Source organism: Streptomyces flavofungini, assembly GCF_014650815.1.
Classification (GTDB): Bacteria; Actinomycetota; Actinomycetes; order Streptomycetales; family Streptomycetaceae; genus Streptomyces; species Streptomyces flavofungini.
This window is the reverse complement of the sequence record NZ_BMVR01000008.1, coordinates 115,344-228,570: the sequence shown is the minus strand read 5'-3', so window position 1 is coordinate 228,570 and position 113,227 is coordinate 115,344. Positions and strand designations below refer to the sequence as shown.

The 113,227-nt window shown below is 70.6% G+C and carries 107 protein-coding genes, 1 pseudogene and 1 riboswitch (2 of these 109 only partly in view); of the genes and pseudogenes, 88 read left to right on the top strand and 20 right to left on the bottom strand.

What is annotated here, in order from left to right; translation table 11 throughout:
* From rplA to truA, 43 genes are all read left to right on the top strand, one after another.
* Positions 1 to 289, top strand: partial view of a 50S ribosomal protein L1 gene (gene rplA / locus IE274_RS22450; protein WP_055698213.1) — the end only. 434 nt of this gene lie to the left of the window's left edge; 289 of the gene's 723 nt are visible here — the last part of the coding sequence; its start codon lies beyond the left edge, outside the window; the stop codon is at positions 287 to 289.
* Positions 290 to 508: 219 nt separating this feature from the next.
* Positions 509 to 1,408, top strand: coding sequence for an SCO4651 family lipoprotein (locus IE274_RS22445; RefSeq protein WP_190117638.1), 900 nt, complete (start codon positions 509 to 511; stop codon positions 1,406 to 1,408).
* A 140-nt stretch (positions 1,409 to 1,548) separates the two neighbouring features.
* Complete coding sequence (locus IE274_RS22440) at positions 1,549 to 2,403, top strand: SCO4651 family lipoprotein (RefSeq protein ID WP_190117637.1); 855 nt, start codon at positions 1,549 to 1,551, stop codon at positions 2,401 to 2,403.
* Between the two features lie 313 nt (positions 2,404 to 2,716).
* Complete coding sequence (rplJ, locus tag IE274_RS22435; RefSeq protein WP_190117636.1) at positions 2,717 to 3,244, top strand: 50S ribosomal protein L10; 528 nt, start codon at positions 2,717 to 2,719, stop codon at positions 3,242 to 3,244.
* Positions 3,245 to 3,354: 110 nt separating this feature from the next.
* Positions 3,355 to 3,741: a 50S ribosomal protein L7/L12 gene (gene rplL, locus IE274_RS22430; protein WP_190117635.1), complete on the top strand. Its 387-nt coding sequence runs from the start codon at positions 3,355 to 3,357 to the stop codon at positions 3,739 to 3,741.
* Positions 3,742 to 4,337: 596 nt separating this feature from the next.
* Complete coding sequence (gene rpoB / locus IE274_RS22425) at positions 4,338 to 7,823, top strand: DNA-directed RNA polymerase subunit beta (protein WP_190117634.1); 3,486 nt, start codon at positions 4,338 to 4,340, stop codon at positions 7,821 to 7,823.
* Between the two features lie 94 nt (positions 7,824 to 7,917).
* Positions 7,918 to 11,829 (top strand): DNA-directed RNA polymerase subunit beta', encoded by a 3,912-nt coding sequence (locus IE274_RS22420; protein WP_190117633.1) that lies wholly within the window; start codon positions 7,918 to 7,920, stop codon positions 11,827 to 11,829.
* Positions 11,830 to 11,936: 107 nt separating this feature from the next.
* Entirely contained in the window at positions 11,937 to 12,479 is a 543-nt protein-coding gene (locus IE274_RS22415; RefSeq protein WP_190117632.1) for a DUF1707 and DUF4190 domain-containing protein, read from the top strand.
* Positions 12,480 to 12,777: 298 nt separating this feature from the next.
* Complete coding sequence (gene rpsL, locus IE274_RS22410) at positions 12,778 to 13,149, top strand: 30S ribosomal protein S12 (RefSeq protein WP_003948652.1); 372 nt, start codon at positions 12,778 to 12,780, stop codon at positions 13,147 to 13,149.
* 2 nt (positions 13,150 to 13,151) lie between these two features.
* Positions 13,152 to 13,622, top strand: a complete 471-nt coding sequence (rpsG, locus tag IE274_RS22405; RefSeq protein WP_003974303.1) for a 30S ribosomal protein S7 — start codon at positions 13,152 to 13,154, stop codon at positions 13,620 to 13,622.
* Between the two features lie 39 nt (positions 13,623 to 13,661).
* Positions 13,662 to 15,788 carry an elongation factor G gene (gene fusA, locus IE274_RS22400; protein ID WP_190117631.1) on the top strand — a complete coding sequence of 709 codons (2,127 nt, stop codon included), beginning with the start codon at positions 13,662 to 13,664 and terminating at the stop codon, positions 15,786 to 15,788.
* A 153-nt stretch (positions 15,789 to 15,941) separates the two neighbouring features.
* Positions 15,942 to 17,135 carry an elongation factor Tu gene (gene tuf, locus IE274_RS22395; RefSeq protein ID WP_190117630.1) on the top strand — a complete coding sequence of 398 codons (1,194 nt, stop codon included), beginning with the start codon at positions 15,942 to 15,944 and terminating at the stop codon, positions 17,133 to 17,135.
* A gap of 512 nt (positions 17,136 to 17,647) precedes the next feature.
* Positions 17,648 to 17,956, top strand: a complete 309-nt coding sequence (gene rpsJ, locus IE274_RS22390; protein ID WP_003948644.1) for a 30S ribosomal protein S10 — start codon at positions 17,648 to 17,650, stop codon at positions 17,954 to 17,956.
* A 14-nt stretch (positions 17,957 to 17,970) separates the two neighbouring features.
* Positions 17,971 to 18,615: a 50S ribosomal protein L3 gene (gene rplC / locus IE274_RS22385; protein WP_016645181.1), complete on the top strand. Its 645-nt coding sequence runs from the start codon at positions 17,971 to 17,973 to the stop codon at positions 18,613 to 18,615.
* A 7-nt stretch (positions 18,616 to 18,622) separates the two neighbouring features.
* Positions 18,623 to 19,279, top strand: coding sequence for a 50S ribosomal protein L4 (gene rplD / locus IE274_RS22380; RefSeq protein WP_190117629.1), 657 nt, complete (start codon positions 18,623 to 18,625; stop codon positions 19,277 to 19,279).
* Positions 19,279 to 19,695, top strand: coding sequence for a 50S ribosomal protein L23 (gene rplW / locus IE274_RS22375; protein WP_058848119.1), 417 nt, complete (start codon positions 19,279 to 19,281; stop codon positions 19,693 to 19,695). Before rplD ends, rplW begins: the two co-directional genes overlap by 1 nt.
* Positions 19,696 to 19,734: 39 nt before the next feature.
* Positions 19,735 to 20,571 carry a 50S ribosomal protein L2 gene (gene rplB, locus IE274_RS22370; protein ID WP_016645178.1) on the top strand — a complete coding sequence of 279 codons (837 nt, stop codon included), beginning with the start codon at positions 19,735 to 19,737 and terminating at the stop codon, positions 20,569 to 20,571.
* Between the two features lie 12 nt (positions 20,572 to 20,583).
* A complete protein-coding gene (gene rpsS / locus IE274_RS22365; RefSeq protein WP_003992359.1) occupies positions 20,584 to 20,865 on the top strand; it encodes a 30S ribosomal protein S19 in 282 nt (93 codons plus the stop codon).
* A 41-nt stretch (positions 20,866 to 20,906) separates the two neighbouring features.
* The gene (gene rplV / locus IE274_RS22360) at positions 20,907 to 21,254 is read left to right on the top strand and encodes a 50S ribosomal protein L22 (protein ID WP_004571827.1); all 348 of its coding nucleotides are present in this window, start codon (positions 20,907 to 20,909) and stop codon (positions 21,252 to 21,254) included.
* Positions 21,254 to 22,093, top strand: a complete 840-nt coding sequence (gene rpsC / locus IE274_RS22355) for a 30S ribosomal protein S3 (RefSeq protein WP_087885483.1) — start codon at positions 21,254 to 21,256, stop codon at positions 22,091 to 22,093. The genes rplV and rpsC overlap by 1 nt, the downstream gene beginning before the upstream one ends.
* 5 nt (positions 22,094 to 22,098) lie before the next feature.
* Positions 22,099 to 22,518 carry a 50S ribosomal protein L16 gene (gene rplP, locus IE274_RS22350; RefSeq protein ID WP_164321737.1) on the top strand — a complete coding sequence of 140 codons (420 nt, stop codon included), beginning with the start codon at positions 22,099 to 22,101 and terminating at the stop codon, positions 22,516 to 22,518.
* The gene (gene rpmC / locus IE274_RS22345; RefSeq protein ID WP_010036720.1) at positions 22,518 to 22,742 is read left to right on the top strand and encodes a 50S ribosomal protein L29; all 225 of its coding nucleotides are present in this window, start codon (positions 22,518 to 22,520) and stop codon (positions 22,740 to 22,742) included. Before rplP ends, rpmC begins: the two co-directional genes overlap by 1 nt.
* Positions 22,742 to 23,029, top strand: a complete 288-nt coding sequence (gene rpsQ, locus IE274_RS22340) for a 30S ribosomal protein S17 (RefSeq protein WP_030039759.1) — start codon at positions 22,742 to 22,744, stop codon at positions 23,027 to 23,029. The genes rpmC and rpsQ overlap by 1 nt, the downstream gene beginning before the upstream one ends.
* A 109-nt stretch (positions 23,030 to 23,138) precedes the next feature.
* Entirely contained in the window at positions 23,139 to 23,507 is a 369-nt protein-coding gene (rplN, locus tag IE274_RS22335) for a 50S ribosomal protein L14 (protein ID WP_003974257.1), read from the top strand.
* Positions 23,508 to 23,509: 2 nt separating this feature from the next.
* Entirely contained in the window at positions 23,510 to 23,833 is a 324-nt protein-coding gene (gene rplX, locus IE274_RS22330; RefSeq protein ID WP_016645174.1) for a 50S ribosomal protein L24, read from the top strand.
* Positions 23,833 to 24,390 carry a 50S ribosomal protein L5 gene (gene rplE, locus IE274_RS22325; RefSeq protein WP_058848124.1) on the top strand — a complete coding sequence of 186 codons (558 nt, stop codon included), beginning with the start codon at positions 23,833 to 23,835 and terminating at the stop codon, positions 24,388 to 24,390. The genes rplX and rplE overlap by 1 nt, the downstream gene beginning before the upstream one ends.
* A 5-nt stretch (positions 24,391 to 24,395) precedes the next feature.
* Complete coding sequence (locus tag IE274_RS22320) at positions 24,396 to 24,581, top strand: type Z 30S ribosomal protein S14 (protein ID WP_003956452.1); 186 nt, start codon at positions 24,396 to 24,398, stop codon at positions 24,579 to 24,581.
* A 223-nt stretch (positions 24,582 to 24,804) separates the two neighbouring features.
* Positions 24,805 to 25,203, top strand: a complete 399-nt coding sequence (gene rpsH / locus IE274_RS22315) for a 30S ribosomal protein S8 (protein WP_158989430.1) — start codon at positions 24,805 to 24,807, stop codon at positions 25,201 to 25,203.
* A 24-nt stretch (positions 25,204 to 25,227) separates the two neighbouring features.
* Entirely contained in the window at positions 25,228 to 25,767 is a 540-nt protein-coding gene (rplF, locus tag IE274_RS22310) for a 50S ribosomal protein L6 (protein WP_190117628.1), read from the top strand.
* 3 nt (positions 25,768 to 25,770) lie between these two features.
* The gene (gene rplR, locus IE274_RS22305) at positions 25,771 to 26,154 is read left to right on the top strand and encodes a 50S ribosomal protein L18 (protein ID WP_190117627.1); all 384 of its coding nucleotides are present in this window, start codon (positions 25,771 to 25,773) and stop codon (positions 26,152 to 26,154) included.
* Between the two features lie 61 nt (positions 26,155 to 26,215).
* A complete protein-coding gene (gene rpsE / locus IE274_RS22300) occupies positions 26,216 to 26,821 on the top strand; it encodes a 30S ribosomal protein S5 (protein WP_005313527.1) in 606 nt (201 codons plus the stop codon).
* 2 nt (positions 26,822 to 26,823) lie between these two features.
* Positions 26,824 to 27,006, top strand: a complete 183-nt coding sequence (gene rpmD, locus IE274_RS22295; protein WP_005481207.1) for a 50S ribosomal protein L30 — start codon at positions 26,824 to 26,826, stop codon at positions 27,004 to 27,006.
* A 2-nt stretch (positions 27,007 to 27,008) separates the two neighbouring features.
* Positions 27,009 to 27,464 carry a 50S ribosomal protein L15 gene (gene rplO, locus IE274_RS22290; protein ID WP_030359014.1) on the top strand — a complete coding sequence of 152 codons (456 nt, stop codon included), beginning with the start codon at positions 27,009 to 27,011 and terminating at the stop codon, positions 27,462 to 27,464.
* A 251-nt stretch (positions 27,465 to 27,715) separates the two neighbouring features.
* The gene (secY, locus tag IE274_RS22285) at positions 27,716 to 29,029 is read left to right on the top strand and encodes a preprotein translocase subunit SecY (protein ID WP_190117626.1); all 1,314 of its coding nucleotides are present in this window, start codon (positions 27,716 to 27,718) and stop codon (positions 29,027 to 29,029) included.
* A complete protein-coding gene (locus IE274_RS22280; protein ID WP_190117625.1) occupies positions 29,029 to 29,685 on the top strand; it encodes an adenylate kinase in 657 nt (218 codons plus the stop codon). The genes secY and IE274_RS22280 overlap by 1 nt, the downstream gene beginning before the upstream one ends.
* A 148-nt stretch (positions 29,686 to 29,833) precedes the next feature.
* A complete protein-coding gene (gene map, locus IE274_RS22275) occupies positions 29,834 to 30,670 on the top strand; it encodes a type I methionyl aminopeptidase (RefSeq protein WP_190117624.1) in 837 nt (278 codons plus the stop codon).
* A gap of 265 nt (positions 30,671 to 30,935) precedes the next feature.
* Positions 30,936 to 31,157, top strand: a complete 222-nt coding sequence (gene infA, locus IE274_RS22270; RefSeq protein ID WP_003948620.1) for a translation initiation factor IF-1 — start codon at positions 30,936 to 30,938, stop codon at positions 31,155 to 31,157.
* A 57-nt stretch (positions 31,158 to 31,214) separates the two neighbouring features.
* The gene (gene rpmJ / locus IE274_RS22265) at positions 31,215 to 31,328 is read left to right on the top strand and encodes a 50S ribosomal protein L36 (protein ID WP_003948619.1); all 114 of its coding nucleotides are present in this window, start codon (positions 31,215 to 31,217) and stop codon (positions 31,326 to 31,328) included.
* Positions 31,329 to 31,548: 220 nt separating this feature from the next.
* Positions 31,549 to 31,929, top strand: a complete 381-nt coding sequence (gene rpsM, locus IE274_RS22260; protein WP_190117623.1) for a 30S ribosomal protein S13 — start codon at positions 31,549 to 31,551, stop codon at positions 31,927 to 31,929.
* Positions 31,930 to 31,994: 65 nt separating this feature from the next.
* A complete protein-coding gene (gene rpsK / locus IE274_RS22255) occupies positions 31,995 to 32,399 on the top strand; it encodes a 30S ribosomal protein S11 (protein WP_003948617.1) in 405 nt (134 codons plus the stop codon).
* Between the two features lie 170 nt (positions 32,400 to 32,569).
* Positions 32,570 to 33,592, top strand: coding sequence for a DNA-directed RNA polymerase subunit alpha (locus IE274_RS22250; RefSeq protein WP_016645160.1), 1,023 nt, complete (start codon positions 32,570 to 32,572; stop codon positions 33,590 to 33,592).
* A gap of 114 nt (positions 33,593 to 33,706) precedes the next feature.
* Positions 33,707 to 34,195 carry a 50S ribosomal protein L17 gene (rplQ, locus tag IE274_RS22245; RefSeq protein ID WP_190117622.1) on the top strand — a complete coding sequence of 163 codons (489 nt, stop codon included), beginning with the start codon at positions 33,707 to 33,709 and terminating at the stop codon, positions 34,193 to 34,195.
* A 123-nt stretch (positions 34,196 to 34,318) separates the two neighbouring features.
* A complete protein-coding gene (truA, locus tag IE274_RS22240) occupies positions 34,319 to 35,188 on the top strand; it encodes a tRNA pseudouridine(38-40) synthase TruA (protein ID WP_190117621.1) in 870 nt (289 codons plus the stop codon).
* A gap of 64 nt (positions 35,189 to 35,252) precedes the next feature.
* Here the strand turns inward: truA and IE274_RS22235 are convergent, their stop codons facing one another.
* The gene (locus IE274_RS22235; RefSeq protein ID WP_190117620.1) at positions 35,253 to 36,101 is read right to left on the bottom strand and encodes a hypothetical protein; all 849 of its coding nucleotides are present in this window, start codon (positions 36,099 to 36,101) and stop codon (positions 35,253 to 35,255) included.
* A gap of 74 nt (positions 36,102 to 36,175) precedes the next feature.
* Between IE274_RS22235 and IE274_RS22230 the strand changes: the two genes are divergently transcribed.
* The 4 genes from IE274_RS22230 to glmM all read left to right on the top strand — a co-directional run bounded on the left by IE274_RS22230 (position 36,176) and on the right by glmM (position 40,356).
* The gene (locus IE274_RS22230; RefSeq protein WP_190117619.1) at positions 36,176 to 37,453 is read left to right on the top strand and encodes a glycosyltransferase family 87 protein; all 1,278 of its coding nucleotides are present in this window, start codon (positions 36,176 to 36,178) and stop codon (positions 37,451 to 37,453) included.
* A 344-nt stretch (positions 37,454 to 37,797) separates the two neighbouring features.
* A complete protein-coding gene (rplM, locus tag IE274_RS22225; protein ID WP_190117618.1) occupies positions 37,798 to 38,241 on the top strand; it encodes a 50S ribosomal protein L13 in 444 nt (147 codons plus the stop codon).
* Positions 38,242 to 38,283: 42 nt separating this feature from the next.
* On the top strand, positions 38,284 to 38,808 hold the full coding sequence (gene rpsI, locus IE274_RS22220; protein WP_190117617.1) for a 30S ribosomal protein S9: 525 nt from the start codon (positions 38,284 to 38,286) through the stop codon (positions 38,806 to 38,808).
* A 189-nt stretch (positions 38,809 to 38,997) separates the two neighbouring features.
* A complete protein-coding gene (gene glmM, locus IE274_RS22215; RefSeq protein ID WP_190117616.1) occupies positions 38,998 to 40,356 on the top strand; it encodes a phosphoglucosamine mutase in 1,359 nt (452 codons plus the stop codon).
* Here the strand turns inward: glmM and IE274_RS22210 are convergent.
* Both IE274_RS22210 and coaA read right to left on the bottom strand, forming a co-directional pair.
* Positions 40,353 to 41,303 (bottom strand): DUF389 domain-containing protein, encoded by a 951-nt coding sequence (locus IE274_RS22210; RefSeq protein WP_190117615.1) that lies wholly within the window; start codon positions 41,301 to 41,303, stop codon positions 40,353 to 40,355. The two genes, glmM and IE274_RS22210, sit on opposite strands and share 4 nt — an antisense overlap.
* A gap of 34 nt (positions 41,304 to 41,337) precedes the next feature.
* Positions 41,338 to 42,345 (bottom strand): type I pantothenate kinase, encoded by a 1,008-nt coding sequence (gene coaA / locus IE274_RS22205; protein ID WP_190117614.1) that lies wholly within the window; start codon positions 42,343 to 42,345, stop codon positions 41,338 to 41,340.
* A 114-nt stretch (positions 42,346 to 42,459) separates the two neighbouring features.
* On the opposite strand from coaA, the gene glmS reads away from it, so the two are divergent.
* The 7 genes from glmS (at position 42,460) to IE274_RS22170 (ending at position 50,494) form a co-directional block, all read left to right on the top strand.
* Positions 42,460 to 44,307: a glutamine--fructose-6-phosphate transaminase (isomerizing) gene (gene glmS, locus IE274_RS22200; protein ID WP_190117613.1), complete on the top strand. Its 1,848-nt coding sequence runs from the start codon at positions 42,460 to 42,462 to the stop codon at positions 44,305 to 44,307.
* Between the two features lie 7 nt (positions 44,308 to 44,314).
* Positions 44,315 to 44,680 carry a holo-ACP synthase gene (locus IE274_RS22195; protein WP_229909744.1) on the top strand — a complete coding sequence of 122 codons (366 nt, stop codon included), beginning with the start codon at positions 44,315 to 44,317 and terminating at the stop codon, positions 44,678 to 44,680.
* Between the two features lie 80 nt (positions 44,681 to 44,760).
* Entirely contained in the window at positions 44,761 to 46,323 is a 1,563-nt protein-coding gene (locus tag IE274_RS22190) for an NAD(P)H-hydrate dehydratase (protein WP_190117611.1), read from the top strand.
* A 763-nt stretch (positions 46,324 to 47,086) separates the two neighbouring features.
* Positions 47,087 to 48,247, top strand: a complete 1,161-nt coding sequence (alr, locus tag IE274_RS22185) for an alanine racemase (protein ID WP_190117610.1) — start codon at positions 47,087 to 47,089, stop codon at positions 48,245 to 48,247.
* 13 nt (positions 48,248 to 48,260) lie between these two features.
* Positions 48,261 to 49,496: an alpha/beta fold hydrolase gene (locus IE274_RS22180; protein WP_190117609.1), complete on the top strand. Its 1,236-nt coding sequence runs from the start codon at positions 48,261 to 48,263 to the stop codon at positions 49,494 to 49,496.
* 61 nt (positions 49,497 to 49,557) lie between these two features.
* A complete protein-coding gene (gene tsaE, locus IE274_RS22175; RefSeq protein ID WP_190117608.1) occupies positions 49,558 to 50,070 on the top strand; it encodes a tRNA (adenosine(37)-N6)-threonylcarbamoyltransferase complex ATPase subunit type 1 TsaE in 513 nt (170 codons plus the stop codon).
* Positions 50,071 to 50,293: 223 nt separating this feature from the next.
* Complete coding sequence (locus IE274_RS22170) at positions 50,294 to 50,494, top strand: hypothetical protein (RefSeq protein ID WP_190117607.1); 201 nt, start codon at positions 50,294 to 50,296, stop codon at positions 50,492 to 50,494.
* 96 nt (positions 50,495 to 50,590) lie between these two features.
* On the opposite strand, the gene IE274_RS22165 is transcribed toward IE274_RS22170, so the two are convergent.
* On the bottom strand, positions 50,591 to 51,139 hold the full coding sequence (locus IE274_RS22165) for a hypothetical protein (protein ID WP_190117606.1): 549 nt from the start codon (positions 51,137 to 51,139) through the stop codon (positions 50,591 to 50,593).
* Positions 51,140 to 51,242: 103 nt separating this feature from the next.
* On the opposite strand from IE274_RS22165, the gene tsaB reads away from it, so the two are divergent.
* From tsaB to IE274_RS22145, 4 genes are read left to right on the top strand one after another with little or no spacing between them, the layout of a single operon-like run.
* A complete protein-coding gene (tsaB, locus tag IE274_RS22160; protein ID WP_190117605.1) occupies positions 51,243 to 51,908 on the top strand; it encodes a tRNA (adenosine(37)-N6)-threonylcarbamoyltransferase complex dimerization subunit type 1 TsaB in 666 nt (221 codons plus the stop codon).
* Between the two features lie 47 nt (positions 51,909 to 51,955).
* The gene (rimI, locus tag IE274_RS22155) at positions 51,956 to 52,573 is read left to right on the top strand and encodes a ribosomal protein S18-alanine N-acetyltransferase (protein ID WP_190117807.1); all 618 of its coding nucleotides are present in this window, start codon (positions 51,956 to 51,958) and stop codon (positions 52,571 to 52,573) included.
* On the top strand, positions 52,566 to 53,681 hold the full coding sequence (gene tsaD / locus IE274_RS22150; protein ID WP_190117604.1) for a tRNA (adenosine(37)-N6)-threonylcarbamoyltransferase complex transferase subunit TsaD: 1,116 nt from the start codon (positions 52,566 to 52,568) through the stop codon (positions 53,679 to 53,681). Before rimI ends, tsaD begins: the two co-directional genes overlap by 8 nt.
* The gene (locus IE274_RS22145) at positions 53,678 to 53,935 is read left to right on the top strand and encodes a hypothetical protein (RefSeq protein ID WP_190117603.1); all 258 of its coding nucleotides are present in this window, start codon (positions 53,678 to 53,680) and stop codon (positions 53,933 to 53,935) included. The genes tsaD and IE274_RS22145 overlap by 4 nt, the downstream gene beginning before the upstream one ends.
* Here the strand turns inward: IE274_RS22145 and IE274_RS22140 are convergent.
* Positions 53,899 to 55,062, bottom strand: coding sequence for a hypothetical protein (locus IE274_RS22140; RefSeq protein ID WP_190117602.1), 1,164 nt, complete (start codon positions 55,060 to 55,062; stop codon positions 53,899 to 53,901). The genes IE274_RS22145 and IE274_RS22140 overlap by 37 nt on opposite strands.
* 111 nt (positions 55,063 to 55,173) lie before the next feature.
* Positions 55,174 to 55,941, bottom strand: a complete 768-nt coding sequence (locus IE274_RS22135) for a TetR/AcrR family transcriptional regulator (RefSeq protein WP_190117601.1) — start codon at positions 55,939 to 55,941, stop codon at positions 55,174 to 55,176.
* Between the two features lie 109 nt (positions 55,942 to 56,050).
* Here IE274_RS22135 and IE274_RS22130 point away from each other — a divergent pair, with 109 nt between their 5' ends.
* The 3 genes from IE274_RS22130 to IE274_RS22120 all read left to right on the top strand — a co-directional run bounded on the left by IE274_RS22130 (position 56,051) and on the right by IE274_RS22120 (position 59,372).
* A complete protein-coding gene (locus IE274_RS22130; protein ID WP_190117600.1) occupies positions 56,051 to 57,550 on the top strand; it encodes an MFS transporter in 1,500 nt (499 codons plus the stop codon).
* Positions 57,551 to 57,595: 45 nt separating this feature from the next.
* Positions 57,596 to 57,973: a YciI family protein gene (locus tag IE274_RS22125; protein WP_190117599.1), complete on the top strand. Its 378-nt coding sequence runs from the start codon at positions 57,596 to 57,598 to the stop codon at positions 57,971 to 57,973.
* 175 nt (positions 57,974 to 58,148) lie between these two features.
* On the top strand, positions 58,149 to 59,372 hold the full coding sequence (locus IE274_RS22120; RefSeq protein WP_229909742.1) for an RNA polymerase sigma factor: 1,224 nt from the start codon (positions 58,149 to 58,151) through the stop codon (positions 59,370 to 59,372).
* Positions 59,373 to 59,516: 144 nt separating this feature from the next.
* Here IE274_RS22120 and IE274_RS22115 read toward each other — a convergent pair whose 3' ends face one another.
* Complete coding sequence (locus IE274_RS22115; RefSeq protein ID WP_190117805.1) at positions 59,517 to 60,725, bottom strand: class I SAM-dependent methyltransferase; 1,209 nt, start codon at positions 60,723 to 60,725, stop codon at positions 59,517 to 59,519.
* Between the two features lie 82 nt (positions 60,726 to 60,807).
* Here IE274_RS22115 and IE274_RS22110 point away from each other — a divergent pair, with 82 nt between their 5' ends.
* From IE274_RS22110 to groL, 3 genes are all read left to right on the top strand, one after another.
* The gene (locus IE274_RS22110) at positions 60,808 to 61,779 is read left to right on the top strand and encodes a polysaccharide deacetylase family protein (protein ID WP_190117598.1); all 972 of its coding nucleotides are present in this window, start codon (positions 60,808 to 60,810) and stop codon (positions 61,777 to 61,779) included.
* Positions 61,780 to 62,420: 641 nt separating this feature from the next.
* Entirely contained in the window at positions 62,421 to 62,729 is a 309-nt protein-coding gene (gene groES, locus IE274_RS22105) for a co-chaperone GroES (protein ID WP_004955293.1), read from the top strand.
* A gap of 146 nt (positions 62,730 to 62,875) precedes the next feature.
* Complete coding sequence (gene groL, locus IE274_RS22100; RefSeq protein WP_190117597.1) at positions 62,876 to 64,498, top strand: chaperonin GroEL; 1,623 nt, start codon at positions 62,876 to 62,878, stop codon at positions 64,496 to 64,498.
* A 255-nt stretch (positions 64,499 to 64,753) separates the two neighbouring features.
* Here groL and IE274_RS22095 read toward each other — a convergent pair whose 3' ends face one another.
* The 3 genes from IE274_RS22095 to IE274_RS22085 all read right to left on the bottom strand — a co-directional run bounded on the left by IE274_RS22095 (position 64,754) and on the right by IE274_RS22085 (position 67,936).
* Positions 64,754 to 65,527 (bottom strand): SDR family NAD(P)-dependent oxidoreductase, encoded by a 774-nt coding sequence (locus IE274_RS22095; RefSeq protein ID WP_190117596.1) that lies wholly within the window; start codon positions 65,525 to 65,527, stop codon positions 64,754 to 64,756.
* A 19-nt stretch (positions 65,528 to 65,546) separates the two neighbouring features.
* Positions 65,547 to 67,088: a multicopper oxidase family protein gene (locus IE274_RS22090; RefSeq protein ID WP_190117595.1), complete on the bottom strand. Its 1,542-nt coding sequence runs from the start codon at positions 67,086 to 67,088 to the stop codon at positions 65,547 to 65,549.
* 170 nt (positions 67,089 to 67,258) lie between these two features.
* Positions 67,259 to 67,936 carry an MOSC domain-containing protein gene (locus IE274_RS22085; protein ID WP_190117594.1) on the bottom strand — a complete coding sequence of 226 codons (678 nt, stop codon included), beginning with the start codon at positions 67,934 to 67,936 and terminating at the stop codon, positions 67,259 to 67,261.
* Between the two features lie 80 nt (positions 67,937 to 68,016).
* Between IE274_RS22085 and IE274_RS22080 the strand changes: the two genes are divergently transcribed.
* Positions 68,017 to 68,913, top strand: coding sequence for a LysR family transcriptional regulator (locus tag IE274_RS22080; RefSeq protein WP_190117593.1), 897 nt, complete (start codon positions 68,017 to 68,019; stop codon positions 68,911 to 68,913).
* Between the two features lie 124 nt (positions 68,914 to 69,037).
* On the opposite strand, the gene IE274_RS22075 is transcribed toward IE274_RS22080, so the two are convergent.
* Complete coding sequence (locus IE274_RS22075; protein WP_190117592.1) at positions 69,038 to 69,355, bottom strand: WhiB family transcriptional regulator; 318 nt, start codon at positions 69,353 to 69,355, stop codon at positions 69,038 to 69,040.
* 399 nt (positions 69,356 to 69,754) lie between these two features.
* Between IE274_RS22075 and IE274_RS22070 the strand changes: the two genes are divergently transcribed.
* The 4 genes from IE274_RS22070 to IE274_RS22055 all read left to right on the top strand — a co-directional run bounded on the left by IE274_RS22070 (position 69,755) and on the right by IE274_RS22055 (position 74,362).
* Positions 69,755 to 70,366 (top strand): response regulator transcription factor, encoded by a 612-nt coding sequence (locus tag IE274_RS22070; RefSeq protein WP_003948568.1) that lies wholly within the window; start codon positions 69,755 to 69,757, stop codon positions 70,364 to 70,366.
* Positions 70,367 to 70,632: 266 nt separating this feature from the next.
* Positions 70,633 to 71,208 (top strand): sigma-70 family RNA polymerase sigma factor, encoded by a 576-nt coding sequence (locus tag IE274_RS22065; RefSeq protein ID WP_190117591.1) that lies wholly within the window; start codon positions 70,633 to 70,635, stop codon positions 71,206 to 71,208.
* A 361-nt stretch (positions 71,209 to 71,569) separates the two neighbouring features.
* Positions 71,570 to 73,078 (top strand): IMP dehydrogenase, encoded by a 1,509-nt coding sequence (gene guaB / locus IE274_RS22060; RefSeq protein WP_190117590.1) that lies wholly within the window; start codon positions 71,570 to 71,572, stop codon positions 73,076 to 73,078.
* A 159-nt stretch (positions 73,079 to 73,237) separates the two neighbouring features.
* Complete coding sequence (locus IE274_RS22055) at positions 73,238 to 74,362, top strand: GuaB3 family IMP dehydrogenase-related protein (RefSeq protein WP_190117589.1); 1,125 nt, start codon at positions 73,238 to 73,240, stop codon at positions 74,360 to 74,362.
* Between the two features lie 102 nt (positions 74,363 to 74,464).
* Here the strand turns inward: IE274_RS22055 and IE274_RS22050 are convergent, their stop codons facing one another.
* Both IE274_RS22050 and IE274_RS22045 read right to left on the bottom strand, forming a co-directional pair.
* Positions 74,465 to 75,058: a hypothetical protein gene (locus tag IE274_RS22050; RefSeq protein WP_190117588.1), complete on the bottom strand. Its 594-nt coding sequence runs from the start codon at positions 75,056 to 75,058 to the stop codon at positions 74,465 to 74,467.
* 102 nt (positions 75,059 to 75,160) lie between these two features.
* Positions 75,161 to 76,414, bottom strand: a complete 1,254-nt coding sequence (locus tag IE274_RS22045; RefSeq protein ID WP_190117587.1) for a nucleotide sugar dehydrogenase — start codon at positions 76,412 to 76,414, stop codon at positions 75,161 to 75,163.
* Between the two features lie 325 nt (positions 76,415 to 76,739).
* On the opposite strand from IE274_RS22045, the gene IE274_RS22040 reads away from it, so the two are divergent.
* The 9 genes from IE274_RS22040 to IE274_RS22000 all read left to right on the top strand — a co-directional run bounded on the left by IE274_RS22040 (position 76,740) and on the right by IE274_RS22000 (position 94,821).
* Positions 76,740 to 78,446 carry a glycerol-3-phosphate dehydrogenase/oxidase gene (locus tag IE274_RS22040; RefSeq protein WP_190117586.1) on the top strand — a complete coding sequence of 569 codons (1,707 nt, stop codon included), beginning with the start codon at positions 76,740 to 76,742 and terminating at the stop codon, positions 78,444 to 78,446.
* 414 nt (positions 78,447 to 78,860) lie between these two features.
* Positions 78,861 to 81,212: a serine/threonine-protein kinase gene (locus IE274_RS22035; RefSeq protein WP_190117585.1), complete on the top strand. Its 2,352-nt coding sequence runs from the start codon at positions 78,861 to 78,863 to the stop codon at positions 81,210 to 81,212.
* 166 nt (positions 81,213 to 81,378) lie between these two features.
* Complete coding sequence (locus IE274_RS22030) at positions 81,379 to 84,660, top strand: serine/threonine kinase C-terminal domain-containing protein (protein WP_190117584.1); 3,282 nt, start codon at positions 81,379 to 81,381, stop codon at positions 84,658 to 84,660.
* Between the two features lie 287 nt (positions 84,661 to 84,947).
* On the top strand, positions 84,948 to 86,765 hold the full coding sequence (locus tag IE274_RS22025) for a serine/threonine-protein kinase (RefSeq protein ID WP_190117804.1): 1,818 nt from the start codon (positions 84,948 to 84,950) through the stop codon (positions 86,763 to 86,765).
* 88 nt (positions 86,766 to 86,853) lie between these two features.
* Entirely contained in the window at positions 86,854 to 88,632 is a 1,779-nt protein-coding gene (locus IE274_RS22020; RefSeq protein ID WP_190117583.1) for a serine/threonine-protein kinase, read from the top strand.
* Positions 88,633 to 88,885: 253 nt separating this feature from the next.
* Entirely contained in the window at positions 88,886 to 90,628 is a 1,743-nt protein-coding gene (locus IE274_RS22015) for a serine/threonine-protein kinase (RefSeq protein WP_190117582.1), read from the top strand.
* A gap of 171 nt (positions 90,629 to 90,799) precedes the next feature.
* On the top strand, positions 90,800 to 91,078 hold the full coding sequence (locus IE274_RS22010; protein WP_190117839.1) for a hypothetical protein: 279 nt from the start codon (positions 90,800 to 90,802) through the stop codon (positions 91,076 to 91,078).
* Between the two features lie 182 nt (positions 91,079 to 91,260).
* On the top strand, positions 91,261 to 92,877 hold the full coding sequence (locus IE274_RS22005) for a succinic semialdehyde dehydrogenase (RefSeq protein WP_190117581.1): 1,617 nt from the start codon (positions 91,261 to 91,263) through the stop codon (positions 92,875 to 92,877).
* A gap of 117 nt (positions 92,878 to 92,994) precedes the next feature.
* Entirely contained in the window at positions 92,995 to 94,821 is a 1,827-nt protein-coding gene (locus IE274_RS22000; RefSeq protein WP_190117580.1) for a GMC family oxidoreductase N-terminal domain-containing protein, read from the top strand.
* Between the two features lie 152 nt (positions 94,822 to 94,973).
* Here IE274_RS22000 and IE274_RS21995 read toward each other — a convergent pair whose 3' ends face one another.
* A complete protein-coding gene (locus IE274_RS21995) occupies positions 94,974 to 96,113 on the bottom strand; it encodes an ICP22 family protein (protein ID WP_229909750.1) in 1,140 nt (379 codons plus the stop codon).
* 337 nt (positions 96,114 to 96,450) lie between these two features.
* Between IE274_RS21995 and IE274_RS21990 the strand changes: the two genes are divergently transcribed.
* Both IE274_RS21990 and IE274_RS21985 read left to right on the top strand, forming a co-directional pair.
* Positions 96,451 to 96,867, top strand: coding sequence for a hypothetical protein (locus IE274_RS21990; protein WP_190117579.1), 417 nt, complete (start codon positions 96,451 to 96,453; stop codon positions 96,865 to 96,867).
* 293 nt (positions 96,868 to 97,160) lie between these two features.
* Entirely contained in the window at positions 97,161 to 98,051 is an 891-nt protein-coding gene (locus IE274_RS21985) for a hypothetical protein (RefSeq protein WP_190117578.1), read from the top strand.
* Positions 98,052 to 98,909: 858 nt separating this feature from the next.
* Here IE274_RS21985 and IE274_RS21980 read toward each other — a convergent pair.
* A complete protein-coding gene (locus tag IE274_RS21980) occupies positions 98,910 to 99,224 on the bottom strand; it encodes a chorismate mutase (protein WP_190117577.1) in 315 nt (104 codons plus the stop codon).
* A 495-nt stretch (positions 99,225 to 99,719) separates the two neighbouring features.
* On the opposite strand from IE274_RS21980, the gene guaA reads away from it, so the two are divergent.
* Positions 99,720 to 101,300 (top strand): glutamine-hydrolyzing GMP synthase, encoded by a 1,581-nt coding sequence (gene guaA / locus IE274_RS21975; RefSeq protein WP_190117576.1) that lies wholly within the window; start codon positions 99,720 to 99,722, stop codon positions 101,298 to 101,300.
* A gap of 116 nt (positions 101,301 to 101,416) precedes the next feature.
* On the opposite strand, the gene IE274_RS21970 is transcribed toward guaA, so the two are convergent.
* Positions 101,417 to 101,896: a pyridoxamine 5'-phosphate oxidase family protein gene (locus IE274_RS21970; RefSeq protein ID WP_190117575.1), complete on the bottom strand. Its 480-nt coding sequence runs from the start codon at positions 101,894 to 101,896 to the stop codon at positions 101,417 to 101,419.
* 196 nt (positions 101,897 to 102,092) lie between these two features.
* Here IE274_RS21970 and IE274_RS21965 point away from each other — a divergent pair, with 196 nt between their 5' ends.
* The 3 genes from IE274_RS21965 to IE274_RS21955 all read left to right on the top strand — a co-directional run bounded on the left by IE274_RS21965 (position 102,093) and on the right by IE274_RS21955 (position 105,149).
* A complete protein-coding gene (locus tag IE274_RS21965; RefSeq protein ID WP_190117574.1) occupies positions 102,093 to 102,878 on the top strand; it encodes a class II aldolase/adducin family protein in 786 nt (261 codons plus the stop codon).
* Between the two features lie 220 nt (positions 102,879 to 103,098).
* Entirely contained in the window at positions 103,099 to 104,364 is a 1,266-nt protein-coding gene (locus IE274_RS21960; RefSeq protein ID WP_190117573.1) for a hypothetical protein, read from the top strand.
* A gap of 257 nt (positions 104,365 to 104,621) precedes the next feature.
* Entirely contained in the window at positions 104,622 to 105,149 is a 528-nt protein-coding gene (locus tag IE274_RS21955; RefSeq protein WP_190117572.1) for a DoxX family protein, read from the top strand.
* On the opposite strand, the gene IE274_RS21950 is transcribed toward IE274_RS21955, so the two are convergent.
* Positions 105,146 to 105,469 (bottom strand): hypothetical protein, encoded by a 324-nt coding sequence (locus IE274_RS21950; RefSeq protein WP_190117838.1) that lies wholly within the window; start codon positions 105,467 to 105,469, stop codon positions 105,146 to 105,148. The genes IE274_RS21955 and IE274_RS21950 overlap by 4 nt on opposite strands.
* Positions 105,456 to 106,790, bottom strand: a complete 1,335-nt coding sequence (locus tag IE274_RS21945; RefSeq protein ID WP_190117571.1) for a PspC domain-containing protein — start codon at positions 106,788 to 106,790, stop codon at positions 105,456 to 105,458. The genes IE274_RS21950 and IE274_RS21945 overlap by 14 nt, the downstream gene beginning before the upstream one ends.
* A 318-nt stretch (positions 106,791 to 107,108) precedes the next feature.
* Here IE274_RS21945 and IE274_RS21940 point away from each other — a divergent pair, with 318 nt between their 5' ends.
* Together IE274_RS21940 and IE274_RS21935 are read left to right on the top strand one after the other, a co-directional pair.
* Entirely contained in the window at positions 107,109 to 108,398 is a 1,290-nt protein-coding gene (locus IE274_RS21940) for an ATP-binding protein (RefSeq protein ID WP_190117570.1), read from the top strand.
* On the top strand, positions 108,395 to 109,135 hold the full coding sequence (locus IE274_RS21935) for a LuxR C-terminal-related transcriptional regulator (protein ID WP_190117569.1): 741 nt from the start codon (positions 108,395 to 108,397) through the stop codon (positions 109,133 to 109,135). Before IE274_RS21940 ends, IE274_RS21935 begins: the two co-directional genes overlap by 4 nt.
* A 35-nt stretch (positions 109,136 to 109,170) precedes the next feature.
* On the opposite strand, the gene IE274_RS21930 is transcribed toward IE274_RS21935, so the two are convergent.
* Positions 109,171 to 110,229 carry a C40 family peptidase gene (locus IE274_RS21930; RefSeq protein ID WP_190117568.1) on the bottom strand — a complete coding sequence of 353 codons (1,059 nt, stop codon included), beginning with the start codon at positions 110,227 to 110,229 and terminating at the stop codon, positions 109,171 to 109,173.
* Positions 110,230 to 110,735: 506 nt separating this feature from the next.
* Here IE274_RS21930 and IE274_RS21925 point away from each other — a divergent pair.
* Positions 110,736 to 111,089 carry a hypothetical protein gene (locus IE274_RS21925; protein WP_190117567.1) on the top strand — a complete coding sequence of 118 codons (354 nt, stop codon included), beginning with the start codon at positions 110,736 to 110,738 and terminating at the stop codon, positions 111,087 to 111,089.
* A 146-nt stretch (positions 111,090 to 111,235) separates the two neighbouring features.
* On the opposite strand, the pseudogene IE274_RS21920 reads toward IE274_RS21925, so the two are convergent.
* Positions 111,236 to 112,458 (bottom strand): annotated as a pseudogene (locus IE274_RS21920) (C40 family peptidase).
* Between the two features lie 8 nt (positions 112,459 to 112,466).
* Positions 112,467 to 112,623: riboswitch (cyclic di-AMP (ydaO/yuaA leader) on the bottom strand.
* 298 nt (positions 112,624 to 112,921) lie between these two features.
* Between IE274_RS21920 and IE274_RS21915 the strand changes: the two are divergent.
* On the top strand, positions 112,922 to 113,227 hold the beginning of the coding sequence (locus IE274_RS21915; RefSeq protein ID WP_190117566.1) for an ATP-dependent DNA helicase. It continues 2,289 nt past the right edge of the window; only the first 306 of its 2,595 coding nucleotides appear in the window; its start codon is at positions 112,922 to 112,924; the stop codon falls past the right edge of the window.

Genomic DNA, 113,227 nt, shown 5'->3' with positions numbered 1-113,227 from the left:
CCCCGACGTCGTGAAGGCTGTCAACGACATCAAGGGCGGCAAGATCGAGTTCCGCGTCGACAAGCACTCGAACCTGCACTTCATCATCGGCAAGGTGTCCTTCGACGACACCAAGCTGGTGGAGAACTACGCCGCGGCCCTGGAGGAGATCCTCCGTCTGAAGCCGTCGGCCGCCAAGGGTCGGTACATCAAGAAGGCCGCCATCACCACCACGATGGGCCCCGGCATTCCGCTGGACTCCAACCGCACCCGCAACCTCCTCGTCGAGGAGGACCCGGCCGCCGTCTGAAACTGACGACAGCCGCGCCTGGCGCGAATGTGACGGGCCCCGCAACCATTTCCGGTGCGGGGCCCGTCCCGTTTTTCGGGTACATGTTCGGGGGACGGGCTGTGCCGCTGCGCGAGGTGTGCCGCGTACGGGACACGTACAGCACACGGGTACGGGATACGGGGACGAGCGTGCTGCGCTAGCGTGCTGGCTCTCCATGGACGCAAGGGGTGGGACGACATGAACAGCACGACTGCGCGACGCGTGGCTCTGGCGGTCGCGGCCGCGGCGGCCCTGACCGGGGTCACCGCCTGCGGCTCCTCGGACGACTCGGGGGACTCCGACAGTGCCGAGGGATCCGGCGGCAAGGGCGGCCTGAGCGTCAGCCCCATAGCCGCGCTGCGCACCATCGAGAACACGACCGACAAGGCGGATTCGGCCAAGGTGGAGTCCGAGACCACCATGGGCTCCGTGATGTCCATGAAGGCCGAGGGCGCCCTCGGCTGGGCCGACGGCCTCACCGGCAACATGACCATCACGTACACCGGTGGCCAGATGGCGGAGACGATGCGCCAGGCCGGCACCACGTCGATGGAGGCCCGCTATCTGCCCGAGGCCTACTACGCGAAGATGGGCGAGCAGTTCGCCGCCCAGGCCGGCGGCAAGCACTGGGTGAAGTACGCCTACGACGACCTGGAGCGGATAGGCGGCGGCTCGGGCGCGTACATGAAGGACGCGATGCAGAACAGCACGCCGCACCAGTCGGTGAAGATGCTGCTCGCCTCCGGCGACGTGAAGAAGGTCGGCGAGGAGAAGGTGCGCGGCGTGGACACCACGCGCTACTCCGGCACGGTCGAGGTCGCCGAGCTCGCGGAGCAGAGTTCGGGTCTGAGCGAGTCCCAACTCGCCGACATGAAGAACCAGTTGGAGCAGGCCGGGATCACAACCGAGACCATCGACATCTGGGTCAACGACGAGAACCTGCTCGTGAAGAAGACCGAGCGCGGCCAGATGAAGACGGGCCGGCTCGCCGCCACCGCGTACTACAGCGACTACGGCACCGAGGTCTCCGCCGAGGAGCCCCCGGCCGCTGACACGGCGGACTTCAAGGATCTGATGAACAAGCAGCCGAGCATGTAGGGCCGCGCCCCGCCCCGCGCCGCCGGAGAACCCGGTCGGCGGAGATCCCCGCTGCCCGAGAACCCGAAGGAAGGCCCCGCCTACCTTCGGGTAATCTCGGCCGGGCAATAAGTGGATCAAATGTTCCTAGGGGTGGGGTCATGAGCATTTCCGTACGTACGGGACGTAAGAGAACCGCGGGCGCCGCGCTGGCGGCCGTGCTGCTCGCCGGTGGCGCGGTCAGCTGTGGGTCGGAGAAGTCCGACAAGGCGGGGGGCGACATGGCGCCCGCGGCGGCCGTCAAGAAGGCCGCCGACAAGACCGAGGACCTGACGTCGTTCTCGTTCCGGATGAAGGGCAGCGTCCCGGGCGACGGGCGGGTCCAGGCCGAGGCGGCCATGACCACGAAGCCGCTCGCGATGAGCATGAAGATGAGCGCGCCCGACCAGGGCCCGGAGAAGATGGAACTCCGGGTCGTCGACGGCGGCGTCTACATCGGCGGCGGCAAGGACGCGGCCAAGGAGATGGACGGCAAGAGCTGGATCAAGTTCCCGGCCAAGCCCATGGGCGGGGGAGCGGGCAAGCCGAGCGGCACCTCGGTGTCCGCCCAGGCGGACAACAACCCGGCCGACCAGTCCACCCTCCTGACCGGTTCCGACGACCTCAAGAAGGTCGGCGACGAGACCGTCGAGGGCGTCGAGACCACGCGCTACACCGGCACGGTCACGATGAAGCGGCTGCGCGAGCTGATGAAGGACGAGGACGCGGCCACCAAGAAGCGCCGCGAGCGGGGCCTCAAGCAGTACGAGGACATGGGCGTCGAGAAGCTCACGATGGACATGTGGATCGACGGCGAGGACCACACCAAGCAGTTCCGCGCCCGCGGCAAGGGCGACAAGGGCCCCCTGGACATGACCATCACCTTCCTCGACTACAACAAGTCGGTGACCGTGAAGGCGCCGCCGAAGAGCCAGGTCATGGACATCGCCGCGGAGATGAAGGGCGCCCGGGGCTGACCCGATTTGCCTGCCGCGGCCACGTTCGCGTACGCTTCCACAGAAGCCAAAGACCGCTGGTCGTTGCCGTGCGCTCGCAAGAGGGCGCGGTGGCCGAAGGATCCGCTGAAGCTGCGGACGACCCGCGTAGGTGACTGTGGAAGTGCTCCCGGACGGAATTCCGTAAGGTCGAGCTCACGCCCCGTGCGCCTGCGCCGGGGCGTTTCGTTTTGTGCAGAACCCCTTCCTGTGTGCCTGATTCAGGCGGTCCGGCGACACGCGGCTGATCGCAAGGTCAGTCGAGGATCATCACCCCGGAAGGAGGCCGAGGCTCATGGCGACGTCCGACAAGGTCGCAGCCGTCGAGGAGATCACGCAGAAGCTGCGCGACTCCAACGCTGCTGTTGTCACTTCTTACACCGGACTGTCCGTGGCGCAGCTCAAGGAGCTTCGCCGTTCTCTCGGCGAGAACGCTCAGTACCGTGTGGTGAAGAACACGCTGACCAAGATCGCGGCCAACGAGGCCGGGATCCAGCTGGACGAGCACCTCAAGGGCTCGACCGCTGTCGCCTTCGTGACCGGTGACCCGGTCGAGGCGGCGAAGGGTCTTCGTGACTTCGCCAAGGACAACCCCGCTCTCGTCATCAAGGGCGGTGTCCTTGATGGCAAGGCGCTGTCCGCCGACGAGATCAAGAAGCTTGCGGACCTCGAGTCCCGCGAGGTTCTGCTCGCCAAGCTGGCGGGCGCCATGAAGGGCAAGCAGACTCAGGCTGCTCAGGTCTTCCAGGCGCTCCCCTCGAAGCTCGTCCGCACCGTGGACGCGCTCCGTGCCAAGCAGGGCGAGCAGGGCGGTGCCGAGTAATTCGGCTCGCGCAGTGACCGTCGCCTGACGGCGACGGTCTAGCGGGCCATTTGTACGCCCGCCTCTCATGTACATCCGGCACCCGCCGAATTAGTGGAAGGACCGCCATCATGGCGAAGCTCAGCCAGGACGACCTGCTCGCCCAGTTCGAAGAGATGACCCTCATCGAGCTCTCCGAGTTCGTGAAGGCCTTCGAGGACAAGTTCGACGTCACCGCCGCCGCTGCCGCGCCGGTCGTCGTCGCCGGTGGTGCCGCTGGCGGCGCCGCCGAGGCCGTCGAGGAGCAGGACGAGTTCGACGTCATCCTCACCGGCGCCGGCGACAAGAAGATCCAGGTCATCAAGGTCGTGCGCGAGCTGACCTCCCTGGGTCTGAAGGAGGCCAAGGACCTCGTCGACGGCACCCCGAAGCCGGTCCTCGAGAAGGTCGCCAAGGACGCCGCGGAGAAGGCCGCCGAGGCCCTCAAGGGCGCCGGCGCCTCCGTCGAGGTCAAGTAACACCCTCCAGGCGCCTCAGGGCGTCTGGTGCGAGTCTCTGACTCGTCCGTGTGATCACAGCCCTCGGGCTGTAACGCACACACACCGAACGGCGATCACCCATGTGGGTGGTCGCCGTTCGGCGTTCCCGGGCACACGTGCGGCGGCTGCCTTGCACTGTCGGTCGCGGCGAGTATGGTGATCTTCGTTGTGCCTGGCGACGGGCCGTGACGGCGACGGAGCCAGGCGCGTCCGGGCAAGGGGGGCCTTGACGAACCGCACGCAGCGCGCAATTCTCAGGACGCGTCGTCACAACGATCCGCATCCGAGGCATGGATCGGCGACGAAGAGGGCAGTATCGATGTGCGTTGAGGACGTGGCTTGCCGCAGCTGTTGAGAACAAACAGGGTCTCCAGAAACCGGGACTGGACATCAGTGGGCCAGGTGGCTACACTGACCCTTTGCGCTGCCTGTTAGCTGCCTCCTGCCCGTCACCAGGGGCATGCCCATGCTTGAGCACCGTGGACTGAAACCACCCTGACCTGGGATTTCTGTCTCTCTGCCAGCTTGGGACCGGTACGCGCGTAGTGAGTCCGAGCCCTCGGAAGGACCCCCTCTTGGCCGCCTCGCGCACTGCCTCGACCGCGAATACGAACAACGGCGCCAGCACCGCCCCGCTGCGCATCTCCTTTGCAAAGATCAAGGAGCCCCTCGAGGTTCCGAACCTTCTTGCGCTGCAGACCGAAAGCTTTGACTGGCTGCTCGGCAACGACGCGTGGAAGGCTCGTGTCGAGGCGGCTCTGGAAAGCGGACAGGACGTCCCCACCAAGTCCGGTCTGGAGGAGATCTTCGAGGAGATCTCCCCGATCGAGGACTTCTCCGGGTCGATGTCGCTGACCTTCCGCGACCACCGCTTCGAGCCCTCGAAGAACTCCATCGACGAGTGCAAGGAGCGCGACTTCACGTTCGCCGCCCCGCTCTTCGTCACCGCCGAGTTCACCAACAACGAGACCGGTGAGATCAAGTCCCAGACGGTCTTCATGGGCGACTTCCCGCTCATGACGAACAAGGGCACCTTCGTCATCAACGGCACCGAGCGTGTCGTGGTGTCGCAGCTGGTCCGTTCGCCCGGCGTCTACTTCGACTCCTCGATCGACAAGACGTCCGACAAGGACATCTTCTCCGCCAAGATCATCCCGTCCCGGGGTGCCTGGCTGGAGATGGAGATCGACAAGCGCGACATGGTCGGTGTCCGCATCGACCGCAAGCGCAAGCAGTCGGTCACCGTGCTCCTGAAGGCTCTCGGCTGGACCACCGAGCAGATCCTCGAGGAGTTCGGCGAGTACGAGTCCATGCGCGCCACCCTGGAGAAGGACCACACCCAGGGCCAGGACGACGCGCTGCTCGACATCTACCGCAAGCTCCGTCCGGGCGAGCCGCCGACCCGCGAGGCCGCTCAGACGCTGCTTGAGAACCTCTACTTCAACCCGAAGCGCTACGACCTCGCGAAGGTCGGCCGCTACAAGGTCAACAAGAAGCTGGGTGCGGACGCGCCGCTCGACGCGGGCGTCCTGACGGTCGAGGACATCATCGCCTCGATCAAGTACCTGGTGAAGCTGCACGCCGGTGAGACCGAGACCGTCGGTGACAGCGGTGTCGGCATCGTCGTCGAGACCGACGACATCGACCACTTCGGCAACCGCCGCCTGCGCAACGTCGGCGAGCTCATCCAGAACCAGGTCCGCACGGGTCTGGCTCGTATGGAGCGCGTCGTGCGTGAGCGCATGACGACGCAGGACGTCGAGGCGATCACGCCGCAGACCCTGATCAACATCCGCCCCGTGGTGGCGTCGATCAAGGAATTCTTCGGCACCTCGCAGCTGTCGCAGTTCATGGACCAGAACAACCCGCTGTCGGGTCTGACGCACAAGCGTCGTCTCTCGGCGCTGGGTCCCGGTGGTCTGTCCCGTGAGCGGGCCGGCTTCGAGGTCCGTGACGTGCACCCGTCTCACTACGGCCGCATGTGCCCGATCGAGACGCCCGAAGGCCCGAACATCGGTCTGATCGGTTCGCTGGCCTCCTACGGCCGGGTGAACGCGTTCGGCTTCGTCGAGACGCCGTACCGCAAGGTCGTCGAGGGCGTCGTCAGCGACGACGTCGACTACCTGACCGCCGACGAGGAAGACCGCTTCGTGATCGCCCAGGCGAACGCGACGCTCTCCGAGGACATGCGGTTCACCGAGTCGCGCGTCCTGGTCCGCCGCCGTGGTGGCGAGGTCGACTACATCCCGGGCGACGACGTCGACTACATGGACGTCTCGCCGCGCCAGATGGTGTCGGTCGCGACCGCCATGATCCCGTTCCTCGAGCACGACGACGCCAACCGCGCGCTCATGGGCGCGAACATGATGCGTCAGGCCGTGCCGCTGATCACCGCCGAGGCCCCCCTCGTCGGCACCGGCATGGAGTACCGCTGCGCGGTCGACGCCGGTGACGTGATCAAGGCCGAGAAGGCGGGTGTGGTCCAGGAGGTCTCCGCGGACTACGTCACCGTCACCAACGACGACGGCACGTACACCACGTACCGCGTCGCCAAGTTCTCCCGCTCCAACCAGGGCACCTCGGTGAACCAGAAGGTCGTCGTCGAGGAGGGTGCCCGCGTCATCGAGGGCCAGGTCCTCGCCGACGGTCCGGCCACCGAAGAGGGCGAGATGGCCCTCGGCAAGAACCTGCTCGTGGCGTTCATGCCGTGGGAGGGTCACAACTACGAGGACGCGATCATCCTGTCGCAGCGCCTCGTGCAGGACGACGTCCTCTCCTCGATCCACATCGAGGAGCACGAGGTCGACGCCCGTGACACCAAGCTCGGCCCGGAGGAGATCACCCGGGACATCCCGAACGTCTCCGAGGAGGTCCTCGCCGACCTCGACGAGCGCGGCATCATCCGGATCGGTGCCGAGGTCGTCGCCGGCGACATCCTCGTCGGCAAGGTCACGCCCAAGGGCGAGACCGAGCTGACGCCGGAGGAGCGCCTGCTCCGCGCGATCTTCGGTGAGAAGGCCCGCGAGGTCCGTGACACCTCCCTGAAGGTCCCGCACGGCGAGATCGGCAAGGTCATCGGCGTCCGCGTCTTCGACCGTGAAGAGGGCGACGAGCTGCCGCCGGGCGTGAACCAGCTGGTTCGTGTCTACGTGGCGCAGAAGCGCAAGATCACGGACGGTGACAAGCTCGCCGGTCGTCACGGAAACAAGGGCGTCATCTCCAAGATCCTCCCGATCGAGGACATGCCCTTCCTTGAGGACGGCACGCCCGTCGACATCATCCTCAACCCGCTGGGTGTCCCGTCCCGAATGAACCCGGGACAGGTCCTGGAGATCCACCTCGGCTGGCTCGCCAGCCGCGGCTGGGACGTCTCCGGGCTCGGGGACGAGTGGGCGCAGCGTCTGCAGGCGATCGGCGCCGACTCGGTCGCCCCGGGCACCAACGTCGCGACCCCGGTCTTCGACGGCGCCCGCGAGGACGAGCTGGCCGGCCTGCTCCAGCACACCATCCCGAACCGGGACGGTGAGCGGATGGTGCTTCCCTCCGGCAAGGCGCGTCTGTTCGACGGCCGCTCCGGCGAGCCGTTCCCGGACCCGATCTCGGTCGGGTACATGTACATCCTCAAGCTCCACCACCTGGTCGACGACAAGCTGCACGCCCGGTCGACCGGCCCGTACTCGATGATCACCCAGCAGCCGCTGGGTGGTAAGGCTCAGTTCGGTGGCCAGCGCTTCGGAGAGATGGAGGTGTGGGCGCTGGAGGCTTACGGCGCCGCGTACGCCCTCCAGGAGCTGCTGACGATCAAGTCCGACGACGTGACCGGCCGCGTGAAGGTCTACGAGGCCATCGTCAAGGGCGAGAACATCCCCGAGCCCGGCATTCCCGAGTCCTTCAAGGTGCTCATCAAGGAAATGCAGTCCCTCTGCCTCAACGTGGAGGTGCTGTCCTCGGACGGCATGTCCATCGAGATGCGTGACACCGACGAGGACGTCTTCCGCGCGGCGGAGGAGCTCGGTATCGACCTGTCCCGGCGCGAGCCGAGCAGCGTCGAAGAGGTCTGACGGGAGTCCGGCGGGCTCAGAAATGAGCCCGCCGGCCCCAGGACCCCCGTTTCAGACCCCTAAGACTTACAACCCTGAGAGGGATTGACGCATAGTGCTCGACGTCAACTTCTTCGATGAGCTCCGGATCGGTCTGGCCACCGCTGACGACATCCGTCAGTGGAGCCACGGCGAGGTCAAGAAGCCCGAGACCATCAACTACCGCACCCTCAAGCCCGAAAAGGACGGACTCTTCTGCGAGAAGATCTTCGGTCCGACCCGGGACTGGGAGTGCTACTGCGGCAAGTACAAGCGCGTCCGCTTCAAGGGCATCATCTGCGAGCGCTGCGGCGTCGAGGTCACTCGCGCCAAGGTGCGTCGTGAGCGGATGGGCCACATCGAGCTTGCCGCTCCCGTCACGCACATCTGGTACTTCAAGGGCGTCCCGTCGCGCCTCGGCTACCTCCTCGACCTCGCGCCGAAGGACCTCGAAAAGGTCATCTACTTCGCCGCGTACATGATCACGTTCGTGGACGAGGAGCGCCGCACCCGCGACCTGCCCTCCCTGGAGGCGCACGTCTCCGTGGAGCGCCAGCAGATCGAGAACCGCCGCGACGCGGACCTCGAGGCCCGCGCCAAGAAGCTCGAGACCGACCTGGCCGAGCTGGAGGCCGAGGGCGCCAAGGCCGACGTGCGCCGCAAGGTGCGCGAAGGTGCCGAGCGCGAGATGAAGCAGCTGCGCGACCGCGCGCAGCGCGAGATCGACCGTCTCGACGAGGTCTGGAACCGCTTCAAGAACCTCAAGGTCCAGGACCTGGAGGGCGACGAGCTGCTCTACCGCGAGCTGCGTGACCGCTTCGGCACGTACTTCGACGGTTCGATGGGTGCCGCTGCTCTGCAGAAGCGCCTTGAGTCGTTCGACCTGGATGAGGAAGCCGAGCGGCTTCGCGAGATCATCCGTACCGGCAAGGGCCAGAAGAAGACCCGTGCGCTCAAGCGCCTCAAGGTCGTCTCCGCGTTCCTGCAGACCAGCAACAGCCCCAAGGGCATGGTGCTGGACTGCGTGCCGGTCATCCCGCCGGACCTGCGTCCGATGGTGCAGCTGGACGGTGGCCGCTTCGCGACCTCCGACCTGAACGACCTGTACCGCCGCGTGATCAACCGCAACAACCGCCTGAAGCGCCTTCTCGACCTCGGTGCGCCCGAGATCATCGTGAACAACGAGAAGCGCATGCTCCAGGAGGCGGTCGACGCCCTCTTCGACAACGGCCGTCGTGGTCGCCCGGTGACGGGCCCTGGCAACCGTCCGCTGAAGTCCCTCAGCGACATGCTGAAGGGTAAGCAGGGTCGATTCCGTCAGAACCTTCTCGGTAAGCGTGTGGACTACTCCGCGCGTTCCGTGATCGTCGTCGGTCCGCAGCTCAAGCTGCACCAGTGCGGTCTGCCGAAGGCCATGGCCCTTGAGCTCTTCAAGCCGTTCGTGATGAAGCGCCTGGTTGACCTCAACCACGCGCAGAACATCAAGAGCGCCAAGCGGATGGTCGAGCGCGGCCGCACGGTCGTGTACGACGTCCTCGAAGAGGTCATCGCCGAGCACCCGGTTCTGCTGAACCGTGCGCCGACGCTGCACCGCCTCGGCATCCAGGCCTTCGAGCCGCAGCTGGTCGAGGGCAAGGCCATCCAGATCCACCCGCTCGTCTGCACCGCGTTCAACGCGGACTTCGACGGTGACCAGATGGCCGTGCACCTGCCGCTCTCCGCGGAGGCGCAGGCCGAGGCCCGCATCCTGATGCTGTCCTCGAACAACATCCTCAAGCCCGCCGACGGCCGCCCCGTCACCATGCCCACCCAGGACATGGTGCTCGGCCTCTTCTTCCTCACCACGGACGAGGAGGAGCGCGAGGTCAAGGGCGAGGGCCGGTCCTTCGGCTCCACGGCCGAGGCGATCATGGCGTTCGACGCCAAGGAGCTCTCGCTCCAGGCGAAGGTCGACATCCGCTTCCCGGTGGGCACCTTCCCGCCCCGCGGCTGGACCCCGCCGGTCGACGAGGACGGCGACGACGCCCTCGGCGGCGTGTACCAGCAGGGCGACAGCTTCCGGCTGCGGACGACCCTGGGTCGCGCGCTCTTCAACGAGCTGCTGCCCGAGGACTACCCGTTCGTCGACTACTCGGTGGGCAAGAAGCAGCTCTCCGAGATCGTCAACGACCTGGCCGAGCGCTACCCCAAGGTCATCGTGGCGGCGACGCTCGACAACCTGAAGGCGGCGGGCTTCTACTGGGCGACCCGTTCCGGTGTCACCGTGGCCATCTCCGACGTCGTGGTCCCCGAGGCCAAGAAGGCGATCGTCGCGGGCTACGAGGCGCAGGACGAGAAGGTCCAGAAGCAGTACGAGCGCGGTCTGATCACCAAGGAAGAGCGCACGCAGGAGCTCATCGCGATCTGGACCAAGGCGACCAACGAGGTCGCCGAGGCGATGAACGCGAACTTCCCCAAGACCAACCCCATCTTCATGATGGTTGACTCGGGTGCCCGAGGAAACATGATGCAGATGCGTCAGATCGCCGGTATGCGTGGTCTGGTGTCGAACGCCAAGAACGAGACGATCCCGCGCCCGATTAAGGCTTCGTTCCGCGAAGGCCTGTCGGTGCTCGAGTACTTCATCTCGACTCACGGTGCTCGTAAGGGTCTTGCGGACACGGCTCTCCGTACCGCCGACTCCGGTTACCTCACCCGTCGTCTGGTCGACGTCTCGCAGGACGTCATCATTCGCGAGGAGGACTGTGGCACCGAGCGCGGTCTGAAGCTGAAGATCGCGGTCCGCGGCGAGGACGGCGTGCTCCGCAAGACGGAGAACGTCGAGACGTCCGTGTACGCCCGCATGCTGGCCGAGGACGTCGTCATCGACGGCAAGGTCATCGCGCCGGCCAACGTCGACCTCGGTGACGTGCTCATCGACGCCCTGGTCGCCAACGGCGTCGAGGAGGTCAAGACCCGCTCGGTCCTGACCTGTGAGTCCGCGGTCGGCACCTGTGCCTTCTGCTACGGCCGTTCGCTCGCCACCGGCAAGCTGGTCGACATCGGTGAGGCGGTCGGCATCATCGCCGCCCAGTCCATCGGTGAGCCCGGTACCCAGCTGACGATGCGTACCTTCCACACCGGTGGTGTGGCCGGTGACGACATCACCCAGGGTCTGCCCCGTGTCGTCGAGCTCTTCGAGGCCCGTACGCCCAAGGGTGTCGCCCCGATCTCGGAGGCGAAGGGTCGCGTCCGCATCGAGGAGACCGAGAAGACCAAGAAGCTCGTCGTCACCCCGGACGACGGCAGCGACGAGACGGCGTTCCCGATCTCGAAGCGTGCCCGTCTCCTGGTCGGCGAGGGCGACGCGGTCGAGGTGGGCCAGAAGCTCACCGTCGGTGCCACCAACCCGCACGACGTGCTGCGGATCCTCGGTCAGCGCGCGGTCCAGGTGCACCTGGTCGGCGAAGTCCAGAAGGTCTACAACTCGCAGGGCGTGTCGATCCACGACAAGCACATCGAGATCATCATCCGGCAGATGCTGCGCCGCGTGACGATCATCGAGTCCGGCGACGCCGAGCTGCTGCCCGGCGAGCTCGTGGAGCGCTCGAAGTTCGAGACCGAGAACCGTCGTGTGGTCACCGAGGGCGGTCACCCCGCCTCCGGCCGTCCGCAGCTGATGGGTATCACCAAGGCCTCGCTCGCCACCGAGTCGTGGCTGTCGGCGGCGTCCTTCCAGGAGACCACCCGAGTGCTGACGGACGCGGCGATCAACGCCAAGTCCGACAGCCTCATCGGCCTCAAGGAGAACGTCATCATCGGTAAGCTCATCCCGGCCGGTACGGGCCTGTCCCGCTACCGCAACATCCGGGTCGAGCCGACCGAGGAGGCCAAGGCCGCGATGTACTCGGCCGTCGGCTACGACGACATCGACTACTCGCCCTTCGGGACGGGTTCGGGTCAGGCCGTGCCGCTGGAGGACTACGACTACGGTCCGTACAACCAGTAAGAGCACGCAGCGCACACCGCGGGGCGGTCATCCGACTAGGGTCGGGTGGCCGCCCCGCGGCGCGTTGGCGCATCATGGAAGGCACACAACTTGCGGGGGAGGCGTGCATGACGAATCCGTCGTGGCAGCCGGGGCCGTGGCCGCCCCATCAGGGGCTGCCCGCCATGCGGCCGGCACAGCACGGCCAGCCGTCGATGCTGGCCGCCCACTCCGACCGGGAGCGCGCCGTCGACGTGCTGCGCGCGGGCTTCGCCGAAGGGCGTCTCCAGCAGGACGAGTACGAACGCCGGGTCGAGCGCGCCTACCAGGCCCGTACGGTGGGGGAGCTGGGTCTTCTCGTCGCCGACCTGCCGCAGGGCCCGGCCGCCTTCCAGCAGGCGCCCGTGCCGGTGCCGCACACGTTCCTGCCCGTGGCGCCGCCCACCAACGGCAAGGCCACCGCGGCGATGGTCTGCGGAATTGCGACATTCTTCACATTGGGCGCCTCGGCCGTGCCCGCGGTGATCCTCGGCCACATCGCCCGCGCGGAGATCCGCCGCACGCACGAGAACGGCGACGGCCAGGCGGTGGCAGGCCTGGCCCTGGGCTGGCTGGCGATCGCGGGCTGGGCACTGCTTCTGCTGCTCGTCGTCTCGGCGGCGTCTGGCTGATCTTGGCCGCCGGGGGGCGCCCTCCGTGCCCCGGACCAGGCCACGCGCGGCGTGTCACGGGTCCGGGGTATTTGTTTTGACCGCAGCCAATGAGGTAGGTACGCTCAGACCTTGTGCCTGGGGTGTGCCTGGGCTCGTGTGCGTGTCTTCAACCGCACGGCGAGCTCGATACCGGCCGCCGCAATCTGCGCTCTCTCCGCCTTCAGCGGGAGTCTGCAGCATTCGACACACCCGACCGCGTGGGTCGGCGACGTTCCAGGTTAGCTTTACTACTCGGCACACAGAAACCGGAGAAGTAGTGCCTACGATCCAGCAGCTGGTCCGGAAGGGCCGGCAGGACAAGGTCGAGAAGAACAAGACGCCCGCACTCGAGGGTTCGCCCCAGCGCCGTGGCGTCTGCACGCGTGTGTTCACGACCACCCCGAAGAAGCCGAACTCGGCCCTCCGTAAGGTCGCGCGTGTGCGTCTGACCTCCGGCATCGAGGTCACGGCCTACATTCCGGGTGAGGGACACAACCTGCAGGAGCACTCCATCGTGCTCGTGCGTGGTGGCCGTGTGAAGGACCTGCCGGGTGTTCGCTACAAGATCATCCGCGGTTCCCTCGACACCCAGGGTGTCAAGAACCGCAAGCAGGCCCGCAGCCGCTACGGCGCCAAGAAGGAGAAGTAAGAATGCCTCGTAAGGGCCCCGCCCCGAAGCGCCCGGTCATCATCGACCCGGTCTACGGTTCTCCTCTGGTGACCTCCCTCATCAACAAGGTGCTGCTGAACGGCAAGCGCTCCACCGCCGAGCGCATCGTGTACGGCGCCATGGAGGGCCTGCGCGAGAAGACCGGCAACGACCCGGTCATCACGCTGAAGCGCGCGCTTGAGAACATCAAGCCGACCCTCGAGGTCAAGTCCCGCCGTGTCGGTGGCGCGACCTACCAGGTCCCGATCGAGGTCAAGCCCGGTCGTGCCAACACGCTGGCGCTGCGCTGGCTCGTTGGTTACTCCCGCGCCCGCCGCGAGAAGACCATGACCGAGCGTCTGCTCAACGAGCTCCTCGACGCCTCCAACGGCCTCGGTGCCGCTGTGAAGAAGCGCGAGGACACCCACAAGATGGCCGAGTCCAACAAGGCCTTCGCGCACTACCGCTGGTAGTCGCTACCCACATCGAGACCGAGAGAAGACTGAGCCGATATGGCTACCACTTCACTTGACCTGGCCAAGGTGCGCAACATCGGCATCATGGCTCACATCGACGCGGGCAAGACGACGACCACCGAGCGGATCCTGTTCTACACCGGTGTCTCGTACAAGATCGGTGAGGTCCACGACGGCGCCGCCACGATGGACTGGATGGAGCAGGAGCAGGAGCGTGGCATCACGATCACCTCTGCTGCCACCACCTGTCACTGGCCGCTGAACGACGTCGACCACACCATCAACATCATCGACACCCCGGGCCACGTCGACTTCACCGTCGAGGTGGAGCGCTCGCTCCGCGTGCTCGACGGTGCCGTGACGGTGTTCGACGGCGTCGCCGGCGTTGAGCCCCAGTCCGAGACCGTGTGGCGTCAGGCGGACCGCTACGGCGTCCCGCGTATCTGCTTCGTCAACAAGCTCGACCGCACCGGTGCCGAGTTCCACCGCTGTGTCGACATGATCGTCGACCGCCTCGGTGCGACCCCGATCGTCATGCAGCTGCCCATCGGCGCGGAGGCTGACTTCAAGGGCGTCGTCGACCTCGTCACGATGAAGGCCTTCGTCTGGTCCGCCGAGACCAAGATGGGCGAGGCCTACGACATCGTCGACATCCCGGACACGCACACCGAGGCTGCCGAGGAGTACCGCGGCAAGCTGCTCGAGGCCGTGGCCGAGAACGACGAGCAGATGATGGAGCTGTACCTCGAGGGCCAGGAGCCCACCGAGGAGCAGCTGTACGCGGCGATCCGTCGCATCACCATCGCCTCGGGCAAGGGCGGCGACACCACCGTCACCCCCGTGTTCTGCGGCACCGCGTTCAAGAACAAGGGCGTCCAGCCCCTGCTCGACGCCGTCGTGCGCTACCTCCCCTCCCCCCTGGACGTCGAGGCCATCGAGGGCCACGACGTGAAGGACCCGGAGACGGTCGTCAAGCGCAAGCCGTCCGACGACGAGCCGCTGTCGGCCCTCGCGTTCAAGATCGCGAGCGACCCGCACCTCGGCAAGCTCACCTTCGTCCGGATCTACTCCGGTCGCCTGGACTCCGGCACCGCGGTGCTGAACTCCGTCAAGGGCAAGAAGGAGCGCATCGGCAAGATCTACCGCATGCACGCGAACAAGCGTGAGGAGATCGAGTCGGTGGGCGCCGGTGACATCGTCGCCGTCATGGGTCTGAAGCAGACCACCACGGGCGAGACGCTCTGTGACGACAAGAACCCGGTGATCCTGGAGTCCATGGACTTCCCGGCGCCGGTCATCCAGGTCGCCATCGAGCCGAAGTCCAAGGGTGACCAGGAGAAGCTGGGTGTCGCCATCCAGCGCCTCTCGGAGGAGGACCCCTCCTTCCAGGTCCACTCGGACGAGGAGACCGGCCAGACCATCATCGGTGGTATGGGCGAGCTTCACCTCGAGGTGCTCGTCGACCGCATGAAGCGCGAGTTCCGCGTCGAGGCGAACGTCGGCAAGCCGCAGGTCGCGTACCGCGAGACGATCCGCAAGGCCGTCGAGCGCGTGGACTACACCCACAAGAAGCAGACCGGTGGTACCGGTCAGTTCGCCAAGGTGCAGATCGCGATCGAGCCGATCGTCGACGGCGACGCGTCGTACGAGTTCGTGAACAAGGTCACCGGTGGCCGCATCCCGCGGGAGTACATCCCGTCGGTGGACGCCGGTGCGCAGGAGGCCATGCAGTTCGGCATCCTCGCCGGTTACGAGATGACGGGCGTCCGCGTCACGCTGCTCGACGGTGCCTACCACGAGGTCGACTCCTCCGAGCTCGCCTTCAAGATCGCCGGTTCGCAGGCCTTCAAGGAGGCCGCGCGCAAGGCCAGCCCCGTGCTGCTCGAGCCGATGATGGCCGTCGAGGTCACCACGCCCGAGGACTACATGGGCGACGTCATCGGCGACATCAACTCCCGCCGTGGCCAGATCCAGGCCATGGAGGAGCGCAGCGGCGCTCGCGTCGTGAAGGGCCTCGTGCCCCTCTCGGAGATGTTCGGCTACGTCGGAGACCTCCGCAGCAAGACGTCGGGTCGCGCAAGCTACTCAATGCAGTTCGACTCCTACGCCGAGGTTCCGCGGAACGTCGCCGAGGAGATCATCGCGAAGGCCAAGGGCGAGTAACTCACTCGAGTTCACGCTTTAGGCTTGACTCCGGAGTCTCTTGGGGCATTCCGCCGCAACAGCGGAGGAATGCCCCGGGGCCCGGGCTTTCCAGCAAAGATCACCTGGCGCCGATGAAGCAAGGCGTACAGAACCACTCCACAGGAGGACCCAGTGGCGAAGGCGAAGTTCGAGCGGACTAAGCCGCACGTCAACATCGGCACCATCGGTCACATCGACCACGGTAAGACGACCCTCACGGCCGCCATTACCAAGGTGCTGCACGACGCGTACCCCGACCTGAACGAGGCCTCGGCCTTCGACCAGATCGACAAGGCTCCCGAGGAGCGCCAGCGCGGTATCACCATCTCCATCGCGCACGTCGAGTACCAGACCGAGGCGCGCCACTACGCCCACGTCGACTGCCCCGGTCACGCGGACTACATCAAGAACATGATCACGGGTGCCGCGCAGATGGACGGCGCCATCCTCGTGGTCGCCGCCACCGACGGCCCGATGCCGCAGACCAAGGAGCACGTGCTCCTGGCCCGCCAGGTCGGCGTTCCGTACATCGTCGTCGCCCTGAACAAGGCCGACATGGTGGACGACGAGGAGATCCTGGAGCTCGTCGAGCTCGAGGTCCGTGAGCTGCTCTCCGAGTACGAGTTCCCGGGCGACGACCTGCCGGTCGTCAAGGTCTCGGCGCTCAAGGCGCTCGAGGGCGACAAGGAGTGGGGCAACACCGTCCTCGAGCTCATGAAGGCCGTGGACGAGTCCATCCCGCAGCCCGAGCGCGACGTCGACAAGCCGTTCCTGATGCCGATCGAGGACGTCTTCACGATCACCGGTCGTGGCACCGTCGTCACCGGCCGCATCGAGCGTGGTGTCCTCAAGGTCAACGAGACCGTTGACATCGTGGGCATCAAGAACGAGAAGACCACCACCACGGTCACCGGCATCGAGATGTTCCGCAAGCTGCTCGACGAGGGCCAGGCCGGTGAGAACGTCGGTCTGCTCCTCCGTGGCATCAAGCGCGAGGACGTCGAGCGCGGCCAGGTCATCATCAAGCCCGGTTCGGTCACGCCGCACACCGAGTTCGAGGCCCAGGCCTACATCCTGTCGAAGGACGAGGGTGGCCGTCACACCCCGTTCTTCAACAACTACCGCCCGCAGTTCTACTTCCGTACGACGGACGTGACCGGCGTCGTGACCCTCCCCGAGGGCACCGAGATGGTCATGCCGGGTGACAACACCGAGATGAAGGTGGAGCTCATCCAGCCCGTCGCCATGGAGGAGGGCCTGAAGTTCGCCATCCGTGAGGGTGGCCGGACCGTCGGCGCCGGCCAGGTCACCAAGATCACCAAGTAAGTACTCCTTGCTTGTTGGTCGGGGCGACCCGGCAGCTCTGAACTGAGCGCAGCAAGAGGCCCCACTCGCCATTACGGCGGGTGGGGCCTCTTGCCGTGCCGGGGTGTCCCGGGGTGGGCGCGCCGCTTGACAAGCGGCCCGATTGGCCTTCGTCGTCCCACGTATGGCACACTGTTCAGGTTGCTCGGTTGAGTGCCGATGCTGCGCGCCTCCCGCCGGGAGGACTGGAAGCGAGTCCCACGGTACTCGTCGCCATATCTGTCGTGAGGCAGCACTGTGGCGGACGTACGGGAATCTTCCGGGAAGTGCGGCGCGGTGGCTTGGCCAGGCACCCGGTGGGTTTCTTCCCCCGGACCCGCGGTCAACAGGGCCGTAGCCCCTAGCAGGGAAATCCTTCGGGAGATCTGTGTGAGCGGGACTGCGACACGCCCGACCGCGTGGGTCGGATGGAAGTAGAAAACAGGGCCCCCTGAGGTGCCAGAGCGTTCGAGACAAAGGACTACTAAGTAGCCATGGCGGGACAGAAGATCCGCATCCGGCTCAAGGCCTACGACCACGAGGTCATCGACTCTTCGGCGAAGAAGATCGTCGAGACGGTGACTCGCACTGGTGCGTCGGTCGCGGGCCCGGTGCCGCTCCCCACCGAGAAGAACGTGTACTGCGTCATCAAGTCGCCGCACAAGTACAAGGACTCGCGCGAGCACTTCGAGATGCGCACGCACAAGCGCCTGATCGACATCCTCGACCCGACGCCCAAGACCGTTGACTCGCTGATGCGCCTGGACCTTCCGGCCGGCGTCGACATCGAGATCAAGCTCTGAAGGGCGCTGGAGAGATGACCAAGCAGATCAAGGGCATCCTGGGCGAGAAGCTCGGCATGACCCAGGTCTGGGACGAGAACAACCGTGTCGTCCCGGTGACCGTGGTCAAGGCCGGGCCCTGCGTCGTTACCCAGGTCCGTAAGAATGACATCGACGGCTACGAGTCGGTCCAGATCGCCTTCGGCGAGATCGACCCGCGCAAGGTGAACAAGCCCCTCAAGGGCCACTTCGCCAAGGCCGACGTCACCCCCCGCCGCCACCTCGTCGAGATCCGTACCGCTGACGCCAGCGAGTACACCCTCGGCCAGGAGCTGACCGCTGAGACCTTCGAGTCCGGCGTCAAGGTCGACGTGACCGGCAAGAGCAAGGGCAAGGGCTTCGCCGGTGTCATGAAGCGCCACAACTTCGGTGGCCTCGGCTCCAGCCACGGCACCCAGCGCAAGCACCGCTCGCCCGGTTCCATCGGTGGCTGCGCCACCCCGGGCCGTGTGTTCAAGGGCCTCCGCATGGCTGGCCGCATGGGCAACGAGCGGGTCACCACCCAGAACCTGACCGTTCACGCCGTTGACGCGGAGAAGGGCCTGCTCCTCATCAAGGGAGCGGTTCCCGGTCCGAACGGCGGCCTCGTCCTGGTCCGTACCGCGGCCAAGGGGGCTTGAGGAACCGATGAGCACCATTGACATCCTTTCGCCGGCAGGCGACAAGGCCGGGACCGTCGAGCTCCCCGCGGAGATCTTCGACGTCGAGAAGATCAGCATCCCGCTGATCCACCAGGTCGTTGTCGCCCAGCTGGCCGCTGCCCGTCAGGGCACGCACAAGACCAAGACCCGTGGCGAAGTCCGCGGTGGTGGCAAGAAGCCGTACCGCCAGAAGGGCACCGGCCGCGCCCGTCAGGGCTCGACCCGCGCTCCGCAGTTCGCCGGCGGTGGCGTCGTCCACGGCCCCGTGCCGCGTGACTACTCGCAGCGGACCCCGAAGAAGATGAAGGCCGCGGCCCTGCGCCACGCCCTCACCGACCGGGCCCGCAACGCTCGCATCCACGTCGTCTCCGGCGTGATCGAGGGCGAGACGCCTTCCACCAAGGCCGCGAAGAGCCTGCTCGGCAAGATCAGCGAGCGCAAGAACGTGCTCCTGGTCATCGAGCGCTCGGACGAGGCAGCGCTGCTGTCCGCCCGCAACCTGCCCCAGGTGCACATCCTGGAGCCGGGCCAGCTCAACACGTACGACGTTCTCGTCTCGGACGACGTGGTCTTCACCGCGGCCGCGCTCGAGTCCTTCGTGTCTGGCCCCAAGGCCGCTGACACCGAAGGGAGCGAGGCCTGATGGCTATCCGTCACCCCGCTATCGCCTCGAAGGCGGCCAAGGCCGCCAAGGCCGCGCGCGTCGCCAAGGCGCGTCGCCACGCCACCGAGGGCAAGAACACCGTTGAGACGCCGCTGAGCAAGAGCTTCACGGACCCCCGTGACGTCCTCGTCAAGCCGGTCGTCTCGGAGAAGAGCTACGCGCTGCTCGACGAGGGCAAGTACACCTTCGTCGTCGCGCCCGGCGCCAACAAGACCCAGATCAAGCAGGCCGTCGAGGCGGTCTTCTCGGTCAAGGTCACCGGCGTCAACACGCTCAACCGCCAGGGCAAGCGCAAGCGCACCCGCACCGGTTTCGGCAAGCGTGCCGACTCCAAGCGCGCGATCGTGACCCTCGCTGAGGGCGACCGTATCGACATCTTCGGCCAGGCCTCCTAACGGAGCGCCCTGGTCCGAATATCGGACGAGGACTGAGAAATGGGAATCCGCAAGTACAAGCCGACGACGCCGGGCCGCCGTGGCTCCTCCGTCGCCGACTTCGTCGAGGTCACGCGGTCCACGCCGGAGAAGTCGCTGGTCCGCCCGCTGCACAGCAAGGGCGGCCGTAACAACGCCGGTCGTGTGACCGTTCGCCACCAGGGTGGCGGACACAAGCGCGCCTACCGAGTGATCGACTTCCGTCGTCACGACAAGGACGGCGTGCCGGCGAAGGTCGCGCACATCGAGTACGACCCGAACCGCACCGCGCGCATCGCGCTGCTGCACTACGCAGACGGCGAGAAGCGCTACATCATCGCTCCGCGCGGCCTGTCGCAGGGTGACCGGATTGAGAACGGCCCTGGCGCCGACATCAAGCCCGGCAACAACCTCGCGCTGCGCAACATCCCGGTCGGTACCACGATCCACGCGATCGAGCTCCGTCCGGGCGGTGGCGCCAAGTTCGCCCGTTCCGCGGGTGCCTCCGTGCAGCTGCTGGCGAAGGAGGGCTCGATGGCCCACCTTCGTATGCCGTCCGGTGAGATCCGCCTGGTCGACGTGCGCTGCCGCGCCACGGTCGGCGAGGTCGGCAACGCCGAGCAGTCGAACATCAACTGGGGCAAGGCCGGCCGCATGCGCTGGAAGGGCGTCCGCCCGACCGTGCGTGGTGTCGTCATGAACCCGGTTGACCACCCCCACGGTGGTGGCGAGGGCAAGACCTCGGGTGGTCGTCACCCGGTGTCGCCCTGGGGCAAGAAGGAAATGCGTACTCGTGATCGCAACAAGGCGAGCAACAAGTACATCGTCCGCCGCCGCAAGACGAACAAGAAGCGCTAAGGACGGGTTGAGATGCCTCGTAGTCTGAAGAAGGGGCCCTTCGTCGACGACCACCTGATCAAGAAGGTGGACGCCCAGAACGAAGCAGGCACCAAAAACGTCATCAAGACCTGGTCCCGACGCTCGATGATCGTGCCGGCCATGCTTGGCCACACGCTCGCGGTGCACAACGGCAAGACCCACATCCCGGTGTTCGTCACCGAGTCGATGGTCGGCCACAAGCTCGGCGAGTTCTCGCCGACCCGCACCTTCCGCGGCCACGTCAAGGACGACCGCAAGTCGAAGCGCCGCTAAGCGGGGTGTGAACGACTGTGACTAACACCGAAGGGACAACCATGGAAGCCAGGGCCCAGGCGCGGTACATCCGCGTCACGCCCATGAAGGCCCGCCGCGTGGTGGACCTCATCCGTGGCATGGATGCCACGGAGGCTCAGGCGGTCCTGCGTTTCGCCCCGCAGGCCGCGAGCGTGCCGGTTGGCAAGGTGCTGGACAGCGCCATCGCCAACGCTGCACACAACTACGACCACACCGACGCCTCTTCGCTGGTCATCAGCGAGGCGTATGTGGATGAGGGCCCGACCCTGAAGCGGTTCCGTCCGCGCGCCCAGGGCCGTGCCTACCGGATCCGTAAGCGGACCAGCCACATCACCGTGGTCGTCAGCAGCAAGGAAGGAACCCGGTAATGGGCCAGAAGGTAAACCCGCACGGGTTCCGGCTCGGTGTCACGACGGACTTCAAGTCCCGTTGGTACGCCGACAAGCTGTACAAGGACTACGTCAAGGAAGACGTCGCCATCCGTCGGATGATGACGTCCGGCATGGAGCGCGCCGGCATCTCGAAGGTTGAGATCGAGCGCACCCGTGACCGCGTGCGGGTGGACATCCACACCGCTCGTCCCGGCATCGTCATCGGCCGCCGTGGCGCCGAGGCCGACCGCATCCGCGGTGACCTCGAGAAGCTCACGGGCAAGCAGGTCCAGCTGAACATCCTCGAGGTCAAGAACCCCGAGACGGACGCTCAGCTCGTGGCCCAGGCCGTCGCGGAGCAGCTGTCCTCCCGCGTCTCCTTCCGTCGCGCCATGCGTAAGAGCATGCAGTCGGCGATGAAGGCGGGCGCCAAGGGCATCAAGATCCAGTGCGGTGGCCGTCTCGGCGGCGCCGAGATGTCCCGCTCGGAGTTCTACCGCGAGGGCCGTGTGCCCCTGCACACGCTCCGCGCGAACGTGGACTACGGCTTCTTCGAGGCCAAGACGACCTTCGGCCGCATCGGCGTGAAGGTCTGGATCTACAAGGGCGACGTCAAGAACATCGCCGAGGTCCGCGCCGAGAACGCCGCTGCCCGCGCCGGCAACCGCCCGGCCCGTGGTGGCAACGACCGCCCGGCCCGTGGTGGCCGTGGTGGCGAGCGTGGCGGTCGCGGTCGCAAGCCGCAGCAGCAGTCCGCGCCGGCTGCCGAGGCCCCCAAGGCCGAGGCTCCCGCCGCCGCTGCCGCTCCGGCTGAGAGCACCGGAACGGAGGCCTGACCGAAATGCTGATCCCCCGTAGGGTCAAGCACCGCAAGCAGCACCACCCCAAGCGCCGCGGTATGGCCAAGGGTGGTACGACGGTTGCGTTCGGCGAGTACGGCATCCAGGCCATGACTCCGGCGTACGTGACCAACCGCCAGATCGAGGCGGCTCGTATCGCGATGACCCGCCACATCAAGCGTGGCGGCAAGGTCTGGATCAACATCTACCCGGACCGCCCGCTGACGAAGAAGCCCGCCGAGACCCGCATGGGTTCCGGTAAGGGTTCGCCCGAGTGGTGGGTCGCCAACGTGCACCCGGGCCGGGTCATGTTCGAGCTGTCCTACCCGAACGAGAAGACTGCACGTGAGGCTCTGACTCGCGCGGCTCACAAGCTGCCGATGAAGTGCCGGATCGTCAAGCGCGAGGCAGGTGAAGCGTGATGTCGGCCGGTACCAAGGCGTCCGAGCTCCGCGAGCTGGGCAACGAGGAGCTCCTCAACAAGCTCCGCGAGGCCAAGGAAGAGCTGTTCAACCTCCGCTTCCAGGCGGCGACGGGTCAGCTCGAGAACCACGGTCGGCTCAAGGCCGTCCGTAAGGACATCGCGCGGATCTACACCCTGATGCGTGAGCGCGAGCTGGGCATCGAGACGGTGGAGAGCGCCTGATGAGCGAGAGCAACGTGACTGAAGAGACCAAGGCCGCGCGCGGCTTCCGCAAGACCCGTGAGGGTCTGGTCGTCAGCGACAAGATGGACAAGACCGTCGTCGTCGCCGTTGAGGACCGCGTCAAGCACGCGCTGTACGGCAAGGTCATCCGCCGTACGAACAAGCTCAAGGCGCACGACGAGCAGAACGCTGCCGGCGTCGGCGACCGCGTCCTCCTGATGGAGACGCGTCCGCTGTCGGCGACCAAGCGCTGGCGCGTCGTCGAGATCCTCGAGAAGGCCAAGTAATTTCCGAGGGGGTTTCCCCTCGGATCAGTTCCGCCAGGCTCGGCAGGGGCCGAGTTCCCTCTAGGGACGAAGCCCCTGCCGGGAACCGGCAGACAAACAGGAGATAGACGTGATCCAGCAGGAGTCGCGACTTCGCGTCGCCGACAACACGGGTGCGAAGGAAATTCTCACCATTCGTGTTCTCGGTGGCTCGGGTCGCCGCTACGCGGGCATCGGTGACGTCATCGTCGCCACCGTCAAGGACGCAATCCCCGGTGGCAACGTGAAGAAGGGTGACGTCGTCAAGGCGGTCATCGTTCGCACCGTCAAGGAGCGCCGTCGTCCGGACGGCTCGTACATCCGCTTCGACGAGAACGCCGCCGTCATTCTGAAGAACGACGGCGACCCTCGCGGCACCCGTATCTTCGGCCCGGTCGGCCGTGAGCTGCGCGAGAAGAAGTTCATGAAGATCATCTCGCTCGCGCCGGAGGTGCTGTAAGCATGAAGATCAAGAAGGGCGACCTGGTCCAGGTCATCACCGGTAAGGACAAGGGCAAGCAGGGCAAGGTCATTGCCGCTTACCCGCGCGACGAGCGCGTCCTGGTCGAGGGTGTCAACCGGGTCAAGAAGCACACGAAGGCCGGCCCGACCGCCAGCGGCTCGCAGGCCGGCGGCATCGTGACCACCGAGGCCCCCGTCCACGTCTCCAACGTCCAGCTGGTCGTGGAGAAGGACGGCAACAAGGTCGTCACGCGCGTCGGTTACCGCTTCGACGACGAGGGCAACAAGATCCGCGTTGCCAAGCGGACGGGTGAGGACATCTGATGACGACCACCACCACTCCGCGTCTCAAGACGAAGTACCGCGACGAGATCAAGGCGAAGCTGCAGGAAGAGTTCTCGTACGAGAACGTCATGCAGACCCCCGGCCTCGTCAAGATCGTGGTGAACATGGGTGTCGGTGACGCCGCCCGTGACTCCAAGCTCATGGACGGTGCCGTCCGTGACCTGACCACGATCACCGGTCAGAAGCCGGCCATCACCAAGGCCCGGAAGTCCATCGCGCAGTTCAAGCTGCGTGAGGGTCAGCCGATCGGTGCCCACGTCACGCTCCGTGGCGACCGCATGTGGGAGTTCCTGGACCGCACCCTGTCGCTCGCGCTGCCGCGCATCCGCGACTTCCGTGGTCTGTCCCCCAAGCAGTTCGACGGTCGTGGCAACTACACCTTCGGTCTCACCGAGCAGGTCATGTTCCACGAGATCGACCAGGACAAGATCGACCGCGTCCGGGGTATGGACATCACCGTGGTGACCACGGCGACCAACGACGCTGAGGGCCGTGCCCTTCTCCGTCACCTCGGCTTCCCCTTCAAGGAGGCGTAAGCGAGATGGCGAAGAAGGCTCTGATTGCCAAGGCTGCTCGTAAGCCCAAGTTCGGTGTGCGTGCCTACACCCGCTGCCAGCGCTGTGGCCGCCCGCACTCCGTGTACCGCAAGTTCGGCCTCTGCCGCGTGTGCCTTCGTGAGATGGCTCACCGTGGCGAGCTCCCGGGCGTGACCAAGAGCTCCTGGTAACTCCCTTCTGTCTTAGGACGTTGGGGATTCCCAGAGGCTCTCGGTAAGCAATGGGACGGTAGGGTGCCCTGCTCTTCATGGCTTAGGCTAGGAGGGTTGGGCGCCTGCCGCCCCGTACGACTTACTACGCCGTAGGTCCCCGTGCCGCACCCGTCCCGCCTCTGAGTGGGGAGAGGGATGGCGCATACAGGAAACCCCGGCGAGAGAGGCCGAAGGCCAATTCATGACCATGACTGATCCGATCGCAGACATGCTTACGCGTCTGCGGAACGCGAACTCGGCATACCACGACTCCGTGTCGATGCCGCACAGCAAGATCAAGTCGCACATCGCGGAGATCCTCCAGCAGGAGGGCTTCATCACCGGCTGGAAGGTCGAGGACGCCGAGGTCGGCAAGAACCTCGTCCTCGAGCTGAAGTTCGGGCCGAACCGTGAGCGCTCCATCGCGGGCATCAAGCGGATCTCGAAGCCTGGTCTGCGCGTTTACGCGAAGTCCACCAACCTGCCGAAGGTGCTCGGCGGCCTGGGCGTGGCGATCATCTCCACGTCGCACGGTCTGCTCACCGGCCAGCAGGCGGGCAAGAAGGGCGTGGGTGGGGAAGTCCTCGCCTACGTCTGGTAGCGGAAGGGAACGGAGGAAACAGCTATGTCGCGTATTGGCAAGCTCCCCATCACGGTTCCCGCCGGCGTGGACGTCACCATCGACGGACAGGCGGTCTCGGTGAAGGGCCCCAAGGGCACCCTGAACCACACCGTTGTCGCGCCGATCGAGATCGCTAAGGGCGAGGACGGCGTTCTGAACGTCACCCGCCCCAACGACGAGCGTCAGAACAAGGCCCTGCACGGCCTGTCCCGCACGCTGGTGGCGAACATGATCACCGGCGTGACCCAGGGTTACGTGAAGAAGCTCGAGATCAGCGGTGTCGGTTACCGCGTCCTGGCGAAGGGCTCCAACCTGGAGTTCTCGCTCGGCTACAGCCACCCGATCCTGATCGAGGCGCCCGAGGGCATCTCGTTCAAGGTCGAGTCGCCGACCAAGTTCTCGGTCGAGGGCATCGACAAGCAGAAGGTCGGCGAGGTTGCGGCCAACATCCGCAAGCTGCGCAAGCCTGACCCGTACAAGGCCAAGGGCGTCAAGTACGAGGGCGAAGTCATCCGCCGCAAGGTCGGAAAGGCGGGTAAGTAAGCCATGGCATACGGTGTCAAGATTGCTAAGGGCGACGCTTACAAGCGTGCTGCCATCAAGCGCCGTCACATTCGTATCCGGAAGCACATCTCCGGTACGGCCGAGCGTCCGCGCCTGGTCGTGACGCGCTCCAACCGCAACATCGTCGCCCAGGTGATCGACGACGTTAAGGGTCACACCCTGGCGTCGGCGTCCACCCTGGACTCGTCGATCCGCGGTGGCGAGGGCGACAAGTCCGCGCAGGCCAAGCAGGTCGGCGCCCTGGTCGCCGAGCGTGCCAAGGCCGCCGGTGTCGAGGCTGTCGTTTTCGACCGTGGTGGTAACCAGTACGCCGGGCGCATCGCCGCCCTGGCGGACGCCGCCCGCGAAGCCGGGCTCAAGTTCTGAGGCCCCGTCGCGCAGCGACTGATGTCACTGCGTAGCTAGCGGAAAAGAGAGAGGTAATCCAATGGCTGGACCCCAGCGCCGTGGAAGCGGTGCCGGTGGCGGCGAGCGGCGGGACCGGAAGGGCCGTGACGGTGGCGCTGCCGCCGCCGAGAAGACCGCATACGTTGAGCGCGTTGTCGCGATCAACCGCGTCGCCAAGGTTGTGAAGGGTGGTCGTCGCTTCAGCTTCACCGCGCTGGTCGTGGTGGGCGACGGTGACGGCACCGTGGGTGTCGGTTACGGCAAGGCCAAGGAGGTGCCGGCCGCCATCGCCAAGGGTGTTGAGGAGGCCAAGAAGCACTTCTTCAAGGTCCCCCGTATCCAGGGCACCATCCCGCACCCCATCCAGGGTGAGAAGGCCGCGGGCGTCGTCCTGCTGAAGCCTGCTTCCCCCGGTACCGGCGTTATCGCCGGTGGCCCGGTGCGTGCCGTGCTGGAGTGCGCCGGCGTTCACGACATCCTGTCGAAGTCCCTGGGCTCCGACAACGCGATCAACATCGTGCACGCGACCGTGGCGGCCCTCAAGGGCCTGCAGCGTCCCGAGGAGATCGCGGCCCGCCGCGGTCTGCCGCTCGAGGACGTCGCCCCCGCGGCTCTCCTGCGTGCGCGTGCGGGAGCGGGTGCGTAATCATGGCTCAGCTCAAGATCACGCAGACGAAGTCGTACATCGGTAGCAAGCAGAACCACCGCGACACCCTGCGCTCCCTTGGTCTCAAGGGCATCAACACGCAGGTCGTCAAGGAGGATCGTCCCGAGTTCCGCGGCATGGTGCACACCGTCCGCCACCTCGTGACGGTCGAGGAGGTCGACTGATCATGGCGGAGAACAACCCGCTCAAGATCCACAACCTCCGTCCCGCCCCCGGCGCCAAGACCGCGAAGACCCGTGTCGGTCGTGGTGAGGCGTCGAAGGGTAAGACGGCCGGTCGTGGTACCAAGGGCACCAAGGCCCGTTACCAGGTTCCGGAGCGCTTCGAGGGCGGGCAGATGCCCCTCCACATGCGCCTCCCGAAGCTCAAGGGCTTCAAGAACCCGTTCAAGACCGAGTTCCAGGTCGTCAACCTGGACAAGCTCGCCTCCCTCTACCCCGAGGGTGGCGAGGTCACGGTGGCCGACCTGGTCGCCAAGGGCGCCGTTCGCAAGAACAGCCTTGTCAAGGTCCTCGGCCAGGGTGAGATCTCCGTGGCGCTGCAGGTGACGGTTGACGCCGTCTCCGGCTCCGCCAAGGAGAAGATCACCGCCGCCGGCGGTACCGTCACCGAGCTCGTCTGAATTTCCCAGGCGTCTCGATGACTTGAGCGATCCCGACCGGGGATGCCCCACAAAAGGGGCATCCCCGGTTGGTCGTTCCAAGGGGGGCACGGTCGCCGGTAAGGTGGCGTGCACTGTTACTTTCCGCGCGGTCTGTCCTCGCGACAGAGCGTGCGGTTCTTGCCTGTTTTTCTCGTCGCAGTTACGTACTTATCCGTCGGACTCACCACCGTCACCTCTGACGCAGTAGCGCGGGGGTCGCAGGAGGCACCGTGCTCACCGCGTTCGCCCGGGCGTTCAAGACGCCCGACCTGCGCAAGAAGCTGCTCTTTACGCTCGGCATCATCGTGATCTACCGGCTCGGTACTCATGTGCCGATTCCGGGCATCGACTACAAGAACGTCCAGACCTGTATCGACGCGGCCAATGCCAACCAGGGCCTGTTCGGTCTGGTCAACATGTTCAGTGGTGGCGCGCTTCTGCAGATCACGATCTTCGCGCTCGGCATCATGCCGTACATCACGGCGAGCATCATTCTGCAGCTGTTGACCGTGGTGATCCCGCGTCTGGAAGCCCTCAAGAAGGAGGGCCAGGCCGGCACGGCCAAGATCACGCAGTACACGCGCTATCTGACCATCGCGCTCGCCATCCTGCAGGGCACCGGCCTCGTCGCCACCGCCCGCACCGGCACGCTGTTCAGTGGCTGCCCGGTGGCCAGCGAGATCGTCCCCGACCAGTCGATCTTCGTGACCATCACGATGGTGCTCACCATGACCGCGGGCACGGCCTGTGTGATGTGGCTCGGCGAGCTCATCACCGACCGCGGCATCGGCAACGGCATGTCGATCCTGATGTTCATCTCGATCGCCGCGACCTTCCCCGCCGCCCTCTGGGGCATCAAGAAGCAGGGTGATCTGGCCGGTGGCTGGATCGAGTTCGGCACCGTGATCCTGGTCGGTCTGTTCATGGTCGGCCTGGTCGTCTTCGTCGAGCAGGCGCAGCGCCGCATCCCGGTCCAGTACGCGAAGCGCATGATCGGCCGCCGGTCCTACGGCGGGACGTCGACGTACATCCCGCTGAAGGTCAACCAGGCGGGCATCATCCCTGTGATCTTCGCCTCGTCACTGCTCTACATCCCGGCTCTCGTCGCCCAGTTCGCGGGCGGCCAGTCGAGCTGGAAGACCTGGATCGAGCAGAACCTGACCAAGGGTGACCACCCGATTTACATCGTCACCTACTTCGTCCTGATCGTTTTCTTCGCCTTCTTCTACGTGGCGATCTCCTTCAACCCGGAGGAAGTCGCGGACAACATGAAGAAGTATGGTGGCTTCATCCCGGGCATCCGGGCTGGCCGACCGACCGCTGAGTACTTGAGCTACGTACTCAACCGGATCACGTGGCCGGGCTCGCTGTATCTGGGTCTGATCGCTCTTGTGCCAACGATGGCGTTGGTGGGCTTCGGCGCGAACCAGAACTTCCCCTTCGGCGGGACGAGCATCCTCATCATCGTGGGTGTGGGTCTGGAGACCGTGAAGCAGATCGAGAGCCAGCTCCAGCAGCGCAACTACGAAGGGTTCCTCCGCTGATGCGTATCGTCCTAGTCGGGCCGCCCGGTGCCGGCAAGGGAACGCAGGCCGCGTTCCTTGCCAAGAACCTGTCGATCCCGCACATCTCCACGGGCGACCTCTTCAGGGCCAACATCAGTCAGGGCACGGAGCTGGGCAAGCAGGCGAAGGCGTTCATGGACGCCGGCAACCTGGTGCCCGACGAGGTGACCATCGGCATGGCCCAGGACCGCATGGCTCAGCCGGACGCCGAGAACGGCTTCCTGCTCGACGGTTTCCCGCGCAACGTCTCGCAGGCCGAGGCGCTCGACGAGGCCCTCAAGGCCGACGGCCAGAAGCTCGACGCGGTCCTCGACCTGGAAGTCCCCGAGGACGAGGTCGTCAAGCGCATCGCGGGCCGCCGCATCTGCCGCAACGACTCCAGCCACGTCTTCCACGTGACGTACAGCCAGCCGAAGCAGGAAGGTGTCTGCGACGTCTGCGGCGGCGAGCTGTACCAGCGCGGTGACGACAAGGAAGAGACCGTGCGCAAGCGGCTCGACGTCTACCACCGCGAGACCGAGCCGATCATCGACCACTACAAGGCCCAGGGCCTGGTGGTGACGATCTCCGCGCTCGGCAAGGTGGACGAGGTCACGAAGCGCGCCATGGCCGCGCTCGCGGGCGAGAACGCCTGACAAGATCGGTCTCGACTGGGCCGCGGTACCCCGAGCGGGTGCCGCGGCCCAGCTGTGGACGGGGGGCGGCGGGTGCGGGAGCGGCCGTATCGTGGTGGGTGCCCCCCGCACGACGTACTCGTAGGTTCAGAAAGGCTCAGGCCCGGACATGGTGCAGATCAAGACTCCCGAGCAGATCGCGAAGATGCGGGCGGCGGGACTTGTCGTCGCCGCCATGCACAAGGCGACCCGCGAGGCGGCGGTCCCCGGGGCGACCACCAAGGACCTCGACGACGTGGCCCGCAAGGTCCTCGCCGAGCACGACGCCAAGCCGAACTTCCTCGGGTACGGCGGCTTCCCGGCGACCATCTGCACCTCCAAGAACGAGGTCGTCGTCCACGGCATCCCGAGCGCCGACGTGGTCCTCGAGGACGGCGACATCATCTCGATCGACGCCGGCGCGATCATCGACGGCTGGCACGGCGACGCGGCGTTCACCGCCTTCGTGGGCAGTGGGCACGCGCCCGAGCTGATCGAGCTCTCCCGGGTGACCGAGGAGTCGATGTGGGCCGGGATCGCGGCCATGAAGCAGGGCAACCGGCTCGTCGACATCTCCCGCGCCATCGAGACCTACATCCGCCGCCAGCCCCGCCCGGCCCGCGGCAAGTACGGCATCGTCGAGGACTACGGCGGCCACGGCATCGGCACCGAGATGCACATGGACCCGCACCTGCTGAACTACGTGGAGCGCCGCCGCGGCCGCGGCCCCAAGCTGGTGCCCGGCCTGTGCCTGGCCATCGAGCCGATGGTGTCGCTCGGCACCGCCAAGACCCAGGTGCTCGAGGACGACTGGACGGTCATCACGACCGACGGGACCTGGTCCTCGCACTGGGAGCACTCCGTCGCGCTGACGGAGCAGGGCCCGCTCGTCCTCACCGCCCCCGACGGCGGCAAGGCGAAGCTGGCGGAGTACGGCATCACGGCGGCGCCGGACCCGCTGGGCTGAGCCCCGCGCCCCGCCTGACCGGGGCCGTCCGACTCGCTGGCCCGGGGCTGCCCGGGGCGGCGGCCCGAGGCTGCCCCCGTCCGCCGGTTACGCCGTGCCGGGCCCCTGACCGCGTCCTTGCTTAAGGATCTTCGTTGGCGGGCAGTCATACCCGATTCGTCTTTCCGAGTGCACTGACGTAGACTGACGCGTCGGCTCTCGTGCATTCGCATGTCTGCGTAACGCTCACAGAGTCGATCAAGGTAGTCGATTCGAAGGGCGAAGCGTGGCCAAGAAGCAAGGTGCCATCGAGATCGAAGGCACTGTCGTCGAGTCTCTTCCGAACGCCATGTTCAAGGTGGAGCTCCAGAACGGCCACCAGGTCCTGGCACACATCAGCGGCAAGATGCGCATGCACTACATCCGCATCCTCCCTGACGACCGGGTCGTGGTGGAGCTGTCTCCGTACGACCTGACGCGTGGCCGGATCGTCTACCGGTACAAGTAGATCTTGCCCGCACCCCGCTCCGGCGGGGTGGTGGCACTGACCCGGAGAACCTCACCAATGAAGGTCAAGCCGAGCGTCAAGAAGATCTGCGACAAGTGCAGGGTGATCCGCCGTCACGGCCGGGTCATGATCATTTGCGACAACCCGCGCCACAAGCAGCGCCAGGGCTGACGCACGTACTGCACTCGCAGATTTTCGCGCGACGCACGTAACAGCACATGTGCAGGACCCGTCCCTCTTCAGGTCCAACAGCGGTAATGGAGGGCGACACCCCCGGTCGGAGGCCGGGGACCCAGTTCGTACCGACTCCTCGTGGTGGTCTGCCACCGGAGGGGAACGGCGGTTGGGAGCGGTTCTGCTGAAGACCTCCGAGTATTAACAGGAGCCATGAATGGCACGCGTTGAAGGCGTTGACCTCCCGCGCGACAAGCGCATCGAGGTCGCGCTCACCTACGTGTTCGGCATCGGCCGGACGCTGTCCCAGCAGACGCTGGACGCCACCGGTATCGACCGCAACACCCGCGTTCGCGACCTGTCCGAAGAGGACCTGGTCAAGATCCGCGAGTTCGTGGACCAGAACATCAAGACCGAGGGTGACCTCCGTCGCGAGATTCAGGCCGACATCCGCCGCAAGGTCGAGATCGGCTGCTACCAGGGTCTGCGTCACCGCCGTGGCCTGCCCGTCCGCGGTCAGCGCACCAGCACCAACGCTCGCACCCGCAAGGGCCCGCGTCGCGCCATCGCCGGCAAGAAGAAGCCGGGCAAGAAGTAGTCCTCGCTCAGCGGTCTATCGACAGCTGACGCTGCAGGACCGACCACCTCCCGTAGGAGTAATAGATGCCCCCCAAGGGTCGTCAGGGCGCTGCCAAGAAGGTGCGCCGCAAGGAAAAGAAGAACGTCGCTCACGGGCACGCCCACATCAAGAGCACGTTCAACAACACGATCGTGTCCATCACGGACCCGACCGGCAACGTGATCTCCTGGGCCTCCGCCGGCCACGTCGGCTTCAAGGGCTCGCGCAAGTCCACGCCGTTCGCCGCGCAGATGGCCGCCGAGTCGGCTGCCCGTCGCGCGCAGGAGCACGGCATGCGCAAGGTCGACGTCTTCGTCAAGGGTCCCGGCTCCGGCCGTGAGACCGCGATCCGCTCCCTCCAGGCCACGGGCCTCGAGGTCGGTTCGATCCAGGACGTCACCCCCACGCCGCACAACGGCTGCCGTCCGCCCAAGCGCCGCCGCGTCTGATTCGTCTCGGCGGTGCTCTCCGCGCGAGCGGAGGTGACCCGCGCCGCCGCGTCGGACGCACGGTTGTCTCAGGTTTTCGGGCGGTACGGCTCTCCGGAGCCGTACCGCCCGTACCCTTGTACTACTCAGGGCATCAAATAGTGGGTGCCCCTGACTGAAGGAATCACTTCATGCTGATCGCTCAGCGTCCCTCGTTGACCGAAGAGGTCGTCGACGAGTTCCGCTCCCGGTTCGTCATCGAGCCGCTGGAGCCGGGCTTCGGCTACACCCTCGGCAACTCCCTGCGCCGGACCCTGCTCTCCTCGATCCCGGGTGCGGCCGTCACGTCCATCCGCATCGACGGTGTGCTGCACGAGTTCACCACCGTGCCGGGCGTCAAGGAAGACGTCACCGACCTCATCCTCAACATCAAGCAGCTCGTGGTCTCCTCGGAGCACGACGAGCCGGTCGTGATGTACCTGCGCAAGCAGGGCCCGGGTCTGGTCACCGCCGCCGACATCGCGCCCCCGGCCGGTGTCGAGGTGCACAACCCCGACCTCGTCCTCGCCACGCTCAACGGCAAGGGCAAGCTGGAGATGGAGCTGACCGTCGAGCGCGGTCGCGGCTACGTCTCCGCCGTGCAGAACAAGCAGGTCGGCCAGGAGATCGGCCGCATCCCGGTCGACTCCATCTACTCGCCGGTCCTCAAGGTGACCTACAAGGTCGAGGCCACCCGAGTCGAGCAGCGCACCGACTTCGACAAGCTCATCGTCGACGTCGAGACCAAGCAGGCGATGCGTCCGCGTGACGCCATGGCCTCCGCCGGCAAGACGCTCGTCGAGCTGTTCGGTCTCGCCCGCGAGCTGAACATCGACGCCGAGGGCATCGACATGGGTCCGTCCCCGACGGACGCCGCCCTCGCCGCTGATCTGGCGCTGCCGATCGAGGAGCTGGAGCTCACCGTTCGGTCGTACAACTGCCTCAAGCGTGAGGGCATCCACTCGGTCGGCGAGCTCGTCGCCCGCTCCGAGGCGGACCTGCTCGACATTCGCAACTTCGGTGCGAAGTCGATCGACGAGGTCAAGATGAAGCTCAACGGGATGGGTCTGGCCCTCAAGGACAGCCCGCCCGGATTCGACCCGACCGCCGCCGCGGACGCCTTCGGCGCCGACGACGACGCGGACGCGGGCTTCGTCGAGACCGAGCAGTACTGATTTTGGCTGCGGACCGGCTTCGGCCGGTCGCGCAGTTCCCCGCGCCTCTGACGGGGCGCGGTCCACTGACTCCGGTACCTGACACGGCCGGGGCAGACATCAAGGAGTAACACCATGCCGAAGCCCGCCAAGGGTGCCCGTCTGGGCGGCAGCGCCGCGCACGAGAAGCTGCTGCTGGCGAACCTCGCCAAGCAGCTCTTCGAGCACGGCCGCATCACCACCACCGAGGCCAAGGCCCGTCGTCTGCGTCCCTACGCGGAGCGTCTGGTCACCAAGGCGAAGAAGGGCGACCTTCACAACCGCCGCCAGGTCCTGACGGTCATCACCGACAAGAGCATCGTGCACACGCTCTTCACGGAGATCGGCCCGCGCTACGAGAACCGCCCGGGTGGCTACACCCGTATCACCAAGATCGGTAACCGCCGTGGCGACAACGCGCCCATGGCTGTCATCGAGCTGGTGGAGGCCCTGACCGTGGCCCAGGCGGCCACCGGTGAGGCCGAGGCGGCCACCAAGCGTGCCGTCAAGGAAGACGCCCTCAAGAAGGACGCGCCCGTCGAGGACGCGCCGGTTGAGGCCGCCGAGGAGTCGAAGGACGCCTGAGTCCTTTCTCCGCGTCAGCGGAGGTGACCCGGACGCGTGAGGTTCTGCCTCGCGGCGAGCGGGTGACGAGCGGGTCCGCCCCTTGGGGCGGGCCCGCTTTCGCGTTCCTGAGAGGATCTGTGTGTGAGTGAGGAAGTGGAGCCCGGCTTCGTCCGGGTACGGCTCGACCTGAGCTACGACGGCAGGGACTTCTCCGGCTGGGCCAAGCAGCGCGACGGCCAGCGGACTGTCCAGGGCGAGATCGAGGACGCGCTGCGTACGGTGACGCGATCGCCCGAGACGTACGAGCTGACCGTCGCCGGGCGGACCGACAGCGGGGTGCACGCGCGCGGGCAGGTCGCCCACGTCGACCTGCCGGAGGGCGCCTGGGCGGAGCACCGCGAGAAGCTGCTGCGGCGGCTCGCCGGGCGGCTGCCGCACGACGTCCGGGTGTGGCGGGTCGAGGAGGCCCCCGCCGGGTTCAACGCGCGGTTCGCGGCGATCTGGCGGCGGTACGCGTACCGGGTCACCGATCACCCCGGCGGCGTCGACCCGCTGCTGCGCGGGCACGTGCTGTGGCACGACTGGACCCTCGACGTCGACGCCATGAACACCGCCGCGAAGGCGCTGCTCGGGGAGCACGACTTCGCGGCGTACTGCAAGCGGCGCGAGGGCGCCACGACCATTCGTACGCTCCAGGAGCTGCGCTGGGAGCGGCGGCCCGACGGGATCCTCGAAGCGACCGTGAAGGCCGACGCCTTCTGCCACAACATGGTGCGGTCGCTGGTCGGCGCGATGCTGTTCGTGGGGGACGGGCACCGGCCCGCGGACTGGCCCGGCAAGGTCCTCGCCGCCGGGGTGCGGGACTCCGCCGTGCACGTGGTGCGGCCGCACGGGCTGACGCTGGAGGAGGTCGGCTATCCGGCCGACGAACTCCTCGCGGCGCGGGCCGTGGAGGCGCGGAACAAGCGGACGCTGCCCGCCAGGGGCGGCGGTTCGGCGGGGTGCTGCTGAGGCACCCCGCAGGGGGCTGCTGCGGCCCGCCCCGGGCTGCTCGGGGTCGGCGGCCCGCCCCGGGCTACTCGGGGTTGTTGGCCGCCGCCGACGCCTGGGCCTCGCCGCGGCGGGTGATCTGGTGGAACGTGAAGCGGGCGAGGTCGTCGCCGACCTCGTACGCCTTGCGGTCCTTCTCGGTGACGTCCTTGCCGTTCAGGAAGCCGGTCGTCGTGAAGTACGCGTAGCGGCCGTACGCGTTGTACGTGCCGCGGCAGACCGTCGTGCGGCAGAAGCCGGACACGCCCTTACCGGGCAGGGACGTGATCAGGCCCTTGTCGGCCTGCTTCTTGGCCTTGGTGGCCTGTGCCTCGGTGTCGAAGACGGCGACGCCGACCGTGACCGCGATGCCCTTGCGGGCGTAGGTGGCGCGCAGCACCTCGGTGCACTTGTTCTTCGTCAGGACGTTGGCCAGAACCGGCTGGGCGACGGAGGCGCACTTCTTGGTGCTCGCCGTCGCGCCCTTCTTGTAGATCCGCTCGCCGGAGGTCAGCTTCGTGCCCGGGAAGAAGGACTCCGGGCCGAGCGGGGCCTTGTCCTTCTTCGCGCTGGAGATGTAGTCCTTCGGGTCCGGCGGGGGCGGGGGAGTGGTCGCCTCGAAGGACGGCTCCGGGGACTTGCTGGCGCCGGGGATGTCCGCGCTGGTGGGCAGCTCGCTGGCGGGCTTGTTGGAGGCGGTCGCGTCGTCGCTGTTCGCGGAGACGACCGCGATGGCGACGGCCGCGGCGACGCCGATCGTGGCGAGCGCGCCGCCGCCGATCAGCATCCACTTGCGGCGGCGGGCACGTGCCTCGGACGCCTCGGCGAGCGCCGCCCAGTCGGGGGTCTGCGAGCCCCCCGGGCCCCACTGGGGTCCCCCTTGCCCAAAGCTCATGGGCCGCATCTTAGACGGGGCGGTGGGGATGTTGAGCCGGGGTTGTGGGCCGATCTCGCCCTAGCCTGACCGGCATGAAATCGGGCAAAGAGGATGCTTCTGGGGTAATCGGCGTGGGCGGGTGGCTGGAGCGGCGGGCGGAGTGGTGGGCCTGGGCGGTGCTCGGGGTGGTCCTGGGGGCGGCGGCGCTGCGGATCGCGTACCGGGTGCCGGACGGGGGCATGGACAACGCGATCGTCGTACGGGCCGCCGGGGCCTGGCTCGACGGGCGCTCGCCGTATGCCGACCGGCACTTCCTCTATCTGCCGGGGGCCGTGCTCGCCGCGGTGCCGCAGGCGCTGTTTCCCGGGGTGGCGCGGGTGCTGGTGCCGGTGGGGGTGGTGGGGGCGCTGGCCTCGGGGTGGTTCTGTGCGCTGCGCATCCACGGCGTGGCGTGGGGGAGCCGGTTCGCGGTGCTCGGGCTGCTCGGGCTCGTCCTGGGGTTCGCGCCGTTCGTGCACCTGGTGGAGCTGGGCAACTGGACGGTGGCGTCCGTGGTGGCGCTGCCGGTGGCGTTGCTGTGCGTGTGCCGGGGGCGGTGGGTTCTCGCCGGGGCGGTGATCGGGGTGGCGGTCGCCGTGAAGCCGCTGCTGCTGCCGGTCCTTCTGCTGTTCGTCTTCGCGCGGAAGTGGCGGGCGCTGGGGGTGGCTGTCCTGGTGCCGGTGGTGGTGTCGGTCCTTGCCGCGCTCGTCCTGCCGGATCCGGTGGCGTTCTTCACGCGGACGCTGCCGTTTCTGCTGCGGGGCGAGGACCGGTTCGTGCGGCTGTACGAGGCGTCGCCCGGGGCCGTGCTGGCGCGGGTGGGGGTGCCTGCCGTGGTGGCGTCGGGGCTTTCGGGGGTGGGGGCCTGTGCGGGGGTGTGGTGTGCGTGGCGGCGGTGGCTGGCCCCGGGGCCTTGGGCGGGGCCGGGCCGGGGGGCGGGGGCCCGGCCGGATGCGGGGCGGGTGGTCGAGACCGCGGCGGCGCTGATGCTGGCCGCGTTTCTCGTGTCCCGGCCCTCGTACGACCACTATCTGCTGGTCGTCCTGCCGCTGCTGCTCGCCGGAGCGCTCCGGGTGTCCTCCCTGGTGCGGGGGCCCTGGTTCTGGGTGGCCTTGGTGCCGCAGGTGCCGGGGTTCGTGTGGGTGGGGGTGGAGGCGCTGCCGCAGCGGGCCTTCAAGGACGCGTTCACGCTCTGCGTGCTGGCGGGGCTGGTGTTCTGGTGGTGCGCCGTCGGGGTGCGCCGTGGGGCCGGGCTGCCGCCGTGTGTGCCGGGGCCGTCGGTCGGGGGTGCGGTGGTGGGCGGGCGGGCCCTGCCGGGGCCTCCCCGCTGAGACCTGTGGCGCGCTCGGCGCGCGGGCGCCCCTTCCCGTGACCGGGAGCCGTCGCGGAGCGGGGGAAGAGGCGGGTGTGCGGGGAGGTGGCGACACCGTTTTGACCCGTACGGGGCACGGCGGGTATTCTGCCTGTTCGTTATGTGTATTGGCTTTCTCATTCTCACGTGAGGGGCTCTTACACCGGCCCACCGGGCCGATGACCAGCGGCAGGACTCGGTTGCGTCACCGAGGTCCGCCAAGGCTGTCGTCCATCGTCCGAGGTGGCCTTGTCAGGACCCTTTCCCGGGGTTCGAGCTGGACCGCGGGAAACCCCACCTCTGAAGAAGCGAAGGCTACGAACCGTGCGTACGTACAGCCCCAAGCCCGGCGATGTGACCCGCCAGTGGCACGTCATCGACGCCCAGGACGTCGTCCTGGGACGCCTGGCGACCACTGCCGCCACCCTCCTGCGGGGCAAGCACAAGCCGATCTACGCGCCCCACGTTGACACCGGTGACTTCGTCATCATCATCAACGCCGACAAGGTGCACCTGTCCGGCAACAAGAAGACCCAGAAGATGGCCTACCGCCACTCTGGCTACCCGGGCGGCCTCCGTTCGGTCCGCTACGACGAGCTGCTCGAGAAGAACCCCGAGAAGGCCGTCGAGAAGGCCGTCAAGGGCATGCTCCCCAAGAACACCCTCGGCCGTCAGATGCTCTCGAAGCTGAAGGTCTACGCGGGCGACCAGCACCCGCACGGCGCTCAGCAGCCGGTCCCGTTCGAGATCACCCAGGTCGCGCAGTAGTTCCGGCCACCCCCTAAGACGAAAAAGAATCTGAGGAGCATCGTGGCCGAGACCACCGCTGAGCAGCCGCTCGACGAGAACGCCGAGAACATCGACATCGAGTCGTACACCACCGAGTCGGACGCGCCCGTGGAGGGCGAGTACACCTCGGAGTCCAACGCCGCCCGCTTCGGCGACCCGCAGCCGGCCGCCGGCCTGGGCCGTCGCAAGAACGCCATCGCCCGCGTCCGGATCGTCCCGGGCACCGGCAAGTGGAAGATCAACGGGCGGACGCTCGAGGACTACTTCCCGAACAAGGTCCACCAGCAGGAAGTCAACGAGCCCTTCAAGGTGCTCGAGCTGGACGACCGCTACGACGTCATCGCCCGCATCGCGGGTGGTGGCGTCTCCGGCCAGGCCGGCGCCCTGCGCCTCGGCGTGGCCCGCGCCCTCAACGAGGCCGACGTGGACAACAACCGCGGCGCCCTCAAGAAGGCCGGCTTCCTCAAGCGCGACGACCGTGCGGTCGAGCGCAAGAAGGCCGGTCTGAAGAAGGCCCGCAAGGCCCCGCAGTACAGCAAGCGCTAAACATCGCTGCCTGCTAGTACTTCTCGAACGCCCCGGCGGCACCCTGTGTGCTGTCGGGGCGTTCGTTTATCAGCACCCCATGATCTGGGGTAGAAGTTCGACAGGCTGAGCGTCCGGGACCGTGCGGTGGAGCCGCTGACGTCACCGCGTCCGCAGGGCCAGCCGACACTCAATGTTCGGAGGACAGCAGTGGGACGACTCTTCGGCACGGACGGTGTGCGCGGTGTCGCCAACGCGGATCTGACGGCCGAGCTCGCGCTCGGGCTCTCGGTCGCCGCGGCGCATGTGCTCGCCGAAGCGGGCACCTTCGAGGGACATCGCCCGACGGCGGTGGTCGGGCGTGACCCGCGCGCTTCCGGGGAGTTCCTTGAGGCCGCGGTGGTCGCGGGCCTCGCCAGCGCGGGCGTGGACGTCCTGCTCGTCGGTGTGCTGCCCACCCCCGCGGTGGCGCATCTCACCGGTGCGCTGGGCGCCGACCTCGGCGTGATGCTCTCCGCCAGCCACAACGCGATGCCCGACAACGGCATCAAGTTCTTCGCCCGCGGCGGCCACAAGCTCGCCGACGACCTCGAGGACCGCATCGAGGCCGTGTACGACGAGCACCGCACCGGCGCCCCCTGGGAGCGCCCCACGGGCGCGGGCGTCGGCCGCGTGAAGACGTACGACGAGGGCCTCGACCAGTACGTCGCCCACCTCATCGGAGTCCTGCCGAACCGCCTCGACGGTGTCAAGGTCGTCCTGGACGAGGCGCACGGCGCGGCCGCGCGGGTCTCGCCCGAGGCGTTCGCGCGGGCCGGTGCCGAGATCATCACGATCGGCGCCCAGCCGGACGGCCTCAACATCAACGACGGCTGCGGCTCCACCCACCTCGACCTGCTGAAGGCTGCCGTCGTCGAGCACGGCGCCGACCTCGGCATCGCCCACGACGGCGACGCCGACCGCTGCCTGGCCGTGGACCACACCGGCGCGGAGGTCGACGGCGACCAGATCCTCGCCGTCCTCGCCCTCGCCATGCGCGAGCGGGGCGCGCTGCGGCACGACACCGTGGTCGCGACCGTCATGTCGAACCTGGGCTTCAAGCTGGCCATGGAGCGCGCGGGCCTGTCCCTCGTGCAGACGGCCGTCGGCGACCGGTACGTCCTGGAGTCGATGAAGGAGCACGGCTACGCCCTCGGCGGCGAGCAGTCCGGACACGTCATCGTCCTGGACCACGCCACCACCGGCGACGGCACCCTCACCGGCCTGCTGCTCGCGGCCCGCGTCGCCGAGACCGGCCGGGGCCTCGCCGAGCTGGCCGCCGTCATGGAGCGGCTGCCGCAGGTCCTCATCAACGTGCCCGACGTCGACAAGTCCCGCGTCAAGACCTCGCCGGAGCTGTCCTCGGCCGTCGCCGACGCCGAGCGCGAGCTGGGCCGGACCGGCCGGGTGCTGCTGCGCCCCTCGGGCACCGAGCCGCTGGTGCGGGTGATGGTCGAGGCCGCCGACATCGAGCAGGCCCGCTCGGTCGCCGGGCGGCTGGCCGACGTGGTGAAGTCCGCGCTGGGCTAAGCCAGTTGGTGTTTGCGTGCGGAACGCTCGCGCTGCCACGCCCAGAGCAGCTTCTGGGCGAGCAGCGTGAGCGTACCGGCGACGACGATGCCGAGCAGGTTCAGCAGCAGCTGTTCGGTGGAGCCCCAGGCCTGCTTGTACTCGTTGTAGCTGAAGGCGACCGCGGCGTTCGCGGCCGCCGGGACCGTCGTCACCGAGATCGCGACGCCCACCAGGGCGCCCGACTTCGCCGAGGTGAGCGAGAGCATGCCGGCGGCGCCCGCGAGGACGGCCACGACGAAGGAGAACCAGTCGGGCCGGTAGATGAAGTTGGTGTTGGGGCGCTCCGCCTCCAGCTGGGCCAGGTGGAAGAGGTCCACGCCGTTCATGAAGCGGCTGAAGCCCGCCGTCACCACCATCGCCACCGCGAAGCCCACGAGCAGCGCGATCAGTGAGCGCAGGGCCAGGCGCGGCGCGCGCTGCACGAGCGCCGTGCAGAAGCCCGCGAGCGGTCCGAACTCCGGGCCCACCGCCATCGCGCCGACGATCAGGATCGCGTTGTCGAGGACCACACCGCACGCGGCGATCATCGTGGCCAGCGTGATGAAGGCGACGTATGTCACGGAGAGCGTGGACTCCTCGTGGGTGGCCTCCTCCAGGTGCTCCCACAGGACCGCGTCGGCGCCCTCGCCCGGCGCCTCGTCCTCCGCCTTGTCGGCGCGCAGGGACAGCGACAGGTCGATGTTCTCCAGGGCGATCGAGCCGTACTTGTCGATCTCCAGGCCGCGCAGGCTGTCGATGAGTTCGTCGCCCGCCTCCCGGGCGACGTCGCACATGACGATGTCGCCCGCGGGGTTGCGGGCCGCGCCCGCCACGACGGCCAGATGTGCGGTGCCCGGGGTCCTCTCGATCAGGCGCACCACGTCATCGGTCTTGTCGGCCGGGGTGATCAGGCGCAGATGCAGCATGTCCGCACCTTAACGCGGGCCTGACGTGCCCCCCTCAGAGCTTGCGCAGGCTCAGGCGCTGCACCTTGTGGTCGGGGCCCTTGCGGACGACGAGGGTGGCGCGGCCGCGGGTCGGGGCCACGTTCTCCAGGAGGTTGACCTTGTTGATGGTGCGCCAGGTGGTGCGGGCGTAGTCCAGGGCCTCCTCCTCGGAGACCTGGGTGTACTTGCGGAAGTACGAGGACGGGTTCTGGAAGGCCGTGGCGCGCAGCTTGCGGAAGCGGTTCAGGTACCAGCGCTCGATGTCCTCGGGGCGCGCGTCCACGTACACGCTGAAGTCGAAGTAGTCGGCGAGGCCCACGCGGGTGCGGCCGTCCTTGCCGGGCAGGGCGGGCTGCAGGACGTTCAGGCCCTCGACGATGAGGATGTCCGGGCGGCGGACGGTGAGGCGCTGGCCGGGCACGATGTCGTAGATCAGGTGCGAGTAGACGGGGGCTGTGACCTCGTCCTTTCCGGCCTTGATGTCCGCGACGAAGCGCGTGAGCGCTCTTCTGTCGTACGACTCCGGGAAGCCCTTGCGCGACATCAGGCCGCGGGCCTGCAGCTCCTTGGTGGGCAGCAGGAAGCCGTCGGTGGTGACCAGTTCCACGCGCGGGTGCTCGGGCCAGCGCGAGAGCAGGGCCTGCAGGAGGCGGGCGACCGTCGACTTGCCGACGGCCACCGAGCCCGCGACGCCTATGACGAACGGCGTACCGGACTGCGCCGCCTTCTCGACGGTGTCGCCCAGGAACGTGTTCAGGGCGCCGCGCAGGCCGTCCGTCGCGCCCACGTACAGATTCAGCAGGCGCGACAGCGGAAGATAGATGTCACGGACCTCGTCGAGGTCGATGACGTCGCCGAGGCCCCGCAGCTTCTCGACTTCGTCGGCTGTGAGGGGGAGCGGCGTCTTGTTGCGCAGCGCGCTCCACTCGGATCGGGTGAGGTCGACATAAGGGGTCGCCTCCGGCTTGTGCCGGTGGGCGCCCCGTGGCGCCTTCGAGGGCGCTGAGACCGAAGAGATCACATCCCATTGTTACGGCTGTTTGAACGGGGTGGCGGGTGGGGTGCGTCACCTTGGGCGCACGCGTCGTACACGTGGTACGCGTTCTGGGACATATCGGCACGTACGCTTCCCGACATGTGCGGAATCGTCGGATACGTCGGCTCGCAGTCGGCGCTCGAAGTGGTGCTCGCCGGGCTCAGACGCCTGGAGTACCGGGGATACGACTCGGCCGGGGTGGCCGTCCTCGCCGACGGCCAGATCGCCTCGGCCCGGAAGTCCGGCAAGCTCGTCAACCTGGAGAAGGCCCTGGTGGACGGGCCGCTCCCGGCGGGCGCCACCGGCATCGGCCACACCCGCTGGGCCACCCACGGCGGCCCCACCGACGCCAACGCCCACCCGCACCTCGACAACGCCGGGCGCGTCGCCGTCGTCCACAACGGCATCATCGAGAACTTCGCCGAGCTGCGGGCGGAGCTGGCCGGTCGCGGGCACGTCCTGACCTCCGAGACGGACACCGAGACCGTCGCCCACCTCCTCGCCGAGGAGTTCTCCGGCTGTGCCGACCTCGCCGAGGCCATGCGGCTGGTGTGCCGACGGCTGCAGGGCGCGTTCACGCTGGTCGCCGTGCACGCGGACGCGCCGGACGTGGTGGTGGGGGCGCGCCGGAACTCGCCCCTCGTCGTCGGCGTCGGCGAGGGCGAGGCCTTCCTCGCCTCCGACGTCGCCGCGTTCATCGCGCACACCCGGTCGGCCATCGAGCTGGGGCAGGACCAGGTCGTCGAGGTGCGCCGGGACGAGGTCGTCGTGACCGGCTTCGACGGGCGCCCCGCCGAGGTGCGGCACTTCCGCGTCGACTGGGACGCGGCCGCCGCCGAGAAGGGCGGGTACGCCTCCTTCATGCACAAGGAGATCGCCGAGCAGCCGCGCGCCGTCGCCGACACCCTCCTCGGCCGCATCGGCGCCGACGGCGCCCTCATCCTCGACGAGCTGCGCATCCCCGCCGCCGAGCTGCGCGAGGTCGACAAGGTGGTGGTCGTCGCCTGCGGGACCGCGTTCCACGCCGGGCTCATCGCCAAGTACGCCATCGAGCACTGGACGCGGCTGCCCTGCGAGGTGGAGCTGGCCAGCGAGTTCCGCTACCGCGATCCGATCCTGGACGCCCGCTCCCTCGTCATCGCCATCTCCCAGTCCGGCGAGACCATGGACACCCTGATGGCCCTGCGGCACGCCCGTGAGCAGGGCTCCCGCGTCCTCGCCATCTGCAACACCAACGGCTCCACCATTCCGCGCGAGTCCGACGCCGTGCTGTACACGCACGCCGGGCCCGAGGTCGCCGTCGCCTCCACGAAGGCGTTCCTGACGCAGCTCGTGGCCTGCTATCTGGTGGCGCTGTACCTCGGTCAGGCGCGCGGCACCAAGTGGGGCGACGAAGTCCTCGGCGTCGTGCGGGACCTGGCCGACATCGCCGGGGCCGTCGAGCGGGTCCTCGGTGACATGGAGCCCGTCCGGGAGCTCGCCCGGTCCCTCGCCGGGGCCGGGACCGTGCTGTTCCTCGGGCGGCACGTGGGATACCCCGTCGCCCTGGAAGGGGCCCTCAAGCTCAAGGAACTCGCCTACATGCACGCGGAGGGGTTCGCCGCCGGGGAGCTCAAGCACGGGCCCATCGCCCTGGTCGAGGAGGGGCTGCCCGTCGTCGTGGTGGTGCCCTCGCCCCGGGGGCGCTGCGTCCTGCACGACAAGATCGTCTCCAACATCCAGGAGATCCGGGCCCGGGGCGCCCGCACCATCGTGATCGCCGAGGAGGGCGACGACGCGGTGCTCCCGTACGCCGATCATGTGGTCCGGGTGCCCGTTACGCCTACGCTGCTTCAGCCCCTCGTGACCACGGTGCCGTTGCAGGTCTTCGCCTGCGAGCTGGCCGTGGCGCGCGGCAACGAGGTGGATCAGCCTCGGAATCTGGCCAAGTCGGTGACGGTGGAGTGAGCTTGTGATCATTGGGGTGGGGATTGACGTGGCCGAGATCGAGCGGTTCGCCGCCTCGCTGGAGCGGACGCCCGGCATGCGCGAACGGCTCTTCGTTCGGCAGGAGTTGTTCCTGCCCGGCGGGGAGCGGCGTGGGGTCGCCTCCCTCGCCGCCCGCTTCGCCGCGAAGGAGGCTCTTGCCAAGGCCCTTGGTGCGCCTGCCGGGCTGCGGTGGACCGATGCCGAGGTGTACGTCGAGGACAGTGGGCAGCCCCGGCTGCGCGTCTCGGGGACCGTTGCCGCGCGGGCCGAGGCGTTGGGGGTGCGGGGGTGGCATGTGTCGTTGAGCCATGACGCGGGGGTGGCTTCTGCTGTGGTGATCGCCGAGGGGTAGGGGTAGGGGTAGGGGGTTGGGGGAGGGGGCTGGGGTCTCTCTTTGAGGCGCGGGGTTCCCCCGTGCGGGAGACTTGGGGGATGCGTACTGCGTACTGCGTGGAGAGCGTCCGGGCCGCCGAGCTCGCGTTGATGGCCCGCGTGCCGGACGGCGCCCTGATGCAGCGGGCCGCCGCCGGGCTCGCCGTCGCCTGCGGGCAGTTGCTCGGCAAGGTGTACGGGGCTCGGGTCGTCCTTCTCGTCGGCAGCGGGGACAACGGCGGTGACGCCTTGTACGCCGGGGCTCGGCTCGCTCGGCGCGGGGCCGGGGTGACCGCTGTGCTGCTTGCTCCGGAGCGGGTGCACGGGGGTGGGCTGGCTGCGTTTCGGGGGGCTGGGGGGCGGGTTGTTGAGGCTGTTGCGGGGGGTGGGGACGGGGGGTCTGGGGGTTCCGGGGGCGCTGGGGGTGGTGTCTCGGGCTCTGGGGGTGGTGACGGGGGCTCTGGGGGTGGTTCCGGTGGTGCCGGGGGTGGTGTCTCGGGTGCCGCGCTCGCTGTGTTTGAGGGGGCTCGGCTTGTTGTCGACGGCATCGTCGGCATCGGTGGCAAGGGCGGGCTGCGGCCCGTTGCCGCCCCGCTCGTGCGTGCCGCCGAGGAGTCCGGCGCCCTGATCGTCGCCGTGGACCTGCCCAGCGGCGTCGACGCCGACAGCGGGCAGGTGCGCGGGGACGCCGTGCGCGCCGACGCGACCGTCACCTTCGGGACGTACAAGCCCGGTCTGCTCGTCGACCCCGGGCGGGAGCACGCCGGGGCCGTGCGGCTCGTCGACATCGGGCTCGGCGCTGAGCTCGCCCCGTACGACGCTCGGCTCGAGGCCCTGCAGTACGTCGACGTCGACCGGCTGTTGCCCGTGCCCGGCGCCGACAGTGACAAGTACCGGCGCGGGGTCGTCGGCGTCGTCGCCGGGTCCGCCCGCTACCCCGGCGCCGCCGTGCTCGCCGTCGCCGGTGCGCTGCGCGGTGGCGCCGGTGCCGTTCGCTACGTCGGGCCCGCCGCCGACGCCGTCGTCACCCGCTTCCCGGAGGCCCTGGTGTCCGACGGGCCGCCCGCCAAGGCCGGGCGGGTGCAGGCCTGGGTGGCCGGGCCCGGGCTCGGCGACGACGCCGCTCGGCTGCGCGACGTCGTGGACGCCGACGTACCCGTCCTCATCGACGCCGACGGGCTGCGGCTCGTCGACCCCGACGCCGTGCGGCGGCGTGCCGCGCCCACGCTGCTCACGCCGCACGCCGGGGAGGCGGCCGCGTTGCTCGGGGTGTCCCGGGCGGAGGTCGAGGGGGCGCGGCTCGACGCCGTGCGTGAGCTGTCCGCTCGGTACGTGGCCACGGTGCTGTTGAAGGGGTCGACCACGTTGGTGGCCTCGCCTGACGGGGGTGCCGTGCGGGTCAACCCGACGGGGACGTCCTGGCTGGCCACGGCCGGGAGCGGGGATGTGCTGTCGGGGCTTGCCGGGTCGTTGCTGGCCGCGGGGCTCGGGGCGCTGGACGCGGGGGCTGTGGGGGCGTTTCTGCACGGGCTCGCGGCGCGGCTCGCGGCTGAGGGGGCGCCGGTGGGGGCGCAGGACGTGGCGGACGCGGTGCCGTTGGCTTGGCGGGACGTGCGGGGGTAGGCCGGGGGTCCGCTGCGTCGTTGTCGTGTCGTTGCCGTTCTCGCTCCGTCCGCCCGTCCGCCCGTCCGCCCGCCCGTCCGCCCGTCCGTCCGCCCGTCCGCCCGTCCGTCCGCCCGTCCGTCCGTCCGCCCGTCCGTCCGCCCGTCCGCCCGTCCGTCCGCCCGTCCGCCCGTCCGCCCGTCCGTCCGCCCGCCCGTCCGTCCGTCCGCCCGCCCGTCCGTCCGCCCGTCCGCCCGTCCGCCCGCCCGTCCGTCCGCCCGCCCGCTCGTCCGGTGTGGTTGCGGTTCTCTCGCCTTCTTTCCGGTGGTGGGGCGGGGCCGTGCCGGTATGTCCGTGCTCGCGTGTGTGTCGTTCGGTACGTTTCGTGTACGTGCGTCGTGGTGGGCCGAGCTGCGCGCGGACATACCGGCACGTCCCCTCTGGTTCGGATGGCGGCGATCGGTTCGGTGGGGGTGCCGCGTTCGGCCTTCGGTTCGGTGGGGGTGGTGGTCCGGTGAGGGTGGTGGTCTGGCTTTGCTGTCGCGTCCCACCCTGTGGGCAATCGTTCTGCAGGGCGATGGGGGTACCTCCCTGCTCGAGCGAAGCCGAGAGCTTGGGGGAGGGTGGGCACAGCCCCGTCCCACGGTGGCTGTGGTGTTGGGGGAGGGGCGCCCCCGGCCGACGGGGGTCATGGTGTTGGGGGAGGGGGCCCCAAGCCTGCCGTGGCCTGGCGGGGGCGGGTGCCGGGCCCTGGCCAGGTCGGGCTCTGAGAGACTTGGGGGCGATGACTGAGACTGGACTGCCGCGCGTCCGCGCCGAGATCGACCTCGCCGCCCTGAGGGCCAACGTGCGTACCCTCCGCGCCCACGCCCCCACCGCCGCCTTCATGGCCGTGGTGAAGGCGGACGGCTACGGCCACGGCATGGTCCCGTGCGCCCGCGCGGCCGTGGAGGCGGGCGCCACCTGGGTGGGCACCGCCACCCCGGAGGAGGCCCTGGCCCTGCGCGCGGCAGGCGTCGGCAGCCGCCTGATGTGCTGGCTCTGGACCCCGGGCGGCCCCTGGCGCGAGGCCGTCGAGGCCGACGTGGACGTGTCCGTGAGCGGCATGTGGGCCCTGCGCGAGGTCACCGCCGCCGCCGGCGCGGCGCACCGCACCGCCCGCGTACAGCTCAAGGCCGACACCGGCCTCGGCCGCAACGGCTGCATGCCGGACGACTGGCCCGAACTGGTCGCCGCGGCGCTGCGCGCCGAGGCCGAAGGCCTGGTGAAGGTCACCGGACTGTGGTCCCACTTCGCCTGCGCCGACGAGCCGGGGCACCCGTCCATCAAGGGTCAGTTGGATGTGTTCCGGGAGATGGTCGCGTACGCGGAGGGGGCGGGCGTGCGGCCCGAGGTGCGGCACATCGCCAACTCGCCCGCCACCCTGACGCTGCCCGACTCCCACTTCGACCTCGTCCGGCCCGGCATCGCCATGTACGGCGTCTCGCCCAGCCCCGAGATCGGCACCCCCCAGGACTTCGGGCTGCGGCCCGTGATGACGGTCGCCGCCGCCCTCGCCTCGGTCAAGCACGCCCCGGCCGAGCACGGCGTGAGCTACGGCCACCACTACACCACCCCCGTCGCCACCACCCTCGGCCTGGTCCCGGCCGGGTACGGCGACGGCATCCCCCGGCACGCCTCCGGTTCCGGACCCGTCCTGGTCGGCGGCAAGTGGCGGACCGCCGCGGGCCGTATCGCCATGGACCAGTTCGTGGTCGACCTGGGCGGTGACGAGCCGGAGGTCGGGTCGGAGGCGGTGCTCTTCGGGGCCGGTGACCGGGGCGAGCCGACCGCCGAGGACTGGGCCCGGGCGGCCGGCACCATCGCGTACGAGATCGTGACCCGCATCGGTTCACGTGTTCCGCGCGTCTATGTCGACGAGCGACGAAGCGGCAGCGACGACTGAAGAGGAGCGGCACGTGGGCGAGGGCAGTACGGGGGCGGCCGCCGCGGACCTGGTGGCCGAAGTGGCCGAGGCCGCGGGGTCGGCGGGCAGCAACTGGCGGCGGGCCGGAATCGCGGGCGCCGCGATAGGAGTCATCGCGGCGGGCGCCGCGGCCGGCGTCGCCATCGAGCGCATGACGGTCGGGCGCGGCATGCGCAAGAAGGCCCGCCTCGCCCTCGACGCCTCCGGGCCCTACGGCTCGCTGCGCGGCATGCCCGGCAAGGCCTGCGCCGACGACGGCACCGAGCTCGCGTACGAGGTCGATGAGGTCGAGGACACCGGGAGTGCGGGCGGCGGCGGTCCGGGCGGCGAGGCTCCGCGGCGGCGGCGGCTCTTCGGGCGCAAGGCTCCCGATCCCGTCACCCTCGTCTTCAGCCACGGCTACTGCCTCAGTCAGGACTCCTGGCACTTCCAGCGCGCCGCGCTGCGCGGCGTCGTGCGCTGCGTCTACTGGGACCAGCGCTCCCACGGCCGCTCGGGTCGCGGCATGGCCCAGATCCACGACGACAAGCCCGTCTCCATCGACCAGCTCGGCCGGGACCTGAAGGCCGTCATCGACGCCGCCGCGCCCGCCGGGCCGCTGGTGCTCGTCGGCCACTCCATGGGCGGCATGACGACGATGGCCCTCGCCGACCAGTTCCCGGCGCTGATCCGGGACCGCGTCGTCGGCGTCGTCCTCATCGGTACGTCCTCCGGCAAGCTCGGCGAGGTCAGCTTCGGGCTTCCCGTCGCGGGCATGAACGCCGTCCGGCGCGTCCTGCCCGGCGTCCTGAAGGCCCTCGGTTCGCAGGCCGACCTCGTGGAGAAGGGGCGTCGCGCCACCGCCGACCTGTTCGCGGGCATCATCAAGCGCTACTCCTTCGCCTCCAAGGACGTCGACCCCGCCATCGCCCGGTTCGCGGAGCGGCTCATCGAGTCCACGCCGATCGACGTGGTCGCGGAGTTCTACCCGGCGTTCGCCGAGCACGACAAGGCCGAGGCCCTCGCCCACTTCGCCGGGCTGCCGGTGCTCGTGCTCGCGGGCGACAAGGACCTCGTCACCCCGAGCGAGCACAGCGAGGCCATCGCGGACCTGCTGCCGGACGCCGAACTCGTGCTCGTCCCCGACGCCGGGCACCTGGTGATGCTCGAACACCCCGAAGCCGTCACCGACCGCATCGCCGATCTGCTGGTCAGGGCCAGAGAACAGGCCCGCAGCGCCGCCATGTGAGGCGCCGGGCGCGGTGTCGGCCGGGCCGGGGCGGGTGCGTCGAGCGGCTAACGTTTCCGTCATGGAAGCACCGCACAGCCCGGCCCCCGCCACCACGCTCCGGCTCACCGTGAACTCCCCCGAGCAGATGGGCGAGTTGGGCCGCCGCCTCGCCAAGATCCTGCGCCCCGGAGACCTCGTCATGCTCACCGGCGAGCTGGGCGCGGGCAAGACGACGCTCACCCGCGGGCTCGGGGAGGGCCTCGGCGTACGCGGCGCCGTCACCTCCCCGACCTTCGTCATCGCCCGCGTCCACCCGTCCCTCGGCGACGGTCCGCCGCTGGTCCACGTGGACGCGTACCGCCTGGGCGGCGGGCTCGACGAGATGGAGGACCTGGACCTCGACGTGTCCCTGCCCGACTCCGTGATCGTCGTCGAGTGGGGCGACGGCAAGGTCGAGGAACTGTCGGAGGACCGGCTGCACGTCCTCATCCACCGCGCTGTGGGAGATACCTCGGACGAGGTACGCGAGGTGACGCTGCGCGGGATCGGGGCGCGGTGGGCCGGGGCGGATCTCACGGTTCTCTCCGCCTGAGGGTGGCGCGTCTCTCCGCCTGAGGGTGCGGCGCGGGGGTCCCATCGACGGTCGAGGGCCCGCGGGCGTTCCCGTGGTGACGGGTTCTCGTCGGTTCGACCGAACTTTCCGACAAGCCGTCGGCAAGATGTTGCGCGCCGAGCGTCGTACGTGGTCACATGGATACCAGGTACGGGTTAGGTCTACCTAACCACGTCTGCCCCCGGAGCCCCAGGAGGCGTCCATGCCGGCTTCAGAACGTGATGCGCAGCCCCAGCCGCACGGGCTTCCGGCGCGGCCGGCGCCCTCCCACGCGTACTCGATGAGCGATCTGCTGGCGTCCTGCGCCGCCGCGAGCGCGGTCTCCACGCCGCCCGCGGCCCCGCAGACGACGACGCACCCGGCAGTCGGGCACACGGACGAGCGGCACCGCGACGCGGCGTGAGCCGGGCGGTCCGAGCTGGGCCTGGCTGTGCCGCGGCAGGGCGGACCAGGGTCTGTCCGATGGGTGTCCCCCCGGCGCGCGGCACGCCCCGGTGCGCTAGCGGACTACGACGACCTTCGTCTTCCACAGCGCGAAGTCCCACATCACGTTGCCGTCCTCGCGCGAGGACCGAATGCCGCCGGTCTTCTTCGCCGGGTCCGGCTTCTGCGTCGAGCCGCTGAGCGCCGCGCTGAACCCGATCGCTATGCCGTCGACACTCGCGAACCGCACCACGTGCTCGATCTGCACGCCGTCGGACCCTATGACCTGGCCCGTCCGCGAGCCGACGGTGTACGACCCGGGCGTGGGGTCCACGGTGCTCGGCGTGACCCGGTACGTGCGCTTCACCTTGCCGGACTCCCCGACCAGCCACACCCGGTCACCCGCGAGGGAGTACACGACGCGCTTGCCGGTGCCGGACCCGGCGGGCAGCTTCAGCGGGTCGCTCTTGTCGTTGGGGGAGCGCGAGGGGGCCGTCGGGGACTTGTCCGGGCGGGCGTTGAGGTCGTCCGGGGCGTTCGCGGAGGCCTGGTAGGCGAGGAAGCCGACCACGCCGAGCGCCGCCGCGGTGAGCCCGGCCACGAATCCCGAGCTGCTCCTTGACACCTGGCCCACCTCTCCTACGTACGGCTATGGGGTGACGGTAGCAGCAGCCGCGGCCCGTGCCGGGGCGGCCGTGCGCCGGGCGTCGGAGCCGTAGGCTGTTTGCGTGCTCTTGCTCGCTCTGGATACCGCCACCCCCGCCGTCACCGTCGCCCTGCACGACGGCACGGCCTCCTTCGGAACAGTCGCCGAATCGAGCCAGGTCGACGCCCGCCGCCACGGCGAGCTGCTGCTGCCCGCCGTGGACCGCGTCCTCGCCGAGGCCGGCCTCCGGCTCGACGCGGTCACGGACATCGTCGTCGGCGTCGGCCCCGGCCCCTACACGGGGCTGCGCGTCGGCCTGATGACCGCCGACACCTTCGGCCTCGCGCTCGGCGTCCCGGTGCACGGGGTGTGCACCCTCGACGGCCTCGCGTACGCGTCCGGCATCGAGGACGGCCCGTTCGTCGTCGCGACGGACGCCCGCCGCAAGGAGGTCTACTGGGCGCGGTACGAGGACGCCCGTACGAGAGCGAGCGGTCCCGCCGTCGACCGGCCCGCGGACATCGCGGACGAGGTGGCGGGGCTCCCCGCCGTCGGCGCGGGCGCGCTGCTCTACCCGGACACCTTCCCGGACGCGCGCGGCCCCGAGCACGTGTCGGCCGCCGCGCTCGCCGCGCTGGCGGCGGAGCGGCTGGCCGCGGGCGCGGAGCTCCTCGAACCCCGCCCGCTGTACCTGCGCCGCCCGGACGCGCAGGTCCCCAAGAACTACAAGGTGGTCACGCCCCAGTGACCACCGTGCCGCCGAAGACGCCGCCCACCGCCGTCGTACCGCGCGAGATGCGCTGGTGGGACATCGACGCCGTGCTCGCCCTGGAGAAGGAACTCTTCCCGGACGACGCCTGGTCGCGCGGCATGTTCTGGTCCGAGCTGGCGCACGCGCGCGGGCCCGGCTCCAGCCGCCGCTACCTGGTCGCGTACGAAGGCGACCGCCTCGTCGGCTACGGCGGCCTCGCCGTCGCCGGTACGGACTCCGACGGCGGCGCCGCGGTGGCCGCCGACGTGCAGACCATCGCGGTCGCCCGCGACCACTGGGGCACCGGCCTCGGCGCGTGCCTGCTCACCGAACTGCTGCGGCACGCCACGGCCTTCGAGGCCACCGAGGTGATGCTCGAAGTACGGGTGGACAACACCCGGGCGCAGAAGCTATACCAGCGCTTCGGCTTCGAGCCCATCGGCTTCCGCCGCGGCTACTACCAGCCGGGCAACGTGGACGCGCTCGTGATGCGCCTGTCCGATCCGTCCGCCGTACCGGACTGCGCCGTGAGCGGCACGACCGGTGACGGGGCCGACGCCACCGACACGGCCGACGCGGCCGACAGCACGACCGACAGCACGACCGAGGGCCGGAACGCTGGTCCTCTGAACGGTGTACAAGGAACCGGGATCCATGGCTGACTCACGCGACGAGCCGCTCGTACTGGGCATCGAGACCTCCTGCGACGAGACGGGTGTCGGCGTCGTCCGCGGCACGACGCTGCTCGCGGACGCGGTCGCCTCCAGCGTCGACGAGCACGCGCGCTTCGGCGGCGTCGTGCCCGAGGTGGCATCCCGCGCGCACCTGGAGGCGATGGTCCCCACCATCCAGCGCGCCCTGAAGGACGCCGGGGTGGCGGCCTCCGACCTGGACGGCATCGCGGTCACGGCGGGGCCCGGCCTCGCGGGCGCGCTGCTCGTCGGGGTCTCGGCGGCGAAGGCGTACGCGTACGCGCTCGGCAAGCCGCTGTACGGCGTGAACCACCTGGCGTCGCACATCTGCGTGGACCAGCTGGAGCACGGGGCGCTGCCGGAGCCGACGATGGCGCTGCTGGTGTCCGGCGGCCACTCCTCGCTGCTCCTGTCGACCGACATCACCTCCGACGTCCGGCCGCTGGGGTCGACCATCGACGACGCGGCGGGCGAGGCCTTCGACAAGATCGCCCGGGTCCTGAACCTGGGCTTCCCCGGCGGTCCGGTCATCGACCGCTACGCCCGCGAGGGCGACCCGGCCGCGATCGCGTTCCCGCGCGGTCTGACGGGGCCGCGCGACGCCGCGTACGACTTCTCCTTCTCGGGCCTGAAGACCTCGGTGGCGCGCTGGATCGAGGCGAAGCGGGCCGCGGGGGAGGACGTGCCGGTACGGGACGTGGCGGCGTCGTTCCAGGAGGCCGTGGTCGACGTGCTGACCCGCAAGGCCGTGCGGGCCTGCAAGGACGAGGGGGTGGACCACCTCATGATCGGGGGCGGGGTGGCCGCCAACACGCGGCTGCGGGCGCTGGCACAGGAGCGGTGCGAGCGGGCGGGGATCCGGCTGCGGGTGCCTCGGCCGAAGCTGTGCACGGACAACGGGGCGATGGTCGCCGCGCTCGGCGCGGAGATGGTCGCCCGCAACCGGGCGCCTTCCGACCTGGGGCTTTCGGCGGACTCGTCGCTTCCGGTGACGGAGCCGCATGTGCCGGGCGCGGGCGCCCACTCCCACGATCACGACCACGTGCACGAGGTCAGCAAGGACAACCTCTACTCATGAGCGTCGCGTTGATGTGGGAGGCGCGGGCGGCCGAGGGCCGGGGCCCGGACCTGATCGCCTGGGCGCGGGCCCAGACCCTGACGCCCGCGCCCCCGCGCCGGGAGACCTTCCAGGCCCCGCAGGACCGCGTCCTCGTGATCACCTGGTGGGACGCGGCCTACGACGCCGACCTGCCGGAACTCGCCGATCCGCCCGCGGAGTTGGCGGCCCGGCCGCCTCACCGGTGGCGGTTCGAGTCCCTCGGCCAGGGCTGACCGGGCCAGGGCTGACCCCCGTACGCCCCGGTCGGCGAGCGGTCCTGCGCGGCCCTGAGCATCGCGATCACCACCACCGCCTGGAGCGGGATCGTGGCGAACGGCGTCAGGATGAGGAGCGTGCCGACCGTCGTGTCCCAGTAGAGGTCGAAGCCGTCGTCGAAGGCCGGGACCAGGGTGCGGATGTCGAAGTAGGTCGAGACGAGCGCCAGCGTGAGCGCGGCGCCGCGGGCTCCCGTGCGCCCGGCGAGCAGCAGCAGGCCGACGAGCAGTGGCGCGACCACCAGGGCCAGGGTGTAGAAGGGCTGGGGGAGCGGCAGGCCGCGTGAGGCGTCGACCGCCGCCCGGAAGAAGTCGCCCGCGTCGGCGCCCGGCATGCTGCCGATGAAGTAGACCTCGTCCTGGGTGAGCGTGTAGATCAGCCAGCTCACCTCGATCGCGCCGCTCAGGAGCAGCGCGATGCCGGCCGCCACGAAGGCCGGGCGGTGGCGGTCGGTGCCGGGGCGCGGGTTGTGGAGGTCGCCGTGCGGGGCGTACGCGGGCGGCGGCGGGGCGTCGGCGTACGGGGACTGCGGCGGGTGGGCCGGGTACGCCGGCGCGGCCGGGGCGCCGTCCGCCGAGCCGTGGGTGCGGGCGACGACCGCCCACATCGCGCACCCCAGGGCGACGCCCGTGAACCGGAAGGTGAGCAGCGCCTTGCCGTAGCCGATCTCGGTGATGAGGTCGCCGTACTCGTCCGAGGCCATGAGGCCGATCAGTTCCCGCAGGCCCAGGCAGATCAGGAGCGTGGCCAGCAGCGCGAGGCCCCCGCGCGCGACCCGGCGGCGCCCGAGCGCGAGGGCGCCGACGACGACGGCGGCCACGAGGAACCCCCAGTCGTAGTGGGTCTGCGCCACCGGCGTGAGGAACTGCCGCGGGTCGTACAGGGCCTTGAAGGTGAACCTGGAGAGCGAGTTGTCGACGGCGTCCTGGGCCTCGTACGTGATCCAGATCGTCGCCGTGAGCGCGTAGAGCAGGACGGCCGCGCCGATCCACTGGAGTGCCGGTGCGTCGCGTGGTGCGACGCGGCCCCGTAGGTACTGCCCCGGTATGCCCTGTCCTGCCCCGCCCTGACCCAGCACGGCCATGCGTGCCCCCCGTTTCCGTATTCCGTTGTTCCGTCTTCCGTCTTCCGGCGTCGGTCGGTGCGTCGCGCGTGCCGCGCAGGGCCCTGTGTAGCCGGTGGGTGACCGTGCTGTCTACGGCGAGTCGGGTTGCGGGTGCGACGGTGCCGGGGGCCGGGGGGCGGTGGCCCGGGCGAGCAGGCCGTCCACCACCGCGCCGAGTTGGTCGGCGAAGTCGTAGGCCTCGCGGAGCTCCGTCCAGCGGGAGGCCAGGGGGGCGACGTGGGGCAGTTCGGCGGTGTCGGCGTCCGTGAGGGTGTCGGGGAAGTAGCGCTTGCGGTCGGGCTCCGCGGCGCGGCGCGACATCGCGTTCCGGAAGGCGAGGTCGCCGTACACACAGTGCCAGACGGTGCGGTACGCGTGCGCGGCCTCGACGGGGGAGAGGCCGCAGGCGACGCCCGCGCCGATGATCTCGTCGACCATCCACATCGCGCCCTTGTCGCTGAGGTCGCCGAGGCTCAGCACCTCCACCACCCAGGGCAGCTCCAGCAGGATGCCGCGCATGTGCAGGGTCACGGCGAGCAGCCGGTCGCGGGGGTCCGCGGGCAGCTCGGGGCGGGGCAGCGTCGCGGCCGTACCGGCCAGGGTGAGCATCAACAGCTCGTCCTTGTCGCGCACATGGTGGTACAGCGCCATGGGCGTGGCGCCGACCTCCTTGGCGACGCGCCGCATGCTGAGCGCGGCGACGCCCTCCTCCTGGAGGATGCGCCGGGCCACGCCGACGATCGCCTCCGGCTCGATCCGCCGGGGCCGCCCGACGCGCCGCTTCGGCCCGGCCGCGCCGGGTTCGCCGGGGGCGGGTTCTGGACGTCCGGGGTCTTCGCCGTTCGCTTGCGCTGCCACGTGCCCATTGTCCCGTCCGGCCGCCCGTGGCCGACCTCCGGGGCCTCGGGCCGGTCAATTTCCGTACACGTATAGCTAATTTCTATACGCGTATAATAATCTGCGACGCATGACGCACTCGCCCACCGGCGGTCCGCCCTCGCGCGGCCCGCTGCTGCTCCCCGTCCTCCTGACCGTCCAGTTCCTCGTCTCCCTGGACATGTCGGTCGTCAACATCGCCCTGCCCGACATGGGCGCCGATCTGGGCTTCGCGCCCGAGTCGCTGACCTGGGTCGTCAACGCGTACGCGCTCGCCTTCGGCGGACTGCTGATGCTCGGCGGCAAACTCGCCGACCTGGTGGGGCGCAGGCGCACGCTGGTCGCCGGGTTCGTGGTGTTCGGGGCCGCGAGCCTCGTCGGGGGGCTCGCGCAGAGTCCGGGGCAGCTGATCGCGGCGCGGGCGGTGCAGGGGGCGGGCGCGGCAGCCCTCGCGCCGGTGGCGCTCGCGCTGATCACCGTCCACTACGCGGCGGGGCCCGCGCGGGCCCGGGCGCTCGGCCTCTGGGGCGCGTCCGGCGCGCTCGGCGGTGCCGTCGGGATCATGGCGGGCGGACTGCTCACCGACTGGGTGGGCTGGCGCTCGGTGATGCTGATCAACGTCCCGGTGGTGCTGGTGGCGCTCGCGGCGAGCCGGTCCGGCATCCCGGCGGACCGGCGCACGGCGACCGCAGCGCGCCTGGACGTGGCGGGGGCGCTCCTGGTCACGGCGGGTACGAGCGTGCTCGTCCTCGGCCTGGTCCGCACCGAGACCCACGGCTGGGGCTCGGCGGCGACCGTGGGCACGCTCGCCGCGGCGGCCGTCCTGCTCGTGGCGTTCTGCGCGGTCGAGCGGCGCGGCGAACGGCGCGACTGCGGGCCCCTGCTCCGCCTCGGCCTGCTCGCGCACCGCCCCGTCCTGTCCGCGAACGTCTTCGCGCTCCTGATGTCCTCGGGCCAGTTCGCCGCGTTCTACTTCACCTCGCTCTACCTCCAGGACGTCATGGCGTACGGCCCCACGCGCGCCGGAGCGGCCTTCCTGCCGTTCTGCGCGGGCGTCGTCGTGGGGACGGTCGTCGCCACCCGCACCGTGGGCCGGGTCGGGGCGCGGGCGCTGCTCGTGGCGGGCGGGCTGCTCGGCGCGGCCGGGTTCGCGTGGTTCGCGCTGGCCGTCGAGGCGGGCGGCACGTTCGTCGGCTCCGTCCTCGGCCCCTCGCTGGTGGCCAGCGTCGGCATCGGCATGTGCTTCGTACCGCTCGGCACGGCGGCGACGTCGGGGGTCGCGGCGGGGGAGACCGGCATGGCGTCCGGGCTGCTCAACACCTCGCGGCAGCTCGGCGGTTCGATCGGGCTCGCGGTGCTGGTGACGGTGGCGTCGAGTGCGACGGGGGCGGACGGGGGGCCGGGGGCGCTGGCGGAGGGGTACGCGGCGGCGTTCGGGGTGGCGGCGGTGCTGCTGGTGGGGGCGGCCGTGGGGGCGGGGGTGCTGCATGGAGGGCGTGCGCGACCTGCGGAAACGGCCACGTCCGAAGAAACTTCGAAGAATCTCGGCGAGCGTGTCGATCCGGCTGTCTCCCGTTCGACGCAAGGGTGAGAGGCGAGGAGAGCCCCCGCCCGCAGCCTGAACGGAGACACGGCCATGCCGCGCTACCTGACCATGATCCGCATCGACGAGACCGACGTGCCCGAGGGCGGCCCCAGCCCCGAACTGCAGGAGCGCATGGGCAAGCTCTTCGAAGAGATCACCAAGGCGGGCGCGCTGGTCGACACCGCGGGCCTCGCGCCGACCTCGGAGGGGGCCAGGGTGCGCTGGGAGAACGGCAGCCTCTCCGTCACCGACGGGCCGTTCACCGAGGCCAAGGAGGTCATCGGCGGCTACACCATCCTCCAGGCCAAGGACCGGGCCGAGGCGATCGAGTGGACGAAGCGCTTCCTGAAGGTCCACGAGGAGTACTGGACGATCACGGTGGAGGTCAGGGAGATCTCGGAGCCCGACTTCCCGGAGGCGGGGGCCTGACCTTCTTTGCGGGGACGTGGTGGGGGTGCTCTGATGTGTGGCCGTGGACCACGCGCCCGAGCACCCCCGACGCACCGACGGCCCCGACGGCACGCAGGACGCCGACGGCGCCGGTGGGGCTGGTGGGGCCGGTGGGGCCGGTGGGGCCGACCGCACCATCGAGACCGTCTTCCGCATGGAGGCCCCGCGCGTCATCGCCGGTGTCGCGCGGATCGTACGAGACGTCGGCATCGCCGAGGAGCTGGCGCAGGACGCCCTCGTGGCCGCCCTGGAGCGGTGGCCGGAGTCCGGCGTGCCCGACAACCCGGGCGCCTGGCTCATGGCCACCGCCAAGCACCGCGCCATCGACCTCGTCCGCCGCCGGGAGCGCTACGCGCGCAAGCTCGCCGAGGTCGGCCGGGACCTGGAGTCCGCGCCGCCGCACCTCGACGAGATCCCCGGCCTCGTCGAGGATCCCGACGCCATCGACGACGACCTGCTGCGCCTCGTCTTCACCGCCTGCCACCCCGTCCTCTCCGCCGAGGCCCGCGTCGCCCTCACCCTGCGCCTGCTCGGCGGCCTCACCACCGCGGAGATCGCCCGCGCGGTGCTCGCCCCCGAGGCGACCGTCGCCCAGCGCGTCGTCCGCGCCAAACGCACCCTCGCCACCAGGAACGTCCCCTTCGAAGTCCCCTACGGGCCCGACCGCGAGGCCCGCCTCGGCTCCGTCCTCGACGTCATCTACCTCATCTTCAACGAGGGGTACGCGGCCACGGCCGGGGACGACTACGTGCGGCCCGCCCTGTGCGAGGACGCCCTGCGGCTCGCCCGGCAGCTCGCCTCCCTCATGCCCAAGGAGCCCGAAGTGCACGGGCTCGTGGCGCTGTTGGAGCTCCAGGCCTCGCGTACCGCCGCGCGGACCGGGCCCGGTGGGGAGCCGGTGCTCCTCAAGGACCAGCGCCGGGGGCGGTGGAACGGGCTGCTGATCCGGCGGGGGTTCGCCGCGCTCGGGCGGGCCGAGGAGGTGGCCCCCGGGGCGCACGGGCCGTACGTCCTGCAGGCCGTGATCGCCGCTTGTCACGCCCACGCGCGCTCGTACGACGAGACGGACTGGGTTCGGATCGCCGCGCTGTACGGGCTGTTGGCCGAGCGGGCGCCGTCCCCCGTCGTCGAGCTCAACCGGGCCGTCGCCGTCTCCATGGCCGAGGGGCCGGAGCCCGCGCTCGCCCTCGTCGACGCCCTCGCCGCCGAACCGGCACTCCGCTCCTACCACTTGCTCCCCAGCGTCCGGGGTGACCTCCTCGTCCGGCTCGGGCGGGTCGCGGAGGCGCGGGCGGAGTTCGAGCGGGCGGCGGGGCTTGCGCACAACGCGCGGGAGCGGGAGCTGTTGCTGGGGCGGGTGGAGGAGTGCGGGGGTTAGCCCTGCGGGGCTTTTCCCCCCGAGACATGTCGCCGGTGCAGCAATGTTTTCAGCCCGTCCGGCGTTTGAGGACGAGGCGCGGAGCGCCGATCAGCGGGGGTCCGGGGGCGCGGCCCCCGGTTCGGGAAGGGGCGGGATTGGGGGCTACGCAGCCGCGCCCCCCGTCGGATGGCCCACCAGCATCGTGGGCGCGCCCCCGACCCGGGTGAGGAACACCGTGGCGGTTCCGGGCCCCTGGGGCTTCACCTTGCGGCGGAGTTCCTCGGGCTCGACGGCCGACCCCCGCTTCTTGACGGTGAGGATGCCGACCCCCCGCTCCCGCAGCAGCGCCTTCAACTTCTTGACGTTGAAGGGCAACTGGTCGGTGATCTCGTAGGCGGCGGCGTAGGGCGTGGCGACGGCGGCGTCGGACGTGACGTACGCGATGGTCTCGTCGATGAGCCCGCCACCGACGCGCGCGGCGACCTCGGCGACGAGATGGGCGCGGATGACGGCTCCGTCGGGTTCGTACAGGTAGCGGCCGACGGGCCGGACGGCCGGGTCGGGGAGCATCGTGGCGAGGGGGGAGGCGAGGGTGTCCCCGGCGGGCAGCAAGGTGGCCCGGTGCGAGCCGGGCACCCCGGCGCCGAACCACAGCACGGCCTCCTTCACGTCACCCCCGTCCGAGATCCACTCGGCCTCGGTCTCGCCGGGCACGGCGTCGTGCGGAATGCCGGGGGCGATCTTGAGGGCGGCGCGCGGCGCCTTGCGGGCGGCCTCGACGGCCCAGGAGAGGGGCGGCGAGTACGCCTCGGGGTCGAAGATCCGGCCGCGCCCACCGCGCCGCGCGGGGTCGACGAAGACGGCGTCGTACGGGGAGGTGTCGACGTCCGTGACGTCGGCCTCGCGGACCTCGATGAGCTCGGCGAGCCCCAGCGCCTCCGCGTTGGCGCGCGCGACCGCGCAGGTCAGCGGGTCGCGGTCGACGGCGAGGACCGAGATCCCGGCGCGCGCGAGCGCGATCGCGTCGCCGCCGATCCCGCAGCAGAGGTCGGCGACGCCGCGTACGCCGAGGTCCTGGAAGCGCCGCGCGCGGTACGTCGCCACGGTCGTGCGTGTGGACTGCTCGACGCCGTTGGGCGTGAAGTACATGCGGGCGGCGTCGGCCGCGCCGAACTTCGGCACCGCCCGCTGCCGCAGCCGCGCCTGCGCGAGCGCTGCGGAGACCAGGTCGGCGGGGTGCTCGCGGCGCAGCCGGGTGGCCACCGCCAGCTCCTGGCTCGGTTCGACATCGCGTACGGCGTCGAGGAGACTGCGGCCCTCGTCGGTGCGGAGCGCGGCGAAGGAGGCAAGCGGATCGTTCACGTCGCCCATTGTGGGCCAGTCGGTGGAAGGTGCGCGTACGGCGGCGGTGTCGGCCCCGTACAGGGCGCCTGAGCTGCGAGGATGCGGCGCCATGCGACTAGTACGACAAAACGAACAATGCGGTCATGAGGGCGGGCGGGGCGAGCGGCGCGGATGGCGCGGACGGCGCGGGCGCGGCCGGGTCGCCGCCCTGGCCGTCAGCGCCGCCGTCGTCGCCACCGCGATCGCCTCCGGCTGCGCCGCCGACGGCGACGAGCGGGGCGGCGCGGGCGCCCACGGCCAGCAGCCGCAGCTCGGCCCGCCCGCCCAGGCGCTGCGGGACTACGCCGACGCGCTGCGCGCCCAGCAGGCCGCGCGGGCCGCGGCGGCGAAGCGCTGGGGGCTCGCGAGCGCCCCGCTGGCAGCGCCCCCGGCGCCCGCCGTCAAGCCCCGCATCACCACCCGCAAGGGCTTCGAGGTCGAGGGGCAGGCGCAGTTGCCGCCGGTGTTCACGACCGTCCCGACCAAGGACAAGGTCGTCTTCCTGACGGTCGACGACGGGGCCGAGAAGGACCCGGCGTTCCTGCGGATGATGAGCGACCTGAAGCTGCCGTACACCGCCTTCCTCAGCGACTACCTGGTCAAGGAGGACTACGGCTACTTCAAGCGGATGCAGAAGCGTGGCGTCGTACTGAACAACCACACGCTCAACCACCGCTATCTGCCGGGCCTCTCCTACGAGGGCCAGCGGCGCGAGATCTGCGGCATGCAGGACGTCATCCAGAAGCGGTACGGGAAGCGGCCCGAGCTGTTCCGGCCGCCGTACGGGAACTACAACCGCGACACTCTGCGCGCCGCCAAGTCCTGCGGCGTCAAGGCCGTGCCGCTGTGGGCGTCCGAGGGCTTCGCCCGGCACATGGAGTGGCGCGAGTGGGACAAGGACCTGCACCCGGGCGACATCATCCTCACGCACTTCCGGGGGCGCGAGGACTGGAAGGGCACCATGCCCGACATGGTCCGCACGGTGTTGAAGACGGTCACGGCCAAGGGGTACGCCGTGGCGCGGCTGGAGGACTACCTGTGAACCGACCCGCGCGGGGCCGACCCGCGCGGGCCCGGGTGGCGGCGGCCGCGGTGGGGGCGCTCGCCCCCGTGCTGCTGCTGACCGGCTGCGCGCAGTCGGTCGACCCGATCGAGCGCCTCGGCCGGAAGGCGGCGCAGAAGCTGCCGCCGCGGAAGGGGGCGGCGGGGCCTACGCGGGTGCCGTCGGGGCCGGGGGTGTCTGTTGCTCCGGCTCCGGGGGTGTCGGTTCCTCCCGCTCCGGGGGTGCAGGGTCCTCCTGCTCCGGGGGGCCTGCCCGCTCGGGGGCCGAGTGTGTCCCCGGGCCGGTCGAGCCCGGCGACTCCGGCGAGCCCGTCGAGTGGGTCGAGCCCTTCGCCGAACTCTTCGCCGAGCCCTTCGCCGAGCGTGGAACTTCGCGGTCCGGGGTGACGTTCTCCCGGTGGGAGCACGGGTGCTGGGGGCGCGTCCGTGTGAGCGGCGCATAAGCCGAACTGGCACTCCGCTTGACCGAGTGCTAATCGTCGTCCTAGTCTCGGGCCTGGCACTCCCCACTGGAGAGTGCCAACAGCGACGGGCAGGTCCGGCACCCGCGACGACGGATCCACCTGGTCGCCACCTCAGATCAGTTAACCCCGCGAGATCTCCGAAGGGGGAGGTCGGATCGTGACGACCGCCAGCTCCAAGGTTGCCATCAAGCCGCTTGAGGACCGCATCGTGGTCCAGCCGCTCGACGCCGAGCAGACCACGGCCTCCGGCCTGGTCATCCCGGACACCGCGAAGGAGAAGCCCCAGGAGGGTGCTGTCCTCGCCGTGGGCCCGGGCCGCTTCGAGAACGGCGAGCGCCTGCCGCTCGACGTGAAGGTCGGCGACGTCGTGCTCTACAGCAAGTACGGCGGCACCGAGGTCAAGTACAACGGTGACGAGTACCTCGTCCTCTCGGCCCGCGACGTGCTCGCGATCATCGAGAAGTAGCCGTACGGCTTCACCTGCAGATTTGCTTTCCGCTGCGCCCCTGGTCACCCCGCTGATTGCCGGGCGGCGAGGGGCGCGGCGCGTTTGCCGCACATTTCCCGGGGGCTCCCCCCGGACCGAGTCTCCGAGAGGGCTGAACCGCTCCCATGGCGAAGATCCTGAAGTTCGACGAGGACGCCCGTCGCGCCCTCGAGCGCGGCGTCAACAAGCTTGCCGACACGGTCAAGGTGACGATCGGCCCCAAGGGCCGCAACGTCGTCATCGACAAGAAGTTCGGCGCCCCCACCATCACCAACGACGGCGTCACCATCGCCCGTGAGGTCGAGGTCGAGGACCCGTACGAGAACCTCGGCGCGCAGCTCGTGAAGGAGGTGGCGACCAAGACCAACGACATCGCGGGTGACGGCACCACCACCGCCACGGTGCTGGCCCAGGCCCTGGTCAAGGAGGGCCTGCGCAACGTAGCCGCCGGTGCCTCCCCGGCCGCCCTGAAGAAGGGCATCGACGCCGCGGTCAAGGCGATCTCCGAGGACCTCCTCGCCACCGCCCGTCCGATCGACGACAAGTCCGACATCGCCGCCGTGGCCGGGCTCTCCGCCCAGGACCAGCAGGTCGGCGAGCTCATCGCCGAGGCGATGGACAAGGTCGGCAAGGACGGTGTCATCACCGTCGAGGAGTCCAACACCTTCGGCCTGGAGCTGGACTTCACCGAGGGCATGGCCTTCGACAAGGGCTACCTGTCGCCGTACATGGTGTCCGACCAGGAGCGTATGGAGGCCGTCCTCGACGACCCGTACATCCTGATCCACCAGGGCAAGATCTCCTCCATCCAGGACCTGCTGCCGCTCCTGGAGAAGGTCATCCAGGCCGGTGCCTCCAAGCCGCTGCTGATCATCGCCGAGGACGTCGAGGGTGAGGCCCTGTCGACCCTGGTCGTGAACAAGATCCGCGGCACCTTCAACGCCGTCGCGGTGAAGGCCCCGGGCTTCGGCGACCGCCGCAAGGCCATGCTCGGTGACATCGCCACCCTCACCGGCGGCACCGTCATCGCCGAGGAGGTCGGCCTCAAGCTCGACCAGGTCGGCCTGGACGTGCTCGGCACCGCCCGCCGCGTCACCATCACCAAGGACGACACGACCATCGTCGACGGCGGCGGCAACTCCGCCGACGTCGAGGGCCGCGTCAACCAGATCAAGGCCGAGATCGAGGCCACGGACTCCGACTGGGACCGCGAGAAGCTCCAGGAGCGCCTCGCGAAGCTGGCCGGCGGCGTGTGCGTCATCAAGGTCGGCGCCGCCACCGAGGTGGAGCTGAAGGAGAAGAAGCACCGTCTGGAGGACGCCATCTCCGCGACCCGCGCCGCGGTCGAGGAGGGCATCGTCTCCGGTGGTGGCTCCGCGCTCGTCCACGCCGCGAAGGTCCTCGAGGGCAACCTCGACAAGACCGGCGACGAGGCCACCGGTGTCGCCGTCGTCCGCAGCGCCGTCGTCGAGCCGCTGCGCTGGATCGCCGAGAACGCCGGCCTCGAGGGCTACGTCATCACCACCAAGGTGGCGGAGCTGGACAAGGGCTTCGGCTTCAACGCCGCCACCGGCGAGTACGTCGACCTGGTCAAGGCCGGCGTCATCGACCCGGTCAAGGTGACGCGCTCCGCCCTGGAGAACGCCGCGTCCATCGCCTCCCTGCTGCTCACGACCGAGACCCTGGTCGTCGAGAAGCCGGCCGAGGAAGAGGCTGACGCCGGTCACGGCCACGGGCACTCCCACTGAGCTGTGACCTGAGCCGCTCCGAGCCGACCTGAGCTCGGACGAAGGTCCGGCATCCCGTCGCGGGATGCCGGACCTTCGGCGTTTCCCGGCTCCGCGGCCGCCGGGAGGCGCGGTTTCGGCTCCGCGGCTGCCGGGGGCACGGCTGCCGGGTTTCCCGGTGTTGCCGAGTGCGGGTCGTGGTCCGTCCTCGCGCAGTTCCCCGCGCCCCTTCGGGGCACTCCTCCCGCAGGCCGCCCCTCCTTCCGCGGGGCGTGTCTACTTCGGGCCGTACTTTCTGCCCGTCCTCGATGTCACGCCGCCGAGCAGTCCCCTCGGGGTCAGCTTCACCACGCCCATCAGGGTCTTGTACCTGGGGTCCGGGATGGAGAGGGACTTGCCGCGGGACAGGTCGGCCAGGGCCGCCGTGACCAGCTTGTCGGCGTCCAGCCACATCCACTTGGGGATGTTGTCCGTGCCCATGCCCGCCCGCTCGTGGAACTCCGTGCGGACGAAGCCGGGGCACAGCGCCATCAGCCGCACCCCCGTCCCCGCCAGGTCCCGCGCCGCGCCCTGCGTGAACTGCACGACCCACGCCTTGGACGCGCCGTACGTCCCGCGCGGCACGAACGCCGCCACCGACGCCACGTTGACCACACCGCCGCGGCCCCGCTCCCGCATGGCTCCCGTCGCCGCCGACGTCAGCCGGAGCACCGCCTCGCAGTGCACCTTCAGCATCGTCAGCTCGTCGGCGAGCGAGACCTCCAAGTAGCGGCCCTTGTTGCCGAAACCGGCGTTGTTGATCAGCAGGTCGACCCCGTCGCGGCGGCGGGCGAGGCGTTCCTCGACGGCCGTGATGCCGTCCTCCGTGGCGAGGTCGGCGGTCAGCACCTCCGCCTCGATGCCGTGCCGGTCGTGCAGTTCGGTCGCCTGCTCCCGCAGCCGCTTCGTGTCGCGTGCCACCAGGACCAGGTTGTGCCCGTCCCCGGCCAGCCGCCGCGCGAAGGCGGCGCCGATACCGGCGGTCGATCCTGTAATCAGAGCCGTAGTCATGGACCAAGGCTAGTGAGCATCAGTGCCCGCTGTGCCCCGCGGACGGCGTGCCCGCCCGCTGGCCCTTGTCGACGACCACGAACTGCCCCATCATTCCTCCGTCCTCGTGGCTCAGCAGATGGCAGTGGTACATGTACGGCGTCTTGGGATCGGCGGGGCCCTCGAAGCGCAACGCCAGCTTCATCGTCGTGCCGTTCGGCAGGAACACCGTGTCCTTGGGGCCGCGCAGCTCGGGCGGCGGCGGGCCGTCGTTCACCTCCAGGACCCGGAACTGCACATCGTGCACATGGAAGTTGTGCGGCATGCCGTTGTGGTTGCGGACGGTCCAGGTCTCGGTGGCGCCGCGCGTGACCACCTCGTCGATCCGGTCCATCCGCATCGCCCGGCCGTTGATCCCGGACCTCTTCAGGTCGAAGAACCGTGCCCGGCTCGCCCCTTCCCCGTCCGGCACCTCCAGCTCGCCCAGTTCCGCGGGCAGCGCGGGCGACGGCCGCAACCGCTCGGCGGCCCGCAGTTGCAGCACGTCGAACGAGTCGTCACCCCCGCTGAACCGGCGATGCCAGGCGGTCCCGTAGTTGTCCTGCGGGAAGCTGCGCAGCACGGTCCGCTCACCCGCCCGCATCCGCACCACGATCTCGGCACGCTCACCCGGCGACAGCTGTATCCGCTCCATCCGCGCCGGCCGCTCCAGCGCGCCGCCGTCCGTCCCGACCAGGGAGAAGGCCCGGTCGTCCGGGAAGCCGAAGTCGTATGTACGCGCCGTCGAGGTGTTCAGGAGCCGCAGGCGTATGAGTTCGTCGCCGACCTCGCGGTACGGCTGGAGGGTGCCGTTGACCATCGTCCGGTCGCCGAGGAAGCCGACGTCGCGCAGCATCTTGTGGCCGTGGTCGAACTTCGCGCCGTCGAACTTCACGTCCTGCACGATCACCGGCAGGTCGTCGACTCCGTACTTCTTCGGCAGTGCGAGGCGTCTGCTCCGCTTGTCGTCGAGGAGGAACATCCCCGCGAGGCCGCGCTGGACGTGCTTCTCCGTCGCGCCGTGCGGATGCGGGTGGTACCAGAGCGTCGCCGCGGGCTGGTCCACCTTCCACCGAGGGCTCCAACTGCCGCCCGGCCGGACCATCTGGTGCGGGCCGCCGTCCATCTTCGCGGGCAGGTGCATGCCGTGCCAGTGCACGGTCGAGGCCTCGTCCAGACCGTTCCGTATCCGCACGCGGACCTTCTCGCCGCGCTCCGCGCGCAGGGTCGGGCCGAGATAGTCGCCGTTGAAGCCCCATGTCGGCGTCCTGCGACCGGCCTTGAACTCCTTCTCGCCCGCCCGCATGCGCAGGTCGAAGACGCGGGTGCCGTCCTTGGTCACGTGGGACTCGGCCAGCGGCGGTATCGCCAGGGCGTTGTCGAACGGCTCCTTGCCGACAGTGCTGATCTCGGCGTCCTGCCACAGCCACAGCAGCCCGCCGCCGAGCGCCAGCGCGACGACGGTGACGAAACTGCCGAGAATGATGAGGACCCGCTTGAGCCGGGGCCTGCCGAGCCGGAACTTGCCTGTGAGTCGGGACATGATTCGAGATTCGTGGCTCGTGCCGCCCCGAGGTATTGGGGACGCCCCCCACCCGACCCCGAATCAACTCCCGCCTGCCCCTAGGGACTTCCCCGATGCCGCCGGGCCCGAGGCGCCTTCCTGTTGCCCCGGCGGTGCGTCCGCCTGCCCCGGCGGTGCGCCCGCGCCGCTCAGGCGCCCTGCGCGCCGTACTTCGCCACGTACGAGCGCGCCTTCTTCGCCGTCTCGGGGTGCAGCGCGTCACCGGCGGCGAGCAGGGACGGCAGGAGCGCGCGCTCCGTCGTCACGGCCCGGAACTGCAGGGCGACGGTGACCTCGTGGTCCGGGCGGTGCACGATCTCGACCGCGTCGCCCGCCTGGATCGCGCCCGGTTCGAGCACCCGCAGATAGGCGCCCGGCAGCAGGTTCTGCGTGAATCGCCGCACCCAGCCCTGCTCGCCCACGTGGCCCTGGAACGTACGGCACGGAATGCGCGAGGAGGTCACTTCGAGGAGCAGGTCGGGGCCGACGCGCCAGCGCTCGCCGATCCGGGCGCCGTTCACGTCCACGCCGGACGTCGTGAGGTTCTCGCCGAAGCCGCCGTTGCGCAGCGTCCGGCCGAGCAGCCGCTCCCACGCGTCGAGGTCCTCCCGGGCGAAGGCGTACACCGCCTGGTCGTTGCCGCCGTGGTGGCGCAGGTCGCAGATGGTGTCTCCCGCGAGGCCGCTGCCGCCGGTGCCCTTGGGGCCCGGCGCCGACACCCGGACGGCCCCGTCGACGGGCTGCTTGTCGATCCCGGTGCTGCCGCCGGGCGTGTCGGTGTAGTCGACGGACTTGGGCCGGCCCACATTCACGGAGAGAAGCTTCATACGGCCAGGCTAAGCGAGCGCTACTCAAAGCGGCCACGCATTATTGGGCGTCGAACCCAAGAGTCGCTTATGCTCGCATCATGATCGAGGCCCGTCATCTCCGTGTCCTGCGCGCCGTGGCCGCCACCGGCTCCTTCTCCGCGGCGGCCCGCGAGCTCGGCTGCACCCAGCCCGCCGTGAGCCAGCAGATGAAGGCACTCGAAGGGTCGGTGGGCACGCCGCTGCTGATCCGCACCGGCCGCGAGATGCGCCTCACCCAGGCCGGGGAGGCCCTGGTCCGGCATGCCGCGGGCATTCTCGCCGGGCTGACCGCGGCCGAGGAGGAGGTCGCCGCCATCGCCGGACTGCGGGCCGGCCGTGTCCGCCTCGTCTCCTTCCCGAGCGGTTCCTCCACCCTCGTGCCCGGCGCGCTCGCCGCCCTGCGCGCCGCGCACCCCGGCACCCGCGTGTCGCTGGAGGAGGCCGAGCCGCCGCGCTCGGTGGAGATGCTGCGCGAGGGCGACTGCGACGTGGCGCTCGCCTTCCGGTACGCGGGGGCCGCCGCCGCGGACGAGTGGGACGACCTCGTCGTACGGCCCCTGCTGGCCGACCGGCTCGTCGGCCTCGTACCGGAGGAGCACCGCCTGGCGAAGGCGGAGAGCGTCACCATCGGCGAGCTGGCCGACGAGTCGTGGATCGCGGGCTGCCCGCGCTGCCGCCGCCAGTTGGTGGAGGTCTGCGAGAGCGCGGGCTTCGCACCCCGCATCGACTTCGCCACGGACGACTATCCGGCGGTGATCGGCCTGGTCGGGGCAGGCCTGGGCGTCGCGGTGCTGCCCGAGCTCGCGATCGAGTCGGTACGCCCCAAGGGCGCCCGTGCGGTGACGGTGGAACCCGCCGTGCGGCGGGAGATCGTGGCGCTCACGCTGCCCGATCTGGCGCAGGTGCCGGCCGTCGCGGCCACGCTGGACCACTTGGCGCGGGCCGCCGCGCGCTGAGCTTGCGCGCGGGCGCGGCCCGCGCGCGTGGGGGTGCCGCTCGCTCAGGCCCGCCTACGTAGGTCGCGCCTCGGTGGGTCCCGTCTACGCAGGACAGCCCGGCCAGCGGTGAAGAAACGTTCCTTCAGTTGGTCGTGCCGCCACCCGCCGCCGTGACCAGGCGGTTGCGGGCCCGGCCCATCAGCTCTTCGCGCTCGTCCTCGGTCAGTCCGCCCCACACGCCGTACGGCTCGCGGACCGCGAGCGCGTGCGCGGCGCACTCCGCGCGCACCGGGCACCGCATGCAGACCTCCTTGGCCGAGTTCTCGCGTGCGCTCCGTGCCGCACCGCGCTCGCCCTCCGGGTGGAAGAAGAGCGAGCTGTCCACCCCGCGGCAGGCCGCGAGGAGCTGCCAGTCCCACAGATCTGCGTTCGGTCCGGGAAGGCGGGAGAAATCTGCCATTGCGTGTCTCCTGGTAGCCGTTCTGACGCGGATACGGTGCCCATGACCGTACATCTACTGTCTAAGGAGATGAAAATATGACTCATTGCGAATCTAGCCACAGACACCAGTAAAAGGGAAGAAAAGCCGCTAAATGGGGCATAGCTCTTGATGGCGCTCGTCGGGGCCCGTTGGGAGGGCGCATCCGCCCGCGCCGCCTGTGCCGTGTCTGCGCCCTCACGTAGAGTGCCGAAGACGGCTGACTGACCCGTAACTCTTTCGAGTGACCGTCGTTGAGAGTGCGGAGGCGGTTGAAAGAACAAGCGCTCGGGCAGGTGTCCGAGTGCGTCAACCGCACAGGTGACGACTTGTACCAGCCTGGAGGCTCAAGGTGACGCGCATCAGCTGCGGAGGACGGCCATGACATCCGTCCTCGTCTGCGACGACTCCCCGCTCGCCCGAGAGGCGCTGCGCCGCGCGGTCGCGACCGTGCCCGGCGTCGAGCGCGTGACGACAGCGGCCAACGGCGAGGAAGTCCTCCGCCGCTGGGGCGCCGACCGCTCGGATCTGATTCTGATGGACGTACGCATGCCCGGACTGGGCGGCGTGGAGACCGTGCGGCGGCTGCTCTCGGCCGACCCGGGAGCGCGCATCATCATGCTCACGGTCGCCGAGGACCTGGACGGGGTCGCGCTCGCGGTCGCCGCCGGGGCCCGCGGCTATCTGCACAAGGACGCCTCGCGCGCCGAGCTGCGCGCGACCGTCACGCAGGCACTCGCCGACCCGACCTGGCGGCTGGCCCCGCGTCGGCTCCGGTCGGCCGAGATGGGCGCGGCGCCCACGCTCACCGCGCGTGAGATCCAGGTTCTCGAAGGGATGAGCCACGGCCGGTCGAACGCCGAGATCGGCCGCGAGCTCTTCCTCTCCGAGGACACGGTGAAGACGCACGCCAGGCGGCTGTTCAAGAAGCTCGGCGCCTCGGACCGCGCGCACGCGGTGGCGCTCGGTTTCCGCTGGGGCCTGGTTCGCTGAGTGTGCTGTGGCGGGGGCATGGTGATTCCCGTCCGCCGTGCGGCGGACGGGGCCATGGAGGCCCGCCACCGCCCGCCTCAAGAGCGGCTTGTGGCGCTTCGCCGCCGATGCCGCATCCTTGAGGTGTGGAGTTCCTTGGGGACAAGTCGGCCGAGCGGGAGGGGAGGGTGCGGGAGATGAGTTCCGGCGCACCCGCTCATAACGCTTCGATGCACAACTATGGACGCGGTGCCACAGATCAGTCAGCACCAAGGCACCATGGACCGATGCGCGATGACAAGACGACGGTGATCGGTGCCCTCGTCCTACGCGCCGTCGAGGGGGACGAGCAGGCCACGCACGACCTGTTGGCCCACGTCCACCCGCTCGCGCTGCGGTACTGCCGCACCCGGCTTTCCCGACTTCCCGGTGACGCGCGGCACTTCGTCGAGGACCTCGCGCAGGAGGTCTGCGTCGTCGTCCTGCTTGCGCTGCCGCGCTACCGGGACACCGGACGGCCCTTCGAAGCCTTCGTCTTCGCCATCGCCGCGCACAAGGTCGCCGATCTGCAGCGGGCCGCGATGCGGCATCCCGGGTCCACGGCTGTGCCCTCGGACGAGATGCCCGAGCGGCCCGACGACTCCCTCGGGCCCGAGGAGCGGGCGCTGCTCAGCAGTGACGCCGAGTGGGCCAAGAAGTTGCTGGCCAACCTGCCGGACAACCAGCGTGAGCTGTTGCTCCTGCGGGTTGCCGTCGGCCTCACCGCCGAGGAGACCGGGCAGATGCTGGGGATGTCGCCGGGGGCGGTCCGGGTGGCTCAGCATCGTGCGCTCAGCCGTTTGCGGGCGTTGGCGGAGCAGTAGTTCTTCTCCCACCCGAGTTCTTCGCCCGCCCGCCCTTTCCGTCGCGCTCGCCCTCGGGCGCCGGACCGGTTGAAGCCGCGGCCCTGCCCCGGTTGGAGACATTCGCCACCCCGCCGAGGAGTGGGGGCGTCGCCGCGTCGGCGGAGCCGGGTCTCGTTTCCGCCGCCGCAGCGAGTAGCCCGGACGGCGCATTCCGGCAGTGCCGAGCCCACACGGGTCGGAGCGGCCGCCCGCACCGCACCCCACAGTGGAGCTGTAGAAACATACGAACCCCCGCCCCCGCGGGCACTGTGGAATGAGAGGGCCATGCTTCCCGTTAGCATGGACATCCGCACCGATCAAGGCCATTGGGGAAGGTGTCATGACTGCAAACGTCGACGGAGTGCCCGAGAAATTCGCGACACTCGGGCTGACCTACGACGACGTGCTGCTGCTGCCGGGCGCGTCCGACATGGCGCCTGGTGACATCGACACCGCCTCGCACATCTCGAAGAACGTCCGGGTGAACGTCCCGCTGCTCTCCGCGGCGATGGACAAGGTCACCGAGTCCCGGATGGCCATCGCCATGGCCCGTCAGGGCGGCGTCGGCGTGCTGCACCGCAACCTCTCCATCGCCGACCAGGCCAACCAGGTCGACCTGGTCAAGCGGTCCGAGTCCGGCATGGTCACCGACCCGATCACGGTGCACCCGGACGCGACTCTCGCCGAGGCCGACGCGATCTGCGCCAAGTTCCGCATCAGCGGTGTGCCCGTGACCGACGGCGGCGGCAAGCTGCTCGGCATCGTCACCAACCGCGACATGGCCTTCGAGGCCGACCGCACGCGCCAGGTGCGCGAGGTCATGACCCCGATGCCGCTCGTCACCGGCAAGGTCGGCATCTCCGGCGTGGACGCCATGGAGCTGCTGCGCCGCCACAAGATCGAGAAGCTGCCGCTGGTCGACGACTCCGGTGTGCTCAAGGGCCTCATCACGGTCAAGGACTTCGTGAAGGCCGAGAAGTACCCGAACGCCGCCAAGGACTCCGAGGGCCGCCTCCTCGTCGGTGCCGCCGTCGGCGTCGCCGGGGACGCCTTCGACCGCGCCCAGGCGCTGATCGAGGCGGGCGTCGACTTCATCGTCGTCGACACCGCGCACGGCCACTCCCGGCTCGTCGGCGACATGGTCGCCAAGATCAAGTCGAACGCGGGCGGCGTGGACGTCATCGGCGGCAACATCGCCACCCGCGACGGCGCCAAGTCGCTCATCGACGCCGGTGTCGACGGCATCAAGGTCGGCGTCGGCCCGGGCTCCATCTGCACGACCCGCGTTGTCGCCGGCATCGGCGTACCGCAGGTAACGGCCATCTACGAAGCGTCGCTCGCAGCCAAGGAAGCCGGTGTCCCGGTGATCGGCGACGGCGGCCTGCAGTACTCCGGAGACATCGCCAAGGCGCTCGTGGCCGGTGCGGACACGGTCATGCTGGGCTCGCTGCTCGCGGGCTGCGAGGAGTCCCCGGGCGAGCTGCTCTTCATCAACGGCAAGCAGTTCAAGTCCTACCGGGGCATGGGCTCGCTCGGCGCCATGCAGTCGCGTGGCGAGCAGCGGTCGTTCTCCAAGGACCGCTACTTCCAGGAGGGCGTCGCCTCCGACGAGAAGCTGGTGCCCGAGGGCATCGAGGGCCAGGTGCCCTACCGGGGCCCGCTGTCGGCGGTCGTGCACCAGCTCGTGGGCGGGCTGCGCCAGTCGATGTTCTACGTGGGCGGGCGCACGGTGCCCGAGCTCCAGGCCAACGGCCGCTTCGTACGGATCACGTCCGCGGGTCTCAAGGAGAGCCACCCGCACGACATCCAGATGACGGTCGAGGCGCCGAACTACAGCCGTAACAAGTAGTCGCAAGCAAGATGTACAGGCGCGGCACGTAGCCGCCGTAAGCGGTGACCACGCGCGCGTGGGGGCGGTCCGGATTCCCCGGGCCGCCCCCACGCGCGTGTCGGGGATACTGGAACGGCATACGGAGCGCCGCCATAGGAAAGCTGAAGGGCCACACACGTGACTGAGATCGAGATCGGCCGCGGCAAGCGCGGCCGCCGGGCGTACGCCTTCGACGACATCGCCGTCGTGCCGAGTCGGCGCACCCGGGACCCCAAGGAGGTCTCGATCGCCTGGCAGATCGACGCCTACCGCTTCGAGCTTCCCTTCCTCGCGGCCCCCATGGACTCCGTCGTCTCGCCGCAGACCGCCATCCGCATCGGCGAGCTCGGTGGCCTCGGCGTGCTGAACCTCGAAGGCCTGTGGACGCGCCACGAGGACCCCCAGCCGCTGCTCGACGAGATCGCCTCGCTGCCCGCCGAGACGGCGACGCGCCGCCTGCAGGAGATCTACTCCGCGCCCATCCGCGAGGAGCTGATCGGCCAGCGCATCAAGGAGGTGCGCGACTCCGGAGTCGTCACCGCCGCCGCCCTGTCGCCGCAGCGAACCGCGCAGTTCTCCAAGGCCGTCGTGGACGCGGGTGTGGACATCTTCGTGATCCGCGGCACGACGGTGTCCGCCGAGCACGTCTCCGGTGCCGCCGAGCCGCTGAACCTGAAGCAGTTCATCTACGAACTCGACGTCCCGGTGATCGTCGGCGGCTGCGCCACGTACACCGCGGCCCTGCACCTGATGCGCACCGGCGCGGCTGGCGTCCTCGTCGGCTTCGGCGGCGGCGCCGCGCACACCACGCGCAACGTCCTCGGCATCCAGGTGCCGATGGCCACCGCCGTGGCCGACGTCGCGGCGGCCCGCCGCGACTACATGGACGAGTCCGGCGGCCGGTACGTCCACGTCATCGCCGACGGCGGCGTCGGCTGGTCCGGCGACCTGCCCAAGGCCGTCGCCTGCGGCGCGGACGCCGTGATGATGGGCTCCCCGCTGGCGCGCGCCACGGACGCGCCCGGCAAGGGCCACCACTGGGGCATGGAGGCCGTCCACGAGGACGTGCCGCGCGGCAAGAAGGTCGACCTCGGCACCGTCGGCACCACCGAGGAGATCCTCACCGGCCCGTCGCACATCCCGGACGGCTCGATGAACTTCTTCGGAGCGCTGCGCCGGGCCATGGCCACGACGGGCTACAGCGAACTGAAGGAGTTCCAGCGCGTCGAGGTCACGGTGGCGGACTCGCAGCACCGCCGCTGACCCCGCACGGAAGCGTGAACGGCCTGGGGCCGACCACCCGAAGGTGGTCGGCCCCAGGCCGTTTCGCGTCCTGCCGACAGCGTGCTGCCTACGGGGCAGCGGCTACTGCGAGGCGCGCTTGGCGCTGCCGAAGGCCGCGATGGCGGCTATCGCGAAGAACACGTACGTCATCGCGTCGGCGTCGTGCTTCCACGCCTCCTGCACGAAGTCGAAGTGATCGAAGAACACCTCGGAGAAGTCCAGGTTCAGCTTGTCGGCGATGACGATGGAGGCGCCGACCAGCTGGCCCAGGTACACCGCGCCGAGCGAGAAGACCGCGGCGAGGGCCCCGACCGCCGGGTTGGGGCCGCCGACCTTGCCCGCGACCAGACCCACGACGAAGCCGACGCCGACCGCCGCCCAGCCGATCTCGTGCTCGGTGGCGCCGATGATGCCTCCGTAGACGCCCGCCGCGACCAGAGCGGCCACGAAGGCGACGACCACGCCGAGGCCGACGTTCCCGCGGGCGACCGGGGGCGGCGGCGGGAAGCCACCGGGCTGCGGCTGCTGCGGGAAGGGACTGTACGGCTGCTGCGGTTGCTGACCGTAGGGCTGTTGCGGCTGCTGCGGGTAGCCGTAGCCGGGCTGCTGGCCGTACGGCTGCTGCGGCTGGCCGTACGGCTGTCCGCCCTGACCTGGAGGTGGCGGCTGCGTCATCTGTTTTCCCCCTGGGATACGAGTGCACTGGTGTGCGGTAAGTGACTGGATCCGCACGGTAGCAGTCGGCACGCGAAGGGCCCCAGGGGGTTGTGTGTGGGATCAGAGGCGGTGGGCGGCGCCCGCCGGGGTCGCGCCCCTGGTGTCGAGCAGGAGCTGGGCCTTCACGGCAAGCCCTTGGAGGTCGTACGTGCGGTGGTGCTGGAGCAGGATCGTCAGGTCGGCGTCGGCGGCCGCTTCGTAGAGGGTGTCCGCGCGGGGCACGGGATGGCCGAGAACGTTCCAGTGCCCTACGTAGGGGTCGTGGTAGCTGACGGCGGCGCCGAGCTCCATGAGGCGGACCGCGATCTCCTGGGCGGGGGCGGCCTGCTGGTCGGCGACGTCCGGCTTGTAGGTGACGCCGAGGAGCAGCACGCGGGCGCCGCGCGCGGACTTGCCGTGCTCGTTGAGCAGGGTCGCGGCGCGCTGGATCACATAGCCCGGCATCCGGTCGTTGACCTGCTGGGCCAGCTCGACCAGGCGCAGCGGGCGCAGTCCGCGCGCGGGCCCGGGGACGTCCAGGGGGACGCCGTGGCCGCCGACGCCGGGGCCCGGCCGGAAGGCCTGGAAGCCGAAGGGCTTGGTCTCGGCGCAGCGGATGACGTCCCACAGGTCGATGCCGAGGTCGTGGCAGAGGACCGCCATCTCGTTCACCAGCGCCATGTTGACGTGCCGGTAGTTGGTCTCAAGCAGGTGCACGGTTTCGGCCTCCCGGGGGCCGCGCGCGCGGACGACCTTGTCGGTGAGGCGGCCGTAGAAGGCGGCGGCGGACTCGGTGCAGGCGGGGGTGAGGCCGCCGATGACCTTGGGGGTGCCCGCGTAGCCGTGGGTGCGGTTGCCGGGGTCGAGGCGGGCGGGCGAGTAGGCGAGGTGGAAGTCCCGTCCGGCGCGCAGGCCCGAGCCCTCTTCGAGGAGGGGGCGCAGGAACTCCTCGGTGGTTCCGGGATACGCGGGCGACTCCAGGATGACCGTGGTGTGCGGGCGCAGGCGGGCGGCGAGGGCGCGGGCGGCGTCGGCCACCTGGCCGAGGTCGAGCGAGCCGTCCGCGGCCGGGGGCGTGGGGGCGCAGATGACGGCGGTGCGGACCCGGCCGAGCTCGGCGGGGTCGGTGGTCGGCCGGAAGCCCCCCGAGAGCATCCGGCGGACGTCGGCGGCGGTGAGGGTCCCTTCGGTGCCGTCACCCGGAAGGCGGCCCCCGGCCAGGTCGGGTGCGCGGCCGGGGTCGTAGCCGATGGTGGCGATGCCGCCGGCGGCGGCGGCCTGGGCGAGGGGCAGGCCGAGGTGGCCGAGACCGATGACGGCGAGGTCAGCTGGCATGGCGGTGAGCCGTCCTTCCCAATAGCCGGGGCGGATATAGCCAAAGCGGGACGATCGCGCAAGCCCTGTGGACAAGATGGGCGAGCGCAATGTCAGACTAGGAGTAAATATGACCGATTTGCGGGATTGGGCTCCTCCCGGCACCGGAGTGTTGGCGGCCGTTTTCGAGGTCCCGGATGTTCCCGGTGGCCCCGCTGTTCCCGGTGGTCGCAGCAGTCACAGTGGCCTCAACGTTTTCCACAGGTCGTGGCCGAACTCGGCGGGCGCGGCCAGAATCTGGGCATGATGTGAGCGCGACCACACCCGAACAGCACGGGAGGCAGCGGTGAGGACAGCGACTCTTGGCCCGGCGGAGCGCGCCGAGGCACTGGCGGGCATGGCGGAGCGCGAGCTGGACGTTCTGGTCGTGGGCGCCGGCGTGGTCGGCGCGGGCACCGCGCTCGACGCCGTCACCCGCGGCCTGAGCACGGGCCTGGTCGAGGCCAGGGACTGGGCGTCGGGCACGTCGAGCCGGTCCAGCAAGCTGATCCACGGCGGCCTGCGCTATCTGGAGATGCTGGACTTCGCGCTGGTGCGCGAGGCGCTGAAGGAGCGCGGCCTGCTCCTCGAACGGCTCGCGCCGCACCTCGTGAAGCCCGTCCCGTTCCTGTATCCCCTCCAGCACAAGGGCTGGGAACGGCTGTACGCGGGCTCGGGCGTCGCGTTGTACGACGCGATGTCGATGGCGCGCGGCCACGGCCGCGGCCTGCCCACGCACCGCCACCTGACCCGCCGTCACGCCCACCGCGTCGCCCCGTGCCTGAAGAAGGACGCCCTGGTCGGCGCCCTGCAGTACTACGACGCGCAGATGGACGACGCCCGCTATGTGGCCACGCTCGTGCGCACCGCCGCGGCGTACGGCGCGAAGGCCGCCAACCGCGCCCGGGTCACGGGCTTCCTGCGCGAGGGCGAGCGCGTCGTCGGCGCCCGGGTCCAGGACGTCGAGGCCGGCGGGGAGTACGAGATCCGGGCCAAGCAGATCGTGAACGCCACGGGTGTGTGGACCGACGACACCCAGGCCATGGTCGGCGACCGCGGTCAGTTCCACGTCCGGGCGTCCAAGGGCATCCACCTGGTCGTGCCGAAGGACCGGATCAACTCGTCGACCGGGCTCATCCTGCGTACCGAGAAGAGCGTGCTCTTCGTGATCCCCTGGGGCCGGCACTGGATCATCGGTACGACGGACACCGACTGGGACCTGGACAAGGCCCACCCGGCCGCCTCCAGCGCGGACATCGACTACCTCCTGGAGCACGTGAACTCGGTGCTCGCGGTGCCGCTCTCCCGCGACGACGTGCAGGGGGTGTACGCGGGCCTGCGGCCGCTGCTCGCCGGGGAGTCGGACGCCACCAGCAAGCTGTCCCGCGAGCACACGGTCGCTCATCCCGCGCCCGGCCTGGTCGTCGTCGCGGGCGGCAAGTACACGACGTACCGGGTCATGGCCAAGGACGCCGTGGACGAGGCGGTGCACGGCCTGGACCAGCGGGTCGCGGAGTGCGTCACGGAGGACATCCCGCTGGTCGGGGCCGAGGGCTATCGCGCGCTGTGGAACGCCCGCGCGGGCATCGCGGCCCGCACCGGCCTCCATGTGGTGCGCGTGGAGCACCTGTTGAACCGGTACGGCTCGCTGGCGGAGGAAGTGCTCGAACTGGTCACCGCCGACCCGTCCCTGGGCGAGCCGCTGACGGCGGCCGAGGACTATCTGCGCGCCGAAGTCGTCTACGCCGCGTCGCACGAGGGCGCCCGCCACCTGGACGACGTGCTGACGCGGCGTACGCGCATCTCCATCGAGACCTTCGACCGCGGCACCCGCAGCGCCCGCGAGTGCGCGGAGCTGATGGCGCCGGTCCTCGGCTGGGACAAGGACCAGATCGAACGCGAGGTGCAGCACTACGAGAAGCGGGTGGAGGCTGAGCGCGAGTCGCAGCGGCAGCCGGACGACCTGACGGCGGACGCGGCGCGGCTGGGGGCGCCGGACATCGTGCCGCTGTAGGCGGTCGCCGGTCGTCGTGCCGCTGTAGACGGGCTGTCGCTGCAGACGGTGCTGGTGCAGGCGGTGTCGCTGTGGTGGTGCCGTGGTGAACGGTCCGCCGGGGTCAGGCCTCCGCGGATCGTTCCGCCGGGGCCGGGGCCGGGGGCCGCTCCATCGTGGTGGGGCTCTGACGGCGGAGGCTGACCTTCCGCTTGTCGGCAAGTAGTCAAGGGGTGGTCAGGGGTTCTGGGTGGTTTGACCCGAGGAGGGTGGCCAAGGGGGGTATGGACAGCGAGGTTTGGGGTGGTGCGCCGGGGTTCACTCGGTAGGAATGTCCATGATGTGGGACGGCGGACCCGCGGCGTCGGCCGGTCGCCGGGTGAGGGACAATGAAGGCTCTGTCAGGGCGGGTTGTGCGGGTAGTTGAGGGGACGCATGTCGGAGGCTGAGCGGACGGGCGAGGCTCGTCAGGATCAGAGCGCACGTCTCCTCGCGGGCCGGTACCGGCTCGGCGACGTGCTCGGCCGCGGCGGCATGGGCACCGTCTGGCGGGCCAAGGACGAGACGCTGGGGCGCACGGTCGCGGTGAAGGAGCTGCGGTTCCCGTCGAGCATCGACGAGGACGAGAAGCGGCGGCTCATCACGCGCACGCTGCGCGAGGCCAAGGCGATCGCGCGGATCCGCAACACCAGCGCCGTGACGGTCTTCGACGTGGTCGACGAGGACGACCGGCCCTGGATCGTGATGGAGCTGGTCGAGGGCAAGTCCCTCGCCGAGGCCGTCCGCGAGGACGGGCTGCTCACACCGAGGCGCGCCGCGGAGGTCGGCCTCGCCGTGCTCGACGTGCTGCGTTCGGCGCACCGCGAGGGCATCCTGCACCGCGACGTGAAGCCGTCCAACGTGCTGATCGCCGAGGACGGCCGCGTCGTCCTCACCGACTTCGGCATCGCCCAGGTCGAGGGCGACCCGTCCATCACGTCGACGGGCATGCTCGTCGGCGCCCCCTCGTACATCTCGCCGGAGCGGGCGCGCGGCCACAAGCCCGGCCCCGCGGCCGACCTGTGGTCGCTCGGCGGGCTGATCTACGCGGCCGTGGAGGGCGTGCCTCCGTACGACAAGGGCTCGGCCATCGCCACCCTCACCGCCGTGATGACCGAGGCCGTCGAACCGCCGCAGAACGCCGGTCCGTTGCTGGAGAAGGTCATCTACGGCCTGCTCGCCAAGGACCCCGAGCAGCGGCTCGACGACGCGAGCGCGCGGGCGATGCTCCTGGAGGTCGTCAACGCGCCGGACATCCCCGAGGACAAGGCCCCGGCGGAGCCGGTGGACGCGACGAAGGTCGTGCCGCTGCCCCCGGTCCCGCCGCAGGCGCCGCCGTCCGGCTCCCCCGGCGGCCGCAAGGGCGAGGAGGCCGCCGAGCGGCTGAAGGGCGCGTTCCGCTCGGTTCGCAAGAAGGCGGCCGCCGCGGCTACGTCGGCTCGCGCTGCGGGTTCCGGCGCGGCGGGCGGTGCCGCTGCGGGTGGTGCGGCCGGTGCCGCGTCGGTCGGCGGTTCGGGCGCGGGCAGTGGCGCGGGCGGCGGTGCGGGCAACGCGGGTTCCGCGCCGGGTGCTTCGGCCGGGGCCGGGGTGACCGGGCACGGTGGTGGTGCAGCGGGTACTGCTTCCGGGGCGGCGAGCGGGACGGTTGGTTCCGGCTCGGTGGGTTCCGGGACGGCTTCTTCCGGTGCGGTCGGTGCGGGGGAACGCATCGGCGGTGCGGGTGGGAGCGGTGGCGCCGAGCGCGGTGCCGGTGCTGGTGCTGCCGGGCGGGCCGGAGGCTCCGGTTCGGGTGGCGCCCCCACGGGCACGGCGTCGGGCGCGGCTTCCGGAAGCCTGGGTGCCGGAGTCGGCACAGGTGCTGGAGCCGGAGCCGGGGGCGGCTTCGGGGGGAACTCCGCCGGTGCGGGCGCTGGTTCGCACGGTGCGGCGCGGATCCCGGCGCAGCCCAGTGGGCCGCCGAAGCCGCCCGCCCGGGCGCCGCTCACGGATGTGGTGCCCCGGCGCACGCTGGTGATCATCGCGGTGGTCGTCGCGCTCGCCGTGCTCGGCACGGTGCTCGCCTTCGCGCTCAGCGGCGACGGGGACGGCAAGGACGACAAGAGCGGCGCCGACAAGTCCGCGTCCAGCGGGGCGACCGCGGGCGGCGAGGGCAAGGAGAGGGACTCCGGGAAGGACTCGGAGAAGAACGACGGCTCCGGCAAGGGCAAGGACGGCCAGGGCGACCAGGGCAAGGAGCAGGACGACAGCTCCGGCGCGGGCAAGGACGACAACGCCGGGCAGGGCTCGTCCATCGGCGGCGACAAGGGCAAGGGCGATGGCGCCGAGGAGACGTACAAGCACCCGCAGGGCTTCTCGATAGGCCTGCCGAAGGGCTGGAAGTTCAGCACGACCGACCGCGCGGGCGCGCGCTTCGCCGGGCCGAACGGGCAGAAGCTGCTCATCGGCTGGACGCCCACGCCCAAGGACAACCCGGTGGCCGACTGGAAGAACCAGGAACACGGCATGCGCCGGGCCCAGTACGACCGGATCCGTATAGAGAAGGTGGACTTCCGCGGCTGGAACACGGCGGACTGGGAATTCACCTACGTGGACGGTGGCACCAAGTACCGCTCCGTGGACCGGGGTTTCGTCGTCAACGGCAGCCTGGGCTACGGGCTGATGTACACCGCGAAAGCGGACGACTGGGGCAGTGATCAGCGCCGGGATGCCTGGCGGACGTTCACGCGGACCTTCCAGCCGAAGAAGTGACGGTGCGGCGGGGCCGGTGAGATGGCCGGGCGATGACCGGTGAGATCTGGCATCCCCTCAATACGGTTCGGTTGTGGCACGTATCGTGAGTGCTTGCGGAGGGTAAGCAGCCGCAACGAGCCGTAAGTCGAACGGAATTGACCACCGGGCGGATGGGGGAGGCATCGTGGACGACTATGCGGGACGGGTGCTCGCCGACCGCTACCGCCTGCCGCTGCCCCCGGCCGACGAGTACGAACTCGCGGAGACCCGCGCCTTCGACACCTACAGCGGCCAGGAAGTCCTGGTCCGGCAGCTGCCGCTGCCCGAGATCGTCGAGGCGGAGGTGCTCGGCGACGAGGCGTACGGCGACGGCGATCTGAGCGACGTCCTGCCCGGCGGACTGCCCGAGGGCTTCCGGAGCGCGCGCGGGAGCGCGGGCCGGGGCGGCGCCCGGCGCGCGGGCTCGCGTGCCACGCGCAGGCCCAGCGACCCGGCGGTCCTGCGGGCCATCGAGGCCGCGCAGGCCGCCGCGCGCATCCCCGACCACCCGCGGCTCGACCAGGTCTTCGACGTGTTCGCGGAGGACGGGTCGCTGTGGATAGTGAGTGAACTGGTGGCGGCCCGGCCGCTCGCGGCGTTACTCGCCGACCGGCCGCTGAACCCGTTCCGCGCGGCGGAGGTCGCGGCGGACGTGGTCACGGCGCTGCGCGTCCTGCACGCGCACGGCTGGGTGCACCGGAACATCACCGCGCGCACGGTGCTCGTCTGCGACGACGGCCGGGTGATGCTGACGGGACTCGCCGCGGGCGCCGCGGAGGAGGCCCTGTGCGGGTACGACCCGCGGCCCGAGGAGGACGACTTCGCGGGCTTCACCGAGCCCGAGGGCGCGGTGCCCGAGCCGGTGGGGGGCGCGGGGTACGCGGCGCTGGAGGCTTCAGGGGCGGACGGGGGCGCGGAGTACGACGCGTACGCCGAGGAGTCCGCGTACGCCGAGTACGACGGAGATGACGGGTACGGCGGCGGGGAGCCCGCGTACGGCGAGGGCCCGGGATCTGACGAGGGCTCTGAGTACGGCGAGGCGGTCGTGTACGGCGAGAACGACTCGTACGGCGGCAACGGCGGCTACCGCGAGCACGGCGGCAACGGCGGCAACGGATCGCGTGGGCACGCCGCGATCGAGGCCGCGCGGCACGCGGACGACGGCGGTGGCGAGCCGTACAGCACCCCTGAGCGGGACCTGAGGGCGGCGCGGGCCGGGGCCATCGCCGCGTACCGGGCGGGCGCGGCGCGGGCCGCGGCCCGGGTGAGCGAGGCCGAGCGCGGCGGCGCGGCAGGGCCGGTCGGGGCGGACGGCGGTGGCGCCGAGGGCGGTTACGGCACGTACGGCCCCGAAGGCGCGGACGGGAACAGTGGGTCCGTCGGGGCTGTCGGGTCCGTCGGGCACATCTCGGATCCGTACGGGGTCCGGGAGCGGCAGCAGAAGCCGTGGCACGGGGCTGTGCCGCGTGCGGGGGCGGTGCCCGCGCAGGGCGGTGCGGTGGCGGAGCCGGGGGCGCCTTCGGCCGGTGGGCCGGGGTCCCTTGGCGCGCCGGGCTTCCGTGGAGCACAGGGGGGCGCCCCGGCACCGCAGAGCGCCCCCAGCGCGCACGGCGGCGCACAGAGCACCCCGCCCCACCCCTTCGCCAAGCAACTCCCGTCCCCACGGACGCAGCCCGCCCCGGGCCGCCCGACGTCCGCACGCCCGGCCCCGTACCCGTCGACCGCACGCGAGTCGGCCCCGCGCGAGTCGGCCCCGCGCGAGCCCGCCCCCTACCCCTCAGCCCCCCACGAGTCCGCCCCACGCGAGTCGGCCCCGTACCAATCGACCGCCTACCACCCGAACCCGAACCGGGACCCGAACCCGAACCGGGACCCGAACCCGAACCGGGACCCGAACCGGGACTCGAACCTCCCCGCCCCCGCAGCCCACCCCACCCACGACCTGGCCAAGTCCCCTGCCCCCAGGGGCACCCCCGCTGCCCCCGAGGGCAGCACCCGCCCCCGCGAGGGCGAATGGGACGACCCGGCGGGCGAGCTGCGGGCGCGCCGCGGGCCCACCACCGCGCTCGCCGCCGAGCGGGCCCGGCATGCCCGGATGACCGTTGTCGGCGCCGTCACGGAGCGGTGGGCGCCGGAGCAGGCCGGGCCGGTGCACGACAACTGGCAGCTGGCGGCGCCGATCGGGCCCGCGACCGACCTGTGGGCACTGGGCGCGCTGCTGTTCCGCGCGGTCCAGGGCCACGCCCCGTATCCGGAGGACAGCACCGCCGAGCTGGTGCAGATGGTGTGCGCGGAGCCGCCCGCGTTCGCGGAGGAGTGCGGTCCGCTGCGGCCCGTCGTCGAGTCGCTGCTGCGTCAGGACCCGACCGAGCGCATCGATTTCGAGGAGCTGAGCGGTTGGCTGCGCTCCCTCGTGCGGTCGGCGCCGGAACCGGAGGCGGGTGCGCACGTGGTGCCCGCGCCGCCGTACGACGGCGGCAGGCTGCCCGTCGTACGCCGCCGTGGTGAGGTCGTCCGCAAGCGCCGCTCGCCCGCGCCCGTCCCGACCGGGGACGACGGCGGCCAGGGCCACGGCCGCCACAAGCGCGGCCGGGAGCGTGGCCGGGAGCGCGTCAAGGAGCGGGGCAGGGACACCAGGCCGGTGCGCGCGCCGCGCCCCGAGCGGGCGCCGAGCGCCCCGCGGGGACCGCGTTCGCTGGGCCGTGTCCTGCTCGTCGTGATCCTCGCCGGACTGGTGGCGGCCGTCGCGTACGCGATGCTGTTCATGCCCGAGTCCGGGGACGGCGAGGGCACCGGCCGCACCGGCAACGCGGGCGAGGTCAGCCCGGCGCCGGACGACGGCGACCGCCCGAGCCCCGGCGACGGCGCACCGGACGAGGACGGGAGCGGCGGGAACGACAGCGGCGACGGGAAGGCGTCGGACCCGGAGCGGACCCCCGGTTCGCAGGAGCCGCAGACCACCGACCCCGATGTCGCGTCGGGCTTCACGCTGCGCAAGGACGCCGAGGGCTTCCGCGTGGCCGTGGCCAACGGCTGGGACCGGCAGGGCAAGAACGGCCGCGGCCAGGTCCTGTACACCCACGGCGGCTTCGAGCTGCTCGTGGTCCCGGGCCGCGACAGCACCGGCGACTTCGGCACGGACCCGATGAAGTATCAGAAGGAGGACGAGCGCGAACTCCAGCCGTTCCGCGACTCGTCATGGGCCACGTCCAGCGGCCTCCGCCTGGTCGACGTGGGCGGACGGTCCCGGGCCGAGGGCCAGTTCACCTGGCAGGACGCCGACGGCACCGAGGTCTTCGTACGGAATCTCGCGATGGTCGTGGACGGGAAGTACCACGTGGTGCAGGTGCGCGGGCCCGAGGCCGAGCGGGACGAGGTGACGCGCCTGTTCGAGCAGGCGTCGTCGTCCTACCGGGCCGCCAAGTGACCGGGTGCGGGCACGCGAACTGACGCGGACTGACGCGTACGGCGTCCCGTGCGGGCACACCGACCGGTCCGTACGGCCCGGTTCGGGCAGGCCAACCGGCCCTCACCACCCGGTGCGGGCGCGCCATTTGGCCCTCTCCGGCAGGTGCCCGACCCCTCGCTCGCGTCACAGTGCGGTCTCCGATCACCCCCTCCCGTTCCCTGCGCGCGCACCCCTCCTTAACCTGGCTCTGACAAATCTCAAGAACCTGGCCCTGTCAAGACCAACTGCGGGGGAACGTGAATCAGATGCAGGGCCTGCTCCTCGCCGGCCGGTACCGGCTCGGTGAGTCCATCGGCAGCGGCGGCATGGGCCGCGTGTGGCGCGCGCGGGACGAGGTGCTGCACCGCGTCGTCGCCGTCAAGGAACTGACGGCGGCACAGTGGGTGCAGGAGGCCGACCGCGAGGTGCTGCTCACCCGCACGAAGACGGAGGCGCGCGCCCAGGCCCAGATCAACCACTCGGCGGTCGTCACGGTCCACGACGTCCTGGAGTACGACGACCGGCCCTGGATCGTGATGGAGCTGGTCGAGGGCCACTCGCTCGCCGACGCCGTCCGGGACCAGGGCCGCATCGAGCCCCGCGAGGCCGCCCGCGTCGGCCTGTGGGTGCTTCGGGCGCTGCGGGCCGCGCACGGCGCCGGGGTGCTGCACCGCGACATCAAGCCGGGCAACGTGCTGCTCTCCGAGGACGGCCGGGTGCTCCTGACCGACTTCGGGATCGCCTCGATCGAGGGCGACTCGACGATCACGCGCACCGGTGAAGTCGTCGGCTCCGTCGACTATCTGGCGCCCGAGCGGGTCAGCGGCGCCAACCCCGGCCCCGCCGCCGACCTGTGGGCGCTCGGCGCCACGCTGTACACGGCGGTCGAGGGCAACTCGCCGTTCCGGCGCACCTCCCCGCTCGGCACGATGCAGGCCGTGGTGACGGAGGAGCCCGATCCGGCCCGGTACGCGGGTCCGCTCGGGCCCGTCATCTCGGCGCTCCTGGCCAAGGATCCGGACGCGCGGCCGGACGCGGCCGAGGCGGAGCAGATGCTGGCGGAGGCGGCGGAGGGGCGGCGTCCGGGGGCGGCACAGGCGTATGTGCCGACGACGACGTACGAGGGGCCGACGGCCCACACGCCGACGCCGCACCCGTCCCACCCGTCCACGCCCCACCCGTCCGGGTCGCAGACCCCGCCCCCGCACGCCCCGGGACCGCACACGCCCCCCTCGACCCCCGTCCCGGGCCACCCCGGCCAGGCAGCGTATTCCGGCCACGTGGGCACCGGCGGCCGGACGTCGGGACAGGCCGCCGATCCGTCCGGCTACGCCACCCCGCCCCCGTACGGCACGACCCCGACGCACGTCGCGTCGGCCCCGCACGGCGCGTCCTCCTCGTACGGCGACTCCGGCCGCAACTACCCGGGCGCCCTGACCGCCGCCACGCCCGCCGGACCCGGGCGCCGCCGCTGGCTCCGGGCCCTCGTGCCGGTCGTCGTGGCCGCGGCCATCGGTGGCGGCGCGGTGTTCGGCTACCTGAACTTCAAGGGCGACGGCGACGACGGGGACAGGCGTGCGGGTGCCGGCAGCGGTCAGGGCAAGGGGGGCAAGGCCGGTGACGTCGTCGGCGGGATTCCCAAGGACTGGGTGCGGGTGCACGACGTGAAGGGCTTCAGCCTGATGCTGCCCAAGGGCTGGGAGCGGCAGGTCGACGGCAGTCAGATCGACTACACCCCGGACGGCGGCCGCCACTTCGTGCGCATCGGCGTCGACCCCAGTCCGGACTTCGACAGTCCGTACGCGCACCAGCTCGACTTGGAGAAGCAGGTGAAGCCGAAGCTGCCCGAGTACCGGCGTCTGCACCTGAACTCCAACACCTTCCGCGACCGTCCCGCCGCCCTCTGGGAGTTCAGTTGGACGGCGGGTGCCAACGACACCACCAAGGGCCCCCGGCACGCCATCGAGCAGACGTACATCAGCCGTGGCGGCACCGAGTACGTGATCTACATGTCGGGGCCCGAGGGGAGTTGGGACAAGACCCGGGAACAGTTCGACGCGGTGCTGCAGAGCTGGCGCGACTGACGGTCCGCCGACCGACGGATACGGCCTGAACTGGCCCTTGTCCGGGCAGAGAGGGTCCGTGACCACACCTCTGGGGCATGATGGCCGCATGGGGAGCCTGGGTGACAGCACCCGTGTGATCGCCGGCCGTTACCGCCTGGAGGTGCGGGTGGGCCAGGGCGGCATGGGCGTCGTGTGGCGCGCGACCGACCAGCTCCTCGGCCGTCGCGTCGCCGTCAAGGAGATCCCGCTCGACGAGACGCTCTCCGCCGAGGAGGCCGCGCGGCAGCGGGAGCGCACGCTGCGCGAGGCGCGCGCCGTCGCGCAACTGCGGCATCCGCACATCATCGTCGTGCACGACGTCGTCGTCCACGACGAACGTCCTTACCTGGTCATGGAGTTGATCGAGGGCCCCACGCTGGCCCTGCGCATCGGCAGGTCAGGGCCGCTCGGCCCGCAGGCGGCCGCCCGGATCGGCCTCGACCTGCTCGGCGCCCTCGGCGTCGCGCACGCCGCGGGCGTCCTGCACCGCGACCTGAAGCCCGCCAACGTGCTCCTGGAGGAGGCCACCGGCCGGGTCGTGCTCACGGACTTCGGTATCGCGCAGGTCAGCGGGGCGACGACGCTCACGGAGAGCGGGTCGTTCGTCGGCTCGCCGGAGTACACCGCGCCGGAGCGCATGTCCGGCGAGCGCACCGGGCCCGCGTCCGACCTGTGGTCGCTCGGTGCGCTGCTCGTGGCCGTGGTCAGTGGGGAGTCGCCGTTCCGGCGCGACTCGATCGGCGGGGTGCTGCACGCCGTGGTCTTCGACGAGATACGGCCACCGCCCCCGGCGGAGCCGATCGCGCCCGTCATCCTCGGCCTGCTCGAACGCGACCCGGAGCGACGCCTGGACGCGGCCGGGGCGGAGCGGCTGCTGCGCGCGTACGTCGACACGGGCGTGATGCCGGGGCTGCCCGGCGCGGGGGCCGGCGCCAGGCGTCCCGCGCTCGTCCCCGCCCGGGGGCGCTTATCGGGGCGTGCGCCCGGCCGTGCACCGGGGCGCGCACCCGGCCGGGCCTCAGGCCGCTTCGCAGGCCGTTCCGCGGGCCGCCGCCCCCTCCTGTCGCTGCTCCCCGGCCGCCACCCGCCCGGAGGCCCGCGCGCGCAGCCGCCGCCCGCACGCCCCCGGCGCCTGGACGAGCCCTCCGCGCCCCTGTCGGCCCCCGCGCGCCGCCGCCAGAACCGCATCATGCTGATCGCCGCCGCCCTGGTCGCGGCCGTGGCGGGCGGCGCCGTGTCGGCCGCGACGCTGCTGCTCGGGCAGGACGGCGACGGGGACGGCGGCCGGAACTCGCCGCCCAGTTCGGCATCGCCCGACGCCTCGACGGGGTCGGAGAGACCGCGTCCCACGGCGACGTCCACGGTCACCAAGACCCCGGACACCGTGCGCCCCTCCACCCCCGACGCCCCCGAGGGCTACCGCCTCGCCAGGGACCCGCGCGGCTTCGCCCTCGCCGTCCCCCAGGGCTACGTCCGCCGCACCGACGGCCCGCGCACCTCCTACACCTCCCCGGACGGCGCCTTCCGCATCGGCATCGAGTCCGCCGACCCCGCCCCGGGCGGCCCGCTCGCCGCCCAGCGCCGCGCCGCCGCCGACGGCCCCCGCGACCACCCCGGCTACCGCGACGCCGACGTCACCGGGACCACCCGCAACGGCCGCCCCGCCGCGCTCTGGCAGTTCACCCGGGACGGCTCCGGCGGCGAGGCGGGCGCCCGGCGCACCTACGACCTGTGCTGGCAGGAGGGCGGCCGGAGGTACGACGTGTGGGTGTCGGCACCGGCGGGCCAGGCGCGAGAGGGACGGCGGCACTTCGACACGGCGGTGGACACGTTCGTGCGGCGGTGACGGGCCCGGGGGAGTGTGGGGCGGGCGGGCGTACGAGTCGGGCGCGCGGCTTTGGCGTACGAGTCGGGCGCGTGGTCTTGGCATACGACCGGGCGTACGGCCCGGCGTACGACCTGGATGTCCGGCCCGGACGCGCCGTTACGTGCGCCTTTGCGCGCGTACGTCGCCGAAGTTCCCGGATCGTGCATCGCCCCGGTCACAACTGGGGGCCTTGGCTGGAATCCGAGGCACCCGGCACGGTACTCATGGGGGCATGAGTAACGACGGGGGAGCCTCGCACGGCCCGAACGAGACCACCAGCTACGGCCTGCAGCCACCGCAGCCCCCGCAGCACGGCGGCGGCGCGCCGCACCCCAATCCGTACGCCCAGCCCACCCAGGCCGTACCGAACCAGCAGCCCCGCCCGCAGTCGCCCGCGCACCCCGCGCCGGACACCCGCGCCACCCAGGCCACCCAGGCCGAACCCGGCTCCGGCCGGTTGATCGGCGGCCGTTACCGGCTGCTCTCCAAGCTCGGCCACGGCGGCATGGGCACGGTGTGGCGGGCCAAGGACGAGACGGTGGACCGCGAGGTCGCCGTCAAGGAGCCGAGGGTTCCGGACCATCTGCCGGAGCGGGAGCGCGCCAACGCCTTCGAGCGGATGCGCCGCGAGGCCCGTGCGGCGGCCCGCCTCGACCACCCGGCCGTGGTCAACGTCCACGACGTCGTCGTCGAGGACGGCCAGCCGTGGATCGTCATGGAGTTCGTGCAGGGCCGCTCGCTCGGCGCGGCGCTGCGCGACGAGGGCACGCTCGGCGCCCGCGACGCGGCCCGGGTCGGCCTCGAAGTGCTCGGCGCCCTGGAGGCCGCGCACGCGGCGGGCGTCCTGCACCGCGACGTGAAGCCGGACAACGTGATGATCGGCAGGCACGACCGTGTCGTCCTCACCGACTTCGGCATCGCCCAGATCGAGGGCGAGACGAACCTGACGGACACCGGCGGCTTCGTCGGCTCGCCGGAGTTCATCGCCCCGGAGCGGGTCCTCGGGCAGCGGCCGGGACCGGCGTCCGACCTGTGGTCGCTGGGCGTCGTGCTGTACGCGGCGACCGAGGGCGTCTCGCCGTTCCGCCGCAACAACACGCCCGCGACGCTGCAGTCCGTCCTCAACGCGACGCCCGCCGCGCCCGCCTCCGCGCAGGGCCCGCTCGCCGACGCCATCAACGGCCTGCTGCACAAGGAACCCGCCCACCGCCCGAGCGCCGCCCAGGTCAGGGCCATGCTCGAAGAGGCCGTCAAGCCGCCGCAGCCCCCGCAGTTGCCCGCGACGCAGCTCGTGACGGCGGGCTTCGCGGACGGCGCCGCTCCGGCGCCGGACCGGGGCAAGGGCGTGTTCCTGGGCCGCAAGGCGCTCGTGGCCGTCGGCGGTGTCGTCGTCCTGGCGGTGGCCGCGGCGGTGGTCCTCGCGGTGAAGCCGTTCGGGGGCGACTCGGACGCGGGGAGCTGGGAGCAGCACGAGGTGAAGGCGCTGGGCGCGACGCTGTCCGTGCCCGAGGGGTACCGCGAGTCCAGCGACAAGGGCGAGACGCCCAAGGAACACTGGGTCACGTACACGGACAAGAGCGGCAGCCTCTTCGTATCGCTGCAGCTCAGCAAGAAGTCCGAGGACGACCTCAACTACATCGCGGGCACCTCGATGGCCGAGGCGTACGAGGACATGAAGGACCTGGACAGCGGCAGTACGGTGCTCGGCTCGCTGAGCCCGGACGAGGTGGGGTCCGGCAAGAAGACCACACAGAGCGAGTACAAGGGCAAGCAGTCCGCCGAGAACCTGATCCCGTACACCAACAAGGAATCCCAGGTCGTCTACCCGCGCGAGGCCAAGGTCTTCTACTACAAGACCACGGCGGGCGACATGTACAAGCTGTGGATCGACTACCCGGCCAAGAGCGACTTCACCGAGCGGGGGCGCCAGGTCGCGAAGAAGGCGATCGAGGGCCTGGAGATCGCGAAGCCCTGAGCCGTCGCACCCGCGTCGTCACCACGGGGTTCGCGAAGCCCCGAGTCACAGGAGCATTACCGTGCTGGCCCTCGCCCGCCCGTGCGCGATAGGCATGAAACATGAGTGCTGACGGGGGACGCGTGCTCGGGGGCCGGTACCGGCTCGCCGAGCGCATCGGCTCGGGGGGGCATGGGAACGGTCTGGCGTGCCGTCGACGAACTGGTCGGCCGGGAGATCGCCGTCAAGGAGCCGCGGCTTCCCGGCGACCCGCACGACGCCGCGTACGACGACGACTCCATGACCACCCCGATCCGCTGCCTGCAGCTCATGATCATCACCGCCGACCAGGAGTTCTACGAGCTGCGGGTGGACATGCCGAAGGGCACGGCGGCGGAGAAGAAGGGCACCGAACTCTTCAAGGGTGTGCGGGCGCGGCTGAAGGTCGGCGAGGACTCGGTGAAAAGCTGAGCAAGGGGCTGGCGTCCGCGGCTGAGTTGCCATGGGTGCCCGAGGGAACGCCCTGATCAGCACCTTTGTCGCCAGCAGGCACTGGCGGTGAACGCGACGGCTCGCGGCCCTGTGTGCGTGCGCGGTGAAACCTCGTTACCCATGGGTACCCAAAGCGTCCGCTCAGGCATACGCTCACCGGCATGACGGACTCGCAGGCCCCCGCCACGCCCCTCGGTACGAACCCGGTCGCCCCGGCCCCCAGCGGCGCACGCACCGCCGCCGACGTGGTCACGCCGGAGCTGGTCGCCCAGCTCACCCGCGATGTGATCGGCTCGGGCCGGACCGCCAACCACACGCCGTTCACCGGCGAGAAGCTGGCCGACCTGCCCGAGTCCACCCCCGAGGACGTGGCCACCGCCTTCGAGCGGGCGCGCGCCGCGCAGGTCGCGTGGGCCCGCACCCCCGTACGCCGCCGCGCCGCCGTCCTGCTGCGCTTCCACGACCTCGTGCTCCAGCGCCAGGCGGAGATCCTCGACCTCATACAGTTGGAGACCGGCAAGGCCCGGCTGCACGCGCACGAGGAGGTCCAGGCCGTCACCGTCGCGGCCCGGCACTACGGCCGCCGCGCCGGCGCCTATCTGAACCCCAAGCGCCACACCGGCGTCGTACCGACCCTCACCAAGGTCACGGAGCTGCGCCAGCCGCGCGGCGTCGTCGGCCAGATCGCCCCCTGGAACTATCCCCTCGAACTGTCCATCGGCGACGCCCTGCCCGCCCTCGTCGCGGGCAACGCGCTGGTGATGAAGCCCGACACGGAGACCGCGCTGACGGCGCTCTGGGCCCGGGACCTGATCATCGAGGCGGGCCTTCCGGCCGAGGTGTTCCAGGTCGTCCTCGGCGAGGGCCCCGTCATCGGCCCCGAGATCGTCAAGCACGCCGACTACGTCTCCTTCACCGGCTCCACCCGCACCGGCCGCGAGGTCGCCGCGGGCGCCGCCGCCCGCCTCGTCGGCGTCTCCCTCGAACTCGGCGGCAAGAACGCCATGCTGGTGCTGCACGACGCCGACGTGGAGAAGGCCGCCGCGGGCGCGGTCCGCGCCTGCTTCTCGTCCGCCGGTCAACTGTGCATCTCCATCGAGCGGTTGTACGTCCACGAGGCCATCGCCGACGCCTTCGTCGAGCGGTTCGCGGCGAAGACCAAGGCGATGCGGCTCGGCCGGTCGCTCGCGTACGGCGCCGAGATGGGCTCCCTCGTCGGCGAGCGGCAACTGGAAGCCACCCGGCGGCACGTGGACGAGGCCGTCGCCAAGGGCGCCACGCTCGTCGCGGGTGGCGTGGCCCGGCCCGACATCGGCCCCTACTTCTACGAGCCCACCATCCTGGACGGCGTCGAGTCGCCCATGGCGGTGTGCGCGGAGGAGACCTTCGGCCCGGTCGTCTCGCTCTACCGCTTCACCGACGAGAACGAGGCCGTCGAACTCGCCAACTCCACCTCCTACGGTCTGAACTCCTCGGTCTGGACGAAGGACGGCAGGCGCGGCCGCGCCCTGGCCGCCCGCCTGCGCACGGGCACGGTCAACGTCAACGAGGGCTTCGCGCCCGCCTACGGCAGCGTGCAGTCCCCGATGGGCGGCATGAAGGACTCGGGCCTCGGCCGCCGCCACGGCTCCGAGGGCATCCTCAAGTACACCGAGGCGCAGACCGTGGCCCACCAGCGCCTCATCCCGCTGGCGCCGTCCTTCGGCATGAGCGACGAGCAGCACGCGGCGTTCATGAGCAGGAGCCTGAAGCTCATGAAGGCGTTGCGCCTGCGCTGAGCGGGAGTGCTGTCCCGCGTCCCGCAGGGGCGCGGGGCTGTGTCCAGCTGCGGCTCCGCCGCGTGGGCGCGCCCAGCCACAGACGGCTCGCAGACCAACTCGCACCGAGGAGACCCCATGCCACAGGAGAACTCCGTCCGGAGCGCGGACAGCGACGGTTACGACTACGACGTCATCGTCATAGGCTCCGGCTTCGGCGGTTCCGTATCCGCGCTGCGGCTCACGGAGAAGGGCTACCGCGTCGGTGTCCTGGAGGCGGGCCGCCGCTTCACGCGCGCGCAACTGCCCAAGAACTCCTGGGACATCAAGAACTACCTGTGGGCCCCGGCGCTCGGCCTCTACGGCATCCAGCGCATCCATCTGCTCGGCAACGTGATGGTCCTGGCGGGCGCGGGCGTGGGCGGCGGATCGCTGAACTACGCGAACACGCTCTACGTACCGCCTGCGGCGTTCTTCGACGATCCGCAGTGGAAGGGCATCACGGACTGGCAGGACGAGCTGCGTCCGTACTACGAGCAGGCCAAGCGGATGCTCGGCGTGCGGCTCAACCCCACGACCACCCCCTCCGACGTCCATCTCAAGGCCGCCGCGCAGGCCATGGGAGTGGGCGACAGCTTCCACATGGCGCCGGTCGGCGTCTTCTTCGGTGACGGACGGGACGCCACCGGTGAGTCAACGGCCCAGCCCGGCGGGGAAGTTCCCGACCCCTATTTCGGCGGTGCCGGACCCGCGCGGCGTGCCTGCACCGAGTGCGGCGAGTGCATGACGGGCTGCCGCCACGGCGCGAAGAACACGCTCAACGAGAACTACCTCCACCTCGCGGAGAAGGCCGGAGCCGTCATCCACCCGATGACGTCCGTCGTGGCGCTCACCGAGGACTCCCGCGGCGGCTACGCGGTGGGGACGCTGCCCACCGACAACAAACGCAAGGGCAAGGGCCGCACCTTCCGCGCCCGCCGCGTCGTCGTGGCCGCGGGCACCTACGGCACCCAGACGCTCCTGCACCGCATGAAGGACAGCCATCTGCTGCCCCGCATCTCCAGCCGCCTCGGCGACCTGACCCGCACCAACTCCGAGGCCCTGGTGGGCGCCCAGACCACGGACCGCCGCTACCGCAAGCGCCACGGCGCCCTCGCCGGCGCCGCCGGGAAGGTCGACTTCACCAAGGGCGTGGCCATCACCTCGTCCATCCACCCGAACGACACGACCCACATCGAGCCCGTCCGCTACGGCCGGAAGTCCAACGCGATGGGCGGCATGACGCTGCTCCAGGTCCCGTACACCGTCAAGGGCGGCAAGGCGCGCGTCGCCGGATGGCTCGCCAACACCGCCCGCCACCCGCTCCTGACGGTCCGCTCGCTGTCCAACCACCGCTGGTCGGAGCGCACCATCATCGGCCTGGTCATGCAGACCCTCGACAACTCGCTGACGACGTACCGCAAGGAGAAGGGCATCGGCAAGGGCCTGCTGACCGCGCGGCAGGGCCACGGCGCGCCCAATCCGGACCAGATCGCCGAGGCCACCCGTGCCGCGTCCCTCATCGCCGAGGAGATCAACGGCTTCCCCGGCTCCAACGTCGGCGAGCTGATGGGCACCCCGCTGACCGCGCACTTCCTCGGCGGCTGCCCGATCGGCGACGGCGCCGACACCGGCGTCATCGACCCCTACCACCGCCTGTACGGCCACCCCGGCATCTCCGTCGTCGACGGCGCCGCGGTCTCCGCGAACCTCGGCGTGAACCCCTCGCTCACGATCACCGCGCAGGCCGAGCGCGCCATGTCGTTCTGGCCCAACAAGGGCGACGCGGACCCGCGTCCGGCCCAGGGCGCCGCGTACGTGCGGCTCGCTCCGGTCGAGCCGAAGTCCCCGACGGTCCCGGCGGACGCCTTCGGCGCGCTGCGGCTGCCGTTCCTGGGGATGCCCGCGGTGCCGCCGAAGAAGTAGCCCGGCGCGGGGCAGTGGCGGTGGGGTGGCGGAGTGCGCCTGCGGCGACCCGTCCGCGTACCCCGAGTAGCCACGAACCCGAGTGGCCGCGTACGCGAAAGGACCTGCACCCCCCTCCGAGTGCAGGTCCTTCGCGTCTCGCGGTACGTCGCCTAGGCGGCGGCGTCCGAGTGGGAGCGGCGGCGTACGACGTACACCGCGCCGGCGCCCGCGACGACGGCGATGCCGCCGACGATGCCGATGGTCGGGAGCACGGAGCTGGAGCCGGTCTGGGCGAGGCTGCCGGTCGGCGGGATCTCCGCGACCGTCTTCCTGACCTCGTCCGAGCGGCCGCCCTGCGGCTTCTTCGCCACCGGCGGCTTGGTGACGTCCGGCCGCGGGATGGCCTCACCGGGGTGGTCGATGTCGCTGCCGGGCTTCAGGACGGAGAAGTCGAAGAAGGCGAACGCGTTGTGCTCGCAGTTCAGCTCGGAGTCCACATAGCCGCCGAGGCCGAACGCGTAGCCGTCGCCTGCCGGGGCCTTCTTGTTGATGTTCAGGCGCAGCTTGATCTCGACCTGCTCCTTGGCGCCGAGCGTCGTCGTGCCGAAGGTGACACCGCTCTCGACCTCGTCGACGATCGACTTCCAGCCCTTGGCCTCGGGGTCGTAGAACTGGATGCGGGTGTAGCTGCTCAGCCAGTCCTTCTCGTCCTCGCTCTCCGAGAAGTTGTCCGCGGCGGCCAGCCAGCGGACCTCGCCGAGGTCCTCGTCGCTCGGGTTGGCCGCGATCAGCTTGAACTCGTGCCAGCCGCTGCCCGCGACGATCTTGCCGGGCAGGCCCTTGAGCCGCAGCTCCAGCTGGTTCTCGGCGTCCTCGCCGGTCTCCTCGTCGATCGCGCACTCGGTGGGCTCGTCCGTGGGCGTGGCCTCGTCGTCGGGCTCGGTGGCGTCGTCGTCACCGGGCTCGATGTCGGCGCCGGGGTCCGTGTCGCCGTCGCCGGGCTTGGTGTCGTCACCGGGCTTGGCCGGGTCCTCCGGCTTGGTGCCGTCGCCGGGCTCGGCCGGGTCCTCGGGCTTTGTCGGGTCCTCGGGCTTGGCGCCGTCGTCGCCGGGCTTCGTGCCGTCGCCGGGGTCGGCCGGGTCCTCGGGGTCGGGGGACTCGGTCGGAGGCGTCTCGCTCGCGCTCGCGGACGGCGTGGTGCTCGCGTCGTTCGCGTCCCCAGTTGCGAATGCGGCCGGGGCCGAGAGCAGTGCGACCGGGGCGATCACGGCCGTCGCGGCCGCGGCGGCCAGAGCACGGCGAAGCTTCATGAAGACCTCAGAGAGTCCGGCGCACCGCGCCCGCGCGGTACGGAGGTGGAGGCCTCCGCGGCAGGGCGCGGAAGTGGCCGTTGTTACGCATGGATGACCTGCGTAAGCCGGGAATGGTTGTCCTGGGACTCACAAAATTCTTATGTGGCGTGGGTCACAAGTTCGGAGGTCATGAAGGGCCTTGGCTTGTGCCGCCGCGGTCCGGTGTCGTAGAACTTCCCCCGTTTGCAAGCGAGATGAAGCATGCCCGGGGGCATGATGGATCGCCCCTGTGGGGGCGGGAGTCCGGCGCGTGGGTGAGGCGGGCCGGACCGGGGCGGCCGAGGGACGGCCGGGAATGGATGGGGGCACAGTGTCCGTGCAGTCGCCGCGTGAGCCTGACGACGAGGCGTTCATACCCGACGAGGTGTGGCGCCGGTTCGAACAGGACAGTGAGCGGGAGATCCGGGCGTCCGCACCGAAGGAGCCGTCCGCGCGGGCGCGCATGGTCGCCGAGCGGCTGCGCCGCCTGGACGAGGAGGCGGCGCGCCAGCAGGCCGAGGGCGTCGTCGGCCGCAAGCGGCGCAAGCGCAAGGAGCAGTCCGCGCAGCCGTGGCGCCCCGACGAGTGGCGCGCGGCGCACACAGCGCACGGCAAGGCCCGCTCCGAGCGGTCCGAGCGGTGGCGGCAGGTGCGGAGCGTGGTGATCGTCGGGGGCTGCATGATTCTGGCGATCCTGGTGCTGAGCCCCTATCGGTTCTGGCCCTGGCAGTGAGGGGTCGGTTCCGGCGTCGGCGAGGGCGTCGGCTCGGGACTGCGGGGCGCGCGCGTGGCTGGGTGACGCTCGCGCGGGGCTGAGGCGGTGCCCTTCGGGGCGGGCGCGCCGTCGTGGCCCGCGGGGGGTGTGCCGTACGTGGTGTACACGTCACACGCGCGACCTGCCGTTCGAGGGAACCGCGCACGTCGATCTTCAGTCGTAGAAGTGGTGCGGGTGACTCCGCATGGACGTGCGAGGCGTGCGCGCGGCGTGCTGCGCGCGAGGTACGCCAGGAAATGGGGGAACGGAACGTGAAGTCAGCTGTGTCGCGTGTCGTGGTGGCCGTCTCGGTCGCGGCCGCTCTGGGCCTGACCGCCGCGTGCGGTGGCGGCGACGGTGACGGGGGCGACGGCGGCAAGTCGTCCACGTCGCAGGCGAAGCCGAAGGGGCCCGACGGCGGCAAGGGCGGGTCGGGGTCCGACGGCGAGTCCGGGTCGGGGTCCGGCGGCGGCGAGTCCGGCGCGGACGGCTCCGCGAACCGGTTCCCCGAGGACAAGAAGCTGAAGGCGAAGGTCCTCGCCAAGGGCGACCTGACGGGCCGAGGCCTGAAGGGCTACGAGGCGTCGGACCGGGAGCGGTCGAAGCTGGAGGCCGCATCGGACGGCGCCGCGGCCACCCCGGCCGCCTGCCGCCCGCTTTCCGACATGACGGCCGCCGCCACCCCGCCGAAGGCCAACGGCCACGCGGGCCGCACGGTGGCGCCGAAGAGCCTGCGCGACGACCGTTCGACGACGGACGTCGAGCTGTTCGCGTACGACAGCCCGGACAGCGCGCGGAAGGCGCTGCGGGACGTGCGGGCGGCGGCGAAGTCGAAGCAGTGCGGCGCGTTCCGCGCGGGCGGCGTGCGGTACAGCGGCGTCGCGTCGCAGACCGCGCCGGACAAGGGTGACGAGTCGGTGGCGTACAAGATCGGCAGCCGCGCGGAGCAGTACGTGAAGCGGCACGCCGTCGTCGTGGTGCGGGACGGCTCGACGCTGCTCTCCTTCGTCGCCCGGAACTACTACGACCCGGAGGCCGTGGCGGGCGACGAGGAGGCCCGGCAGGGCGGGGGCGGCGCGGACATCCCTGGCTCGGAGAAGGCGGACGAGGAGCCCGAGGTGCCGTCGGCGGTCGTGGACGCGCAGCTGGACAAGGTGAGGTAGGCGTTCGGCTGCCGGATCGGTGACAGAGCGAAGGGCCCCGCGGGACGGATCCGCGGGGCCCTTGGCTGTCAGCACCGACGTCAGGGCAGCGTCGGTGCCTCGGTGCGGCGCCGGGGGAGTGCGCCGCTGGTCGAGAGAGCCGGTGGCCGACCCGGCGCACAAGGGGCGCGCGACTGGTGTAGACCAATGGCAATGAAGTTGTGGAAAGCGGGGTCCGAAGCCCCTCTCCCTCTACGCATCGTGGAGGATGGCCGGTTCTCCGCGCAACTGTTTCGACGACATCTTGGGGCGCAAGGCCGGAATGGCGCGGGGCCGGGAAGGTGGCTGGAAACCGATCAGGGGGAGCGGAGGGTGCGGGGGGCGCGCGAGCGGCTCGGCGAGACGGAGCGGGAAACGGAAGACGAACGCGGGAAGAAGAGACCAGAAGGGACCAGAAGGGACCAGTAGGGAAGCGGGAACGGAACGGGAACGAGGCCGGAAGGGGACGGAGGCCGACCGGCTCCGGGCGTCCCCGGAGCCGACCGTTCCCTGGGTGACCGGGCTGCTGTCCCCTGCCGTCCGGTCACTTCTCTGGAGCGAGGTCCCACGGCGTACGCGTGCTGCGTACGCCTCATCGCTCCAGCGGAGCCACGCGTGGTTCTTGCGGCCCGCCCCTGGCTGGCACGGACATCGGGACCAACGAAGCCCGTCGGGAACCGGTCACGCGCCGTACGGGTGAGAAGGGATCCGAACTCAGGTCCGTGGCGCAGTGGTTCCGCATTTCGCCGGGGTGTTCGCCGGTGCGTTCGCCGTCGGCGGGGCCGGCGTCGGCCCCGGCCGGAGCCGGGACGAAACCGGGCCGGGGCCCTCGGGCAGGGCTCAGACGCGGCCCCGGCACAGCTCCAGGAGCGTCATGGCGAGCTGCGTGCCGGGCTTGCCGAGGGCGTCCCGGTAGTGGCTGAGGACCTCCATCTCGCGGGAGAGGTTCACGCGGCGTCCGCCGGAGCTGATGCGGGCCTCCTGGATGACGGCGGAGACAGCCATCCGTTCCTGGACGAGCCCGATGATCCGGTCGTCGAGGGCGTCGATGCGCTCACGGGCACCGCCGATGAGCTCGGCGGCCTCGGGGGTGCGGGCGCCGGTCTGCTCGGTGGGGGACGCGGCGGGGGTGGTGACGGGGGTGGTGGCGTTCACGGTGGTGGGGCTCCTTGATCCGGTGGGGGAGCCCCGGGGCGGCGGTGCCCGGAAACGACAGAACGCCCCGGGCCTTGTCGGCCCGGGGCGCCTGGGAAGTCGCTTGGCGTTACGTCAAGCAGCTCGACCATGGCAGCCGGCGGACCGGATGCCATAGGTAAAGACGAAGATCGAGTGCGAGAGCATGCGCCCAGTGTACGCACGCCCACCCACCACACTGTCCCCGGTCTCCCCTGGGCCCGACCTCCCGCACCCCCCACCGAGCCCGTCCGGCGATCGTGGACGGGCGCGCAGCGCGACAGGTCGGCCGGGAGGCGGGCCACGGGGTCCGGGGCGCAGCCCCAGGTATGGGAAGGGAAGGGGCAGCCCCAGAGAGGGAAGGGGCAGCCCCGGGGAAGGGGCGGAGGGGGCGAAAACCGCACCAGACGCCCACCCTCCGACCCCCCGTTAGAATCGACGGACACACACCCCTTGCTCACCGCCGGAAGGCAAACCGTGCCAGTAGCGCCGCCCGCCGCCCCCGACACCGTTCTGGTCGTCGACTTCGGAGCGCAGTACGCCCAGCTCATCGCCCGCCGCGTCCGCGAGGCCCGGGTCTACAGCGAGATCGTGCCGAGCACCATGCCGGTTGCCGAGATGCTCGCCAAGAACCCCGCGGCGATCATCCTCTCCGGCGGCCCGTCCTCGGTGTACGCCGAGCAGGCCCCCTCGGTGGACCGCGCCCTCTTCGAGGCCGGTGTCCCCGTCTTCGGCATGTGCTACGGCTTCCAGCTGATGGCGACGACCCTCGGCGGCACGGTCGACAACACCGGCGCCCGGGAGTACGGCCGCACGCCCCTGCACGTGTCGAAGTCCGGCTCCACCCTCTTCGAGGGCACCCCGGACGAGCAGTCCGTGTGGATGTCGCACGGCGACGCCTGCAGCGCCGCCCCCGAGGGCTTCGCCGTCACGGCGTCCACGGACGTCGTCCCGGTCGCGGCCTTCGAGAACGACGAGAAGAAGCTGTACGGCGTCCAGTACCACCCGGAGGTCATGCACTCCACGCACGGCCAGCAGGTCCTGGAGCACTTCCTGTACCGCGGCGCGGGCCTGACCCCGTCCTGGACCACCGGCAACGTCATCGACGAGCAGGTCGCCGCGATCCAGGCCCAGGTCGGCACCAAGCGCGCCATCTGCGGCCTGTCCGGCGGCGTCGACTCCGCGGTCGCCGCGGCCCTCGTCCAGAAGGCCATCGGCTCCCAGCTCACCTGCGTCTACGTCGACCACGGCCTGATGCGCCAGGGCGAGACCGAGCAGGTCGAGAAGGACTTCGTGGCGGCGACCGGCGTACAGCTGAAGGTCGTCGACGCGCAGGAGCGGTTCCTCGCCGCGCTCGCCGGGGTGTCCGACCCCGAGGAGAAGCGGAAGATCATCGGCCGTGAGTTCATCCGCGTCTTCGAGCAGGCCCAGGCCGAGATCGTCGCGGAGGCCCCCGGGGACCAGCCCGTCGAGTTCCTCGTCCAGGGCACGCTCTACCCGGACGTGGTCGAGTCCGGTGGCGGCTCCGGCACCGCCAACATCAAGTCCCACCACAACGTGGGCGGCCTCCCCGAGGACCTCGAGTTCCAGCTCATCGAGCCGCTGCGCAAGCTCTTCAAGGACGAGGTGCGCATGGTCGGCCAGGAGCTCGGCCTGCCGGACGAGATCGTCCAGCGCCAGCCCTTCCCGGGCCCCGGCCTCGGCATCCGCATCGTCGGCGAGGTCACCAAGGACCGCCTTGACCTGCTCCGCGAGGCCGACGCCATCGCCCGCGAGGAGCTGACCGCGGCCGGCCTCGACCGTGAGATCTGGCAGTGCCCGGTCGTGCTGCTCGCCGACGTCCGCTCCGTCGGCGTCCAGGGCGACGGCCGCACCTACGGCCACCCGATCGTGCTGCGCCCGGTCTCCTCCGAGGACGCCATGACGGCCGACTGGTCCCGCCTGCCGTACGACGTCCTGGCCCGCATCTCCACCCGCATCACCAACGAGGTCGCCGACGTGAACCGCGTCGTCCTCGACATCACGAGCAAGCCGCCGGGCACCATCGAGTGGGAGTAACCCCCACGGTCCTGTTGGCCTTCTTCTCGGCCTGAACGCCGGTCTTCTCGGCCCGCACGCCGGTGCCGCCGCCCCTGATCCGGGCGGCGGCACCGGCGTTCGCACGTCCACGTGCCTCAGGTCCGCCGCGTCCTGCGCACCGGCTGCCCCGGCTGCCACAGCTCCACCGCCAGATACGTCCCGTCCTCGATGTACGTCCGGACGACCTCCGTCAGCTCCGTGCGGAACAGGTGGAACTCCATCGGGTCCGGCGGCTTCACCTCGTCCACGTACAGCGCGACCGCCTCCGGGTCCCGCACCTCGACCGCCCGCCCCGCGATCCGGACGTCGCCGCCCGCCATCTCCGTGCCCGCCCCCGGATTCGCCTGCAGTGCGAACCGCGGGTCGCGGCGCAGATCCAGCGCCTTCAGCGAGTTCGGCATCATCCCCAGCCACAACTCGCCGTTCAGGAAACGCACTTCGAGCCCCGTCGTGCGCGGCGCCCCGTCCTTGCGCAGTGTCGCCAGGACGTGGTGTGTGAACTGGCCGAAGCGGTCCTCGACGGTCCGCGCCAGCTCCGGTTCCGCGGCCGTGAAGGCCGCCCAATTGAACGTCATACACCGAGCCTGGCTCCCAAAGGCGACACCTACTGTCCCCTTTTGCGGTCCCCATCGCGCGCCGTTCCGGAGCCACGCCCCGCGCCCCGCTCGTCGCCCGCCCGGCCCGCCTGCCGACTCCCTTCACAGGAGACCCCTGTTTTCCTGCGCTGACCGGCGGTAACTTCCGCTTCGTACGGCCAGGGACGGAGGACACATGCAGGCGCCCACACCGATACCCGTCGAGCGGTTGCAGTTCGCGATGCCGCCGGCGCACGAGACTCCCGAGGACGAGCGGCGCCACCGCAAGGAACGCCTCGCCGCCGCGCTCAGGATCTTCGGACGCCTCGGCTACGAGGACGGCGTCTCGGGGCACATCACCGCGCGCGACCCCGAGTACGACGACTGCTTCTGGGTGAATCCCTTCGGCATGCCCTTCAAGCACATCACCGTCGGCGACCTCGTCCTCGCCAACGAGGAGGGCCAGGTCGTCGAGGGCCGCCACCACGTCAACCAGGCCGCCTTCACCGTCCACGCGCAGATCCACCGCGCCCGCCCCGACGCCGTCGCCGTCGCGCACTGCCACTCCACCCACGGCCGCGCCCTGGCCGCCCTCGGCGAACTCCTCGACCCCATCACCCAGGAGTCCTGCGCCTTCTACGAGAGCCACGCCCTGTACGACGGCTACACCGGCGTCACCGTCGACGCCGGCGAAGGCCGCCACATTGCCGCGGCCCTCGGTGACCACAAGGCGCTCATCCTGCGCAACCACGGGCTGCTCACCGTCGGTGCCTCCGTCGACGCCGCCGCCTGGTGGTTCCTCTCCATGGAACGCTCCTGCCAGATCCAGCTCGCCGCCCGCGCCGCCGGGCGTCCGGTCCTCATCGGGCACAAGCAGGCCGTCGAGACCCGCGAACAGCTCGGCGGCGACCTCGTGGCCTGGATCAACTACCAATCCCTGTGGCAGGACATCACCCGCAGCGAACCCGACCTCCTGACCTGACCCCGTCCCGCCGTCCGCACACGCGTGCCCGCCCGCCCCCGGCGTCAACCAACGCACCGCCGGACCACCCGTGCTGACCTGACCCGCGGAACACGCACAGGCGTCCGTGCGGCACAATTCCCAAACACCGCAAGCAAGTTCACGGACCCGCGACCGAACGAAGATCCGGACGCGCGTCCCGCGGTGGCCTCGGTCAAGGGTGGGGAAGGCGGCGTACGCGGTGGCGGTGCAGGAAGCCAGGCAGGAGGCGCACGGGGGTGGTTGCGCGTGCGGCGACTCCCCGCACGGAGCGCGCGAGGGGCACCGGCGCGCCGTGGCCGCGTTCCTCGCCAAGCGCGACGAGTTGGCGGCCGGGCACGGCGTGCCCGCGGCCGTCGTCCACTCCGCGGGAGCCTCCCGCCAGTGGGTGTCGGACGAGCTGACCCAGTCCGCGCGGACCGTCGCCGACCGCGGCCGCGCCGAGGGCCACGCCTGGCTCGCCCGGCTGTGGCCGCGCACGCTCGCCGTCGTGTGGGTCGGCGTCCTGCTCCTGCTGCTCGTCCAGGCCCTCACCGCCATCGGCACGGGCTGGACCACGGCCCGCACGGCCGGGCTGCTCGCCGCGGCCGTCGTCGGCGTGGCCCTGAGCGGCGCCGCGTATCTGCACCGGGCCCGCGGCGGCGTCATGGCTCCCGCCATCGGTGAGGACAACCGGCTCTCCACCTCGCGCGCCGTGGCCGCCTGCTGGGTGCTGTTCGTCGTCTTCGCCGTGCTCGTCCTCGCGGGCGAGCTCGCCGCGGCCTCCGGCCACGACGCACGCGCGGACCTCGTCGACGGCCTCAAGCTGGCCCGCGCGGCGGGCCTGGTGACCGTCCTCGCCGTCGTCTGCGGCGTCGCCGTGCTCGTACGCCGCGTCGTCGGCCTGCGCGTCCTCTCCCAGCGGCTCCAGAAGGTGCGCGCCGACCGCCCGCGCGCCGCCGACCTGCTCACCGACGACGCGGGCCGCGGCCACTTCGCCGACGTCCAGTACGTCCTGGTCAGCGCCGTCGCCGTGGTCTTCGTCGCCGTCCGGCTCGCGCGCCGCCCCGAGCAACTGCCCGACCTGCCGTGGGGCCTCGCCCTGCTGGTCCTCGTCTCCGCCGCGACATACCTGGCGGGCAAGTACGCCGAAGGCGGCCGACCCGTCATCCTCTCCGTCGTCCGCTCCCGCGAGGCGGGCGACCTGGACGCCCCGATCCGCACCGGCGACGACATCGAGATCCGCGGCGCCGGCTTCGTCCCGCCCGGCGCGGGCAGTGCCGACCGCCTTGCCCGGATGGCCGTCCGCATCGGCACCGTCCACGTCCACGTGCCCCTCGTCCCCGTCCCCGGCGGCTTCACCAACCCGACGGACGCCGTCCTCACCGTCCCCGTACCCGTCGACGTCGAGCCCGGCCGCGTCGACGTCCAAGTGATCACCGCCGCGGGCGCCGAGACCAACCGCTGCACCATCGACGTCACCGACTGACCGGCCCGCACCACCCCCGCCCCACACCGCACCGCACCCCGCACAGCCGTAGCCCGCACACCCCGCCCCGCCGCCCGAACCGCTCCGAATGGACGCATGGACCTCCCCCTCCCCAGTGCCCCGGAACCCCGCACCCCCTGCGGTCTCCGGGAAGCCGTCGAGGAATCCGCCGCACGCCACTGAGCAGCGACTCCCTCTCGTACGTATGGTCAGTTGACGGGGCAACGGCCGAGGCGCGGGAGAGGCGGCGGACAACCATGGCTCACGGCATGCGCACGGACAGCCACAGCGGCTATGCCAGGCGGAACGACTGGCGCGACAACGCCACCCGATACGCCCTGCTCCCCCTACGGGTCTTCCTCGGCGTCACCTTCATCTACGCGGGCCTGGACAAGATCACCGACAGCGCCTTCATGAAGGCCGACGGCGTCGGGTCCATCGGCGAGACCATGCGCGGCGTCCGCGACCTCGCCGCCTTCCCCGAACTCGTCGACCTGGCCCTGAAGAGCCCCGTCGGCTTCGGCTACGCCATCGCCCTCGGCGAACTCGCCGTCGGCATCGGCATCCTGATCGGCCTCTTCGCCCGGCTCGCCGCGCTCGGCGGCGCCCTGATCTCCCTCAGCCTCTGGCTCACCATGAGCTGGCACGAAGAGCCCTACTACTACGGCAACGACCTTCCGTACCTGATGGCCTGGCTGCCCCTGATCCTCGCCGGGGCGTCCTACCTCTCCGTCGACGCCTGGCTCGCCGAGCGCCGCGATTCCAGGGGACTGGGTCTGGGCTAGGCCGCGCCGGAGCCGGTGGTCGGTGCCTTGTCCTCGGGGCTCGCCGGATCTTCGGTGGCCGCCGGGGCCTTCGGTCTGTCCGCGGCTGGCCCGTCCGCCGAACGGCTCGCGTCCTTGCTGCGAGGCTTTCGGGCCTTGCGTATGCCATGGGCCACGGCCGCCGTCGCCGCCGCGAGGAACAGACCTCCCACCACGATCGGGATCATCGCGAACCACGGGGTGTCCCACAGTCCGCCCGCGTCACCCGCGTACACCAGACCGGCCGCGGCCAGGAAGCAGCCCGCCACCAGCCTGCCGGGCTGGAACTCATGACGCAGCACGTGCCACCTCCACCTGTCCGACGCCGACCTCGAGCCGCAGCTCGATCGTGCCGCCGCCCTTGGCGCCCCGCGGCGGGGCGAGGGTCTCCCGCTTCTCCTTGCCCGGCTCCACGTCCACGTCCTTGCTGTTGTCGTCCGGCAACTGGATGTCGCCGACGCCCACTTCGGCCCGTAGCTTCACCTCGGCGTCGCTCGGCACGATCACCTTCAGGCGGCCCGCGCCGACTTCCGCGCGCGTGCTCACCGTCTGGTCCTTGCCGAGGTCGATCCGGCTCAGGTCCAGCGTGCCCACGCCCGTGCCCAGCTCGTACTTCGGACGGACGTCCGCCGTGGCGGCCGGACGCCAGTCCGTGCGTATCCAGTCCGTGGTGATGTTCTTCGGCAGGGCGGCGGCGCCGGCGACCAGGCCCGCCGTGATCACCGCGAGCACGATCGAGCCCGCGCCCGTGCGCCCGAGGAAGGAGCTGGCCGCGATGCCGAGACCGAGCACGGCCAGGGAGCAGGCGAAGCCAGTCTGCAGGCTGGTGCCGAGCGGATGGTCCTCCCAGGTCAGGGACGAGCCGAGACAGCCCGCGAGCACGGCGGCGAGGAACACCCAACCACCGAGCCAGCGCGGCCCGCGCGGTCCTGGCGGCTCGGGGGCCGGGGTGCGCCAGCCCGCGGGGGAGTGCGGCGCGTCCGGCTGATACTCCACCGCGACCGGGTCCGGGCCCCAGACGTACTTCGGCATCCCCTCGGGGCCGCCCTTGGTGAGGGGGTCGCGCCACCAGGACGGGCCGCCCGCCACCGGCGGGGCCATGGTCTCGGGGGGTGCGTCCGCCGCGGCCTGGACGGCCACCGGGTCGGGGTCGGGGGTGCCGCGGTGCCGCGACCAGTACCCCGCGCCCGCGAGCAGCAGGGCGAGGACGGCGGCGAAGGTCAGCGCGTCGCTGTTGTTCAGCAGGGTCAGGAACACGCCGCAGCCCACGAGGGCGAAGAGCACGGCCGTCAGCGCGTGGCCGTCGACGCGGCCGGTCAGCAGGCGGCGGGCCTCGTTCTCCTCCTCGTCGTCGTAGGGAACGAACAGCCACGCGAAGCCGTAGAAGACCAGGCCGAGACCGCTGGTGATCGCGAGCACCGCGAGGCCGATGCGGAAGATCACCGGGTCCATCTCGCAGTGCCGCCCGAGGCCCGCGCACACGCCGCCCAGCTTGCGGTACCGGCGGTCGCGGCGGAGCTTGGGCTCGCGCACGACCTCCGCACCGTCCGGCTCCGCGGCCGTGGCGGTGGCGTGGTCGTGCGGCGGGGCCGACGGGCCCGACGCGGGCTGCTGATCTGTCATGAGTCCATGGTGACGGCCAGGTGCCCGCCGCGGCAGCCGGGACAACCCTGGCCCAACCCTGAAATCGTCCCTGACCGTCCCGGAGCCCGCAGCCCCGACCCCGCCTCGGGGCCGCCCTGGAAGCCCGGGCGGGAGCCGACGGCGGACCGGCCGAGATATCAGCCGAGATATCAGCCGAGATATCGGCCGAGGGATCAGTTGAGGGATGAGCCGAGGGATCGGCTGAGAGATCAGTCGGGAGAGCAGCCGAGAGATCAGGGGAGTCTCGGGGCTCGACCCTGATGCCCCTGGCCGTGCCCGCGTGTGAACATCGGACACATGCCGGAAGCCGCAGCTGTACCCATCGAAGACGAGCGGCCGCTGCGGAAGCTCTATCGCAGCGGTGAGGGCCGCCTGCTCGGCGGGGTCGCACGCGGCCTCGCGGGGCATCTGGGGCTGCCCGTGATCTGGGTGCGGATCATCTTCATCGGCCTGTTCCTGGACAACGGCCTGGGCGCGCTGCTGTACGCGGCGTTCTGGTTCTTCGTGCCCCTGGGCGTGGGCGGCGTCGGCGGCGCCCAGCGACCGGCCGTGGTGTCGACGGAGACGGCGCCGGACGGCCGCCGCAAGCTGGTCGCCCGCAAGCCGGACAAGGGCCAGATCGTCGCGCTGGCCGCGATGGTCATCATCGTCATGGTCTTCGTCGGCAGCGTCGACCTGGAAGGTCCGACGCAGGCCTATCTGTGGCCGACCCTGCTCGTCGCCGCCGGTGTCGCGCTGGTCTGGCGCCAGGCGGACAACGCCCGCAGGGCCCGCTGGATGGAGGTCGGCCGCCGACGGCGCACGCTGACGATCGCGCGGACCGCCGCCGGAGTGGTCCTCGTCGGCGTCGGCGTGTCCGGCATCTTCGTCCTGCGGGGCTCCGCGTCCGACCTCGGGGCGGCGCTGCAGGCGGCGCTCGCCGTGCTCGTCGGTATCGCGCTGCTCGCGGGCCCCTATCTGGTGCGGATGTCGCAGGACCTCTCCGAGGAGCGCCTGATGCGCATCCGCGCCCAAGAGCGCGCGGAGGTCGCCGCGCACGTGCACGACTCGGTGCTGCACACCCTGACCCTGATCCAGCGCAACGCGGACAGCGCGAACGAGGTCCGCCGCCTCGCCCGCGCCCAGGAACGCGACCTGCGCGCCTGGCTGTACAAACCGGAGGGCACCGGCAAGGACGAGGCGGAGGAGCCCGACACCCTCGCCGAGGCGGTGCGCCGCAGCGCCGCCGAGGTCGAGGACAAGCACGGCGTCCCGATCGAGGTGGTCGTCGTCGGGGACTGCCCGCTCGACGAGGGCCTGACGGCACAGATGCAGGCCGCGCGGGAAGCGATGGTGAACGCCGCCAAGTACGGTGGCGAGGGCGGCGCGGTGCAGGTCTTCGCCGAAGTCGAGGGGGAGACGGTCTTCGTGTCCGTGCGGGACCGAGGCCCGGGATTCGATCTGGATTCCGTGCCGGACGACCGCATGGGCGTACGAGAATCGATCATCGGCCGGATGCAGCGGCACGGCGGTACGGCGCGGTTGCGCGCGGTGCCGGGCGGCGGCACGGAAGTCGAGCTGGAGATGGAGAGGACGGCGGCGACATGAGCGACGCGACCGAAGAGGGCGGACCGGCGGCGGCCGACGTCCAGCAGGGCGGCGAGGCGGGCGGGGCCGAGGCCGGGCGGCGCGTGCGGGTCGTCCTCGTCGACGACCACCGGATGTTCCGCACGGGCGTGCAGGCGGAGATCGGCCAGACGGAGCGCACGGGCGTCGAGGTGGTCGGCGAGGCCGCCGACGTCGACCAGGCGGTCACGGTCATCACGGCGACGCGCCCCGAGGTGGTGCTGCTCGACGTGCACCTGCCGGGCGGCGGCGGGGTCGAAGTCCTGCGCCGGTGCGCGCCGTTGATGGCGGACGCGGAGAACCCGGTGCGGTTCCTCGCGCTGTCGGTGTCGGACGCCGCGGAGGACGTCATCGGGGTCATCCGGGGCGGCGCCCGCGGCTATGTCACCAAGACGATCACCGGCACGGACCTGGTCGACTCGATCTTCCGGGTCCAGGAGGGCGACGCGGTGTTCTCGCCGCGGCTCGCCGGTTTCGTCCTGGACGCGTTCGCGTCGACGGACGCGGCGCCGGTCGACGAGGACCTGGACCGCCTCACGCAGCGCGAGCGCGAGGTGCTGCGGCTCATCGCGCGCGGGTACGCGTACAAGGAGATCGCCAAGCAGCTCTACATCTCCGTGAAGACGGTCGAGTCGCATGTCTCGGCGGTGCTGCGCAAGCTCCAGCTCTCCAACCGGCACGAGCTGACGCGGTGGGCGACCGCGCGGCGCCTGGTCTGACGGCGCGGGGCGCCGGGTCCGACGGCGGGCCGGACTCACCCCACCCGCACCGCCCCCGCGAACGGCATCTGGCTGATGGGCGCGAGCCGCACCGGCGCGCTCGGGTTCGGGGCGTGGATCATTTTGCCGTCGCCGACGTAGAGGCCGACGTGGCTGATGCCGGAGTAGAAGAACACCAGGTCACCCGGCTGGAGTTCGGCGCGGGAGACGCGTCGTCCGGCGTCGATCTGGGCGTAGGTGGTGCGCGGCAGGGAGACGCCCGCCGCGCGGTACGCGGCCTGGGTGAGGCCGGAGCAGTCGAAGGCGCTCGGGCCGGTGGCGCCCCACACGTAGGGGCTGCCGAGCGCCTTGTAGGCGTACGAGACGGCCGCCGACGCCCGGGAGCCGGCACCCTTCGAGGCGCCCGGCGCGGGGGCGCGGGGCGCCTCGCGCGAGGCCCGGTCGGCGTCACCGGCCGCCCCGTCCGCGGCCAGCCGGGCGCGCTCCTCGGCGGTCAGCCGCGCGAGCAGCCGCTTGGCCTCGCCGAGCTTGCCGGTCACGGTCTTCTTGTGCTTCCGCAGGTCCGCCTGGCGGGACTTGAGGTCGTCGAGCGTGCCGTCCGCCTCGGTGTGCAGCTGGTCGAGCTCGCGGATCTGGTGGCGTACGTCGGTGACGGTGGCCGCCTGGCGGTGGCCCGCGCGGTCGGCGCGGCTGGCCCGGTCGAGGAACTCGTCCGGGTCGGAGGAGAGCGCCAACTGCACCGACGGGTCGATGGCGCCCGTGCGGTACTGGGCGGTGGCCAGTGAACCCAGGCCCTGGCGGGCGGTGTTGAGCTTCTCGGTCCTGCGCGCGGCCTCGTCCCGCAGGTCGGTCAGGGACTTCTCGGCCTTGTCGGCCTTCTCCTTGGCGCCGTTGTACTTCTCGGTGGCGACCTCGGCCTCGCGGTAGAGCTCGTCGACCTTGACCTTCACCTCGCTGGGGGTGAGCTTGGGCTCCGCGTGTCCGGTGCCCTCGAAGGCGGTCGCGGTGGCGGCCGACGCGAGGGCGAGAGTGGCGGCCGTACGGGCCGTATGGCCGCTGAGCGAGCGCTGCTTGGGCTTGCGGTGCGCTGCCACGGAGGCTCCACGTCCTTCCTTGTGGCCGGGCCCGCACCGGTGCCGCCGAACCTGGCGCCGCTGCGGTGCCGGTCCGGCGGCGCCCGCACGGGGGAGCGGGACGCCGTCGGACTTTCTCGGCGGAGGTGGCCGACTGCCGTCCCAGGACGGGGCGGCGGTGGGGAGTCGGTCACCTGGCAGAGGACGCTAAACCTGACCGTCACCGGTTCGTGACCCGATGTGCGCTAACGACGGATGACTGGCGCGGAGTGAACGGATCCGAGCGGCCAGGACGAGGGGCGGTGGCGGGTTTCGCGGTGCGCGTGACCGATGTGGCGCTTGTGGCCCGCCCGGTCGGCGGCGGGTGCTAAGGCGCCGCCCCGTAGCGGCGGCGGTCCCGGCGGTCCCGGCGGTCCCGGCGGCCCCGGGCGTCCTGGCGGCCCCGGCGGTCCTGGCGGCCCGGCGACCGGGACGACCGGCCGGACCCGCCCGGCCCGCGCCGGGGGCCGGGAATTAGGCTCCGCCCCATGGACGTACTCATCCATCTCTTCGTCGGCCTGCACATCATCGGCATCGCCTCGCTCCTGGGCGGCTTCCTGACCCAGATGAAGGCCATGGGCGCGGGCACGGCCCGGTTCAGCCCCGCGATGCTGCACGGCGCGTTGACCATGTTGATCACCGGATTCGCCCTCGTCGGGCTGAACCAGGCGGACGACAACACGGTCAACAACGTCAAGATCGGCATCAAGCTCGCCCTGTTGATCGTGATCCTCGGGCTCGTGTACGTGAAGCGGGACGAGGAGAAGGTCGCCAAGGGGATGTTCGGGGCGGTCGGCGGCCTGACGACGGCGAACATCTTCATCGCGGTCCTCTGGACCTAGGGCCTGTCCGATGGGTCGGACAGGCCCTGGAACGCCCTCTTGTACGTGTGGGCCCGCCCCGACCGGGGCGGGCCCACACGCGCGTAAGCGTCCCTGAGTTTTCGTGCCTCTACGTAGACAGCGATTACGTGGGCCGCAGACAGCGATTACGCGGGCCGCACCACGCTGTGGATCGGCATGTAGTAGATCGACTCGACGCGGACGTTCGCGCCCGGCTTCGGGGCGTGGATCATCTTGCCGTCGCCGATGTAGATCCCTACGTGGCTGATGTCGTCGTAGAAGAAGACCAGGTCGCCCGGCTTGGCCTTGGAGGTCGGCACGGTCGTGCCGACCTTCACCTGGTCCCAGGTGGTGCGCGGCAGCGAGATCCCGGCGGTCTTCCAGGCCGCCTGGGTGAGCCCGGAGCAGTCGTAGGAGCCGGGCCCGGTGGCGCCCCACACATAGGGCTTGCCCATCTGTTTCTCGGCGAAGGCGATCACCTTCTGGGCCTTGGCCGCGTAACTGCCGTCCGTACTGCCGGAGCCCGAACCCGAGCCGGAACCCGTGTCCGAGCCGGAGCCCGCCCCCGAGCCGCTGTCCGAACCGGACCCCGAACCGGACCCCGAGCCCTCGTCCTGACCCCGCTCACGCTCCCGCTCGCGCCGTTCCGCGGCTTCCTTCGCCTTCCGCTCCCGCTCCTCCGCGGCCTGCTTGCGCGCGAGTTCGGCCGCCTTGCGCTTGGCGGCCTCCTTCGCGCCTTCTCCTCGGCGGTCAGCTTCGACAGGACCGAGCGGGCCTCGGTCAGCTTGGTCTGGACGGTCTGCTTGCTCGACCGGAGGTCGTCGCGCGAGTCCTGCAGCGACTTCAGGCTCTTCGCGGCCTTCGTGCGCTGCTTGGTCGCCGCGACCTGCTGGGTCTGGTAGTCGTCGACGGCCTTCTTCTGGCGGCTGGTGAGCCGGTCCGCGAGGTGGTTCTGGTCGAAGAAGCCCTTGGGGTCGTCGGCGAGCATCATCGTGGCGGTCTCGGAGACGGCACCGGTGCGGTACTGCGCGGCGGCGAAGGAGCCCAGCTCCTGCCGGGCCTCGTTCAGCCGGTCCGTGCGCTTGGCCACGTCGTCCAGGAGCCGGTCGGCCTTCTTGCGCTGCTTGTCGGTGCGCTCCTTGGCCGAGTTGTACTTCTGCGTGGCCACACCGGCCTGCTGGTAGAGGTCGTCGACCTTCTTCTGGACCTCTTCGAGGCTGGGCTTCCCGGGCTCGGCGGGGGCGGACGGCGCGGCGTTCGCGCTCTGCGACAGGAGGGCCACCGACGTCAGGGCGGCCGTCGTGATGCCAAGGGCCGGGGTCGTGCGTATGAGGGCTGAGCGGCTGCGCGGCTTGCGGTGCGACGCCAAAGCTGGCGACTCCTTCCGTGGACCGCCTACCGGGTTAGCTGTCGGGTTCGGGCGGGTGGTTCGGAAGGCTGCCCTACCGTCCCGTACGTCGTACGGGACGGATTCACCCCAAAAAACTTGGTGGGTCCCCGGCTCCGAACGCGTCGGACTCGGCGGAGGCCGCGCGTGACCGGCGGGGATCGCCGGTGGGGGGACGTGCGGCCCGCGGAGCACGCTAGCCAACTCCCGTGGCACGAGGGAAGGATGATGTTCGATATGCCCGATACATTTTCGTGACTTTACGAGGCCCTTGGCGCCGCCATGACGCGGAAGGGCGCGGTCGTTGCGCAGCGTGACGGGGCCTGTGCGCGGAGCGGAGAACCCGGTGCGGGCGGGCCCCGGTGGCCGGATCCGGGACGGGCTCGGGACCGGCTCGTGGAACCCGGGGCGGGTTGTCAGTGGGGCCGCCTAGACTCGGGAGGCGATGAGCAGCCTCTTTGACGACAGCTTCCTGGCGGACCTCAAGCCCTCGCAGGGCCACGACGAGGAACCCCCGCCGCCGCCCGAGGACAGCGCTCCGGAGCCCATTCCGGACGACTTGTTCCAAGGGAAGTTCGACGCGCCCGCACCCCGGGACGCGTACTACCGGGACGGTGCCCCCCGCCCCGCGATCGACCCGGCGGCGCTGCTCGACGGCCTGAACGAGAACCAGCGCGCGGCCGTCGTGCACGCGGGCTCCCCGCTGCTCATCGTCGCCGGCGCCGGCTCCGGCAAGACGCGCGTGCTGACC

Bases quoted from the DNA above. Each gene is read 5' to 3' on its own strand.
- rplL (WP_190117635.1), top strand. From the start codon at position 3,355: ATGGCGAAGCTCAGCCAGGACGACCTGCTCGCCCAGTTCGAAGAGATG.
- IE274_RS22085 (WP_190117594.1), bottom strand. From the start codon at position 67,936: ATGAAGCTTCTCTCCGTGAATGTGGGCCGGCCCAAGTCCGTCGACTAC.
- rplJ (WP_190117636.1), top strand. From the start codon at position 2,717: ATGGCGACGTCCGACAAGGTCGCAGCCGTCGAGGAGATCACGCAGAAG.
- IE274_RS22095 (WP_190117596.1), bottom strand. From the start codon at position 65,527: ATGACTACGGCTCTGATTACAGGATCGACCGCCGGTATCGGCGCCGCC.
- IE274_RS22440 (WP_190117637.1), top strand. From the start codon at position 1,549: ATGAGCATTTCCGTACGTACGGGACGTAAGAGAACCGCGGGCGCCGCG.
- rplR (WP_190117627.1), top strand. From the start codon at position 25,771: ATGGCATACGGTGTCAAGATTGCTAAGGGCGACGCTTACAAGCGTGCT.
- IE274_RS22415 (WP_190117632.1), top strand. From the start codon at position 11,937: ATGACGAATCCGTCGTGGCAGCCGGGGCCGTGGCCGCCCCATCAGGGG.
- rpsC (WP_087885483.1), top strand. From the start codon at position 21,254: ATGGGCCAGAAGGTAAACCCGCACGGGTTCCGGCTCGGTGTCACGACG.
- IE274_RS22120 (WP_229909742.1), top strand. From the start codon at position 58,149: ATGGAGGCCCCGCGCGTCATCGCCGGTGTCGCGCGGATCGTACGAGAC.
- IE274_RS21995 (WP_229909750.1), bottom strand. From the start codon at position 96,113: ATGAAGCTTCGCCGTGCTCTGGCCGCCGCGGCCGCGACGGCCGTGATC.
- rplO (WP_030359014.1), top strand. From the start codon at position 27,009: ATGGCGGAGAACAACCCGCTCAAGATCCACAACCTCCGTCCCGCCCCC.
- IE274_RS22090 (WP_190117595.1), bottom strand. From the start codon at position 67,088: ATGTCCCGACTCACAGGCAAGTTCCGGCTCGGCAGGCCCCGGCTCAAG.
- rplC (WP_016645181.1), top strand. From the start codon at position 17,971: ATGACCAAGCAGATCAAGGGCATCCTGGGCGAGAAGCTCGGCATGACC.
- guaB (WP_190117590.1), top strand. From the start codon at position 71,570: ATGACTGCAAACGTCGACGGAGTGCCCGAGAAATTCGCGACACTCGGG.
- IE274_RS22075 (WP_190117592.1), bottom strand. From the start codon at position 69,355: ATGGCAGATTTCTCCCGCCTTCCCGGACCGAACGCAGATCTGTGGGAC.
- IE274_RS21925 (WP_190117567.1), top strand. From the start codon at position 110,736: ATGGACGTACTCATCCATCTCTTCGTCGGCCTGCACATCATCGGCATC.
- rplB (WP_016645178.1), top strand. From the start codon at position 19,735: ATGGGAATCCGCAAGTACAAGCCGACGACGCCGGGCCGCCGTGGCTCC.
- groL (WP_190117597.1), top strand. From the start codon at position 62,876: ATGGCGAAGATCCTGAAGTTCGACGAGGACGCCCGTCGCGCCCTCGAG.
- rpsK (WP_003948617.1), top strand. From the start codon at position 31,995: ATGCCCCCCAAGGGTCGTCAGGGCGCTGCCAAGAAGGTGCGCCGCAAG.
- IE274_RS22445 (WP_190117638.1), top strand. From the start codon at position 509: ATGAACAGCACGACTGCGCGACGCGTGGCTCTGGCGGTCGCGGCCGCG.
- IE274_RS22230 (WP_190117619.1), top strand. From the start codon at position 36,176: ATGAAATCGGGCAAAGAGGATGCTTCTGGGGTAATCGGCGTGGGCGGG.
- IE274_RS22170 (WP_190117607.1), top strand. From the start codon at position 50,294: ATGCCGGCTTCAGAACGTGATGCGCAGCCCCAGCCGCACGGGCTTCCG.
- IE274_RS22320 (WP_003956452.1), top strand. From the start codon at position 24,396: ATGGCGAAGAAGGCTCTGATTGCCAAGGCTGCTCGTAAGCCCAAGTTC.
- rplV (WP_004571827.1), top strand. From the start codon at position 20,907: ATGGAAGCCAGGGCCCAGGCGCGGTACATCCGCGTCACGCCCATGAAG.
- rplE (WP_058848124.1), top strand. From the start codon at position 23,833: ATGACGACCACCACCACTCCGCGTCTCAAGACGAAGTACCGCGACGAG.
- rpsG (WP_003974303.1), top strand. From the start codon at position 13,152: ATGCCTCGTAAGGGCCCCGCCCCGAAGCGCCCGGTCATCATCGACCCG.
- rplD (WP_190117629.1), top strand. From the start codon at position 18,623: ATGAGCACCATTGACATCCTTTCGCCGGCAGGCGACAAGGCCGGGACC.
- tsaD (WP_190117604.1), top strand. From the start codon at position 52,566: ATGGCTGACTCACGCGACGAGCCGCTCGTACTGGGCATCGAGACCTCC.
- alr (WP_190117610.1), top strand. From the start codon at position 47,087: ATGACTGAGACTGGACTGCCGCGCGTCCGCGCCGAGATCGACCTCGCC.
- rplF (WP_190117628.1), top strand. From the start codon at position 25,228: ATGTCGCGTATTGGCAAGCTCCCCATCACGGTTCCCGCCGGCGTGGAC.
- IE274_RS22115 (WP_190117805.1), bottom strand. From the start codon at position 60,725: ATGGGCGACGTGAACGATCCGCTTGCCTCCTTCGCCGCGCTCCGCACC.
- rpmD (WP_005481207.1), top strand. From the start codon at position 26,824: ATGGCTCAGCTCAAGATCACGCAGACGAAGTCGTACATCGGTAGCAAG.
- rpmJ (WP_003948619.1), top strand. From the start codon at position 31,215: ATGAAGGTCAAGCCGAGCGTCAAGAAGATCTGCGACAAGTGCAGGGTG.
- IE274_RS22125 (WP_190117599.1), top strand. From the start codon at position 57,596: ATGCCGCGCTACCTGACCATGATCCGCATCGACGAGACCGACGTGCCC.
- rpsE (WP_005313527.1), top strand. From the start codon at position 26,216: ATGGCTGGACCCCAGCGCCGTGGAAGCGGTGCCGGTGGCGGCGAGCGG.
- rpsM (WP_190117623.1), top strand. From the start codon at position 31,549: ATGGCACGCGTTGAAGGCGTTGACCTCCCGCGCGACAAGCGCATCGAG.
- fusA (WP_190117631.1), top strand. From the start codon at position 13,662: ATGGCTACCACTTCACTTGACCTGGCCAAGGTGCGCAACATCGGCATC.
- IE274_RS22070 (WP_003948568.1), top strand. From the start codon at position 69,755: ATGACATCCGTCCTCGTCTGCGACGACTCCCCGCTCGCCCGAGAGGCG.
- IE274_RS22020 (WP_190117583.1), top strand. From the start codon at position 86,854: ATGGGGAGCCTGGGTGACAGCACCCGTGTGATCGCCGGCCGTTACCGC.
- IE274_RS22010 (WP_190117839.1), top strand. From the start codon at position 90,800: ATGGGAACGGTCTGGCGTGCCGTCGACGAACTGGTCGGCCGGGAGATC.
- IE274_RS22140 (WP_190117602.1), bottom strand. From the start codon at position 55,062: ATGGCCGTGCTGGGTCAGGGCGGGGCAGGACAGGGCATACCGGGGCAG.
- rpsS (WP_003992359.1), top strand. From the start codon at position 20,584: ATGCCTCGTAGTCTGAAGAAGGGGCCCTTCGTCGACGACCACCTGATC.
- rplX (WP_016645174.1), top strand. From the start codon at position 23,510: ATGAAGATCAAGAAGGGCGACCTGGTCCAGGTCATCACCGGTAAGGAC.
- rimI (WP_190117807.1), top strand. From the start codon at position 51,956: ATGCGCTGGTGGGACATCGACGCCGTGCTCGCCCTGGAGAAGGAACTC.
- rplW (WP_058848119.1), top strand. From the start codon at position 19,279: ATGGCTATCCGTCACCCCGCTATCGCCTCGAAGGCGGCCAAGGCCGCC.
- IE274_RS21945 (WP_190117571.1), bottom strand. From the start codon at position 106,790: ATGACAGATCAGCAGCCCGCGTCGGGCCCGTCGGCCCCGCCGCACGAC.
- IE274_RS22005 (WP_190117581.1), top strand. From the start codon at position 91,261: ATGACGGACTCGCAGGCCCCCGCCACGCCCCTCGGTACGAACCCGGTC.
- IE274_RS21990 (WP_190117579.1), top strand. From the start codon at position 96,451: ATGGATGGGGGCACAGTGTCCGTGCAGTCGCCGCGTGAGCCTGACGAC.
- IE274_RS22210 (WP_190117615.1), bottom strand. From the start codon at position 41,303: ATGCTGCATCTGCGCCTGATCACCCCGGCCGACAAGACCGATGACGTG.
- IE274_RS22015 (WP_190117582.1), top strand. From the start codon at position 88,886: ATGAGTAACGACGGGGGAGCCTCGCACGGCCCGAACGAGACCACCAGC.
- IE274_RS22145 (WP_190117603.1), top strand. From the start codon at position 53,678: ATGAGCGTCGCGTTGATGTGGGAGGCGCGGGCGGCCGAGGGCCGGGGC.
- rpsH (WP_158989430.1), top strand. From the start codon at position 24,805: ATGACCATGACTGATCCGATCGCAGACATGCTTACGCGTCTGCGGAAC.
- IE274_RS22080 (WP_190117593.1), top strand. From the start codon at position 68,017: ATGATCGAGGCCCGTCATCTCCGTGTCCTGCGCGCCGTGGCCGCCACC.
- rpsQ (WP_030039759.1), top strand. From the start codon at position 22,742: ATGAGCGAGAGCAACGTGACTGAAGAGACCAAGGCCGCGCGCGGCTTC.
- rpsJ (WP_003948644.1), top strand. From the start codon at position 17,648: ATGGCGGGACAGAAGATCCGCATCCGGCTCAAGGCCTACGACCACGAG.
- IE274_RS21970 (WP_190117575.1), bottom strand. From the start codon at position 101,896: ATGACGTTCAATTGGGCGGCCTTCACGGCCGCGGAACCGGAGCTGGCG.
- IE274_RS22235 (WP_190117620.1), bottom strand. From the start codon at position 36,101: ATGAGCTTTGGGCAAGGGGGACCCCAGTGGGGCCCGGGGGGCTCGCAG.
- IE274_RS22250 (WP_016645160.1), top strand. From the start codon at position 32,570: ATGCTGATCGCTCAGCGTCCCTCGTTGACCGAAGAGGTCGTCGACGAG.
- map (WP_190117624.1), top strand. From the start codon at position 29,834: ATGGTGCAGATCAAGACTCCCGAGCAGATCGCGAAGATGCGGGCGGCG.
- IE274_RS22035 (WP_190117585.1), top strand. From the start codon at position 78,861: ATGTCGGAGGCTGAGCGGACGGGCGAGGCTCGTCAGGATCAGAGCGCA.
- tsaE (WP_190117608.1), top strand. From the start codon at position 49,558: ATGGAAGCACCGCACAGCCCGGCCCCCGCCACCACGCTCCGGCTCACC.
- IE274_RS22025 (WP_190117804.1), top strand. From the start codon at position 84,948: ATGCAGGGCCTGCTCCTCGCCGGCCGGTACCGGCTCGGTGAGTCCATC.
- IE274_RS22065 (WP_190117591.1), top strand. From the start codon at position 70,633: ATGCGCGATGACAAGACGACGGTGATCGGTGCCCTCGTCCTACGCGCC.
- IE274_RS22130 (WP_190117600.1), top strand. From the start codon at position 56,051: ATGACGCACTCGCCCACCGGCGGTCCGCCCTCGCGCGGCCCGCTGCTG.
- IE274_RS22280 (WP_190117625.1), top strand. From the start codon at position 29,029: ATGCGTATCGTCCTAGTCGGGCCGCCCGGTGCCGGCAAGGGAACGCAG.
- IE274_RS22190 (WP_190117611.1), top strand. From the start codon at position 44,761: ATGCGTACTGCGTACTGCGTGGAGAGCGTCCGGGCCGCCGAGCTCGCG.
- IE274_RS22045 (WP_190117587.1), bottom strand. From the start codon at position 76,414: ATGCCAGCTGACCTCGCCGTCATCGGTCTCGGCCACCTCGGCCTGCCC.
- IE274_RS21955 (WP_190117572.1), top strand. From the start codon at position 104,622: ATGGCTCACGGCATGCGCACGGACAGCCACAGCGGCTATGCCAGGCGG.
- IE274_RS22000 (WP_190117580.1), top strand. From the start codon at position 92,995: ATGCCACAGGAGAACTCCGTCCGGAGCGCGGACAGCGACGGTTACGAC.
- IE274_RS21940 (WP_190117570.1), top strand. From the start codon at position 107,109: ATGCCGGAAGCCGCAGCTGTACCCATCGAAGACGAGCGGCCGCTGCGG.
- IE274_RS21965 (WP_190117574.1), top strand. From the start codon at position 102,093: ATGCAGGCGCCCACACCGATACCCGTCGAGCGGTTGCAGTTCGCGATG.
- rplP (WP_164321737.1), top strand. From the start codon at position 22,099: ATGCTGATCCCCCGTAGGGTCAAGCACCGCAAGCAGCACCACCCCAAG.
- glmS (WP_190117613.1), top strand. From the start codon at position 42,460: ATGTGCGGAATCGTCGGATACGTCGGCTCGCAGTCGGCGCTCGAAGTG.
- IE274_RS22050 (WP_190117588.1), bottom strand. From the start codon at position 75,058: ATGACGCAGCCGCCACCTCCAGGTCAGGGCGGACAGCCGTACGGCCAG.
- rpmC (WP_010036720.1), top strand. From the start codon at position 22,518: ATGTCGGCCGGTACCAAGGCGTCCGAGCTCCGCGAGCTGGGCAACGAG.
- rplQ (WP_190117622.1), top strand. From the start codon at position 33,707: ATGCCGAAGCCCGCCAAGGGTGCCCGTCTGGGCGGCAGCGCCGCGCAC.
- IE274_RS21935 (WP_190117569.1), top strand. From the start codon at position 108,395: ATGAGCGACGCGACCGAAGAGGGCGGACCGGCGGCGGCCGACGTCCAG.
- IE274_RS22110 (WP_190117598.1), top strand. From the start codon at position 60,808: ATGCGACTAGTACGACAAAACGAACAATGCGGTCATGAGGGCGGGCGG.